General features: G+C 56.2%; 109 protein-coding genes, 1 other RNA gene and 2 pseudogenes (1 of these 112 only partly in view). 56 read left to right on the top strand and 56 right to left on the bottom strand.

The window, feature by feature from the left end:
- The first annotated feature begins 70 nt into the window (after positions 1 to 70).
- From HYX42_RS10010 to HYX42_RS10000, 3 genes are read left to right on the top strand one after another with little or no spacing between them, the layout of a single operon-like run.
- Positions 71 to 376 carry a helix-turn-helix transcriptional regulator gene (locus tag HYX42_RS10010; protein WP_293402385.1) on the top strand — a complete coding sequence of 102 codons (306 nt, stop codon included), beginning with the start codon at positions 71 to 73 and terminating at the stop codon, positions 374 to 376.
- Positions 376 to 969 carry an ATP-binding cassette domain-containing protein gene (locus HYX42_RS10005; RefSeq protein ID WP_293402383.1) on the top strand — a complete coding sequence of 198 codons (594 nt, stop codon included), beginning with the start codon at positions 376 to 378 and terminating at the stop codon, positions 967 to 969. The genes HYX42_RS10010 and HYX42_RS10005 overlap by 1 nt, the downstream gene beginning before the upstream one ends.
- Positions 970 to 991: 22 nt before the next feature.
- Positions 992 to 1432: a hypothetical protein gene (locus tag HYX42_RS10000; RefSeq protein ID WP_293402381.1), complete on the top strand. Its 441-nt coding sequence runs from the start codon at positions 992 to 994 to the stop codon at positions 1430 to 1432.
- A gap of 2 nt (positions 1433 to 1434) precedes the next feature.
- Here the strand turns inward: HYX42_RS10000 and HYX42_RS09995 are convergent, their stop codons facing one another.
- Positions 1435 to 2034 carry a tRNA-uridine aminocarboxypropyltransferase gene (locus HYX42_RS09995; RefSeq protein ID WP_293402379.1) on the bottom strand — a complete coding sequence of 200 codons (600 nt, stop codon included), beginning with the start codon at positions 2032 to 2034 and terminating at the stop codon, positions 1435 to 1437.
- A 1-nt stretch (position 2035) separates the two neighbouring features.
- Positions 2036 to 2488, bottom strand: coding sequence for a DUF2214 family protein (locus HYX42_RS09990; RefSeq protein ID WP_293402377.1), 453 nt, complete (start codon positions 2486 to 2488; stop codon positions 2036 to 2038).
- Positions 2489 to 2592: 104 nt separating this feature from the next.
- Between HYX42_RS09990 and HYX42_RS09985 the strand changes: the two genes are divergently transcribed.
- Positions 2593 to 2820: a SlyX family protein gene (locus tag HYX42_RS09985; RefSeq protein ID WP_293402375.1), complete on the top strand. Its 228-nt coding sequence runs from the start codon at positions 2593 to 2595 to the stop codon at positions 2818 to 2820.
- A 31-nt stretch (positions 2821 to 2851) separates the two neighbouring features.
- On the opposite strand, the gene HYX42_RS09980 is transcribed toward HYX42_RS09985, so the two are convergent.
- The 11 genes from HYX42_RS09980 to HYX42_RS09930 form a co-directional block, all read right to left on the bottom strand.
- The gene (locus HYX42_RS09980; RefSeq protein ID WP_293402373.1) at positions 2852 to 4333 is read right to left on the bottom strand and encodes an MBL fold metallo-hydrolase; all 1482 of its coding nucleotides are present in this window, start codon (positions 4331 to 4333) and stop codon (positions 2852 to 2854) included.
- 176 nt (positions 4334 to 4509) lie between these two features.
- The gene (locus HYX42_RS09975; protein WP_293402371.1) at positions 4510 to 4890 is read right to left on the bottom strand and encodes an HPF/RaiA family ribosome-associated protein; all 381 of its coding nucleotides are present in this window, start codon (positions 4888 to 4890) and stop codon (positions 4510 to 4512) included.
- Between the two features lie 272 nt (positions 4891 to 5162).
- Entirely contained in the window at positions 5163 to 5321 is a 159-nt protein-coding gene (locus tag HYX42_RS09970; protein ID WP_293402369.1) for a hypothetical protein, read from the bottom strand.
- A 99-nt stretch (positions 5322 to 5420) separates the two neighbouring features.
- Positions 5421 to 6422 (bottom strand): ABC transporter permease, encoded by a 1002-nt coding sequence (locus tag HYX42_RS09965; protein WP_293402367.1) that lies wholly within the window; start codon positions 6420 to 6422, stop codon positions 5421 to 5423.
- Positions 6419 to 7387, bottom strand: a complete 969-nt coding sequence (locus HYX42_RS09960; RefSeq protein ID WP_293402365.1) for an ABC transporter permease — start codon at positions 7385 to 7387, stop codon at positions 6419 to 6421. The genes HYX42_RS09965 and HYX42_RS09960 overlap by 4 nt, the downstream gene beginning before the upstream one ends.
- Entirely contained in the window at positions 7387 to 8925 is a 1539-nt protein-coding gene (locus HYX42_RS09955; RefSeq protein ID WP_293402363.1) for a sugar ABC transporter ATP-binding protein, read from the bottom strand. The genes HYX42_RS09960 and HYX42_RS09955 overlap by 1 nt, the downstream gene beginning before the upstream one ends.
- A gap of 37 nt (positions 8926 to 8962) precedes the next feature.
- Positions 8963 to 9955, bottom strand: a complete 993-nt coding sequence (locus HYX42_RS09950; protein ID WP_293402361.1) for a sugar ABC transporter substrate-binding protein — start codon at positions 9953 to 9955, stop codon at positions 8963 to 8965.
- A 44-nt stretch (positions 9956 to 9999) separates the two neighbouring features.
- Positions 10000 to 11454: an aldehyde dehydrogenase family protein gene (locus tag HYX42_RS09945; RefSeq protein WP_293402358.1), complete on the bottom strand. Its 1455-nt coding sequence runs from the start codon at positions 11452 to 11454 to the stop codon at positions 10000 to 10002.
- An 11-nt stretch (positions 11455 to 11465) separates the two neighbouring features.
- Positions 11466 to 12470 (bottom strand): amidohydrolase family protein, encoded by a 1005-nt coding sequence (locus HYX42_RS09940; RefSeq protein ID WP_293402356.1) that lies wholly within the window; start codon positions 12468 to 12470, stop codon positions 11466 to 11468.
- A gap of 390 nt (positions 12471 to 12860) precedes the next feature.
- The gene (locus HYX42_RS09935) at positions 12861 to 13784 is read right to left on the bottom strand and encodes an AraC family transcriptional regulator (RefSeq protein ID WP_293402354.1); all 924 of its coding nucleotides are present in this window, start codon (positions 13782 to 13784) and stop codon (positions 12861 to 12863) included.
- Complete coding sequence (locus tag HYX42_RS09930) at positions 13772 to 14014, bottom strand: hypothetical protein (protein WP_293402352.1); 243 nt, start codon at positions 14012 to 14014, stop codon at positions 13772 to 13774. The genes HYX42_RS09935 and HYX42_RS09930 overlap by 13 nt, the downstream gene beginning before the upstream one ends.
- Positions 14015 to 14153: 139 nt before the next feature.
- Between HYX42_RS09930 and HYX42_RS09925 the strand changes: the two genes are divergently transcribed.
- Entirely contained in the window at positions 14154 to 14942 is a 789-nt protein-coding gene (locus tag HYX42_RS09925) for an SDR family oxidoreductase (RefSeq protein WP_293402475.1), read from the top strand.
- A 255-nt stretch (positions 14943 to 15197) separates the two neighbouring features.
- On the opposite strand, the gene HYX42_RS09920 is transcribed toward HYX42_RS09925, so the two are convergent.
- The 3 genes from HYX42_RS09920 to HYX42_RS09910 are packed head-to-tail and all read right to left on the bottom strand — an operon-like array spanning position 15198 to position 16650.
- On the bottom strand, positions 15198 to 15674 hold the full coding sequence (locus HYX42_RS09920; protein WP_293402350.1) for a hypothetical protein: 477 nt from the start codon (positions 15672 to 15674) through the stop codon (positions 15198 to 15200).
- Positions 15675 to 15703: 29 nt separating this feature from the next.
- Positions 15704 to 16108 carry a DUF6644 family protein gene (locus HYX42_RS09915; protein ID WP_293402348.1) on the bottom strand — a complete coding sequence of 135 codons (405 nt, stop codon included), beginning with the start codon at positions 16106 to 16108 and terminating at the stop codon, positions 15704 to 15706.
- Positions 16109 to 16167: 59 nt separating this feature from the next.
- On the bottom strand, positions 16168 to 16650 hold the full coding sequence (locus HYX42_RS09910) for a DUF6152 family protein (RefSeq protein WP_293402346.1): 483 nt from the start codon (positions 16648 to 16650) through the stop codon (positions 16168 to 16170).
- A 403-nt stretch (positions 16651 to 17053) separates the two neighbouring features.
- Here HYX42_RS09910 and HYX42_RS09905 point away from each other — a divergent pair, with 403 nt between their 5' ends.
- The 7 genes from HYX42_RS09905 to HYX42_RS09875 all read left to right on the top strand — a co-directional run bounded on the left by HYX42_RS09905 (position 17054) and on the right by HYX42_RS09875 (position 24858).
- Complete coding sequence (locus HYX42_RS09905) at positions 17054 to 18034, top strand: MBL fold metallo-hydrolase (RefSeq protein WP_293402344.1); 981 nt, start codon at positions 17054 to 17056, stop codon at positions 18032 to 18034.
- A 99-nt stretch (positions 18035 to 18133) separates the two neighbouring features.
- On the top strand, positions 18134 to 19588 hold the full coding sequence (locus HYX42_RS09900; RefSeq protein ID WP_293402342.1) for an aldehyde dehydrogenase family protein: 1455 nt from the start codon (positions 18134 to 18136) through the stop codon (positions 19586 to 19588).
- A gap of 64 nt (positions 19589 to 19652) precedes the next feature.
- Positions 19653 to 20453 carry an IclR family transcriptional regulator C-terminal domain-containing protein gene (locus tag HYX42_RS09895; RefSeq protein ID WP_293402340.1) on the top strand — a complete coding sequence of 267 codons (801 nt, stop codon included), beginning with the start codon at positions 19653 to 19655 and terminating at the stop codon, positions 20451 to 20453.
- A gap of 229 nt (positions 20454 to 20682) precedes the next feature.
- On the top strand, positions 20683 to 22287 hold the full coding sequence (locus HYX42_RS09890) for a GMC family oxidoreductase N-terminal domain-containing protein (RefSeq protein WP_293402338.1): 1605 nt from the start codon (positions 20683 to 20685) through the stop codon (positions 22285 to 22287).
- A 20-nt stretch (positions 22288 to 22307) separates the two neighbouring features.
- Positions 22308 to 23264, top strand: coding sequence for an amidohydrolase family protein (locus HYX42_RS09885; protein WP_293402336.1), 957 nt, complete (start codon positions 22308 to 22310; stop codon positions 23262 to 23264).
- Positions 23265 to 23306: 42 nt separating this feature from the next.
- Complete coding sequence (locus tag HYX42_RS09880) at positions 23307 to 24281, top strand: tripartite tricarboxylate transporter substrate binding protein (RefSeq protein ID WP_293402334.1); 975 nt, start codon at positions 23307 to 23309, stop codon at positions 24279 to 24281.
- On the top strand, positions 24244 to 24858 hold the full coding sequence (locus tag HYX42_RS09875) for a MarR family transcriptional regulator (RefSeq protein WP_293402332.1): 615 nt from the start codon (positions 24244 to 24246) through the stop codon (positions 24856 to 24858). Before HYX42_RS09880 ends, HYX42_RS09875 begins: the two co-directional genes overlap by 38 nt.
- 40 nt (positions 24859 to 24898) lie before the next feature.
- Here the strand turns inward: HYX42_RS09875 and HYX42_RS09870 are convergent, their stop codons facing one another.
- Positions 24899 to 25855 (bottom strand): AraC family transcriptional regulator, encoded by a 957-nt coding sequence (locus tag HYX42_RS09870; protein WP_293402330.1) that lies wholly within the window; start codon positions 25853 to 25855, stop codon positions 24899 to 24901.
- Positions 25856 to 26099: 244 nt separating this feature from the next.
- Between HYX42_RS09870 and HYX42_RS09865 the strand changes: the two genes are divergently transcribed.
- From HYX42_RS09865 to HYX42_RS09820, 10 genes are all read left to right on the top strand, one after another.
- Complete coding sequence (locus HYX42_RS09865; RefSeq protein WP_293402328.1) at positions 26100 to 27227, top strand: ABC transporter substrate-binding protein; 1128 nt, start codon at positions 26100 to 26102, stop codon at positions 27225 to 27227.
- A 376-nt stretch (positions 27228 to 27603) separates the two neighbouring features.
- Complete coding sequence (locus HYX42_RS09860; protein ID WP_293402326.1) at positions 27604 to 28056, top strand: (2Fe-2S)-binding protein; 453 nt, start codon at positions 27604 to 27606, stop codon at positions 28054 to 28056.
- 2 nt (positions 28057 to 28058) lie between these two features.
- Positions 28059 to 30248 (top strand): molybdopterin cofactor-binding domain-containing protein, encoded by a 2190-nt coding sequence (locus HYX42_RS09855; RefSeq protein ID WP_293402324.1) that lies wholly within the window; start codon positions 28059 to 28061, stop codon positions 30246 to 30248.
- A 28-nt stretch (positions 30249 to 30276) separates the two neighbouring features.
- Positions 30277 to 31311 carry an XdhC family protein gene (locus HYX42_RS09850; protein WP_293402322.1) on the top strand — a complete coding sequence of 345 codons (1035 nt, stop codon included), beginning with the start codon at positions 30277 to 30279 and terminating at the stop codon, positions 31309 to 31311.
- 165 nt (positions 31312 to 31476) lie between these two features.
- The gene (locus HYX42_RS09845; RefSeq protein WP_293402321.1) at positions 31477 to 32733 is read left to right on the top strand and encodes an MFS transporter; all 1257 of its coding nucleotides are present in this window, start codon (positions 31477 to 31479) and stop codon (positions 32731 to 32733) included.
- Between the two features lie 155 nt (positions 32734 to 32888).
- A complete protein-coding gene (locus HYX42_RS09840; RefSeq protein ID WP_293402320.1) occupies positions 32889 to 33587 on the top strand; it encodes an SDR family oxidoreductase in 699 nt (232 codons plus the stop codon).
- A gap of 110 nt (positions 33588 to 33697) precedes the next feature.
- Positions 33698 to 35011, top strand: coding sequence for a histidinol dehydrogenase (gene hisD, locus HYX42_RS09835; RefSeq protein ID WP_293402318.1), 1314 nt, complete (start codon positions 33698 to 33700; stop codon positions 35009 to 35011).
- Positions 35012 to 35046: 35 nt separating this feature from the next.
- Positions 35047 to 35829, top strand: a complete 783-nt coding sequence (locus tag HYX42_RS09830; RefSeq protein WP_366931148.1) for an SDR family oxidoreductase — start codon at positions 35047 to 35049, stop codon at positions 35827 to 35829.
- A 116-nt stretch (positions 35830 to 35945) separates the two neighbouring features.
- On the top strand, positions 35946 to 37529 hold the full coding sequence (locus HYX42_RS09825) for a bifunctional 3-(3-hydroxy-phenyl)propionate/3-hydroxycinnamic acid hydroxylase (RefSeq protein ID WP_293402316.1): 1584 nt from the start codon (positions 35946 to 35948) through the stop codon (positions 37527 to 37529).
- On the top strand, positions 37529 to 38392 hold the full coding sequence (locus HYX42_RS09820) for an SMP-30/gluconolactonase/LRE family protein (RefSeq protein WP_293402314.1): 864 nt from the start codon (positions 37529 to 37531) through the stop codon (positions 38390 to 38392). Before HYX42_RS09825 ends, HYX42_RS09820 begins: the two co-directional genes overlap by 1 nt.
- Positions 38393 to 38570: 178 nt before the next feature.
- Here the strand turns inward: HYX42_RS09820 and HYX42_RS09815 are convergent, their stop codons facing one another.
- The 3 genes from HYX42_RS09815 to HYX42_RS09805 all read right to left on the bottom strand — a co-directional run bounded on the left by HYX42_RS09815 (position 38571) and on the right by HYX42_RS09805 (position 42641).
- Positions 38571 to 40754, bottom strand: a complete 2184-nt coding sequence (locus HYX42_RS09815; RefSeq protein WP_293402312.1) for a molybdopterin cofactor-binding domain-containing protein — start codon at positions 40752 to 40754, stop codon at positions 38571 to 38573.
- A 3-nt stretch (positions 40755 to 40757) separates the two neighbouring features.
- Positions 40758 to 41210, bottom strand: coding sequence for a (2Fe-2S)-binding protein (locus HYX42_RS09810; RefSeq protein ID WP_293402310.1), 453 nt, complete (start codon positions 41208 to 41210; stop codon positions 40758 to 40760).
- Positions 41211 to 41870: 660 nt separating this feature from the next.
- Positions 41871 to 42641, bottom strand: coding sequence for an SDR family NAD(P)-dependent oxidoreductase (locus HYX42_RS09805; protein WP_293402308.1), 771 nt, complete (start codon positions 42639 to 42641; stop codon positions 41871 to 41873).
- A 328-nt stretch (positions 42642 to 42969) separates the two neighbouring features.
- Between HYX42_RS09805 and HYX42_RS09800 the strand changes: the two genes are divergently transcribed.
- A complete protein-coding gene (locus HYX42_RS09800) occupies positions 42970 to 43950 on the top strand; it encodes a tripartite tricarboxylate transporter substrate binding protein (RefSeq protein ID WP_293402306.1) in 981 nt (326 codons plus the stop codon).
- Between the two features lie 25 nt (positions 43951 to 43975).
- Here the strand turns inward: HYX42_RS09800 and HYX42_RS09795 are convergent, their stop codons facing one another.
- The 6 genes from HYX42_RS09795 to HYX42_RS09770 all read right to left on the bottom strand — a co-directional run bounded on the left by HYX42_RS09795 (position 43976) and on the right by HYX42_RS09770 (position 51046).
- Positions 43976 to 44962 carry a tripartite tricarboxylate transporter substrate binding protein gene (locus HYX42_RS09795; RefSeq protein ID WP_293402304.1) on the bottom strand — a complete coding sequence of 329 codons (987 nt, stop codon included), beginning with the start codon at positions 44960 to 44962 and terminating at the stop codon, positions 43976 to 43978.
- Between the two features lie 60 nt (positions 44963 to 45022).
- Positions 45023 to 45988: an amidohydrolase family protein gene (locus HYX42_RS09790; protein WP_293402302.1), complete on the bottom strand. Its 966-nt coding sequence runs from the start codon at positions 45986 to 45988 to the stop codon at positions 45023 to 45025.
- A 66-nt stretch (positions 45989 to 46054) separates the two neighbouring features.
- Complete coding sequence (locus tag HYX42_RS09785; RefSeq protein ID WP_293402300.1) at positions 46055 to 46810, bottom strand: SDR family oxidoreductase; 756 nt, start codon at positions 46808 to 46810, stop codon at positions 46055 to 46057.
- A gap of 61 nt (positions 46811 to 46871) precedes the next feature.
- Positions 46872 to 48344 carry an aldehyde dehydrogenase family protein gene (locus HYX42_RS09780; RefSeq protein ID WP_293402298.1) on the bottom strand — a complete coding sequence of 491 codons (1473 nt, stop codon included), beginning with the start codon at positions 48342 to 48344 and terminating at the stop codon, positions 46872 to 46874.
- A gap of 63 nt (positions 48345 to 48407) precedes the next feature.
- Positions 48408 to 49928, bottom strand: a complete 1521-nt coding sequence (locus HYX42_RS09775; protein WP_293402296.1) for an aldehyde dehydrogenase family protein — start codon at positions 49926 to 49928, stop codon at positions 48408 to 48410.
- Between the two features lie 185 nt (positions 49929 to 50113).
- Positions 50114 to 51046: a LysR family transcriptional regulator gene (locus HYX42_RS09770; RefSeq protein ID WP_293402293.1), complete on the bottom strand. Its 933-nt coding sequence runs from the start codon at positions 51044 to 51046 to the stop codon at positions 50114 to 50116.
- 305 nt (positions 51047 to 51351) lie between these two features.
- Here HYX42_RS09770 and HYX42_RS09765 point away from each other — a divergent pair, with 305 nt between their 5' ends.
- Positions 51352 to 52329, top strand: a complete 978-nt coding sequence (locus tag HYX42_RS09765) for a tripartite tricarboxylate transporter substrate-binding protein (RefSeq protein ID WP_293402291.1) — start codon at positions 51352 to 51354, stop codon at positions 52327 to 52329.
- Between the two features lie 125 nt (positions 52330 to 52454).
- On the opposite strand, the gene HYX42_RS09760 is transcribed toward HYX42_RS09765, so the two are convergent.
- From HYX42_RS09760 to HYX42_RS09745, 4 genes are read right to left on the bottom strand one after another with little or no spacing between them, the layout of a single operon-like run.
- Positions 52455 to 53063 (bottom strand): VOC family protein, encoded by a 609-nt coding sequence (locus tag HYX42_RS09760; protein ID WP_293402289.1) that lies wholly within the window; start codon positions 53061 to 53063, stop codon positions 52455 to 52457.
- Positions 53056 to 54744 carry an FAD-dependent monooxygenase gene (locus tag HYX42_RS09755; protein ID WP_293402287.1) on the bottom strand — a complete coding sequence of 563 codons (1689 nt, stop codon included), beginning with the start codon at positions 54742 to 54744 and terminating at the stop codon, positions 53056 to 53058. The genes HYX42_RS09760 and HYX42_RS09755 overlap by 8 nt, the downstream gene beginning before the upstream one ends.
- A 7-nt stretch (positions 54745 to 54751) precedes the next feature.
- Positions 54752 to 55735 (bottom strand): tripartite tricarboxylate transporter substrate binding protein, encoded by a 984-nt coding sequence (locus HYX42_RS09750; RefSeq protein ID WP_293402285.1) that lies wholly within the window; start codon positions 55733 to 55735, stop codon positions 54752 to 54754.
- Between the two features lie 49 nt (positions 55736 to 55784).
- Positions 55785 to 56693: an SDR family oxidoreductase gene (locus HYX42_RS09745; protein WP_293402283.1), complete on the bottom strand. Its 909-nt coding sequence runs from the start codon at positions 56691 to 56693 to the stop codon at positions 55785 to 55787.
- A gap of 159 nt (positions 56694 to 56852) precedes the next feature.
- Here HYX42_RS09745 and HYX42_RS09740 point away from each other — a divergent pair, with 159 nt between their 5' ends.
- On the top strand, positions 56853 to 57752 hold the full coding sequence (locus tag HYX42_RS09740) for a LysR substrate-binding domain-containing protein (protein WP_293402281.1): 900 nt from the start codon (positions 56853 to 56855) through the stop codon (positions 57750 to 57752).
- A 31-nt stretch (positions 57753 to 57783) separates the two neighbouring features.
- Here HYX42_RS09740 and HYX42_RS09735 read toward each other — a convergent pair whose 3' ends face one another.
- The gene (locus HYX42_RS09735) at positions 57784 to 58239 is read right to left on the bottom strand and encodes a helix-turn-helix domain-containing protein (protein WP_293402279.1); all 456 of its coding nucleotides are present in this window, start codon (positions 58237 to 58239) and stop codon (positions 57784 to 57786) included.
- Between the two features lie 221 nt (positions 58240 to 58460).
- Here HYX42_RS09735 and HYX42_RS09730 point away from each other — a divergent pair, with 221 nt between their 5' ends.
- The 9 genes and pseudogenes from HYX42_RS09730 to HYX42_RS09690 all read left to right on the top strand — a co-directional run.
- A complete protein-coding gene (locus HYX42_RS09730) occupies positions 58461 to 59342 on the top strand; it encodes an alpha/beta hydrolase (protein WP_293402277.1) in 882 nt (293 codons plus the stop codon).
- 88 nt (positions 59343 to 59430) lie between these two features.
- Positions 59431 to 60372 (top strand): LysR family transcriptional regulator, encoded by a 942-nt coding sequence (locus HYX42_RS09725; RefSeq protein ID WP_366931144.1) that lies wholly within the window; start codon positions 59431 to 59433, stop codon positions 60370 to 60372.
- 218 nt (positions 60373 to 60590) lie between these two features.
- A complete protein-coding gene (locus HYX42_RS09720) occupies positions 60591 to 61508 on the top strand; it encodes a LysR family transcriptional regulator (RefSeq protein WP_293402275.1) in 918 nt (305 codons plus the stop codon).
- 293 nt (positions 61509 to 61801) lie between these two features.
- Positions 61802 to 62773, top strand: a complete 972-nt coding sequence (locus tag HYX42_RS09715; protein WP_293402273.1) for a tripartite tricarboxylate transporter substrate binding protein — start codon at positions 61802 to 61804, stop codon at positions 62771 to 62773.
- A gap of 31 nt (positions 62774 to 62804) precedes the next feature.
- Entirely contained in the window at positions 62805 to 63803 is a 999-nt protein-coding gene (locus HYX42_RS09710; RefSeq protein ID WP_293402271.1) for a 4,5-dihydroxyphthalate decarboxylase, read from the top strand.
- Between the two features lie 63 nt (positions 63804 to 63866).
- Positions 63867 to 64781, top strand: coding sequence for an alpha/beta hydrolase (locus tag HYX42_RS09705; RefSeq protein ID WP_293402269.1), 915 nt, complete (start codon positions 63867 to 63869; stop codon positions 64779 to 64781).
- Positions 64782 to 64922: 141 nt separating this feature from the next.
- The gene (locus HYX42_RS09700; protein ID WP_293402267.1) at positions 64923 to 65921 is read left to right on the top strand and encodes a tripartite tricarboxylate transporter substrate binding protein; all 999 of its coding nucleotides are present in this window, start codon (positions 64923 to 64925) and stop codon (positions 65919 to 65921) included.
- Between the two features lie 321 nt (positions 65922 to 66242).
- A pseudogene (locus tag HYX42_RS09695) lies at positions 66243 to 66500 on the top strand (helix-turn-helix domain-containing protein); the annotation flags it as partial.
- Positions 66501 to 66502: 2 nt separating this feature from the next.
- A pseudogene (locus HYX42_RS09690) lies at positions 66503 to 66613 on the top strand (ATP-binding protein); the annotation flags it as partial.
- 52 nt (positions 66614 to 66665) lie between these two features.
- Here the strand turns inward: HYX42_RS09690 and HYX42_RS09685 are convergent.
- The 5 genes from HYX42_RS09685 to ompA all read right to left on the bottom strand — a co-directional run bounded on the left by HYX42_RS09685 (position 66666) and on the right by ompA (position 70233).
- Positions 66666 to 67529 (bottom strand): integrase arm-type DNA-binding domain-containing protein, encoded by an 864-nt coding sequence (locus tag HYX42_RS09685; protein WP_293402265.1) that lies wholly within the window; start codon positions 67527 to 67529, stop codon positions 66666 to 66668.
- 213 nt (positions 67530 to 67742) lie between these two features.
- Positions 67743 to 68129: a transfer-messenger RNA gene (gene ssrA / locus HYX42_RS09680) on the bottom strand.
- Positions 68130 to 68140: 11 nt separating this feature from the next.
- Positions 68141 to 68806, bottom strand: a complete 666-nt coding sequence (locus HYX42_RS09675; protein ID WP_293402263.1) for an HAD-IA family hydrolase — start codon at positions 68804 to 68806, stop codon at positions 68141 to 68143.
- A 16-nt stretch (positions 68807 to 68822) separates the two neighbouring features.
- Complete coding sequence (gene ubiG, locus HYX42_RS09670) at positions 68823 to 69530, bottom strand: bifunctional 2-polyprenyl-6-hydroxyphenol methylase/3-demethylubiquinol 3-O-methyltransferase UbiG (protein ID WP_293402261.1); 708 nt, start codon at positions 69528 to 69530, stop codon at positions 68823 to 68825.
- 67 nt (positions 69531 to 69597) lie between these two features.
- Complete coding sequence (gene ompA, locus HYX42_RS09665) at positions 69598 to 70233, bottom strand: outer membrane protein OmpA (protein ID WP_293402259.1); 636 nt, start codon at positions 70231 to 70233, stop codon at positions 69598 to 69600.
- A gap of 260 nt (positions 70234 to 70493) precedes the next feature.
- Here ompA and gyrA point away from each other — a divergent pair, with 260 nt between their 5' ends.
- From gyrA to HYX42_RS09600, 13 genes are all read left to right on the top strand, one after another.
- Positions 70494 to 73178, top strand: coding sequence for a DNA gyrase subunit A (gene gyrA, locus HYX42_RS09660; protein WP_293402257.1), 2685 nt, complete (start codon positions 70494 to 70496; stop codon positions 73176 to 73178).
- Positions 73175 to 73783 carry a DUF2059 domain-containing protein gene (locus HYX42_RS09655; RefSeq protein ID WP_293402255.1) on the top strand — a complete coding sequence of 203 codons (609 nt, stop codon included), beginning with the start codon at positions 73175 to 73177 and terminating at the stop codon, positions 73781 to 73783. Before gyrA ends, HYX42_RS09655 begins: the two co-directional genes overlap by 4 nt.
- The gene (serC, locus tag HYX42_RS09650; RefSeq protein ID WP_293402253.1) at positions 73780 to 74886 is read left to right on the top strand and encodes a 3-phosphoserine/phosphohydroxythreonine transaminase; all 1107 of its coding nucleotides are present in this window, start codon (positions 73780 to 73782) and stop codon (positions 74884 to 74886) included. The genes HYX42_RS09655 and serC overlap by 4 nt, the downstream gene beginning before the upstream one ends.
- A gap of 16 nt (positions 74887 to 74902) precedes the next feature.
- Positions 74903 to 75994 (top strand): prephenate dehydratase, encoded by a 1092-nt coding sequence (pheA, locus tag HYX42_RS09645; RefSeq protein ID WP_293402251.1) that lies wholly within the window; start codon positions 74903 to 74905, stop codon positions 75992 to 75994.
- Positions 75995 to 76044: 50 nt separating this feature from the next.
- Positions 76045 to 76938 (top strand): prephenate dehydrogenase/arogenate dehydrogenase family protein, encoded by an 894-nt coding sequence (locus HYX42_RS09640; RefSeq protein WP_293402469.1) that lies wholly within the window; start codon positions 76045 to 76047, stop codon positions 76936 to 76938.
- A gap of 9 nt (positions 76939 to 76947) precedes the next feature.
- Positions 76948 to 78954, top strand: a complete 2007-nt coding sequence (locus HYX42_RS09635) for a bifunctional 3-phosphoshikimate 1-carboxyvinyltransferase/cytidylate kinase (RefSeq protein WP_293402249.1) — start codon at positions 76948 to 76950, stop codon at positions 78952 to 78954.
- 146 nt (positions 78955 to 79100) lie between these two features.
- A complete protein-coding gene (gene rpsA / locus HYX42_RS09630) occupies positions 79101 to 80786 on the top strand; it encodes a 30S ribosomal protein S1 (RefSeq protein WP_293402247.1) in 1686 nt (561 codons plus the stop codon).
- A gap of 67 nt (positions 80787 to 80853) precedes the next feature.
- Positions 80854 to 81177 carry an integration host factor subunit beta gene (locus HYX42_RS09625; RefSeq protein ID WP_293402245.1) on the top strand — a complete coding sequence of 108 codons (324 nt, stop codon included), beginning with the start codon at positions 80854 to 80856 and terminating at the stop codon, positions 81175 to 81177.
- Positions 81178 to 81235: 58 nt separating this feature from the next.
- Positions 81236 to 81547, top strand: a complete 312-nt coding sequence (locus HYX42_RS09620; RefSeq protein WP_293402243.1) for a lipopolysaccharide assembly LapA domain-containing protein — start codon at positions 81236 to 81238, stop codon at positions 81545 to 81547.
- On the top strand, positions 81537 to 82679 hold the full coding sequence (gene lapB / locus HYX42_RS09615) for a lipopolysaccharide assembly protein LapB (RefSeq protein WP_293402241.1): 1143 nt from the start codon (positions 81537 to 81539) through the stop codon (positions 82677 to 82679). Before HYX42_RS09620 ends, lapB begins: the two co-directional genes overlap by 11 nt.
- A 190-nt stretch (positions 82680 to 82869) precedes the next feature.
- On the top strand, positions 82870 to 83817 hold the full coding sequence (gene rfaE1 / locus HYX42_RS09610; RefSeq protein WP_293402239.1) for a D-glycero-beta-D-manno-heptose-7-phosphate kinase: 948 nt from the start codon (positions 82870 to 82872) through the stop codon (positions 83815 to 83817).
- A gap of 23 nt (positions 83818 to 83840) precedes the next feature.
- On the top strand, positions 83841 to 84845 hold the full coding sequence (gene rfaD, locus HYX42_RS09605; RefSeq protein WP_293402237.1) for an ADP-glyceromanno-heptose 6-epimerase: 1005 nt from the start codon (positions 83841 to 83843) through the stop codon (positions 84843 to 84845).
- A 124-nt stretch (positions 84846 to 84969) separates the two neighbouring features.
- Positions 84970 to 85686, top strand: a complete 717-nt coding sequence (locus tag HYX42_RS09600) for a helix-hairpin-helix domain-containing protein (RefSeq protein ID WP_293402235.1) — start codon at positions 84970 to 84972, stop codon at positions 85684 to 85686.
- Between the two features lie 271 nt (positions 85687 to 85957).
- On the opposite strand, the gene HYX42_RS09595 is transcribed toward HYX42_RS09600, so the two are convergent.
- The 11 genes from HYX42_RS09595 to HYX42_RS09545 form a co-directional block, all read right to left on the bottom strand.
- The gene (locus tag HYX42_RS09595; protein WP_293402233.1) at positions 85958 to 86503 is read right to left on the bottom strand and encodes a DinB family protein; all 546 of its coding nucleotides are present in this window, start codon (positions 86501 to 86503) and stop codon (positions 85958 to 85960) included.
- Positions 86484 to 86861 (bottom strand): hypothetical protein, encoded by a 378-nt coding sequence (locus HYX42_RS09590; RefSeq protein ID WP_293402231.1) that lies wholly within the window; start codon positions 86859 to 86861, stop codon positions 86484 to 86486. The genes HYX42_RS09595 and HYX42_RS09590 overlap by 20 nt, the downstream gene beginning before the upstream one ends.
- Before the next feature lie 29 nt (positions 86862 to 86890).
- Positions 86891 to 90538 (bottom strand): hydantoinase B/oxoprolinase family protein, encoded by a 3648-nt coding sequence (locus HYX42_RS09585; protein WP_293402229.1) that lies wholly within the window; start codon positions 90536 to 90538, stop codon positions 86891 to 86893.
- Between the two features lie 113 nt (positions 90539 to 90651).
- Complete coding sequence (locus HYX42_RS09580) at positions 90652 to 91629, bottom strand: TRAP transporter substrate-binding protein (protein WP_293402227.1); 978 nt, start codon at positions 91627 to 91629, stop codon at positions 90652 to 90654.
- An 88-nt stretch (positions 91630 to 91717) separates the two neighbouring features.
- Positions 91718 to 92500 carry a putative hydro-lyase gene (locus HYX42_RS09575; protein WP_293402225.1) on the bottom strand — a complete coding sequence of 261 codons (783 nt, stop codon included), beginning with the start codon at positions 92498 to 92500 and terminating at the stop codon, positions 91718 to 91720.
- A gap of 19 nt (positions 92501 to 92519) precedes the next feature.
- Positions 92520 to 93224 carry an ABC transporter ATP-binding protein gene (locus tag HYX42_RS09570; RefSeq protein ID WP_293402223.1) on the bottom strand — a complete coding sequence of 235 codons (705 nt, stop codon included), beginning with the start codon at positions 93222 to 93224 and terminating at the stop codon, positions 92520 to 92522.
- A 3-nt stretch (positions 93225 to 93227) separates the two neighbouring features.
- Positions 93228 to 93938 (bottom strand): ABC transporter ATP-binding protein, encoded by a 711-nt coding sequence (locus tag HYX42_RS09565; RefSeq protein WP_293402221.1) that lies wholly within the window; start codon positions 93936 to 93938, stop codon positions 93228 to 93230.
- Positions 93935 to 94969: a branched-chain amino acid ABC transporter permease gene (locus HYX42_RS09560; RefSeq protein WP_293402219.1), complete on the bottom strand. Its 1035-nt coding sequence runs from the start codon at positions 94967 to 94969 to the stop codon at positions 93935 to 93937. Before HYX42_RS09560 ends, HYX42_RS09565 begins: the two co-directional genes overlap by 4 nt.
- A 2-nt stretch (positions 94970 to 94971) precedes the next feature.
- Entirely contained in the window at positions 94972 to 95838 is an 867-nt protein-coding gene (locus tag HYX42_RS09555; protein ID WP_293402217.1) for a branched-chain amino acid ABC transporter permease, read from the bottom strand.
- 136 nt (positions 95839 to 95974) lie between these two features.
- Complete coding sequence (locus HYX42_RS09550; RefSeq protein ID WP_293402215.1) at positions 95975 to 97240, bottom strand: ABC transporter substrate-binding protein; 1266 nt, start codon at positions 97238 to 97240, stop codon at positions 95975 to 95977.
- Positions 97241 to 97330: 90 nt separating this feature from the next.
- Positions 97331 to 98323, bottom strand: coding sequence for a LysR family transcriptional regulator (locus tag HYX42_RS09545; RefSeq protein ID WP_293402213.1), 993 nt, complete (start codon positions 98321 to 98323; stop codon positions 97331 to 97333).
- A gap of 119 nt (positions 98324 to 98442) precedes the next feature.
- Between HYX42_RS09545 and HYX42_RS09540 the strand changes: the two genes are divergently transcribed.
- From HYX42_RS09540 to HYX42_RS09530, 3 genes are all read left to right on the top strand, one after another.
- Positions 98443 to 99426 (top strand): TRAP transporter substrate-binding protein, encoded by a 984-nt coding sequence (locus HYX42_RS09540; protein WP_293402211.1) that lies wholly within the window; start codon positions 98443 to 98445, stop codon positions 99424 to 99426.
- Positions 99427 to 99429: 3 nt separating this feature from the next.
- The gene (locus HYX42_RS09535) at positions 99430 to 99963 is read left to right on the top strand and encodes a TRAP transporter small permease subunit (protein WP_293402209.1); all 534 of its coding nucleotides are present in this window, start codon (positions 99430 to 99432) and stop codon (positions 99961 to 99963) included.
- An 85-nt stretch (positions 99964 to 100048) separates the two neighbouring features.
- Positions 100049 to 101359 carry a TRAP transporter large permease subunit gene (locus tag HYX42_RS09530; protein WP_293402207.1) on the top strand — a complete coding sequence of 437 codons (1311 nt, stop codon included), beginning with the start codon at positions 100049 to 100051 and terminating at the stop codon, positions 101357 to 101359.
- Positions 101360 to 101701: 342 nt separating this feature from the next.
- Here the strand turns inward: HYX42_RS09530 and HYX42_RS09525 are convergent, their stop codons facing one another.
- Together HYX42_RS09525 and HYX42_RS09520 are read right to left on the bottom strand one after the other, a co-directional pair.
- A complete protein-coding gene (locus HYX42_RS09525; RefSeq protein ID WP_293402204.1) occupies positions 101702 to 101896 on the bottom strand; it encodes a hypothetical protein in 195 nt (64 codons plus the stop codon).
- Between the two features lie 245 nt (positions 101897 to 102141).
- On the bottom strand, positions 102142 to 102885 hold the full coding sequence (locus HYX42_RS09520) for an aspartate/glutamate racemase family protein (RefSeq protein ID WP_293402202.1): 744 nt from the start codon (positions 102883 to 102885) through the stop codon (positions 102142 to 102144).
- Between HYX42_RS09520 and crcB the strand changes: the two genes are divergently transcribed.
- Positions 102884 to 103312 (top strand): fluoride efflux transporter CrcB, encoded by a 429-nt coding sequence (gene crcB, locus HYX42_RS09515; RefSeq protein ID WP_293402200.1) that lies wholly within the window; start codon positions 102884 to 102886, stop codon positions 103310 to 103312. The genes HYX42_RS09520 and crcB overlap by 2 nt on opposite strands.
- A gap of 17 nt (positions 103313 to 103329) precedes the next feature.
- Here crcB and HYX42_RS09510 read toward each other — a convergent pair whose 3' ends face one another.
- The 5 genes from HYX42_RS09510 to senA form a co-directional block, all read right to left on the bottom strand.
- Entirely contained in the window at positions 103330 to 103833 is a 504-nt protein-coding gene (locus tag HYX42_RS09510) for a copper chaperone PCu(A)C (RefSeq protein ID WP_293402198.1), read from the bottom strand.
- A 58-nt stretch (positions 103834 to 103891) separates the two neighbouring features.
- Positions 103892 to 104452: a YcnI family protein gene (locus HYX42_RS09505; RefSeq protein WP_293402196.1), complete on the bottom strand. Its 561-nt coding sequence runs from the start codon at positions 104450 to 104452 to the stop codon at positions 103892 to 103894.
- A 33-nt stretch (positions 104453 to 104485) separates the two neighbouring features.
- On the bottom strand, positions 104486 to 106786 hold the full coding sequence (locus tag HYX42_RS09500) for a TonB-dependent receptor (protein ID WP_293402467.1): 2301 nt from the start codon (positions 106784 to 106786) through the stop codon (positions 104486 to 104488).
- Between the two features lie 143 nt (positions 106787 to 106929).
- Positions 106930 to 107316, bottom strand: a complete 387-nt coding sequence (locus HYX42_RS09495) for a DUF2946 family protein (protein WP_293402194.1) — start codon at positions 107314 to 107316, stop codon at positions 106930 to 106932.
- 265 nt (positions 107317 to 107581) lie between these two features.
- Complete coding sequence (gene senA / locus HYX42_RS09490; protein ID WP_293402192.1) at positions 107582 to 108808, bottom strand: selenoneine synthase SenA; 1227 nt, start codon at positions 108806 to 108808, stop codon at positions 107582 to 107584.
- Here senA and senB point away from each other — a divergent pair.
- From senB to HYX42_RS09465, 5 genes are all read left to right on the top strand, one after another.
- Positions 108768 to 109901: a selenoneine biosynthesis selenosugar synthase SenB gene (senB, locus tag HYX42_RS09485; RefSeq protein ID WP_293402190.1), complete on the top strand. Its 1134-nt coding sequence runs from the start codon at positions 108768 to 108770 to the stop codon at positions 109899 to 109901. The two genes, senA and senB, sit on opposite strands and share 41 nt — an antisense overlap.
- Positions 109898 to 110962, top strand: a complete 1065-nt coding sequence (gene selD / locus HYX42_RS09480; protein ID WP_293402188.1) for a selenide, water dikinase SelD — start codon at positions 109898 to 109900, stop codon at positions 110960 to 110962. Before senB ends, selD begins: the two co-directional genes overlap by 4 nt.
- 186 nt (positions 110963 to 111148) lie before the next feature.
- On the top strand, positions 111149 to 111688 hold the full coding sequence (locus HYX42_RS09475) for a TRAP transporter small permease subunit (protein WP_293402186.1): 540 nt from the start codon (positions 111149 to 111151) through the stop codon (positions 111686 to 111688).
- 60 nt (positions 111689 to 111748) lie between these two features.
- On the top strand, positions 111749 to 113266 hold the full coding sequence (locus HYX42_RS09470; protein ID WP_293402184.1) for a TRAP transporter large permease subunit: 1518 nt from the start codon (positions 111749 to 111751) through the stop codon (positions 113264 to 113266).
- Between the two features lie 76 nt (positions 113267 to 113342).
- Complete coding sequence (locus HYX42_RS09465) at positions 113343 to 113834, top strand: hypothetical protein (protein ID WP_293402182.1); 492 nt, start codon at positions 113343 to 113345, stop codon at positions 113832 to 113834.
- Positions 113835 to 113878: 44 nt separating this feature from the next.
- Here the strand turns inward: HYX42_RS09465 and HYX42_RS09460 are convergent, their stop codons facing one another.
- Positions 113879 to 115147, bottom strand: a complete 1269-nt coding sequence (locus HYX42_RS09460) for an NRAMP family divalent metal transporter (RefSeq protein WP_293402180.1) — start codon at positions 115145 to 115147, stop codon at positions 113879 to 113881.
- 50 nt (positions 115148 to 115197) lie between these two features.
- On the bottom strand, positions 115198 to 115343 hold the end of the coding sequence (locus HYX42_RS09455) for a glycerate kinase (protein WP_293402178.1). Its footprint extends 1204 nt past the window's final position; the window shows 146 of its 1350 coding nt (coding positions 1205-1350); its start codon lies beyond the right edge, outside the window; it ends in the stop codon at positions 115198 to 115200.

Raw genomic sequence — 115343 nt, 5'->3', positions numbered from 1 at the left:
AATGCATTATAAATAAAGCATTAAGCACTTATGGTGCCATTCATAATGCATTAACTGAAAAGGTGCCTGTATGGAAGAAGAACTGATCATCGAAGCCCAGCACATAGGCAGGCTGCTCACCCAGTTGCGCCTGGCGCGCAAGGTAAAACAAAGCGATGCAGCACACAACTCAGGTGTGTCGCGCAGCACCATCTACCGCTTAGAAAAAGGCGACCCCGGCGTCGCGCTGGGCCAGATCCTGCGTTACCTCAAGGCCATCGCGCCCGGCAGCACCCTGCAAGACCTGCTCAACGCCGCCGACCCTGCGCTGCAGGCACCAGCAGACAAGCGCCACCGCGTACGCAACGGCGGTGCCGCAGAACTGCCGCAGCTTTGATGCCCATCGCGCAAATCCAGTCGCTGGGTTTTGGCTACGGCAAGCACCGCATCTTCGACAAGCTGAATGCCACCATCAATCCCGGCGTCACGCTGATCCAGGGCGGCGACGGCCGCGGCAAGAGCACACTGATGCGTTTGCTGGCAGGTGAGCTGAAGCCAGACAGCGGCAGCATCGATATCGATGGCGACGCACCAAGCCAGCTGTTCTGGATAGACCCGCGCATCGAAGCCTTCGACCAGGTCGTGGCCAGCGATTTTTTCAGCCAGCAGCGCGCTCTGTACCCACGCTTTAACGATGCGATGCTCGCCAGGCTTGTCACCGGGCTGGATCTGGATTCGCACATCCACAAAAAGCTGTTCATGCTGTCCACCGGTTCAAAACGTAAGGTGTTCATAGCTGCGGCGCTCGCCTCGGGCGCGCCGGTCACGCTGCTCGACATGCCGTTCGCGGCCATCGACAAGCCTTCGAAGGATTTTTTGCTCGTGCAGTTCAGGCTGGCGGCTGGGAGCAGCGATCGGGCGCTTGTTGTTGCGGACTATGAGCCGCCTGATGGTGTACGGTTTGCAGGGGTTGTGGATTTGGGGAATTGATAATTTCCCGGGAGACAGATTAATGAAGATCCGCAACGTGACAGCAGTGACTTTGCTATTAATCGTTTCGTTATCGGTCTGGATATATTTCGGGTCGCCAACGTCAGTGAGCGAGTTCACCTTCATGAGACGGGTCGCCGCACTCAAATCCACCTATCCGAAGGCCATCGAACTTCGAGAAATGATGCCGGGCGACTGGGAAATGGTCTGCGACAGTCATGGCTACGACGGGCCGCTTTATATCAAGAAGTACAACAGGACGTACGAGCCGGCGGCGCCTCCCTCGGACGGAGCCTGGGGCCTTATTTTTATTCGAAGTGACGGAACATTTACAGAAGCCGTTGGTTCCTGTCGCTACCCCAAGGTTGAGCTCGACGTTAACGGCTGCAAGGAAGCGCGCTCTGTTCGACTCTTTTTGACGAGCCAGGTGCATGAGTCATGTCCCATCTACAGGACTCAATAAATTCAAGGATTCCGTACAAATCTTGCCCTCTGCTTCCCCACAAACCCATCAAATGCCTCCAGCAGCGGCTGAAACCTCCCAGCATCACCCTCAAGCTGCCCCAACGCAGCACAGGTCGCCTCCAGCGTAGACAGCTGATGCGGCAAACGCGCCTTGCGTATCCTGTAGTTTGACGCTGGCAAATCCTTGAGCGACAGCCGCGGCATCTTTTGCAGCGCAGGGTTGAGGTGCAGCATCTTCAGACTCTTGCGCCAGGTACCGTCCAGCACGACGAGGCACAGGCTATCGATATCAGCCGCGTCTGCCGGGGACAAAAACTCGGTTGCAGGCAAGCCAGCCTGTGGCGTGTCGGGGTAAAGCAGCACATGCCTGCCACCTTCAAACAGACTTTCATCAAACACCTCACCCGTCACCAGACGGCTGCGCGGCAAACTCATGTGCAGCAGGCGCGCCGTGCCTTTGGCGTGGTTCACCTCCAGCGGGTGCTGCAGTATCAGCACCTCGACTTCATGTTGAACCGGCCTTACCCATTGGCAGATACAGACGCTTGCCGGGCGCAGGCAAGCCTGGCAAATCGCCCGCTTCTGCGCCGTGGTGTTCACGTCACTTGCCAAAGCCTCGAGCCAGGAATGCCGCAGCGAGTGGAATGAAAGGCAGGATGTGCGCCTGAATCATCACCAGCTTGCGCGCGGCCTTGATTTGCGCCTCATCGGGCAGCTTGCCTGTGGCACGCAGTTCCTTTCGCCAGCGAATGAAGGTGATGGTGGGCTTGATGGAGAGCAGGCCAATCACGATGAAGAGCGTGACCTTCACATGCAGCAGTGGATTCGTCCAGTACCAGCCCGTGCCCTTCACGCCCCACCAGGTGCGCGCGATGCCAGTCAGCAGCACCGCAACAGCGGCGGTGCCGTAGACCAGGTCGATCTTTGCCAGCCGCTCGACCACCGCAGCATTAAGCCACTGAACGCGGCACAGCGCGGCCTCGCTGGCCAGAAAGACCACCATGGTCAAGATGGCAAGAATGTGGGCATAAGCCAGCAGTGCTTCGAGTGTCATGGGCTGTCCTTGCAGAGGTGAGGCAGGTGGAGGGTCTCCACATCAGTTGGAACTCTACTGCAAGTCCATGAAAGGTGGCCCGCGAGACAGGTCAAAATACAGGAATGAGTTCTTCACCTGACCCCAGCGACACAGACCAGCGGCTGACAGACCTTGAGATCAAGGCCAGCTTTACCGAAGACCTGCTGGAGCAGCTCGACAAGGTGGTCATACGCCAGCAGCAACAGATTGACCTGCTGCTGCGCGAAATTGCCGAACTGCGCCAGCCGGTGGCCGATGGCGGCGTGACCACCACCCGCAGCCTGCGCGACGACCTGCCGCCGCATTTCTGAAAACTGCACCCAGGTAGCGGGTGCCCCCGCGTCAGTTCTTTTTGCCGATGGCGTTATACAGTTCGGACACCATCACCTTGCGGCCATGGAGCGGCAGAATCTGGTCGACCTTGAGGTTCAGGCGCTCGATGTTCTGCACCAGGTTCACGTGCAGGTCATTGGGCCGTGCGGGTGGGGGGGCATCGGGCGCGCCGGGTGTGTAGGCATCGGCTTCAATGAGGATTTTTTCATTGGGCAGGTAGACCATCATGAAACCCTGGGCGTGTACGCTGCCTTCGATGTAATACACCTCGACCACGCGCTCGCCGTCGGTGAAGCTGCGTTTGCCGTTGACACCGGTGATCATCGCCTTTTTGCCTGACCGCTCCATCGCATCAGGCGAGATACGGTTGGGATTGGCCATCACGGTTTCAAAGAAGGGGCGGGCCATCTCGCTGGTGACGAGCGTAGCGCCCTCGGCCACGGCAGTACGCAGGCCGCCGGAATGGTCGAAATGATGGTGTGAATTGACGACGTAGCGCAGCGGCTTGCTGGCGACAAGTTTTTTGACCTCGGCCAGCATGGGCACGGCACGGCCATCAAACAGCGGGCTTTCGACCACCATGATGTGGTCCTTCATTTCAATCGCGACGCTGTTATGCGAGCCACCGGCAACGAACCACACGCCCCTTGCTGCCTGATCTGTGGTCACGCGCTCGACAGCGGCTGCGACCGGCGCAGGAATGTCGATGGGCACAGCCACATTCGTCTTGACGTCATTGACCGCAAGGTCAAGCACCGGAAAGCCGCCCATGCTCTGCGCAATGCGCATGGGGAATTTCACACCGCCGACGTCCCGGTAGTCCGAGAAATTGATCACCGATGCGGTGTCACCCATCACCGGGTTGGGCTGCAGCGATTCAATTTTTTCTACCAGCCCCGCGTCGTTGATCAGTGCAGTTGCGCTGAAGCGGCCCGCGACGCTGAACGACACGGCGGTCAGCATGCGGCCGTCTTCGTTGCGCATCGCGATGCTGGGCTTGCCGGCCAGAGCAGCCTTGATCACACCGTGTGGCGTGGTCCACAGGTCATGGATGCGGCCCGGGACAGCGATGGGGGCGGCTACCGCGTTTGTACCGGCCAGATTCCAGGCAGTTTCGCCCTTTAAAAGCCCCATGGTGCGCTGCTCGCCCGTGCCCATCAGGGGCACTGCGCCACCACCGTTAGGCTCAGCGCGGCTGCGTGCGGCGTCTTCGCGGAAAGCGCCAGCGCTGTAGTCGGCCACCCGCGAGAAACTGCTGTAGGTAATTTTGGGCCAGGCCATGCCCGGCTGGTACGCCTGGCCGAAGGTTGCGCCCGTACCTGTACCGGCAAAGGAAATGCTGCGCAGTGCCACCCCACCCATCGCCGTATTGGCGCGCATCAAGGCCACCTCGGCACTTTCTGTCGGCAGGTTTGCGCAGGATGCCAAGCCGGCCATCAAGCCCGCCAGAGTCAAAGCCCGCGTGAGCAGGCGCGAAGAAGTTGTTGTCATGGAGGTTTCCTCTTCCCGGATATGAGCGCAGATCGCGCAAAGCTATCCTAGACAAGGCGCCGCTTGTGGCGCCTAGGGAAAACACCGCCGGTTATTGCGCCCGGGAGCGGAACTTTATGCCCGCACGGATGCTGGGCAAGCATCGCGGGCTGTTTGCGCCTGTTTCGTGGTCAAGCTCAGGATGCGCCTCCTGCATCGTCAGCCACGTCCACCAGCAGTTCATCACGAGCGTGCCCTGCCCGGCGCGGGTCATGCTTTTCAAAGGCAGTGGCTATCGCCCTTTTAAGCTTGCCCACCGCGCCATTGATGGCCTGGTGAGCCGTAGCTGCATGATCCTTCACAACCACTGGCTCCTGCCCGGCAACGCGCGCTTCAAGCGTGCAATGAATTTCATCCGGCGTGGTTTTGACGTGGCTGTTGGCGTCTGACAGGTGGGCTTCAACGCGGGTAATGTGGTCGCCGAAACGATGAAGCGCCTCTTTGACAACCGTGCTCAGGTGGTCTGCCATTTCATGGCGTCCGTCTACATGGTGGTCGGTGTTGAGTAATACTTGCATATGCTGTCTCCCTAAATAAACATGAGATGGCTGGCCAGATATTCAATGCCTCTGCCACAGTAATTACAGTGTGCGCCCGAACACAAACCGTGAACGCCGGAACTCGGGGCCTGCGCCTGTAGGTATTGGCCTACAGTGCCCGATAGCCACAGGCCGATCAAAACGTGGAAGAAAATAATCAAACCTTGCGTGACAAGGAACTCACAGGCCTGCCATGACTAATTCCGGGCAACCAGCCCAAGGTCTTTTTATTGCCGGAACGGGAGCACAACTCAGCCGAATTCAAACCACCGGCCGTCCACATACTGCTCAATGCGCTGCGCGCTGTGTGACGCGCGGGCTATTTCCACCGAACGTATGGCATCAAGGCGGTTGTTGTAGCCCTCACTGCTGCGAAAGATCTCCCGGCCATTGGCCGGCACAACTTCCATCAGAAATCGCCGTCGTTGCCTTTTTACCGCTGGTATTGATCCATAGCTGGCCAGTTCAAAATAGGCTGCTTCGGGCGTCTGTCGAACGACCTTCTGAAGCTATACCGGCTTGTCAGAAGGGTTGGTTTGGAACCGGGTCGGCCGAAGGAATCGGTCAAAGTCGTTCATTCGTCGCCTTAACTCGCCTCCATCAAAAATCCCAACCACCAGGAGCACTCCACCGGTGGCAATGTCTTGTACGAAGGGATCGACGCCGAGAGCCGTCAGGCCCGACTGCAGGGCGGACAGGACAAGCACACCACCGGCGATACCTACCGGGCTTCCACGTCCACCACGCAGGGATACCCCGCCGATAATCGCAGCTGCGGCTGCGGGCACCAGGGTGTTGGACAGAGGTAGCGGCGAGGCCGCAGCAAGGCTGTAGCTAAGTAGTGCGCCACCAAGTGCGCTGCACATTCCTGCGATAGCGAAGGCAGTTATCACGACGGCGCCTACCTGGACACCCGCTACGAGCGCCGCTTTTGGATCACTTCCTGCTGCCAGCAAGTCTCGTCCCGCCCGCGTACGGGTCACTACGATGGCCGCCAGTGCAAATAGAGCCACCGCTATCAGCACGCGCAGGGATATGGGACCGAGCCAGGGGCTATCCATGAGTGCCGGAATTTCTGGCCTGAGGAGGCGAACTTCCTGATTGCCAGTTGCGACAAAAGCCAAACCAGTGGCGGTCAATAGCCCTCCAAGCGTCACTCCAATTGAGTTCAGATTCAAACGCACAATGATCAGTCCTTGGACAAGTCCGAAAGCACCACCCACTGCCAACGCTGCAACCACACCGAGCAACGGATGGGCATTGCCAACCAGCACCGCCACGCAGCCTGCCAAACCTACGACACCTGCTACAGAAAGGTCAAAGTTGCGCGCCAGAATTGTGAGCCCCAACGCCAGCGCTACCGGCCCCAGCGTCGCAAAGTGCTGAAGCACGCTGTAAACAGTTGCCGTACTGAGGACTTTTGTTCCTCCAATCAGTGAGAACACAGCTACTGTCAGCACGAGAATGAGATATGGCCGGACCGTGCGGTTATTCCAGAGACGAAGCATCATGATGTCCTTTTCCACTGAAGAACAATAACAAGCAGCACAACGACGCCTAAAGCCAGATGCTGATACTGAGCATTGAATCCACGCAGAACAAGAACGGCCTGAAGGATGGCGATCAGCAGAGTTCCGAAAACCGTCTGCACAACCGAGCCCCGTCCTCCATGGATAACGGTGCCCCCCACCAATACAGCGCTAATGGCCCCATATTCGAATCCTGCGCCGTGCTGCAGGTCTCCCGACCCGTATCGCGAGGCGATCAGCACTGCAGATACAGATGTGAAGATCCCCGCAATGCAATAAGCCCAGGTCGTATAGCGCCAAGGTTCAGTTCCAGACGCCAGCAATGCGGACGGATTTGAACCCGACAGCATGATCGTTCTGCCAACACGGGTAAAACTCAAAATGAGTTGGCCTAATGCGGCACAAATAAGGAAGGCAATTAGAGGGCCCGGCACCATGCCAAAGTTGAGCTTGAAGATTGCCGCGCTGCTGTCGTTGATGTAGAGTCCGCGACCACCTGTAATCACACTCATGATGCCGATGATCAGCGAAAGCGCAGCCATACTGACGATGATGGGATTAGCTCTCAGGTAACCAATAATCCATCCTTGCACGCCGTTGAGCACCGCACCAAACAGCAACGTCAACGCGAATGCGGTCCAAGTGCCCATGGGTAGGGTTGCCACAAAGACCACCGTGGATGCAGCCAGGCTTGCGCCCAGGCTGAAAGACATGATATTTCCACTCAGGGTAATAAACGTCATGCCAACAGCCACACATCCCACAAACGACATCGCCGACAAAAGGGAACGGATGCTGGCCTGCGACAAAAACCCCGGCGTTGAAAGCGCAAAAGCCAGCAGCGCCAGCATGATGACTATTCGTACATAGTCTGCTACCCGGAGCCTGCCAAATACGCCAAGCCCTCCTGCCCCATTGTTGGTGGCAACTGGAATTGAATACGTCATCATGACTCCGGATGGGTAACATCAGCGATGATTTGCGGCATGGTTGCCTCCTTCGCTGGATAACTGCCAACAATAGAACCCCGGTACATGGTCACGACCACATCGGCCAGTCCAAGCACTTCGCTGAAATCCGTGGACGCCACCAGGATGCCGTAGCCTCGGTCACACAAATCGCGCATGAGTTTGTAGATTTCCGCTCTGGCTCCAACATCGATGCCTCGCGTAGGCTCGATCATTACCACCACACGTGTACCGTCATCATTGACATACCGCCCGAATGCGATCTTCTGCTGATTTCCACCGCTAAGTTCACTTGCCCGTGATCCCAGGCGAGTCTTGTCCAAAGTGACTGACTCAGCGAGCTTTGCCGCCTCATCCCGTAAAGCCGGTCGGTTCACCATGCCAAGCCTGCTGCGCCGGGATAATCGCGTAGCGATCAGATTATTGGCAACGGTCTGCCCCACAAATATCCCCTCACCAGCCCGATCGCCTGATACGAAACGAACTCCTGCACTGAACGCTCGTTCTGGCTTTCCCAGCATCAGCGGTTTGCCACCTACGCGAACCTCACCGGCTGCATTGCTTGTCAAGCCGCAAACTGCCCGCACGACACCTTCCGCACCAGAACCCACCTGTCCGGTAAGGCAAACGATTTGTCCAGCCGGCACGCTCAAGTCAATCGGTCCGGCAACATCGGGAATTTGCAGACCTCGCAATGCGAGTGCCACATCACCTTCAGACGTCGCGGGACGAGAGGGATACATTTCCCCAAGCGAGCGACCCAGCATGAGCTCAATAAGCGACTTCCGGTCAAGGTCAGCAACGTTGCGGTCGGCCACAACCTCTCCATTGCGCATCACAGTTGCGGTGTCGCACAGCTCAAAAACCTCAGATAACCGGTGGGTGATGTAAACCAGTGATTTCCCTGCGGCCTTCACCGCCCGCAATGCAGTCAAGACTCGACCAATCTCCTGATCTGACAGGGTAGCGGTCGGTTCATCGAGAATCAACACGCGTGTGTTTCTGGCCAACATGCGTACGATCTCGACGATCTGACGCTCGCCTGTGCTGAGTTGTGAAACCGGAGTATCCAAACCGATGCTGTCGGCACCGAGCTGAGCCAGCGCTTGCGCAGCACGCGCTCTCAAATCCTGACGGCGGTGAAAAAAGGGAACTCCGATAGTTCCCAACCAAATGTTGTCCAGGACGCTTAGATCAGGGCAAACGCTCAGTTCCTGCGATACCAGGTTGATGCCGCTTGCTTGAGCCTGTCGCGGACCGCTAAACAACCGCCCCCCCCCGTCGATGCGGATGACTCCAGAGTCCGGAACAACGATTCCCGTCAATACCTTCACAAGTGTGCTTTTGCCGGCACCGTTTTCACCGCAAACCGCCCGAATCTCACCAGCGCGCAGTTCAACCGAAACGTCCTTGAGCGCATGTACGCCACCAAAACGTTTGGAAATATGCTCGATGCTGACAACTGTCCCGGAAGTCGGCGGTACACCGGATGAACTTTGGCTATTTTCTAGAGGCACGATGCAAACCCCTGCCAAATGGAAGTTTCCGTCTTACTCAGTAGGAACATGCACTCCTCACTTGTGCAATATTGGCCTGAGTAATGATGCGGTGCTGCTCAAGATAGTTCTTGTTGACTGCCTTTCCAGCAAGTACTTCCTGAAATACGCGTGCCGCAAGGGTCGCAGAAACTTTGGGAAGCATTTCGACAGTTGCAGCCATGTCCCCGGCAGCAAGGTTTTGCATACCGACCGCCTGGCAATTGCCGCCCACAACGATGATCCCTTTATCTTTGGAGCCGACCTTGTATCCCGCAGCCCCGGCCGCCTGAATGGCTGCATTGGCGAGACGGTCATTCATCCCATAAAGCCCATCGATTCCACCAGAAGCCGCAAAACGGGCCAGCACCTGTCCGGCAGCCTGCTCTGCCGCCACCGGATTCCATCGCACATCTTCCACGGCAACGATTGTTGCTTCGGGAGCAAGACGCTTGAGTGAGGCCTTGAAGCCATCCAGACGCATTGGAGCAATTGCGTCTGCCAAAGATCCGGTCACCGCAGCGATGCGGCCCTTGGGCTTGCCTGCTGCCTTGAGCGCATTTGCCATTGCCTCGCCGGCCAATTCCCCAAGGCGACGTGAATCTTCACCAACATAGGAAACAATCAGTGGTGAAGCTGATTCGGGCATCTGCGATATCACAGCCAGTACCGGTATGCCTGCAGCTTTGGCACGTGTCAGCGAAGGAATGATCGCGTTCAAACTGAGCGCCTGGACGACCAACCCGTCAAATTTCTGCGATACAGCATCGTCGATCTGACGAGCTTGAAGCGCAGCATCAAAAGGGCTGGAAAAAATGCTGGCATCAATGCCCCTTGCGGCACTTTCGGCTTTGAAAGTTGCCGACCAGGTACCAACGAAGGCATCCTGGGTTGGCGCCAGCATCACCGCGACTCTCTTTGTCGGTGGCTTCTGGGCAAGCGCCGGCGTAGCGACCAACATGACTAGGCCGAGAGTGCAAATCACGTGATTGAAGGTTTCTTTTATGTTCATCTTTGTCTCCGTTTTTAAATTGAGGCCGTGTGAACGGCCATTGGTCAAGCAGGCAATGCTGCAAAGGTTTGCGATATCTGCTTGATCTCAAGAAAATCATCCATCGCACCTGGTCCTCCAAGACGCCCCAGGCCGCTCAACTTATATCCTCCCTCCTCTATCTCCACTGCCAGGTTCGCCCAGCTATTGATAGATACCAGGCCGGCATCCAAACGGCGAGCTACGCGCATCGGCCTGTCAGCGTCCCTGCTCCAGACACATGCGCTCAAGCCGTATGTGGTCGCATTGGCCAAGGCAATGGCCTCTTCCTCCGTGTCAAAAACCTGCAGGGTCTGGACTGGGCCAAAAATTTCTTCCTGGACGATCCTGAGATCTGATGAATCGACCTTCAGCAACGTGGGGTGATAGAAGGCGCCACCCGCCAGCTCAGGCAAGGTTGACGACCCACCTCTCACAATGGGAACGGCCCCGGCCTTGATCGCCTCCTCAACCATTGCATCTACCCGCTCGACGGACCCCAGGTCAATCAGTGGACCCATATCAGATTCAGGATTAGCCGATGGTCCAGGACGAACGCCTCGCAGACGTGAAGCGAGCTCCGCTTCAAGGCGTGGCGCCAGTGAACGTTGCACGAGTACTCGACTGCCGGTCATGCAAAACTGACCAGCAAAGACCGTGGCCGATTTCTCCAGTACAGGAAGTAATGCATTGAGGTCAGCATCGTCAAACACCACATGAGGTGTCTTACCCCCAAGCTCCAAGCCGACTCGCTTTAAATGCATGGCCGCAGCTTGCGCAATCCGCTGGCCCGTCCCAGTACTGCCGGTGAAATGCACCACTGGAACCTTGGGAGACTCCACCATCAACTTCGCACCATCTGCTCCAGACTCAATAAAAATATTTACTGCGCCACGTGGAATTTCATGAACACTCGCAATAATTTCGCTCGCCAATGCTGCCGTCTGAGCAGCTTGCGCGGGCATTTTTACCGCTGCAGTACACCCAGCTGCAAGCGCAGGCGCCAATGCCCGGATCATCAAATACGCCGGCGAGTTCCAGGGAACGATCAGGCCAGCCACACCCGCTGCCTGGCGCAGGGACAAGGACTGTGTTCCTGGCTTCACATCCATTACGCGCCCAAAGTTCTGCGTCGCCAGCCCCGCAGAAAACCGGAGGCAGCGCACGATGTGGCTGGCCTCGTAGGTGGCCTCACGCCGCATCTTGCCGTTTTCAAGGCACACGGAGTCAATGATCTCGCCCAGCCGCGCAGCATATGCATCAGCCAGATGGCTCAATGCCGCAGCGCGCACCATTGGGTCCCATCGCCAGCCCGATGTTTGAAATGTATCCGCTGCGCAATCGACAGCCTGGGCAGCTACTTCAGCCCCAGCATCGCAATAAGTCCCAATTGATTTGCCATTCGCTGGATTGACACTTTCACGAACCGCGCCTCCAGCAGTGAACTGCCCGCCAATCCAGTGTTTTGCTAGCTTCGTCATGACCCAACCACTCAAGCTGCAACAGCTACGTCGGACAGCAGGGTTACAGCCGTCCCACCTGCTATGGCGCCGCGCTGCTGGTCGGTCAGGCCCTTCGCTTCATCCAGAAAATCGATGGGGTCCCAAGCTGCTACCGGATAGTCACCGCCCAGCACAATCCTGTCCGCACCAACGCGCTCAACAAGCATTTCAAGAGTCTGCGGGTCGTAGACGCAGCTGTCGTAGTAGAAGTCCCGCAGATATTCGCTTGGCTTCTTTGACAGATTCTTGGTTGTCCAAGGCTTATCCGTGACATTGCGATCAAGCCTGCCCATGTAGTAAGGCATATAGCCACCGCCGTGAGCCATCACGATCTTTACGCCGCGATGGCGATCCATGACGCCCTCATAGATCAAAGTGGACATGCAACGCACTTCCTCGATGGACTGACCGATCGAGTTCCACATGGCATATTCCTGATACCAGGTGTCACGGATGCCATCCGGATGGATGAAGGCAACAACGTTGTTTTCCCGGATTGCGCCCCACAGCTCGTCAAAGCGCGCGTGTCCAAGGTAGTCACCACGGTATTGGCTGGTTAGATTTACGATCTTGAGCCCCATGGATATTGATCGCTCCAGTTCCCGGATGGCCAGTTTGGTGTCCCCCAGTGGTACGCCAAAACTGCCAATGAAACGGTCCGGGAAACGGTCTACCCAATCTGCCGCCTGATCATTCACCAGACGGGCAAGGTAAAGCTCTTCTTCCGGCTCAGCCCAAGTGCGTCCCTGGATAACATCGCATGACGAGATAACGTACTTATCGATACCGCGCTCCTCCATATCTTCGATCTGGAGCTCAGGCTCGAACATCTTTTTGAAGTTCTCGCTGTCTTTTGGCATAGGCAGCTTGCCAAAGCATGTAAACACACTATGGGCACCCGAGCGCTCTAGTACCTCGGCGTTGAGAAAATGGGTGTGAAAGTCAATGCAGTGGGGGCACCACTGGCGGTACCGCTTGGCAACCTGTTCGGACATGAGTCGTTGTCTCCTTTGGTCCGCAACTGTAGGGAAGCAATGGAAATTGCATAACCCTTGTCACTCCCAGAAAGGTTGCACTCCGTCTCTTTGTATGCGCTTATTAGGGATTACGAGTAGCGCGCAGGGGGGTCAAGAATCGGCCGCATACATGATCAGCAATCCGTGACAGAAGCAGGAAAATTTAAATTTAGACGGGCAAGAGCTGATGCCCTGAGGTCTGGAGCGCAAAGCGCGGTCTCAGCCGCAGTGCCCGGCGAGACTCAGCCATTTAATGCAGGGCCAAAAGCAATGCCCTAGCCAACTTCAGAAGAGCCTAGGCACGTGGTCGATTGATTACGGAATCAGCTAACCAGAACCGCCTCGGGCGGACTTTCCGGTTCTTCCGATTTAAGCCATTGCCGCGATCAAACCTCTTGGCGAGGATCGAGAAATAAATCGTTCAGCGCGGGTATCTCTGCGAGGTGGGGCGCCGAACATTCGCGCATATTCACGACTGAACTGAGACACGCTTTCATAACCCACTTCATAAGCGACATAGTTTGCTGCACGCCCCTCGTTCAGCATGAGGCGGCGCGCCTCCATCAAGCGAAGCTGCTTTTGAAACTGAATGGGCGTAAGCGAGGTTATGGTCTTGAATCGCCGATGAAATACAGAGGTGCTCATTCGGGCTGCCTCGGCCAGCTCATCCACAAGAATGGTCTGTTGAAACCGGTCGCGAAGCATCTGTATTGCCACAGCAACTCGTTGCGCATTGCTATCGGGCAGTGCCAAACCGCGTAGCCCGCTGCCGTGGCGCCCTGAAAGGAGCCAGTAGTGGAGCTCTCTGAAGATGCCGGATCGGAGAACTGGAATTGAATCTGGTTGATCCAGTAGACGCATCATCCGGAGTCCGCAATCAAGCGTTGCGACGTCACTGTCACCAACAAAAACGGTCCGTGATGTATTGGCGCTCTCCCCACCTCCATCCGGCAGCTCCGTCATGAGTTCACGCATCACAGCGAAGTCCAGATCCAAAGCCAAGGCCAGGTAGGGCTGATCCGCGGTTGCCTGCACAACTGTTCCAGTAACTGGAGCATCAACACCCACAATAACGGACTCACCCGCAAAAACGGTGCGCACCGCTTTACCAATGTGCAATTGTTTGGTCCCTTGCAATACCAAACAAACCAGAGGTGTGTACAACGACCGGATCGGCTCACTTGGACGGCGCGCGCACATCATCCTCACCCCAGGGATCGATGTGGTCGCCAAACCACTCGCATCTGCGTAGCAGTTTGCATAGCGAACGATTGCTTCTTTCAAGGCTTCCATGCCATACCTCGCTTTCGAAAATTCAGTTTATCGCCGTATTTGTTGAATCGAATGTTTTCCCCTGTTACTAACGTTGATGTTGTGTAGTTGCGCAGTTGACCTTCGGCAGGATTAGGCAAATTTTCAGCTGTTTCCAGCAATGTCCGAGGTGCATTTTTCAATACATTTTTATCAGGGCACGCCGTCACAAAGACTGGCAATCCCGAATTTATGGCGAGGTAAAACATCATCGAAAACGAAGATGAATGCTAAACAACCAAAAGGAATATCGACATGACAAACGAAGACAAAAACAATGGCTCGCAATCCGAGTCACTATCACGGCGGAACATGCTGACCGCTGCAGCAGTAGCGAGCGCTGCTGGGGCTATGGCTTTTCAAGCCAACGCACAAACGGCTGGAGCGGCGCCGGCAGCAGCACGGCAAGGCGACCGCAAGGTCGCTGTCGTTACGGGCTCCTCGCGCGGCATCGGCGCGGCCATTGCCAAGCGTCTTGCATGTGACGGCTACAAAGTGACTGTCAACTGCGTTGTGAACAGGGACCTTGCCGCTGCTGTGGTGCGAGATATCAAGGCAGCTGGGGGCGACGCGATCTGGGAGCAGGCCGACGTCAGTGATCCTGCCGCAGTACGACGCCTTTTTGACGCCAACGACAAGGCGTTTGGCGGTGTCGATGTGGTCGTCAGCAATGCCGGCATCATGCGACTTGCACCCTTCCGCGATATGACCGACCAGGATTTTGGCCGCATGGTGGACGTCAACATGAAAGGCGGGTTTTACGTGATGCGCGAAGGCGCAAGGCGCGTACGCAATGGCGGACGGATCATCGGTCTGTCCTCCAGCATTACGCAATTGCGCTCTCCGACGTATGGTCCGTATGCGGCTACCAAAATTGCGCACGAAATCTACGCCAACATCTTGGCCAAAGAACTCGAAGGCAAGCAGATCTCTGTCAACGCCATGGCACCAGGATTGGTCAACACCACCCTGTTCACGGATGGAAAAACAGAAGCCCAGATCGCAGGCTTCGTTCAGCGCACCCCCCACAAGCGTTTGGGCGAACCATCGGACATTGCCGACGTGGTTTCCGTCCTGTGTGGAAAAGACGGTGGCTGGGTGAATGGCCAGACGATCTTTGCAAACGGCGGAGTCGTTTAAGAGACGATAGTGGGAACCGTCCAGCCCCTGATGCGGAGACCATGACAGCTTGTCATAAGGTACTCCGGGGCTGGTCGGTTCGGCTGTACCGGCCTTGAACATTCAATTGAAGCGCACTATTTTTCGGTGAAGTTCAGACTACAAAATCAAAACGGCTCACACGTGCGCCCTCTCCAACGATCTTTAAAACGAGGCGGGGATCAAACAGCTGATCGCTTGCATTACGAACGTATTGGGGGAAGTAAAGTTGGGTGGTCAACACCCGCCCTTGGGCTGCACCCGGAAGTGATAGTGAGCCGTGCGAAATGCATAGTGCTGAGTAACAATCGTGGCGAAGGCCCAGCGCCCATTTGCATCAGAGAACTGATATCCGCGAAATTTATAGCCGGCATTGTCATACTCTCCGCTGCTATCCGCATGCCATATCTCTACCAATGCGCCTGACACGGGCCTGCATCTGGTATCAAGCACGAACCCTTCTAGTGTCATCCTCCGGGCCTGCGAAGCATCGACATAAAGATCACGACGCAGGGGTGATGACGGGCGATAGTACGGTCCAGCGGTTTGCTCAATTGTCTTGTCATGGACGCTGGAGCACTCCGGCGTATGGTTCAAGGTTGCAACCTCGCCTTCAGAGATCGCAGGAAGCAGACCGATTACGGGTAAACCACATGTACCCAGAGAAATCAAGGTAGCTCTACGCTCAGGGTCAAAGAATCTTTTGGCAGACATGGGCATCTCGAAATCTCAGGTGTGAAGCACTAAATGGCGTATGCAATCCAGCGTCCAGCGAATATGGTCCCTATCCACGTGAAAGCCGATACTCCCGCACACACCCGCAGAGCCAAGGGCGGAAATACAGCGTGGCTTCGACGAAGAATAGAGTGAAAAATGAACACGGTAACCAAAGCGATTCCAATCAGAGCCAGCTTCAACTGGAACGCTTCATTCTGCATGTAAGTGGACGCACGAACGGAGAAAAGCAAAGCCCCGGTGAGGATGGCTAATACCAGGCCAATAGCGGCTACCGGACTTAGATGTGCGACAAGTTCACGCCAGTTCCTTGTCTTTCGAATGCCAAGGATGCAGGCGTCAAGCGTGAGGATGGCACCAGCCAAAACGCCCAAACTCAAAATATGCAATGCGTTCAGTATTGGATAGAACATGGTGGACTTCCGGAGTTCCACAATCGGCCCCCAGCTTTCTATCGCGAGCAGGGCCGCCATCAACATCCTTTCACCATATAACTCATGGACCCAGAGCGCGCCACCGGCGCTCCGTTACCCGCTTTGACCCATTGCCCGTTGAGCTGAAATGGGGAGTCGCAGTTTCGGACAGCAATCACTGCGACACGGTCGCCGACCTTGATGCGTCTCTCAAGAGAGAAAAACTGTCCGGTTGGGGGCAACTCAACCCGAACGACCTGCCCCCTTAGTTCCTGGATCACGACAAGGGAGCCTGCGCTTAGAAAGCTGGACGACTCAGCAAGATCTGGCAGGGGAGAAGGCACTGCAAGTGAAGCAGCGGTTCTGATACTCAACTCCGCATGAGGTTGCCCAAAGTAAGCCTTGGTCACAACTCCTTCTATCCACACTGGTTTGGAAAGGTCATATCGACCATTAAATCCGTGATGCGCCCAAGCAGTAGGCATGCATACCAGCAGAAAAAAGGCATTCCACAGAAATGCTTGAGGAAATCTGGAAGTCATCCGCTTCACTCCTAGGTGAGATGCCGTCGCTCGGGCTAGCAACGTTAGCGGTCGAATCTTAGAGAGCTTGTGGTTCCAAGGGAAGTAGGCACTGCATAGCGCCTCAGTTACCTCAAAGTAACCACCCTTTTCCAAGGTCGAGGCAGTCGCGTCAAGCTTGCTCACCGACCTCTCGAGAAAGCTATTGACTCGGTGCGGTTGTAACAGGCAGGTTTCGTAAGAGATACCGAGACGGTTGCTTAAGCGTCTTTCAAACGAACTTCTTGCGCATATCGCAGCAATCGATTGATGCACAGCAGCGCGGGCTTTGATACTTGCGTTCACCCCGAATCAACAGATCCATCCTTGGATACCTTCGAGGCGACCTTATTTTCCTATATCAAAAGAAGGAGACGAAGTATTCATGGCCTATTTATCAGCACTATCTGCCCGCCGTTTGGCGATGCTATTCCTGTTTTTTGCGGGGACTTACTTCGGCGTGACCGCGCAAGTGAACGCGGAAGCCCCAATGTTGAAAAAACAGGGGCCTGGATACTACAGGATGATGCTCGGCGACTTCGAGGTGACCGCACTCTTGGACGGTACCCTTGATCTTCCCGTAAACAGATTGCTCAACCACATTGAAGGCCCAGAGGTCGACAAGGTGCTTGCGGCTCAGTCCCTCAAAAGCCCATTGGAAACCTCTTATAACGCCTACCTTGTCAATACAGGTGAAAAACTGGTCCTGATAGATACCGGCGCGGGCAATTTGCTTGGTCCTACCTTGGGCAATATGCTGCAAAACCTCAAAGCAGCTGGATACTCGCCAGAACAGGTCGATGAGGTGTATCTCACGCATATGCACAACGACCATATGGGTGGTCTCATGACCGGCGGCCAGCGCGCGTTCCCAAATGCCATTTTGCGCGCAGACAAAGGCGACGCCGATCACTGGTTTTCGGCAGAGGAAATGGAAAAAGCGCGTCCCGGCCAAAAAATGTTCTTTACTGGCGCACAAGCTTCCGTTAGCCCATATATGAAGGCAGGAAAATTTTCAGCCTTCGAAGGAAATTCGATGCTTGCAAAGGGCATCCGATCGGTGGTGACTCGTGGGCACACACCGGGCCACAGCGTTTATGTCGTCGAAAGCAAAGGTCAGAAAATGGTCATCCTGGGCGACATGATGCATGTCGCTGCCATTCAATTTGAACGACCTGTTGTTGGAATTCAATTTGATAGCGATAGCAACGTCGCCTCCGTGCAACGCGCTAGCTTGTATGAACAGGCGGCCAATGACCAGGCAATATTTGCCGCATCCCATGTATCTTTTCCAGGCTTGGGTCGGGTCAGAAAAAACGGCACTGGATACGTATGGTTGCCGGTTAACTACTCAGCGTTGCGCTAACCACCTGCCAACTCAACCTGGATAGGCCAGGCACTGGGTTGGCCTTAAAAACCACAAGCTCCCACTATGGGAGTTGCATTGCCCAGAAGGAATAGTTACATGAGCGCACATCCCCAATTCAGAGGGCATATGCTAATCGGCGGCGAACTGGTCGCCAGCGGATCCAATAAATGGCTCGAATCGGTAGACCCCTCCACCGAAGAAAAGATTGGTGAATTTCCCGCTGCAGACGCACAGGACGTCAACAAAGCGGTCTCAGCAGCCGATAACGCGCAACCAGCCTGGGCGGCACTGGACATATCGCAGAGGGCCAAATATCTGCATCAACTCGCAAAACGTATCAGAGAGCGTGGGGACGAGCTTCTGCACACTGAGGTCCTCGACACTGGAAACACCATCACCCCAATGAGGGGTGACATCGAAAATGCCGCCTGGCAGTTGGAATGGTACTCGGGACTTGCGACGGAAATGAAAGGCGAGACTGTTCCAGCCACCACCAAAAATTTGCATCTGACGGTTCGGGAGCCGTATGGAGTTGTCACTCGCATCGTCCCTTTCAATCACCCCCTGATGTTTGCTGCCCGGGGAATAGCGGGGCCACTCATCGCAGGTAACACGGTCGTCATCAAACCGCCAGAAACCAGCTCTCTTTCATCATCGATTCTTGCCGAACTTTGTCAGGAAGTTCTACCTCCTGGGACGGTCAATATTGTCACTGGCACAGGCATGTCGACCGGTGATGCGCTGGTCAGGCACCCCCTGATCAAACGTATCGTTTTCACTGGCTCGGTGCCGACCGGCATGGCCATCCAGCGGTCTGCAGCCCAAGTGGGCGTGAAAGAAATTACGCTGGAACTGGGCGGCAAAAATGCCTTTATTGTTTACCCCGACGTGGACATTGAAAAGGTGTCAAACGCCATTGTGGCGGGGATGAATTTTGGATGGTCGTCACAATCGTGCGGCTCAACAAGCCGGGTGATGATTCATTCGTCGATTTACAAGCAAGTCCTGCACGCAGTGACCGAACGCGTGGCACAGATAAAGCCCTGCAATCCGATGGATCCCAAATCACGCATGGGACCCATGAACTCCAAGCATCAGCTTGACCGGGTGAATGCCATGATTGCCTCCGCCATCAAAGAGGGGGCCACCCTGATGACCGGAGGTAAGCGGCCAGATGGCAAAGATTTCGAAAAGGGTTACTGGGTCGAGCCAACCGTTTTCTCGGACGTTCAGCCCCAAATGACAATTGCCCGGGAGGAGATTTTTGGTCCAGTACTCGCGGTTTCCAGTTGGGATGACGAAACCCAGGTCATGAACGTTGCAAATTCGCTTGAGTATGGATTAACGGCGTCGATATGGTCGAACGACATAACCAGGGCTCTTACAGCAGCCAGAAAAATTCAGGCCGGCACTGTATGGGTTAATGGCGTGGGTACCCATTTCAAGGGTACGCCCTACGGGGGTTATAAAAACAGCGGTATTGGCAGGGAGAGTTGCATGGAAGAACTTCTGAGCTATACAGAGGTCAAGGCCATCCAGATCCTGCTTTAAACGGTATGGGAGATGTAGGCTTAGATCAAGCTACATCTAGAATTCGGATGGACTCAACGACACCATGAAAAACCGCCCATCTGAAACTCAAATCGATCCCGCAGCAGCAATGCTTAGGCGGGACGAGATGGGAGGTCTGGTAAAAGGGCTTCGGCTCATAGAGGCGTTCGATTCCGCGCACACCAGGATGACCTTAAGCGAAGCGGCAAGGCGCGTGAATATCACCCCTGCCGCCGCCCGTCGTTGCCTACTCACACTTTGTGCATTAGGTTACGCAAATACCGACGGCAAACTGTTCTGGATGGGTCACGGTGCATTGCGGGTCGCCTACGCATATTCGGCATCAACCCGGCTTCCTCGAATGCTGCAACCGACTCTGGATGCTCTCTGCGAGCGTACAAGAGAGTCCGCCGCTCTTTCAGTACTCGATGGGAGCGTGGCTGTTATCGCCGCCCGCTCTAGCGCACGCAGAACCATGCGAGTCGGCACCGGTATAGGCTCGCGCCTACCTTTGTATTGCTCCTCGGCAGGCCGCGCTCTGATGGCAAATATGCCGAGAAGCACGTGGCTCGCATTGGTTCAATCCAGACCCATGGAGGCGATGACTGCAAATACCGAGACGACGGTTACCGGCCTCGCAAGAATGCTAAAAGAGTGTCAGGAGCGAGGATATTCAACCTGTGACGAAGAAATTGAATTGGGTGTCCGGTCGATCGCCGTGCCGCTCTACGATCTTCACGGCACTACTGTCGCAGCGATCACCCTGTCGACGCGAGCTGAACGCATGACGATTGCCGAGTTGGTCACAGACTGCCTGCCAGCAATGCTCAGAGCTCAGGAATGGGCGAAAACACGTATGCACTGATCACCGGCTGAGATTTCTCAGATCTCATTCAGACCAAATTTCCGATCCATTTGGGGCGCACCACGCGCATCAACTCTACTCATAGGCTTCCCAGCGGTCTTTACGAACTTCATTCCTGCGCATATCGCACGAATGGGTTGTCTGTCTCCTCTGATAGTTTGACACTGCCCGGAGTCACTTCAACAACGTGGCTGAGTGTTCAAACGAAATATTGGGAAATAAGGCAGCGATGTTGGAGCAAACATTTGACTACGTCATTGTGGGGGCAGGAACCGCAGGCTGCGTGCTTGCAAATCGTCTAAGCGAAGATCCGGAGGTAAGGGTTTTGCTGCTCGAAGCTGGGGGCAGAGACACGAATCCCCTGATTTCGATTCCATTGGGCATGGGGAAGATGCATGAACACAACATGCACGACTGGGGCTATGAAACGGAACCAGAGCCACAACTTAACAATCGCCGGCTGGAAGCCATGCGAGGAAAAGTCCTCGGAGGAAGTTCGTCGATCAACGTCATGGCCTACACCCGGGGACATAGAAACGACTACGACAACTGGGCCGCCAACGGAGCACAAGGCTGGGGCTATGAGGATGTGCTTCCATACTTTCGAAAAAGTGAGACATGGGAAGGCGGAGCAGATAAATTTCGCGGTGGTGAGGGCCCCGTCGGAACACAGTTCGCTCGAACAAAAGATCCCATTTTCGACGCCTGGATGACGGCAGGTGCGCAAGCTGGATTTCCTGTGACCACCGACTACAACGGAACTCAGCAGGAAGGCTTCGGACGAAGCCAGTACACGATTAAAGACGGACGACGGTCATCCTCATCCAGGGCATACCTTGCTCCCGCCAGGCACCGGCGAAACCTCGTTGTGATTTCCCGGGCGCACGTTCTCAAGGTAGTGATGCGAGGTAACAGGGCCGTAGGTGTTGACTACATCAAGAACGGCCAGGTTCATGCCCAAGCGTTGAAAGAAGTGATCCTTTCGGCAGGAGCCTTCAACTCTCCCCAGATTCTCATGCTTTCAGGCATTGGGTCACCGGAAGAACTTGGCGCCCACCAAATCAAAACCGTGCTCGATCTGCCGGGTGTTGGGAAAAATCTGCAAGACCATTTAGGTACATGGATTACATGGCGTCGAAAGTCGCCAGGGGCATTTCATGGGGAAATGCGCTTTGACCGAATGGCCCTGAGCATGATCCGAGCTTACTTGCTTGGAACCGGGCCAGGAACGACCGTACCCGGCGGCCTGCATGCCTTTGTCAAAACCAATAGTGCGCTCCAAGTACCAGACATTGAGTACATGTTTCACACCGTACCGCCGCAAAGAAAACTCTGGTTCCCGCTGATTAGCCCACCGTACCAGGATGGATACGCCATACGGCCAACACTTCTGCATCCAAAGAGCCGTGGAACCATCAAACTCAGATCGGCAAATCCACAAGACTCCATGCGGATTTCGTTTGGATTTTTCGCCCACTCCGAGGATCTCACTGGCCTGCGCCGCGGATTCCGCCTAGCGCGCGAAATTGGCAATCAATCAGCCATGAATTCATACAGGGACATCGAAGTTTCACCGGGTCCGGGCGTGCGAAGTGACGATGAAATTGATGACTACATCCGCGGAACAGCTTTGACCGCCCACCACCCATGCGGTACATGCAGCATTGGCGACAGCGAACTGGCAGTGGTTGACAGGAATCTCAAAGTCAGAGGCGCTGAAGGTCTTCGTGTTGTAGACGCCTCGGTAATGCCGACGCCGGTTTCCGCACATCCTAACGCCTGCGTCTTCATGATCGGCGAACGTGCAGCAGAACTCGTCAAACAAGCAGCTTGACAGGCAGTACAAAGCAACAAATGAAACTACCTCTGACTATTGCGATTGAAGAGCACTATTGGGATGACGAATTGGCCTCACATTTCGTCGGCTCCGAAGGAAGCCGCGCCGGGCCGATTGAGAAACGGCTACGGGACTTTGGCGGGGAGCGTATCAGCGATATGGATCGAGCTGGTATCGATCTATGCATTCTTTCTCACGGAGCGCCATCGGCACAGAAAATATCGGCCGATATCGCTGTCCCTTTGATTGAAGGCGTAAATAACCGCCTTGCGGTCGCAGTCGCTTCCAATCCCACGCGGCTGGCTGCGTTTGCTGCTTTACCAACTGTGCTTCCAGCAGCAGCTGCGGATGAGCTCTCACGTTGCGTAGCCATGGGCTTCAAGGGCGCAATGTTACATGGGATGTCCAACGGAGAATTTCTTGACCACAGGAAGTTCTGGCCCATCTACGAGCGTGCAGAACAGCTGGACGTGCCTATATACCTGCATCCCGCACTCCCACATCCTGCAGTTATGGATGCGTATTACAAAGACTATCTGACCGACTATCCAATGCTTGCCAGACCTGCTTGGGGATACGCAGTGGAGACTGGTACGCAAGTAGTACGACTGATTTTGTCAGGCGTCTTCGAGAAGTACCCAAATCTAAAGGTAGTACTTGGACACCTAGGTGAATCAGTGCCCTTTCAACTGTGGCGACTGGACCAAGCGCTATCCAGGCCAGGTCAGAAGTCGGTGAAGTTTCGTGAAATATTCACAAACAATTTTTGGGTCACGACCAGCGGATTCTTCTCAACACCGGCACTCATGTGCTGCGCCATGGAGCTGGGAGTAGACCGAATCATGTTTGCGGTGGATTGGCCTTTCGTATCAGACAGTCAGGCCGGAGTTGAGTGGATGAAAACCGTACCTCTTTGCGCCGAAGACAAAGCAAAGATTCTCAGCGGCAATGCCGAGCGCCTCTTCAGGCTGTAGTACACAAGCCCAAATCGAACGTTAATTCTTAAAGGAGACACTATGAAACTCGTACACAAACTAGCGGCAGTTTTTCTATTGGTCTGCGGACCGTCGTTTGCAAACGCACAAGCCAAATATCCTTCCCAGCCCATACGTTTGATACTTCCCGCACCCGCTGCCGGTTACTACGATCGCGTCGCAAGAATTCTGGCTATGCACCTCGCTCAATCTTTGGGCCAACCTGTCGTCGTGGAAAACAAGGAGGGAGCTAACGGCGCCATTGGCGCTGCGTTGGTGGCAAGGGCTGCGCCGGATGGCTACACGCTAATAATGGGTGCAATCGGACCATTCGGAATAGCGCCCAGCTTGAGCTCCAAGCTTCCCTACGATGCGGTGCGCGATTTTTCCCCTATCGCGCTGGTGACAACGATGCCCAGCCTTTTGCTTGTTAATGCCAACTCGACATTCAAGTCCACCAAAGATTTTGTGGGTACAGTCAAGTCAAGGTCGGCATCCACTCTGTACGGCAATTTCGGTGTGGGTACATCGTCCCACCTTGCGATGGAGCGGTTCAAGACGGCCACTGCAACTAATCTGGAGGGCGTCGCCTACAAAGGCTCTGCGCCGGCCATTTTGGCCTTGGCAAACGGGGAAGTGGAAGTTGCCTTTGGGAATGTCCAGGATGCATTGCCATTCATCCGTAGCGGGAAGATCAGAGCCCTTGCTGTCGCGGCGAAGAACCGGACCGGCGCATTGCCCGACGTTCCTACACTGGCTGAGGGAGGCGTAACCAATGTCGAGTCTTCCAATTGGATTGGCTTACTTGCGCCGGCAAAAACACCTCCAGCGATCATTGAAAGACTGAATGTGGAAGTCAACAAGATCTTGCGCGATCCGGAAGTCCGCAAAAAACTGGCTCCTTCCAGCGAACTTGAAGTGCTTGGCGGCACTCCTGTACAGTTTCAGCAATACATCGGATCTGAAATTTCTCGCTGGAGTGAAGTTGTCAAAACCGGAAACATACAAAAAGACTAAGCGCAAAAATTCTACGGAGCCAATACAAGACGTCCGCAGCCGACCCCTCATCAGCGGGAGTGATGTTTCGCCACCTCGCATACACCTCCCAGATACATCAGGAAAGCGGCCGGCAGAATTTTCCAAACGCCCTGTTCTGGACAATGACCTTGATCAGGCAGTTCCATACCTTATAGCCAGGGCTGGGATACGTACAGGTCAATCGTTTTCCCTGGAATTGCGGCGGTATAAGTTGACCTTGACAGAATGGAGAGTGTGTTCAACTTTAAGCCATCGTCCTGGGCAAAGGCTGTCGGAAGTTGCGTTGAATACCTCTACAGAGCAGTCCACGCTGTCGAGAGTCGTGATGAGTATGGCCAAGCGGGGATTGCTCGTGCGAGATCGGTCAGCAGAAGATGCAAGGGCAATCGCCATCAGCCTGACACCCAGTGGAGTGGAGCTTACTCAGCGACTGATCCCGCTCGCGCAACTGTATCAGCGGGTGTTGCTTAAAGGCTTCAGTGCGCTGCAGACGGAACAGCTCAAAGACATGCTCCGGACCTTGTACCGAAATACGTCACTTCTAGACGAAAGTTGACGAGCATGGCTCCTTCACCCCCGAAGCCTTCCAAGTCCACTCAGTTCATTTCTGCATTCGCACGTCTATACCGTCCCGGTGAATCACCAGCCCAGTTTCTAAAAGCGCGAGAAAACGCTTTTTCGGATGCATAACCGGTGTTGGCTGCAACTACTGAAACCATGTCACCTCTCGCAAGAAATTCTGCGGCGCGCGAAAGTCGCACCTCGGTTTGATAGGCCATTGGTGATTGACCAATCAATTCTGCAAAACGCGCTGCGAATCTTGAACGTGACATGCCAATAGCAGTTGCCAGAGACTCGACTGTCCAATCCACGCTGAGATCGCGGTGGATTACCAGTAAAGCCTTGCCGATTTTTGGATCGCGAAGAGCGTCATACCACCCTCGCGCCAGCTGGCATTGGCCAGAAAAGTGTGCTCTAAGCGCCTGCACAAAGATCACTTCTGCCAACCTGCAGATTGCGATATTCCAACCTGGCGCGGCCTCCTTTGCCTCATCGAGAAGGGTTTTGAGCGCGGCCCCCAGATTGGCGAGCATGGGACGGGCTGTAGCGGAAATATGGATAACCGCAGGTAGTCCTGCGAGAAATGGCGAGCGATCAAAATCCCGAAATACCAATATTCCCCCGACGATGGTGGTGACTTCGCCCTCGCCGCCAAAAGTCATCGTTCTTACATCCAGCTTCTCCTGGCTTGGCGACACCCATTCTTGTAAACCCAACCTCGAAAAACCTTGACCAATTGAAACAACGGGAGCCGACCTATCGGAGGCCATAACGTGCCGATCGCCATGTGGAAGCAAGACAAGATCACCCGGTTCAATGCGTAACCACTCACCGTCAGCGACCTTCAACCAATATGGCTGCCCCTCCGCAACCCGGAAGGGAATGCCTTTGACGTCGGTTTTACCGATAGCAAAAGGAGCGGAAAGCCGAAAACAAAGCGCCAGAGCTGCACTGGCGTGCATTGAATCAAGAATGGCTGAAAGAGGATCCATGAATCCACTCTATGTGATTTCCGCCCAACTGGAATTAAGGTAAGCCCGAATCGGTCTCCACTATTGAGACTGTCTGCAACCTTTTAGGGACTCTGAGCGGTATACCCAACCGCCGAGGTCAATTAAAGTTGCGCGCCAGACAGTCGGGCGACGAGATCACCGCCACTGCCTCTGCCAACTCAAAGAGCGCACTCGGCTCGGATCAGCAACAAATTCTGGCCACTTAGCCAGTAAGCGGAACAAAATGAAAACCTTATTTCAGTGCACCCTGGCGGCAGCGCTATTGATCAATATTTCGGCCACCTCTGCACAGCCTACAGCCAAGCCCCCAATCCTCATCGGCCAGACATATGTCAAGACCGGGCCTGTTTCAGTGCTTTCGTTTGAGCCCATTATTGGCATCAAGGCAATGCTCCATTCTGTAAATTCTACGGGTGGCATTAGAGGTCAACTAATAGAGCTTCAGCAGGCTGACGACGGTTTTGATGCGATCAAAGCCGGAGAAAACGTCAAGAAGCTTATGCAAAGCGGTGCTGTAGCCATTTTGATGCCGATAGGCACTACCTCCGCAGAGGGTGCCATCAAGGCTGCGAATGAATCGATGATTCCTCTTGTGGGTGCGTATAGTGGCGCCGAATCAGTCGCGAAATTCTCGGAATATGCATTTCCTGTTCGAATCAGCGCGGACCAGGAGTATGACCGCATTGTTCAGCATCTCTTCACCATAGGTCAAACGCGGATCGCTTTCGCTTACAACGATGACAATCCTGGCGCAAAGGCTGGCATGGAGAGCACAAAAAAGGCAATCGAAATACGCGGGCAAAAATTATTGGGAAGCGTTTCAGTGAAACAGGATGGTTCCGATGCCACCCCCAAGGCTCAAACGCTTGCAGCGCTGAAACCGAGCGCCATCATCATGGCGTTAACAAACCCCCTGTCCGCGAAATTCATCCCTGCTTACAAAGCAACCGGGGCCGAATCACGCCTATATTCCTCATCATTTCTGAACGGTCGGATGCTTGCACAGTCCATTGGGAAAGATGCAGCGGGGCTTGTTGTATCCCAAGTTGTCCCCTATCCCTGGGCATCTACGCTGCCAGTTGTTTCCGAATACGCTGATGCGATGAAAAAAGCAGGCCAACCGGATCTGAGCTATGCCAGCTTTGAGGGATACCTCGCCACAAAGATCCTGGTCGAAGCCTTAAAGCGCTCTGGAGACAGTCCGACTCCGGCGAAAGTGAAACGAGCGCTTGAATCTTTCACAGAGGTGAACCTCGGCGGCATTTTCGTAAGGTACTCGACCAAGGAACATGCTGGGATAGGCTATTCCAGCCTCTCAATGCTCCGGGAAAATGGTAGCTTCCTAAAGTAACCAACGAGCAACAGATAGCCCACGGCAACTGGGGCCGCCTCAATTCATACCCTCATTCCCCGTCCGGTGACGGCAATGCATCTGGCTGGTGGACCTTTCGCATTACCAAGAAACCACCGCATCTAAAAGTAAGTAATGCACTTGGCTCGCATCGCGCATACGACCACATATAGGTGATACCCCCGGCGTATCACCTGCGGTTCTTTTTCATCTCTGCACTTTCATCTGATGTGAATAACATCCGCCCGGGACTTTCAATGTGGCGATGCTGCCCGCATGCGAAGGTCTTTACCCAAAGACAGAACAACCCCAGCGACAAGCTGACGGTGTAGTTCCAGAAGGTACTCAAGCAATTATTAAAACAGGAGACAAACCCGTGACCAAGTTCAACTTGAATGGCAAGAATGTTGAATCCACCCAGCCGCCAGATACCCCGCTTTTATGGGTAATTCGCGACGAGCTCAATATGAAAGGCACGAAGTTCGGTTGCGGTATGGCACTCTGCGGCGCATGTACTGTTCATCTCAACGGTGAGCCCACACGATCCTGCGTTCTTCCCATTTCTTCAATTGAAGGGCAGCGAATCACGACGATTGAAGGCCTTTCCCCCAATGGTGATCACCCGCTGCAAAAAGCTTGGGTGCTTGAACAAGTCCCTCAATGTGGGTATTGCCAGTCCGGCCAGCTGATGACTGCAGCTTCCCTTCTAGCAAAGAACAAGAAACCAACGCGCACCCAGATCGTCGAGCATATGGCTGGGAACATCTGCCGCTGCGGTACCTACAACCAGATAATCGCGGGCATTGAACGCGCAGCGAAGGAGGCATGAGTATGCTCGCCATATCAGATCGCCCTTCCAAACACGGGGTCTCACGCCGCCACTTCCTGCTGTCGTCTGGTGCATTTACCGTCTCGGTTTCCTTCGGTGCCGCAATCACAAATTTGGCTCAAGCCCAAAACGGCGCAGTGAGGCCAAACGCCTGGGTTCAAGTAGGCACTGATGGGATCGTTACCATCTATTCCCCGGCTGCTGAGATGGGTCAGGGGGTGAAGACGGCCATGCCCCTCCTAGTTGCAGAAGACATGGACCTTGACTGGTCCAAGGTCAAGATTCTTCAAGCCCCCTCAGATCCCAAAAGCTTTGGCAATCCCATGTTTGGTGGTGGCATGTTAGCTGGTGCCTCCAGAACCACCCGCGGTTACTATGAAATTTTGCGGCTGGCCGGCCTGCAGGCACGCGAGCTGATGCGTTTCAACGCTGCCAAAAAATGGGGAGTGGCTGTAGCCGAAGTGACGACAGAGCCCCATTTCGCTGTCCACTCAGCCACTGGCCGCAAGATGTCATACGGGGAAATAGCAACTTTTGCTGAAGTTCCTGCAGACTTTCCCAAGCCTAAGCGAGAACAACTCAAACCTCCCTCTTCTTTTCGACTCATCGGAAAGGACACTCCTCGCGTCGACGTTCCGGACAAGGTTGCCGGAAAAGCCAGCTATGGAATCGATGTCAACTTGCCTGGGATGGCATATGCGAGCATATTGCGAGCTCCGGTTCAGGGTGAAAAGCCGGTTCGAATCGAAGATGCGGATGCAAAAGCGATTCCAGGGGTTAAGCTGATCGTGCCGCTTACATATGGCGTAGGCGTGATTGCCGATACATATTGGGCTGCGCTGAAAGCACGTAATTTGCTGAAAGTAGATTGGTCCTCAACTGCCAAGGCCAGGACCTACACCTCGCAAGACGTACTTGCGGAGTACAAGAAAAGGGCAGCGCCATCCGAGGAGAAAGGCGTCGAATATGTGAAGCTGGGCGACGCAGATGGCGCCATAAAAACAGCCCACAAGGTTATCCAGGCGAGCTATACCTCCCAGCATGTCGCTCACGCCTGCATGGAGCCGGTCAACAGCACAGCCTTGGTCTCTGGGGACAGACTGGAAATCTGGGCCCCGACACAGTCGCCCACTTTTGCTCTTGGCGCAGCTGCCCGGGCAGGCTTCAAGGCAGACAAGACAATCGTGAACACAACGATGCTTGGCGGCGGCTTTGGCAGAAAAACTGAGGATGACTTTGTTTTCGACTCGATTGTTCTTGCCGCAGCCATTCCTGGCACGCCCGTCAAGGTGCTATGGACCCGTGAGGATGACATTAGGAGCGACAAGCTCAGGCCGCTCATTGCTCAGCATCTGACCGCCTCAATGGATGACAAAGGCAAGGTCATGTCGTTGCAGCACCGGATCGTTGGCGAATCGATCTACGCTCGTGCAGCGCCTCCAAACTTTGAACGAGCCAAAGGCTATGACTCGCCCGTTTGTGAAGGCGCGGACATCATCACTTACGGTGTGCCAAACCGTTCACTCAGCTACTTCCGGGAGCAGCGCGGAGTGGATGCCGGCTTCTGGCGAGCCATCGGCCCTGGCTATACGAAATTCGCCATTGAAGGAATGATGGATGAGCTGGCGCTTGCAGCCAAACAGGATGAGGTGGCATTTCGGATTAACCAGTTGACCGGCCAGCCAAATGCAATTGGGGTCATCACGACTGTTGCAGAGATGTCTGGATGGAAAAAGCGCAGGCCACGAGGCAGAGCGTTGGGGATTGCGTACTCAGACGCGTGGGAAGGCCACGTGGCTCAAGTGGCAGAGATCTCGATTGATCGGAAAACAGGAAGAATCCGGGTACACGACGTATGGTGCGCGGTTGATCCCGGAATCGCTTTGCAACCACGCAATGTGGCTGTTCAGATGGAGTCAGCCATCATGTACGGTCTGTCTGCCCTCTTGGGGGAGAAAGTTACCTTCGACAAGGGCGTGCCGCAGGCTTCGAACTTTCATGACTATCCCATACTACGCATGAACGAGGCACCACGTGTGCACGTCAAGGTTTTGCAGTCCGGCGGTAAGCCTAGTGGCGTGGGCGAAGTTGGCTTGCCACCTATAGCACCCGCTGTGGCCGGAGCAGTCTTTAAATTGACCGGCAAACGATTGAGAGATCTCCCGTTCGAGCCGTCCTTGCTCAAAGCCTAAAGGCACCTGGAGTCTTCTCTCGTTCAGTATGGAAAACGTAGATGTCTCAGTACTTCGTACCCTTTTGGTCTGGCGACGTAAAGGGCACCGCGCCCTGTTGGCAACAGTCTTACGCACGTGGGGTTCGTCACCCCGCCCCGTGGGCTCGATCATGGCCATCTGTGACAGCGGATCCGTGATCGGGTCTGTCTCCGGTGGCTGCATCGAAGACGACCTTCACTACAAATTCGCGGAGCATTGCAAGGATCACGAAGCATCTGGAAAGCCTCCTCCACAGCCAGAAAGAATTAGCTACGGCGTGAGCGCCGATGAAGCTCATCGGTTTGGCTTGCCGTGCGGAGGAACAATGGAGTTGGTGCTTGAATACGATCCAGATGCGCAGAAGCTCGAAGAGCTTGTTTCCAATCTGGAACAAGGCTACTTGGTGCGTCGCAGGCTAGACCTCCTCACTGGCGCGGTAGATATAGCCTGCATCAACTCACCAGAATCCACTTCGGCTAACGATACAAGACTCATCAACTCATTCGGTCCGGAATATCGAATGCTCCTCATCGGAGCAGGCCAATTGACACAATGCCTGGCTGTCATAGCGGTGCAAAGCGGGTTTGCGGTCACGGTCTGCGACCCAAGATCAGAATATGCGGACGGCTGGGACATGCCTGGGGTTGCCATAACCAGGGAAATGCCTGACGACGTCGTTTCAGCATTTCAGCCGGATTTAAGAACCTGTGTCATTGCCCTCACACATGACCCGAAGCTCGATGATCTCGCATTGCTTGAAGCTATTGCAAGTCCGGCCTTCTATGTAGGGGCAATTGGATCGCGACGAAACAGCGCTTTACGCAAATCCAGATTGATTGAGCATTTCGGGCAGTCGGAGGACACCTTGAAACGATTGCGAGGCCCTATCGGCCTGTATGTTGGCAGTAAAACGCCACCGGAAATTGCCGTGAGTGTGATGGCAGAGGTCTTGGCCATCAAGAATGACGTCGCCCTGCCTCCGCAGGCCACCGTGGGTCAGTGGAAATCATCTAAAACATCAGAATTTACTTCTGTGGAATAAGGCTCATCCTGTCTTCCCTGCAGGGGTCAGAAAGAGACGAACTGCCACCTCTTTGGGCGTTGTGAAGGTTGGGTTAAGCACAACATACCACTAAAGTGGGCAATGCAGCTTTCAGGCCGTCTCGACGCCAAGCTTCCAGATCAAAAAAACTATTCGGAGACAACAATGAAACAGAAGTCGCTTCTGGGTAACCCATGGTGGATTGTTTTTGGATCTTTCCTGGGTCTGATTGTCGGCAATATAACGATCTATCAGTTTTCGTTCTCCGTGCTCATCAAGCCGATCACTACTGAATTCGGCTGGTCTCGAGGCATGGCATCTTCTGCGATCCTTGTCGCTGCGCTTTTCGCAGCGATCGGGACCCCTATTGTGGGTTGGTTGATTGATCGCCACGGTATTAAACGGATTACGCTGGGTGCCATCGTCCTGTTTGGCCTCGCAACTATGTCCATGTCCGTGGTGTCAAGCTCGTACGCGCTGTTCATCGCACTTTTTGCGGTTTTGGGACTTTTTAGCGCTGGGCAAGCACCCCTACCCTACGCAAAAGCGATCTCCGCGACATTTGACGCAAAAAGAGGATTGGCACTAGGCATCGCCATGACCGGGGTAGGCATCGGCGCAGCCTTAATGCCTCGTATTGCTCAAGAGTTGAATCAATCCATCGGATGGAGAGGTGCATTCATCGGCCTCGGCTTGACTGTTATGGTCATAGCACTACCGGCAGTCGCAATTTTTCTTCGCGAACCAGTCAGGTCGGGAAAATCTGGCGCTCTTGCGCTTCCAGGATTAACAGCGTCCGAAGCTCTGAAAAGCAAGGTTTTCTGGATTCTTGCCGGTGCCTTTATCAGCATTCCAATTGTGGCAAACGGTGTAATCGTGCACCTCATCCCCCTTCTTACCGATCGGGGAGTGCCGACAGCTACTGCTGTGAACGTATTTGCCAGCATCGGTGCGTCTCTGATCATTGGCCGCCTTCTCTCGGGCTATTTGCTTGACAAATTTTTCGGTCCAAATGTTGCCATTGCTTTTGTTGTGATGCCAGCGATTGGCCTAGTGCTGCTTGCCACAACGTCGGACGAGAGACTTTCCCTGCTTGGGGCAGTACTTGTTGGATTGGGCCTTGGAGCGGAAGTCGACCTGATCGGATACCTCCAAAGCCGTTACCTGGGCCTTCGATCATTCGGTCAGGTTTACGGATATCTATTCGCGATTTTTACTGTGGGCGGTGGGATTGGCCCCTTCGTGATGGGAATGATTTTCGATAGAACTGGTTCGTATCGCCCCGCGCTGATCGGCTTTTTTTGCCTGCTATGCGTAGTCGTCATCCTGCTAACAAGACTGGGGAAGGCATATCCATTCCCGGTGGAGGAAAAGCCCGATGACACACCCAGAGCACCAATTCTCGGAGGCAGCCGCGTCTAAGCAGCTGTTTTTGGCGGGACTAGATTGCAGATCGGTAGCAACGTCCCCGATAGCAGCCAGGTCAAACAGTCGCCGTCTATGCGCAACACAGCAACAAATCTGCCACCTCAAAAACTATCTATCAACTGCAGGCCCCTTCGCCCCGACTCTCAACGATGAACAACAACCATATTCTTATTACCGGCGGCTCCGGCGCAATCGGGGCTGCTTTGGCAACCTCGCTGGTTTCAAAAGGCGCAAAGGTCACCGTACTGGATCGGGTCGCGCCGCGCGCTGACGCGAACGTCGATTTCATCAAATGCGATCTGGCGGAACTGCCAAGCATTGATGAAGCAGTTCAAACGCTAGCTGATGCCGGCAAGAAGGTCACCGGAGTGGTCCACTGTGCAGGAATATCACAGTACCGATACCTGGCGGCCGAGCCTCGCGAATACTGGCTTCGGGTTCTAGCCGTAAATCTTACCGGTCCAATTGCGCTTACCCAATCGATCTTGCCGTTACTAGAAGACAACAGCTCTCTGGTTTTTATAACCTCCGGCACGGTCTACAAAGGCATTCCTGCACATAGTGCGTATGTGGCCTCTAAAGCAGGGCTCATTGGGTTTGTAAGAAGCCTATCCGCCGAGATCGGGGATCGTGGAATACGTGTTAACTCAGTCGCACCGGGACTGATCGTCACGCCGCTCGAGCCGGAGCTCGCACTGATGGAGCCTGCGCAAATACAGTCCCGCGCCCTCAAACGTCCACAAACACCAGAAGACACCGTCGGTGCGATCGAATTTCTGCTCTCGCCGGCAAGCCAGTTCATAACAGGACAGTCACTGGTGGTTGATGGTGGTTCTGTTCGGCACTAGTTAGTGCTCCAACCACCCCTTAACAACTTCGGGCTATTTGCGAGCGTTTGCTTCTGCGATAGCTAAAACTTTTCTCTAAATCTTTACTTCACTCTCACCTGGAAATCAACATGATCCGCTATCTCAAGAAAGGCCGCGACGTAGAGTCACTGGCAGCTGCAGACGCCAAAGTACGTACTACTGTAGAGGACATCATCAAAAATGTAAGTGAGCGCGGTGACGCAGCAGTCCGCGAATACTCCCAACAATTTGATAAATGGGCGCCAGAGACATTTAAGTTGTCGCAGGAACAAATCGATTCGGCCATTGCAAGCTTGACGCCACGCGAACTGGAAGACATCCGTTTCGCACAAAAACAGATACGCAACTTTGCGGAGAAGCAACGTGCGACGATGCTGGATCTCGAGATAGAAACCATGCCTGGCGTGGTCCTTGGCCACAAACATATCCCCGTGAATGCTGTGGGCTGCTACATCCCAGGAGGGAAATATCCGCTGATCGCATCCGCACATATGAGCGTATTGACGGCCAAAGTTGCCGGCGTAAAGCGCGTGGTTGCCACCGCTCCTCCCTTCAACGGTACACCCCATCCTGCTATCGTGGCAGCCATGCATCTGGCTGGGGCTGACGAGATATTGGTCCTTGGCGGTGTCCAAGCGGTGGCAGCGATGGCCATTGGTACTGAGTCAATCGCCCCAGTGGACATGATTGTGGGACCAGGCAACATGTTTGTCGCTGAGGCCAAGAGACAGCTTTTTGGTCGTGTCGGAATCGATCTTTTTGCAGGTCCGACTGAAACGCTCATCATCGCTGATGAAAGTGTGGATGCGGAAATCTGCGCGGTGGATCTGCTTGGTCAGGCGGAGCATGGGCCCACCACGCCCGCAGTTCTTCTTACCAATTCCGAGAAATTGGCGCGTGAAACCATCGCAGAGGTCGAACGCCAGTTGCGGATTCTGCCTACTGCCGACATCGCAAGCATTGCCTGGGCAGAGAATGGCGAAGTCATTGTTTGCGACACCCTTGAGGAGATGGTGCAAAAGGCGGATGAACTTGCGTCTGAACATGTTCAGGTCATGACGGTAGATCCGGACTACTTCCTCAAGAACATGAGCAACTATGGTGCGCTATTCCTTGGGCCGCGCACAAATGTCTCCTTTGGAGATAAGGTCATTGGAACCAATCACACTCTTCCAACAAACAAAGCGGCGCGTTACACGGGTGGCCTGTGGGTCGGGAAATTCATAAAGACCTGCACATATCAGCGCGTCCTCACGGACGAAGCATCGGCGATGGTGGGGGAGTATTGCTCCAGGTTATGTCACATGGAGAACTTTGCAGGCCACGGCGAGCAGGCAAACATCCGCGTTCGCCGTTATGGGAAACGCGATGTCGAGTGGTACAAGCCAGTTGAAGCGGTCTGACCTTGTTGTCCTCCCTGGAATATTTTTCGTCATTCATGGACACGATCTCGGCAACCAGTATGCCTCGGACGCCTTCTTTTAGGCTTGATGGCCGAAGGGCTCTTATCACAGGGGCTGGTAGGGGGATAGGCATGGCCGCCGCAGTTGCCCTGGCTGAAGCCGGTGCCCACGTCACGCTGGTTGCACGCACCAGTTCCGAGACACACGAAATTGCGAACGCACTAGTTTCAGCCGGGATGAAGGCCGTCAGCGCCCAGTTGGACGTTACCGACTCAAAAGCTGTTGCCCGTTTTGTGAGTGAAACAGGTCCATATCCGATTCTCATTAACAACGCGGGAACAAATCGACCAGCGCTGCTAGTAGACACGCCTGATGAAGACATCGACTTGATGCTCAACTTGAATGTAAGAGCATCTTTGTGCGTGGCAAGGGAAGTGGTCAGAGGATTAATCCACCATCAACTTGCCGGCTCAATCGTACAAATATCCTCTCAGATGGGACACGTTGGCGCTACAAAGCGGACTGTTTACTGTGCGACAAAACATGCGATGGAAGGCATGACAAAGGCGCTGGCCACCGAAGTCGGAAAACACGGGATTCGCGTGAACAGCGTATGCCCGACGTTCATCGCAACTGAAATGACTCGTGCGCAACTGGAGGAGCCAGTCTTCAGGGCTCAGGTGCTCGACAAAATTGCCTTGGGCCGTTTAGGCGAGCTTACAGATGTGATGGGCCCGATCGTATTCCTAGCCAGCGATGCGGCGGCGCTCATCACAGGTGCCTCTCTTCTTGTCGATGGAGGATGGACGGCGGCCTGACTAATCCTGGACAACGCATCGATTCAATGGAATCCCAAACCTACCCCCCGGGGTAGGGACAAGGTTAGCGATCAGACCGAATACAAGCGGACTCACTAGAAACAGACAACACACACATGGAAAACACACACCCTATTTTTGACGTCATTCAACTTGGCCGCGGCCCCGTTGGGATGACATCTGCGGCATTGATTGCCCAGGCTGGCCATACCGTGGCGCTCGTTGAGAAGCATGAGGGCCTGTATGGCCATCCTCGCGCCGGCCATATCGACCATGAAATCGCGCGAATTCTCGCCTCAGTCGACAGTGCAGATCCCGTCTTGGCAGACGCCGAGGCGCCGATGGACTATGTCTGGAAAAATGCCAAAGGGGATGTGCTCATAGAGTTTCCTTGGGGAGCCAAGGGCGTGTCTGGCTACAACGCTGATTACATGATGTTCATGCCTCTGATTGATAGCGCTTTAGCTAAACGTCTTGATGAAGAGCCGAAGGTCACAAGCTTCTGCGGATGGCAGGCCATCGAATTCATTCAGCACGACGATCATGTTGAACTGGTAATTCGGAGGACCAGGGCAGTCGAAGGCTCCGCAACACCAGAAATCACGGAAATTGAGCAGCGACTTCGTGGGAAGTATCTAATTGCCTCGGACGGCGCTGGAAGTCCGGTGCGACAGAAACTCGGGATTAAACAAGAGGACTTGGGCTTCAATGAACGCTGGCTGGTCGTGGATGCGAAGCGAAAAAGAAGTCTTCGTCGCTTTGACCCGGATTGTGGACAGATATGCGATCCCGTTCGACCCGTCACCATACTTCCACTCGGAAAGCGTCACAGGAGATGGGAGTGGTATATGTTCGAGAACGAGACACCCGAGGAGTTTTCACGTCCTGAGAAAGCCTGGGAATTACTTGCTCAACAAGGGGTAACTCAAGAGGATGTTGAGATAGTCAGACAACTGCCGTATGTCTTCAGCGCGAGGCTAGCGAGCCGATGGCAGCACGACAGGGTATTCCTGATGGGTGATGCAGCGCACACGATGCCACCATTTATGGGCCAAGGCATGTGCTCGGGCATCAGGGATGCAGCCAATTTGAGCTGGAAACTGGATCTGGTATTGCGGGGCATCACCGGTCCTGAAGTTCTCAGCACTTACCAGCAAGAGCGCGAACCACATGTCAGGGATTGGACAATCATTTCCATCGAGTCAGGAAAGTTACCTTGCACGGTGGATCCCCAGGCTGCCGAAGAAAGAGATCAACGTTTTAAAGACGGCTGGGCCCCCCCAATGCCAGACTTTCCGAAGTTGACCACTGGCGTTCTGCACAGGGAAGTCGATGGGACTCTGCGCGCGCCGACTGGTGAACTGGGTGTACAAGGACAGGTTCGCATTGGAGACAAAGCAGGTTTGCTTGACTCCTTCCAGCAGAAGGGGAAGTTCGCATTGATAAGCGTCACCAAAAATCCCTGGACGGCACTTAAGCAACAACAGTGTCAGGCAATGGAGGCGATCGGCACCCTTGCCACCTTTATTGAGCCATCAATGGATGTGGAAGGTGCGTATGCCGATTATTTTCAGCGTCACGGCATAGAGGTACTGGTAGTGAGACCTGACTTCTACATATTCGGCGCAGGCGCGATGGAGAGCTTGCCAGGCCTTATTGACGACCTGTTAAAGCAACTCGGTCAAAAGGTTCGCCGGTAATGAGTAGTCTGACTGTGCATGGTACCCCGCCCCTACTCGCAAGCGGCCTTGCATGGCCGGAATCCCCACGCTGGCACAACAACTCACTTTGGTTTTCGGACGTCCACAACTTTCGCCTGATGAAGCTCGAGCCAGGCCAGCTTCCACAAAAGGTTGCCGATGTGCCCGGCCGGCCTGCAGGACTAGGTGTGATGCCGGACGGGCGTCTCCTATTGGCCACTGCACTAGACAAGCGGCTGTGGTGGGTCCAAGAAGACGGAAACTTGGTAATGGCCTCCGATTTATCCAGTCACGCCCAAGGCTTGCTGAACGACATGATCGTCGATGAGGACGGTAGGGTTTGGGTTGGGGACACGGGCTTTGACCTGCTAAAAGGCGAACCCGAAAAGTCTGGCAGCCTTCTTACCTGGTCCCCTGGCGAAGAAGCGCGGATAGCAGCGCCAGATGTTAGATTTCCCAACGGAATTGCAGTTTGTAGGAACAGTCGCAAGCTTTATCTTGCGGAAACGTTTGGACAGTGCATCACTTCCTTCGATATCTCCGTCGGCGGGATTCTTACGAATAGGCGCGTGCACGCGTCACTAAGTGGTCGACCTGATGGCATGTGTTTGGACAGTTCTGGTGCCCTTTGGGTCGCGCTTCTTTGGGATCAGGAGTTCCAAAGGATTTCTCTCGACGGTCAGGTCTTGGAGCGTATAAAGTTACCCCATGAAAGAGCAATTTCATGTGTACTCGGGGGGGTTGACCGCAAGAGCCTTTTTCTAGGTGTCTGCGAAATTGATGAGCAGGATAAAAAGAACATTACGCGGAATGGAAGCATTAGATTCATGACGGCAGAGACAGCAGGTGCCGGCATTCCCTAGCGATGCAAAGCTTTCCCGAAGTCAGTGGTTAATGAGCTGCCAGTTTCCCGGGTGAGCCAGCCGACAGACATCAACTTCCTTGCCCTTACGCAAATCCTGGCGCTCGAACCACGCCGGAGAATGCTGAGTCTAGAGCCGGCCTGCGAATCGGCCGAAACACTAATACTCAGCATCTCGATCAGACAGTCAAAATGGCTGGGTCGAATGGCAAATCGCGAAGGCGTTTGCCAGTTAGTTTAAAGACCGCGCTGGCGACAGCAGGGGCTATAGGCGGAAGTCCGACTTCACCTATGCCACTAGGTTTTCCCCCTGACGGTAAAACCTTTACGTGGACACGTGGCGCCTCATTCATCCGTAGCAGCGGATAGTCGTGAAAATTGGATGCTTGAGGCACCCCCTTCTCAAGTATCACCTTCTCGCCTAGCAATGCAGAAAGCCCATACATGATGGATGATTCCATTTGGACGGCGATATTGTGAGGCTGCAGAGCGATTCCAGGGTCGACTGCGCACCAGACGTCATGTACTCGGATGCGTCCGGTCTTCCTGTCCACTGAAACCTCCGCTATCTGCGCGACATGCGCCTCCCATGCATCAGAGTAAGCGATGCCAAGTGCCCTTCCGGCTGGCCGGCGCTTGGTCCATCCAGCCATATTGGCCACCGCTTTAATGACATCCATGGCTTTGGGCTCGGCCGATAGTTGGTTCAGCCTGAAAGTCACCTCATCTTGCTTTGCAGCAAGCGCCAACTCATCCATCATGCTTTCGATTGCGAACTTGGTGTAGCCTGGACCGACCGCACGCCAAAAGCCCACATCAACACCACGTTGCTCGCGCAGATAGTTCAGTATGCGATTGGGAACACCATAAGTAATGGCCTCCGCGCCATCGCACACTGAAGGGTCACGGCCACCGCCGCGCTCAAAAGCTGGCGGTAACAGACGTGCATTGATCGATTCCGAAACCATGCGGTGTCGCAAGCCTGTCACCTTGCCCTTTTCATCCATAGCCGCAGTGAGATGCTGAACGACCATTGGTCGGTATTTGTCGCTTCGAATATCGTCCTCTCGCGTCCACAGTACCTTAACTGGTACGCCAGGTAAAGCTTTAGCTACCAAAACCGCATCGACGGTGTAATCCTGCTCCGTACGCCTTCCAAAACCGCCGCCCAAAAGAGTCAGGTTTACGGTTGTTTTTTCAGGAGGGAAGCCCAGGCGCCCCGCAGCCCCCATTGAAAATGACGGGGACTGAGAGGGTGCCCATATTTCGATTCTGTCTCCTGTAACCTGGGCGGTACAGTTCATAGGCTCCATACAGGCATGGGCAACATGCTGGGATGTGAACTGCGCCTCAATAACTTTGTGCGCCACCTTGAATGCCGCTTCAGGATCGCCAACTTTCACATGCTCAACGCCGGTGTCCTCAAGACGAGCAGATCTGGCTCTGTATTCGGCCAGGACGGCCTCAGATGAATAGGTACGGGCCTTAGCCGTTTGAGACCATTCCACTTTCAGCGCGTTACGTGCCTTCAGCGCCACCCAGTAAGTTTCGGCGACCACGGCAACGCCATAGGGAAGTGGAACGACGGCTTTTACCCCAGCAATCTTTTTTGCTTCCGTATCGTCAATTCGCTCAGGCTTTTCACCTTGTACAGGCGCCCGCAGGATACTCGCATAGACCATTCCGGGGAGGGAAACATCGATGCCGTAATTCGCCTTGCCCAACACCTTCTCGGGAATATCAATACGAGGGGTGTTCTTGCCAATCAAGCGAAATTGCGACGCGGGCTTGAGTTGCTCACGAGTGGACTTCGGAAAATCAGCCGGCACCTCGGCGAAGGCAGCAATTTCACCATAGGACAGGCGTCTCTTGCTGCTGGCGTGTACAGCGAAGTGCGGCTCAGTCGATACTTCGGATATAGGTACAGCCCATCTCTTTGCCGCATTGAACCGCATGACTTCGCGGGCCTGATGCCCAGCGATTCGCAACACTTCATAGTAGCCGCGAGTGGTTCGGGACGCGCCAGTAATCATTGCACCACCAAATCCAACATTGCCATAGTTCTTTGGATCCGCTGGGGCCTGCAAGACTTTGACCTTAGACCAGTCCAGATCCATATCCTCGGCCACGAGCAGAGGCATTGCGGTCCTCACACCCTGACCCATTTCTGCTCCAGGGGAATAAATTGTCACTATTCCATCTGAACCAACCTGGATCCATGCATTTGGCTTGATAGCGCTTCCTTGTGCGAAAACGGAGCCAGCAGATGGGCCGAATGCGACACCAACAGTGATAGCACCTGAGGAGAGCAAGAAGTTTCTACGGGAAACTTTATGTACGTCATGAGTGAACTCGATTGTCATGGATCAGCCTTCTTTAGCTGCGCGTTCAATGCCAGCAATGATTTGGTTGTAAGTTCCGCAGCGGCAAATGTTGCCCGACATGTGCTCGACGATTTGCGCGCGGCTTGGCTTCTTGTTTTTTGCCAGCAAAGCGGTCGCCGTCATAAGTTGGCCAGATTGGCAATATCCGCATTGCGGCACTTGCTCGGCGACCCACGCCTTCTGCAGGGGATGCTCCCCGTTTGGCGAGATGCCCTCTATGGTGGTTATCCGTTGACCCTCTACCGAAGATACCGGCAAGACACATGATCGAGTAGGTTCGCCGTTGAGATGTACCGTGCAGGCACCGCAAAGCGCCATACCGCAACCAAACTTGGTACCTTTAAGGCCCAGTTCATCACGAACCACCCACAGAAGGGGGGTATCTGGTGGCTGCGTTGATTCGACGGCTTTCCCGTTTAACGTAAATTTAGTCATCGTTGTGTTCTCCACGTGGTTGTGTTCATCTAGCTCTGCTGTTTGGATTCGTACCTGGCGTAATGCTGCCGACTAAGGCAGGTGAAACGTTTAGATCAGCGCATTTTTTGTTTTGTTGTGACGCCAATCAACGACTCGCCGAGGGGACTTTAAGAGAGAAGTCCGCCCATGTGAAGTAGGCACTTAAGCGAACCTAACTTACCTAAAAGCAACTCAGCAGCTAGATCTTCCAAACTGCACGCAAATGAAGCGGGAGCACATGGCCACAGCTGAAATTCATATTGAATAGGGCCGACGCCGATCAGACAGCGTCGATGGCATCAAATAGCGAAGGGCAAAGGTCTTCGTCTAAGTCTCGGTGAGATTCAAGCCACAAACTGTAACGAGGTGAGTTGACTGACGAGACTAAGTGGCAGCAGGAAGATGTGCAAGACATCAGCGCGCGAAAATATATTCCTGCATTACTCCACAGGACACTGGTTGGAAAACTGGGGATGCCGGCTCCGAAGCTTTCAGTGCCTTGCGCCCTACAGCCCTAAAAGGAAACCCGAGCACCCTCCGAAGGAACGATGCACGGGCACACTTCACGTGTTCTCCACTGCGTAATCTGCGCAAACCACGCGTTGAACTAACTCAGCGAACGGGCATAGCGCTTCTAAATCAGTGGCCTGCCGCAGCCCCACTTCTTGAGTCATTAAACTTCTGAAATAACGCCTCGTAGTTCGGACCAGATGCGGAGAACCGCAACGGCTTCACGCGCTCCACGCAAACCTCTTGAACATCAGGGGTAGATGTGATGATGCTCATCGTCTCCGAAATGAAGTCTTTCAAGGGCATCGCATTGGGATCGACCGCGTGAGCAGCTCCGGTCAGCTCTGTTTGCACGTAAGGAGGGATGAGCTCGATTACCTGCACGGAGGTATCACGCAGTTGATAGCGGAGCGATTGGGTATAAGAGTGAATGGCGGCCTTAGTAGCGCAATAGGTGGGAGTAACGGCACCTGGCAGGAAGGCCAAGCCTGAAGAAACGGTCATGACGAAAGCACTATTTGCAGCCTGGAAATGGGGCAACAACGAAGCTGTCAAGCGGATCGGTCCGAGCAAGTTAGTTATTACGATTTCCTCGGCGTCGGTGACTTTAGCTTCCTTGACCCACTCTGTACGCATGATCCCCGCATTGTGAATTACGCCATTCAATGACGGATGGGCCTTCAAAAGTTTTTCAGAGAATCTCTTGATCTCTTCGCCGTCCATGATGTCCAGGGCATACGCTGTCATTCCGGGATTTGCAGCGACAGTTTTCTCGAGCATCTCCTTACGACGCCCAGTGATGATCACCTGATTTCCCAACGAGTGAAAAGCCTCAGCGAGTGCTCGGCCGATTCCGGTACCGCCTCCGGTAATGAGAATTGTGTTGCCTTTGGGGTTCATGGAATATCGCTTTCAAGTTGTGTAGAAGTTTTTAAAGCTGTGGGAATGTAAATCAGAATGCTTGAATTAAGAAGTAGGCACTTTTAGGACCATTACTTACCTCTCCGATAGTTTTGATGTTGATACCCGATTCGTATCACACCTAGAAATAATTCATCTATCAACGTCATCAAGTGTCACCTAGCATCCTACGGCCGGGCGGTCGCACCGCAAGCTAATAGCGGGTTACCTGCTAGACAAAACGAGTACCCCGCCCTTCGGATATTTAGCGGAAAAACCCAGAAATATATACATCTATCAACTTTCCAGCAACGAACACTCCCAATCTATGAGAACACCGTACAAAACTCTTCTAGTCGCGCTATTCACACTAACGGTTTGGGGCACCACTTATGCTCAGTCAGCGGGGACCTTTCCAGTAAAGGCAGTTACTTTGGTAGTGCCATACACGCCGAGCAGCGGCAGCGACATCATCGCGCGCATCATTGCGCCAAAACTTTCTTTGCGTTGGGGCCAAGCCGTGGTGGTTGACAACAAACCAGGTGCAAGCGGCAATATCGGAGCACAACAAGTTGCCAGTGCGCCGGCGGACGGGCACACGCTTCTCATGGCGATTAGCACGTTTACGATGGCTCCTGCGATCTATAAGCGCATGCCTTTCGATACCGTCAAAGACTTTGCGCCTATAACCAAACTCGCCGAGTCCGGATTTGTATTTGCAATTAATCCATCGGTCCCGGCTAAAGATATGGCCTCACTAATTGCATACGCTAAGCAGCGAAATGGAGCACTTAACTACGGTACACCTGGAAATGGGACGCCCCAGCACCTTGCAATGGAGCTCTTCAAATCCAGCGCTGGTGTAAATGTCGTTCATGTCCCCTACAAGGGCATACAAGGAGCGTTGACCGATCTGATGGGCGGACAAGTGCAAATGATGTTTGCCAGCGTTCATTCAATGCGTCCCCACGCAGAGGCAGGCAAAGTACGCGTACTCGCCGTAACGGGCAGCACCCGAAGCGCACTATCACCGGAAGTACCGACCTTTCGGGAGCAGGGAGTGAACTACATGGATAGCATTGACTCTTGGTACGCGGTGCTGGCACCGGGACGGACTCCGCCTGATTTAATTGCGCGGCTTAACAAAGACTTCATCGAAGTTATCAATTCTGATGACGTAAAGGCGGCGTTGATGAAGCAAGGACTTTCGATCCACACAAGCACTCCACTTCAACTATCTCAACTCATCCAAAACGATTTGGCCCGCTGGAAGAAGGTTGTAACAGATGCTCGCATCGAGGCGGATTAGGAAGCCCCCCCCCAGCGATACCTTTCTATTCAGATTTTATATTTGCATCTTTCGCAATTTTTGAATACCTGACGGTATCCACTCGAATTGCGTTTACCAAAGCACTAGCCGGCATCGGATTGACCTCTACTCCGGCTTTCGCCAGTCCCGCTATTACAGCAGGATCCGCGAGCACCTTTCTGACGGCTGCCGAGAGCTTATTGACGGTATCGGCCGAAAGTTTGGCAGGACCCATCAAACCATTCCAATTGGCAATATCGAAAGATTGGAGCCCCTGCTCTTCAAAGCTGGGGCTGTCTGGAAGTTGCGCGTAACGCTTCGCGGTGGAGACGCCAACCACCTTGAGCTTGCCGCTTTTAACGTGGGGGGCGACCAGGTTAGCGGTGACCACAGCCAATGGTATCTGTCCACCCAGAACGTCGGCCAGGGCGGGCGCGCAACCTTTATAGGCCACATGGGTGGCCTCGATTCCCGTTCGCTCTTTAATAATTTCCATTACAAAATGTTGCGGGCTCCCTATCGCACAGGACCCATATGACAACGAACCAGGCTTTGCCTTGGCTGCCGCGACAAGTTCCTTCAAGTTGCCGATGTTGGCAGACGGATGAGCCACGACTACAAGGGGCGTCTCGCCCAAATACATGATCGGCGTGAGATCTCTATTAGGATCGTAGGGCAGCTTTCCTGCCACAGCCAAGTTAGAGACCATTGTTGGATTCTGAATCAGAAGTGTGTACCCATCTGCTGGTGAGCGAACTACCTCCATGGTGCCAATATTCCCCGCAGCACCGGCCCGGTTATCGACTACAACCGCTTGTCCCCATGTCTGCTGCAATCCCGCGCCGATCTGTCGAGCCAACACGTCGGCGCTTCCACCGGTTGCGTATGGCACCACAATGCGCACTGGTCTGACGGGATACCCTTCTGCAGCTGACGCCACATTTACAGTGCTTATGGCTAAGGTTGTCAAGAAGAGGATGGCAGATCTTGCGGCGTTAGAAATTTTCGTCATGTTGTCTCCGTATTTAGAAATAGGTGCAATCCGTAAATTGCGGGGGTGTAGCCCTACGATTCACAGCTTCAATAATCTTTTCGCATTTCCACTGAGAATCTTGACTTTGTCTTCGGCGCAAAGTGGCACGCTCTCCATCCATTTAATGCCCGCGCTGCTGTCTGAAACAAATGGCCAGTCAACTGCAAAAAGCACTCGATCCACCCCCACCTCCATCGTGCTGCACAGTAATGCGGGAGTGGAAAAGAATCCACTGGTGGTGATCCAGAAGTTATTAGAGAAAATCTCTCGAAATCTGACCGACTTTTGGCCAGGTCGAGAAAGGGCCTGATCCAATCGCCATAGTTGAAAAGGCAATGACTCACCCAAATGACCAAGCATCACTTTGAGCTTGGGGTACTTATCGAAAACTCCCGACAAAATAAGTCGCACCGCCTGAGTTCCCGCTTCGACTGCATAGCCCCATGCAGGGCGCGCAAGCATGGGATAGTCAGACAGATAGTCTTTGTAATAAGCGTCTATCACGCCCGGATGAGGCTGAGACGGATGGAGATAAATGGGCACGTCGAGACGTTCTGCACGCTCGTATATAGGCCAAAATTTCTTGAGATCTAAAAATTCGCCATTAGACAAGCCGTGAAGCATGGCACCCTTGAACCCCATGGACACACAGCGCTCCAACTCATCAGCAGCCGCTTCTGGCAACACTGTCGGTAGCGCCGCAAAGGCTGCAAGCCGATCAGGATTTGCTGCTACCGCTGCCGCCAGTCTGTCGTTGACGCGCTCGATCAATCCCACGGCTATTTCTGCTGGCAGCTTTTGGCCTGACGGCGCGCCATGCGAGAGAACGCATAGATCGATGCCGGCAGCATCCATGTCCGCAATGCGATCGCCACCGAAGTCCCGTAGTCGATTTTCAATCACACCAGGGCGACTCCCCTCAGCGCCAACAAAATGAGATGCCAGTTCTGCATCCCAATAGTGCTCTTCGATTGCAATCACTTGGCAGCGTGGATTTTTAAACATGCAAAAAATACCCTTGATGGTTGAATGGCACTAACGAACTGAGTTGAGATTCCTTTTGGCAAGAAATCAGTGCATTACGGAGCCACCGTCAACGATCATGGTCTGGCCAGTCATGAAATCACTGTCTGCGGACAAGAGGTACTCAAGAGCACCCGTCAGATCGTCAGGAGTCTGCTCACGTCGGAGACAGCGACTTGCGATAGTGGCTTTACCTGCTTCCACCCACTCTGGTTGGTCTTTCACCCCTTCACTCATTGTGAAACCTGGTGCCAGGCAGTTCGCGCGAATGCCAGCGCTGCCGAGTTCCCTAGCTAGGCACTTGGTCATGGCTACGACTGCTCCTTTGGAGGTCACATATGACAGCATGTGGACTTGTCCTTTAAAGACGGTCCCGGACGCGAGGTTGACGATCTTTCCGTATCCCTGTCTCCGCATGATGGGGACAACAGCTTTGATGCACTCGAAGCCGCCTCGAACGTTGATAGACATTACCCGATCAAACTCTTCGGAACTTATGTCTTCAATTGCACGCTTTGGCAGTCCCGCAAAAAGAGCTGCATTATTGACAAGTCCTTCGATACTTCCGAAAGATTTTTCAGTTTCCGCCACCATCCTTGCCACCGCTTTCCCATCGGTCACATCGCAAACTGTTCCGATCGCCTCGCCCCCTAATGCTCGTATCTGAGATACGGTTTGCTCAGGAGCCTTAAGGTCGCAGACGCTCACACGAGCGCCTTGTTTGGCCAATGCAACTGCGAAAATTGCACCTATTCCTTGCGCACCGCCAGTCACGATCACACTTCTACCGGTAAGTTTTCCCAAAATATTCTCCGTTAAGCTTTTTTGTGTACCCCTCGCACCTCATGATGCGAAGAAACTTCAATCAACGTTCGTATGTAGTAAGAGTTTGGCTTTGCGTGTACTCATGCAAACCCTCAATGCCGGCTCGCCTTCCGCTGCCACTCTGCTTGAGTCCTCCGTATGGAGCCTTTCGATTGACGCTGTTGGTGCCATGCGTGTTCACAAAAACAGTACCCGCCTCAATGCGGGCAGCGATAGCCAAAGCCTTCTCGATATCCCTACTCCAGACTGATCCTCCAAGTCCAAATATGGTGGCATTCGCGCTGGCTACAGCAGCGTCGACAGTTTTGAATCGAATGATTGGGATTACAGGACAGAACTGCTCCTCTAATACCAGCCTGGAAGTTTCGGCCACATCTGTAACCACGGTGGGCTGTATGAAGTAGCCATGCTCAAATGAATCAGGATCGTTGATTCGACCCAGTCTCATGACTTTTCCTCCGTGCAACTCAGCATCGGCAATGATTTCAAGAGCCCTTTCGAAACCAGCCCTGGTATGTAGAGGCCCCATTGAGACAGCTGGAACGAGCCCATCTCCGACGACAATTCGTTCAACAGCTTTTCCAAACGCTTCGACAAACTGGTCGTGGATCGATTCCGCCACATAGATGCGTTTTATGGCCATGCAAACCTGTCCGGACATCCGGAACACAATCGTCGCCATGCGCTGCATGGACTCATCACTAAGGTCAGCATCTTCCAAAACGATTGCCGGATCATTACCGCCAAGCTCAGCAGTAACGCTTTTGATCGTTTGCGCTGCGTTGGCAATGATCTTTCTTGCGGAGGGAATGCTTCCGGTGAAGCCAATCTTGCTTACATCCGGATGAGTTGTTAGCGCATCCCCTATTTCGCCCGGCAAACCTGTCACCACATTCAGCAACCCATCTGGCAGTTCGGCCGCGATAGCCTCAGCCGTCCGTATAAGCGCAAGCGGGCAGCTTTCGGGTGCTTTGAGAACAACCGAATTTCCCGTGAGGAGTGCCGGAATAATCTGCATGCACGCCAAGGAGACGGGCGCATTCCACGGCCCAATGGAAACGACAACGCCAAACGGAACCCGGCGGACAAATGTGCGGCCGTCAGGCGATGCCATTTCATTGGCCGCGTCCAACTCAGGGGCCAGCTCCAACGTGAAACGTGCCCTAGCGGCCACATCTGATAGCTCGCGCTTGGCTTCCGCAAAAGTCTTCCCATTCTCACGAACGAAAATCTTAGCTCGCTCATCGATATCCTCACCGAGCTTGTCCAGAGCACGCGACAGCGCTTCCGCACGTTGAACGAAGGTTTTTGCAGCCCAGCCAGGCTGGGCCGCCTTGGCTGCAGCAACGGCGTTATCAACATCAGCGGGCGTTCCGCGAACGATGGTCCCAACAACTTCTTCGGTACGGGCGGGGTTTCGCACCTCTAATCGGCTGGTACTGTCAACTCTTGAGCCGCCAATAAGCATTTGAGCGTGCACTTGGCCCGCACTCACTGCCACATCTGTGTTCATTGATATGTCTCCAAGCCTTTCGAGAGGCCCGTTATGAATAAGCTGTCTCTGGAAGTCTCGAACTTACAGAGTGATGTTGATGTTTTTGGATTGAGTATTGAAGAGCAGTTCTTCAATTGATTCATCACGTCCAATGCCAGATTGCTTGTATCCACCAAAGCCGGCACCAATGAAATGGGAACTTGTGTTGTTGACCCAAACCACACCGGATTCGATACGACTTGCCGCTTTATGAGCGGTGGCCAAGTCGCGCGTAAACACCGCCCCAGTCAAACCGTAATCGACGGCATTAACCTGCTGGAACATGGTTTCTTCGTCGGACCACTTGATCACCGAGAGCACTGGTCCGAAGATTTCCTCCATTGCAATGCGCATGTTCGCTTTGACATTGGTAAACACCGTGGGCTCAACGAAGTAGCCATTTTTGAGCTCCGGTGCATCGGCGCGCTTTCCACCGCAAGCTAAGGTTGCGCCTTCGCTGATTCCGAGGTCGATGTACTTCAACACCTTATTGAGTTGCGCCTGGGAAATAATGGCGCCCATCGTCGTTTTGACGTCGGTGGGAATACCAGGGCGATAAACCTTGATCTTCTCGAGAATGCCTGCCATCACCTCGTCATGTATGGACTCATGCAGGAACAACCGGGAAGTTGATCCGCAAGATTGTCCATTCCACGTAAAGTTCATACCCTTAACGGCGCCGGTGCTTGCCCGATCCAGATCTGCATCTGGATAAACAATGCAAGCATTCTTGCCGCCAAGCTCAAGCGACACATGCTTCAGGCGCTCCGATGCAGCTCGCATGACCGCGCGACCAGTTTCCACACTTCCAACCAGGCCAATGACCGGAACACCCGGATGACTTGCCAAAGCAGAACCACACTCCACACCGCCAGTGAGCACGTTGAATACGCCAGGCGGGAATATTCCGTCAATCAACTCCATGAAGCGATAAGCTGATACAGGTGCCTGAACAGGCGGTTTCATGATTACTGAGTTTCCGGCAGCCAGTGGAGCAGCACTTTTCGCGCCGAGGAACAGCAGGGGGTGGTTATACGCAACAATGCGCGCCACAACGCCATAAGGCTCTCTGACAGACAGGTTCACGACGCCTTCGCCCATCGGTATCGTCTCGCCCTTGACCTCAGTGACTAAACCGGCAAAGAAATCGAAGTTGGCTGCCGCAAATTCAACATCACGAATCATTTCTGCAACTGGACCACCGCCATTGGTCGCATCCAACATAGCCAGCTCGTACGCGTTTGCACGAAGGACGGTGGCAACTTTTCGCATGAGCACAGCCCTGTCCAGAGGCTTCATCTTCTTCCAGATAGCGAAACCCGCTTTCGCGGCCTTGACTGCGTCGTCTACGTCCTCGGCATTTGCCTCAGCACATCCGCAAAGCACCTCACCAGTAGAGGGATTAATGGTTTCGGAGTAACCACCCTTCGGCTTGTGCCATGCTCCGCCGTAATAGAGATCTCGGTGCTGAGGTAGCGCAACGGCGGCACCCTGGGCCAGAATTGCAGAGTTTTTCGATATCCCGTCAGCCTTCTGAGGCGCAGAGTCCAGAGTAGTCGTCATTCAGTTCTCCTTTAATGTGTTTCAAAGCGCCAGAAACAATAAGAGTGCAGAACTCGATTGGAGGTCCTGCAGGGTGTGGCGCACGAAACAGATCTTAGGAACGTGATGACCTAGAGTCCAATGGATATCGTGGATGTGCAGTATGGACAGAATCGCTTCACATACCACCGGCTGCAATAACCGGCTTACTTTATGTCAGCACTTCGGTTCGCGTAAGTAGCAGCGAACACGTTACGGAACCATATATTTGCTGGATCCCGATGCACCTGGTCATGCCACTGCATGTTCAGGTCAATTGCTGGCAGGTCAAAGGGAAGCGGAAGCACTTTGACTGCAGACATTGCAGTCATGGAATCGGCAAGCCGTGAGGGGGCAGTCAGCACCAAATCAGTCTTGGCAACTGCGGTGACCAGCCCACTAAAGTAAGGAACACTAAGCGCCACCCGCCGCCTCGCAGCACGCCCCTCAAATCGGCTTTCGAGCAGTTTGTCTAAGGATGCGTGAATTGCAGCCGGCGGCCGGTAGCTGATATGGGCCGCGTCGAAATACTGCTTCCGGGTTATGGAGTCTCCGATAGTTGGATGCGATTTACTGACTACGCACGTCCAATGCTCTGAATCCAACGACTGACGATGGTAGTCAGGTCCTAGATCAGGAATAAAACCTACCGCCAGATCAAGCTCACCATCAGCCAATGCCTTCTTGGTTTCTCTCATAGGCAAAGCAACATTGGACAAATTTACGTTGGGCGCTTCTTTTCTAAGCATCGCCACAAAGTCAGGCAGCAGCGTTATCTGAGCGATATCACTGACCAAGATACGAAAAGTGTGGCTTGAAGTCTTCGGGTCAAACTGATCGTCCCGCTCCAGCACCGAGCGCAGCCGCTCCAACACGCCGCTGATCTCATCTGACATACCCAATGCCAGAGCTGAAGGCTGCATTCCTGTCGGTGTCCGCAAAAAGAGGGGGTCCCCGAAAGCTTCCCGCAAGCGCTGTAGGCAGTTGCTTGTCGCCGATTGAGACAACCCGACCCTCTCCCCGGCCAAAGTAACGCTCCGCGTTCGCATAACCGCATCAAAGATAAGAAGCAAATTTAAATCCAGCTGATTGAGATTCACGGCATTTCCAATACAAAAATCAGCGCAATTGACGCCGAAGCACACGTTTAATCGTATCTAAAAGACATCGTAAGGACCAACTACTTCCGGCGTACCGAGCATCAAGGACGTCCATAGGGTCTATCCAGAAAATCCATTCGCTTCCCACGGTATCCATTCATAAAATTCTTAATCGAGACATTCGGTTTGAGGTTCCTGTCTACAGATTGGGCCGTTCGAGACTGGGGTTGCGCGAGACGGAATTGGATGCTGATACCGCATTGAATTTCTACTCGTTTTTATAAGCGTTATTAGAAGGAGACAATATGAAAACCATTCTGCGCGGGATGTTGATCACCGCTGCCATTTCAATTCTGCCTGGACTGAGTACGGCGCAGGAATGGAAGCCAACCAAACCCGTAACAATCGTTGTGCCAGTCGCCCCTGGTTCCAGCAATGACATGATCGCCCGGATCATGGCTGAACGGATGACCAGCACGCTCGGTCAGCCCGTACTTGTTGAAAACCGCCCAGGCGCAGCAGGAATGCTGGGCGCCGCACAGGTTGTGCGCTCCGAACCCGACGGACATACGCTCTTGATCGCTCCCAGCAATATCTATATCGTTCCTCATTTCCCGGCCATCGGTACCAGCGTAAAGCTCAATCCGCTTAAAGACCTGACACCGGTCATAAACGCCGGAACGTCACCATTGCTGATCGTTGCACATCCTTCAATCAACGTGAAAACGCCGAGGGAGCTGATTACTTATCTGAGAAACAATGCCCCCGTCAGCTACGCCACATCAGGTGCCGGCTCCCCGATGCACATTGCGGGCGAAATGCTTCAACGCTCTACTGGCATCAAGATGACCCATATCCCTTACAAGGGAGTTATGCCCGGCGTGAATGCAGTCCTTAGTGCAGAAGTTCCCATTGGTTTCACAGCCCTTGCCGGTGCTGCGCCGTTCATCGCCGCTGGAAAATTGGTACCTATTGCGCTGATCGAGAAGCAGCGCTCTTACCTCCTGCCGATGGTTCCCACTTTGACTGAGTCTGGCATCGCGGGTGTTGAAGTCTCTACTTACTTTCAGATTCTGGCACCAGGCCGCACCCCAGCACCAATTATTCAGCGCTTCAACAAAGAGATGAACACCGTCCTCATAACTCCAGATGTGAAAGAGAAGCTTCGCAATAGCGGCGTCCAGTTGATGGGCGGCTCATCTGCCGATGCAGCAAAGTTGGCCCGCGAAACATACGCAAAGTATGGTGCCGTAGTCAAGGACTTGAAGATCGTTGGTGAATAAATCTCCTGAACCGATATTGGCCGCCTTCGGGCGGCTTTTTTTTGAACCTTGGGGGGTGTTGTCAGGGATTTTTACCAGATATAAGTCAATCCCTAGCGGAAACAGCCTTACAAGCTGCCCGAGTGTTATCTCAGCTTGATAGAGTCAACCCCGCGCTTGCCGCTTTGAGGTCGAACCTTAATCGATTCTTCTCTTTCACCTGAACGGAAACGTATCGCAAGGTCTTCTGGTTGAAAATCTACGCCAATTGGATTGATCGCGAAGGCTTGACTGAAGAAGAACTCTCCCGCCTCCTCTACCGTATCGTAGTTATCAATTTGCAGCTCGACTTGGTTACCGTCTGGGTCTGCGTAGTACATGGAAGTTGTCGGTCCGTGATTTACACACCAAACAGGAACAATATCAATTTCACGAAGACGCTCATAAGTCAAGACCAGGTCGCTCAACGATGCATAGGTAAACGCCATGTGATGAACACCACTTATCCCCGCCGGCTGTTCCATCAATCCCGGCACGTTGATCACCGCAACTCGATGGTGTTCTTCGTCGTAAGACAAAAAAGCGAGTCCTCCGTCTGAAAACGCAATCTTTGCGCCTAGTACCTTGACGTACCAATCCACGAGCTTGTCAAACTTCGATGTTCGGAGGACTACGTGCGCCAGTTTCGCTGGGGAAACTATCGCTTTGATTGAGGTGGTCACTGTTGATGTGTCGCGACCAAGGACTTTACTCATGAATACTTTCCTCAGAATTGGGTACACGGACGTTTATGCGTGAAGACCTTCCAGTGACCATTGCAAAGACATCCAATTCGGAAGACTTTGGCCACTTATTTCCCACCCATGCAATATGTTGATCAGGGCGTATCAAGGTAAGCCTGTGTTCATAAAGACAGTTGACAGCAGGATTGTCCAGACGAAGCACCGAAAACGGCACACCTTGCCGCTCTGCGTGGAGAACGGCCGCATCGATGTCCCCGTGATCTTCTGCGGGACGCACAAGTAAAGTAAACCCGCGTCCAAAATGGTCGAACAGTGAACTGCCATCGTGAAGCCAGGCATGCGGTGCTCTGGCGCCAGGCATGGAGCTCGGAATGTAGTTTAGGAAATCGCGAGGAGGCGCGTCTCTATCGAGGAGTTTTTGCACCACGGGTGAGTCAAGGTATCTGTCGCCAAGTATGGTCCCCAGGGTATAAAACTCGGAAAGTTTCTCGGCATTAATGCGTTGGCCGACACGGTTGCGTACGAGTTCACCGTCTTCGGACTCATCTTCCAGTCCGCATTCAAACAAGGCCGCCCCGACTTTGGAGTGATTTTGGGAAGCTTCCTTAAGAACATGCATATGAACGGGTCGACGTTCGAGTTCATAACTCTGCAGCAGAGCCGCCCCACCCCAGCCGCGGAGTACGGCTGCCAGTTTCCAGCCAAGATCTACAGCGTCGGCAATGCCCATGTTCATGCCAAAACCGCCATAAGGCGGGTGTAGATGGCAGGCATCTCCCGCGAGGAAAACCCGCTGCGCGCGATATTTATCAGCGACGGCGCGATGGGCCGTCCATTCGTCCACGCTGATCACTTCAAAAGGAAGATCTATTCCTGTAGCTCTGCGAATCAAATCTCCTGCATTTTCCTTGGTCACTTTCACATCAGGCGCCAATCCAGTCGGCATAAAAAACCACAGGTCCCCTGCGTCCATGGGGCCTATGTGGCTCGGTACTTCACCATTAATTTGCCAATACATAATTGCTTGGCCATGCGAGTGAGCGGCCGCCAGTCCGGGCGCTCTAAAGACAACGTTGTAATTCCGGGATAGCCCGAAAGCACCCTCCAGGCGTGAGCCAATCAGGTCACGCACCACACTGCTTGCGCCATCGCACCCGACAATGTATTGCGTCTCAACTTCGCTTGTCAGACCAGTTCTGAGATCCACAAGAGTTACGGCGACGCCGCTGTCATTCTGGGTAAAACTCTGCAATTCGCAAGCACTTCTGGCTTGGACACACTCGATCGTTTCAATATGCTCCCGCATGACTCTTTCGACGGTGTACTGAGGCGTCCACTGAGCGTGCTCCGAATACATCGGATTTCGTCCTGGCGCGCAATAAAGAGCATTGTTGAAACGTGTCAGCAAATGCCCCGACATTCGCGTGGTAAACGCGATGCTGGATGGATAGTCAATGCCCAAGGGGGCGGCCGCACGCAGCGCTTCACTGATACCCCAACGTCGGAAATGCTCACATGTGCGAACGTTCACGGTCTTGGCACGCGGTGCCGCGCCAGCTCTGGGATTTTTGTCGATGAGCAGGCAGTTCACGCCACGCTGCCCCAGCTCGATTGCGAGAGCCAGTCCGACAGGCCCTGCACCAACGATCAGGACTTCCGGTTTTCCTCGGGATCGTGTTGCTTCTTTTTCCATATTTTTGCTAGTCAGCGCTTGCCCCGGTGCGTTTGACTACGTCTGCGTAAAAAACGGTTTCGCTTGCAATGAGCGCCGAAATTGCCGACGGCGTCAGCACGTAGGGCTCAAATCCAAATCCGTTGAGCTTTTCTGCAACTGAAGGCTGCTTGAGAGCTTCATTGATATCGCGGTTTAAGGTTGCCACCGCGGATGCGGGTGTTCCCCGAGGTGCCATAATAGCTACCCACCCGCGAACCACCAGAGGTTTTGCTCCGCCTGCTTCTTCAAATGTTGGAACGGCAGGCGCGGCGTCCAGGCGCTTTGTATCGGCCACAGCGATGAGACGCAGCTTGCCGGCCTTTAGCAACGGTCCGGCACTTGCCAAGCTGGCCATCGCCCAGTCCACCTCACCAGTTGAAACGGCTAAGTAAAGCTGGGAAATTTCCTTGTAAGGAACGTGGAGCATTTTGGTCCCCGTGGCGGTTTCGACCAAGGCACCGCCAAGATGCAACGGGCCGCCCACAGCATTGGAGCCGTAAGTCACCTTCCCCGGCGCTACCACCGCCGCAGCAGCTAGATCCTTGATGTTTCGGATGGCACTGTTCGCACCCACAACAATAAAAAAAGGATTGCGGTAAAACGCACCTACGGGTACGAAATCTGTTTTTGGGTCGTACGGAAGGTTCCTGAACAGTGACGGGTTGACCGCCAAATGGCCAGCATCGGCAACAACCAGGTCATATCCTGTCGGTGCAGCCTGCTTGCCGGCGCCCAATGCAAGAAATCCATTTGCTCCAGGGCGGGGGTCGATAATCACAGGCTGCTTCCAGGTCGCTGCGAGGCGCTCGCCAACAATTCGCGCGACAACATCGGGACCGCTCCCGGCAGGAAACGGCGAGATCAATCTCACCTGCTGCGACGGAAAGTTTTGGGCATGGGCGTTGAATGCAATCAGCCCCATAACAGCCAGAAATCCCGCTGGAATAATTCTCAAAATCTGCGATCTCATTTTTGTCTCCTTTTTTAATTCGGGCCTTGCCCTGATCTCATTCAACCTGTCACGCAATCGCTTTGCATCCCTCCGCAAGAATTGATCCTTGGGCCAAGAACGCGTCATATTGCTTTTGAACGAATTCCTTGAAGGTTGTTGGCTGGCGATTGAGTAGCCATGTCAACACATTCGGATTTCCAATAAAGTCATTGCTACTGTAGCGCGCAGTAATTGCTCTAAGTACTTTCAGTTGGTGCTGCGACTTCTCGGATTCAGCAGTTCCAAACAAGGCGCGATGATATTTGTCCGCGTCGATTTCCTCGACTGGTATTGGCCTTCCCATGACAGAGGAAATAATCTCGCCCAATTCATAGGCGGTATATCTCCCTCGCCCAACGAGTTCGTATGTGGCTCCCGCATGAAGCTCACTATGAGTCAGAACGGAAAAAGCGACGTCCGTGAGATCTCCAATGTCTACCAGCGATTGCCGGCGACCCAGTGACCAGGACAACCTAAAAACACCTTCCAGGAAAACCGGCCGCATCTTGATAGGCAGCATGAAGTTGGATGGCTGGAGGATCGTGAATTCCAGGCCAGAAGAAAGTAAATGCTCTTCAACATCTCGCTTTATTTCATGCTGTACAAGCGCGGTTGTAATTGCGTGTAGAACCGAGCTGAATACAAAGTGCTTGACACCTGCCTCGCGTGCAGCATCGATCACCGCGCATCCCATCTCACGCTCTTTAGGATGGGCTGTGGGGCCAATGTGATACACCTTCTCGACACCCATCATGGCTTTCCGTAACACCGCAGGATCCATGAGATCTCCCACAACGATATCCGTCAAACCCATCTTTTGCAGTGCGAGACCCGAGGCCTCCGACTGCACTGCTCCACGAACGTCCAATCCCGCGCGAAGCAATTTCGGAATCAACAACTTGCCTTGATTTCCATTTGCAGCAGTCACCAACAGCATCCCATTTCCCCTTAATAAGATCTTTGCGGGGCATTCTCAGGAAATGAAAATTAGCCCAGTTTTAACCAGATTGGCTGAATAGTAGGGAGTGGCCATTGATATTGAAAGATGATAAAGTTTTTGCATTGATACGGAATTGGTATCACGTCAAGGCAGCAAATGAAACTGAGCGCATTGCAGAATTTGATAACTGTCGTTGAGCGCGGCAGCATTCGGGCAGCCGCACGCCATCTGGATGTGGCTCAGCCTGTGATCACCCGAAGCATTCAGGATCTTGAACGAGAGCTCAAGGTAGTTCTCTTCGAAAGAGGCAAAAAGGGCGTGGTACTTACGCCTCTCGGAAAAATCTTCCTGCGTCGCGTGACGATGGCGACTGGAGAGCTACGAAGGGCTCAGGAGGAGCTGGACCAACTCCGTGGGGAAACAAGCGGAAATCTCGTCATTGGACTGTCAATGATCACGCAAATCACTTTGATGCCCAGCGCGTTAAGGCAATTTCGGCTCCGCTATCCGGAAGTATCACTGGATGTCATTGACACAGTATTTCCTGGAATTGAGTCTTCATTAAAGGAAGGTACTACCGACTTTTACGTTGGGCCCGTGGTAGAAAATGTTCCTTCAGAACTTGAGGTTGAACAAATTTTTTCAACACAGCGTGTGATTTTTTGCCGAAAAGGACATCCCCTTGCGCACGCGAAATCTCTTAGCGATCTAGTAGATGCAGAGTGGATCACTGCATCAGTGACCACCAAGGCACAGGACGAAATTGGCCCCCTGTTTACGCAGCACGGTTTGCCACCGCCCAAGCTTGTCATGCAGGCGCATTCTGGGTTGACTTACATGACAGCACTAGCTAACTCAGACCTGTTAATCATGCTCCCCGAGATGTGGAACCGCCTACCAATTTGGAGCAGTATGTTTCAGGCTATTGAGGTGAGCGAAGCCTTGCCTGAACGACCGATATGCATCGTACAGCGGACCGGACTACCGTTAATTCCTGCGGCAGAGTACTTTTGCGATATGTTTAGGCGAGCCGCCGGCAACTTCAATTCGGCGTAGCGCGTAGCACGCGATCCCGCGGACGGCACTTTTACAGTGCCGAGTGCCGCGCAAGAAAAGCCGCCCTGGATTGGTTGATTGCGGATTGATGCTCTTCCGCCCAGATCCACACACCGCAGAATGCAGCGCCCAAACTCAGTCCGAGAGGTGTCAGCTGATATTCAACTTTAGGTGGCACCACCGGATATACAGTCCGCGAGACCAAGCCATCTGCCTCCATTTGCCGCACCGTTTTTGTCAGGACTTTTTGACTTATATCGCCTACCAGTTCTCCCAAGCGAGTAAATCGAAGACAGCCATGCTCATGCAATGTTTCTATAACGAGCATTGTCCATTTATCCGCCACCCGGCTGATGATTTCCCGGACCAGAGTTTCGAGTTCGGGGTCGCGAGCGGCGTAAGCCACAGAAGATCCCTTACCAAGCGTATCAGTCGGCACGCGCCCGGGCGAACGGGATACCGAAGAGATTGAAGATACATTCATCATTTTCTTACTTTCTCAATGGGTAGTATGGCACCTTTGGGCGCCTACTTTCCAAAGGTTAGTGAAAATTATAGGATATGGCCATGCCATTACCGCCACCCACCAACAGCGTTCTGAACGTCAGAACTCCGCTAGCCCCCGCACTTAGACAATTACTGGAGCAGCAGCGACCGCCCGTACTTACGATTCAGAGTGATGCACAGAGAATTGCGGGGATTCGAGAAATGATGATGACCGCGCTAAAAAATCGCGAACATATCAACGGGTTACCAAACTCGGTCCAGGCAGAGCGGATACAAATTCGACCGGATCTCAGCGCACGCCTTTACATCCCCGAATCGCAGAGTTCAAAAAGGTCACTTATGGTCTACCTACATGGAGGCGGATGGGTAGCTGGCTCAGTCGAAACGTTAGACCCCTTCTGCCGCTTGTTTGCTCATGCCAGCGGCGTGATGATGCTATCGGTCGACTATCGTCTGGCACCGGAGAGTCCCTATCCCGCAGCGTTGAATGATGCACTTGACGCTGTGCGTTGGGCAACTTTACATGGGGCCGCCTTTGGGGCCGACGCATCCCGGCTGTGCGTGGGCGGAGATAGCGCAGGTGGAAATTTGGCTGCCGTAGCAGCCAACCTATTGTGCGCAGAGACGGGGGCGTCCAACCTCAAAGCAGTCATGCTCTTGTGCCCTGTCACAGATCATCCGAATGCTGACCCAAACACACCCTACGTTTCTTATTTTGAAAATGCTATTGGGTTAGGCTTGGAGGCCAACACCATGCGATGGTTTTGGTCACAGTACGCCCAGCAGATCAATCCAGCGGATCCAAAGATCTCCCCACTGCGCACAAAACATTTCCCTAATCTCCCACCTACCTTGATCACTACTTCCGAATACGACGTTCTTCGCGATGAAGGCATGGCGTATGCAAAAAAGTTGAGCGCTGCAGGAATCAAAGTTACGCATATGCACGCGCACGACATGAACCACAACACCACGGCAAGTCCCGGAACGGTAGCGCGTTTCGCGCAATGTGATGCCCAACTTCATGAAATTGCGCAGTGGCTGCGCCGCACCTTATCAGCTGTCGAATCTTCAGAACCGTAAAAATGATGCCATTTATTCACAGCACAGATACTTTGGAGGTCCAAATTTATGGGCCTTTATGGCCGAAATAAACCAGTTTGGATAGCACATGGATCGCCTGACTTCTATGCGAGTTTTTCAGAAAGTTATCGAACACGAGGGCTTTGCGGCGGCCGCGAGAGTCCTCGAGATGTCACCCGCAAGTGTCACCCGGTTAGTTTCAGACCTGGAACAGCACCTAGGCGCGCGACTCATGAACCGCACTACTCGCAAGTTGGTTCTGACTGACGCAGGACACACGTATCTTCAACGAGTGCATCACATTTTGAGCGATATCGAAGGAGCTGAGGCAACGGTGAGTCAGCATGCAGAGGAACTACAAGGTACCGTAAACGTGGTGGCATCACCCCTGATAGCCCATCACTTCGCAGCGAACCAAATAAATGCGTGGTGCGCAAAATACCCAAAAGTAACCCTCAACCTCGACATAGAGCCTTTTCCGCAGAAGCGGATTGAGGATTTTGATGCGGCCTTTATTTCAATCAGCGAGGGATCGAATGCTGATGTCGTCGCGCGTCTAATCGCGAAGACCAACTACATACTCTGCGCAAGTCCAAGCTACTTGGCCCGAATGGGTATACCCGATCAACCAAATGATCTCGTCAAACATCATTACTTGCGCTTCTTGGACAGAGGGCATCCGGGCGTGGCGTCGCCGAACATCGGTCTAACTCACATTGATCGAAAGTCGGAAGAAGTAGAAGCTCCCATACAGGTTGTTTTTCAGACTGCGAGCTATGAGTGTCTATTTGCTGCCGCCGCAGACGGAGCTGGAATCGCTGCATTACCAAGCTTTCCCGCCCGGAAGTACTTTGAAACGGGAAAGCTCGTGCATCTGCTTCCGCGTTGGGTATTCGGGCGCTATGAGCTGTATGTCGCACTACCGAGTCGAAAATATATACCGGCCCGCACACGCGCGTTTATTGACTTTGCGGTTGAGTCTTATGCTCCGATGCATACCGACCCGACCACAAAAACAAGCTGCCACTGAAGCTGGCATCGTTTTGCAAACGAGTGGCGATCACGTGAATGAGAACTCCATCAGATTCAGGATAGTCAAAGCTAATTTAGTTCTGTGGCAAGCCTGACTTTGACTGTGACATCGACAGTTGTCGGTATTAGGGGATTGCCTATATGGGGAGGCCGCTGGAGCTGGTCAGCATGCTGGATCTTGGCTAGGATTCCAACCATGAATTGCGGGGCCACTACATGGACATCAAGCTGCTGAAGATTTTCGAAGCGATATTTAGAACCGGCAACCTGTCCAGGGTCGCCGACGAGTTTGACTGCAGTCAGCCCGCTATCAGCATCGCCTTAGGACGGCTGAGGGAACACTTTGGAGATCCGCTCTTTGTGCGGACCAGCTCGGGCATGCAGGCAACGCCCTATGCACTGTCGGTAATGCCCATGGTGAGCGACGCCCTGAAGCTACTGGTGTTTGCCACTTCCAACAACCTCAAATTCAACCCTGCCGAATCACAACGCGAGTTCAGAATTGCACTCACCGACACCGGACAGGTCGTTTTCATCCCCCGGTTGCTGGCAGCCATTAAGAAGGTTGCACCCGGTGTGACTGTGCGCGTGTCAACTATTTCGGAAAAGACCGAAGCCGAGCTTGAATCTGGAAGTGTTGACATTGCGCTCGGCGTCATGCTCACATCGCTTTCCGGAATGTGCCAGCAGCGATTGTTCAAGGAAACTTTTGCCTGTCTGGTGAGCAACGAGCACCCGCGCATCGGCAAGACAGTCGACCGCGAGCAATTCCTCAACGAAGCGCATGTGTCGATTTACTCCTCGGGCTCCGGACAGGCAATGATCGAGGAATACCTTTCCAGCATTCATGCCGCACGAAAAGTAACTTTGCACCTGCCCAACTTTATGAGCCTGCCTTCGCTCATAACCAATACCGACCTGGTCGCCACGCTTCCGCGTAGGCCGGCAGAGATCATGGCAAAGGGCGGCGCGCTAAGGCTGGTTGAGCCCCTGATTAGTTTTCCGACCTATGTGATTAGACAGTTGTGGCACGAACGGTACGCGCGCGACCCAGGCAATATCTGGCTGCGTTCCATGATATTTGGCCTCGAGCTCAGCAAAGAAGATCTACCGGAAATAAACAGATCAAAATAAGAGTTGCTTATAGCGTATATGGCCGAAGTGCCATGGTCGGGAGCGCGGCCTCAACCTATATTTCACAGCGTCTGTTTCGCCTCCAAGGCATGGATGCCGCGCACGAACCCAAGGCATGAGTTGAAGGCCTAGTAATCCGGCCTTCCCGTTCAGTCCCAAACTCCTGCCGGCAAAAGCCTTGGCGCGTTAGCGCGATGCTCGTTGAGCTTTTACCTGAAAGTGACACGCGTGCCCAGTCAGCGAGAGGTCGGCTAAACGGCGCCTTCACAAACCTAGAAAATTGGAGACAAACCATGTATTTCGTACATTGCAGGCTGCTTTCGGCACTTATCGCATCAGTCGCGATGACTCTCAGTGCGCACGCAGACACCTATCCGTCTAAGCCGGTGCGCATCGTCGTGCCATTCCCCCCCGGAGGAAGCACCGACACCCTCGCGCGGCAGATTGCCGCAGGCCTGCAACAAATGTGGGGGCAAGGTGTGGTCGTGGACAACCGGCCGGGTGCCTCGGGCAACATCGGCTCAACTGAGGTAGTACGGGCAGCCGCTGACGGTTACACGCTGCTGGCACAGAACCCGACCATGATCGGCAATTTGGCAGTAATGGGCAAGTTGCCCTACGATCCGATGAAAGACTTGGCACCCATCTTGTACCTAGGAGATACGCCTATGGTGCTTGTGGCCCACCCCAGTTCCAACATCAGCAACGTGAAAGAACTGGTGGCTGCCGCAAAAGCCAAGCCCGGTGGGCTAAATTACGGCTCCTGTGGTATCGGCACCCCCATGCATTTTGCGATGGAACTCCTCAAGGACCAGACTGGCGTGGATGCTACGCACGTAAGTTACAAAGGCTGCGCACCCGCCTTGGTTGACGTACTGGGTGGCCAGGTTCCACTGGCCATTGTCACAGCTAACCTGGTGGTGCCGCACATCAGAAGCGGAAAACTCAAGGCGGTGGGAATCGCTTCTGCACAGCGCTACGCGCAGTTGCCCGACCTGCAGACCTTTGAAGAGCAAGGGGCAAAGGGGGTGGAGATGTCCAACTGGAACGCGCTCATGGGCCCGGCAAAACTGCCACCTGAAATCGTTGCCAAGCTGGCCGCTGACATTACAAAGGTTCTGGCCGACGCTGCACTTATGGCCAGTGTGGCAAAGACAGGAGTCGTTCTGCGCCCAGCACCCGCCAATGTGTTGGCAAATGTGCTGCGCTCAGATTCGGCCAAATACACCAAGCTGGCTAAAGACCACCAGATCAAAGCTGAGTGATGGTGACTTGTCGTTACTCAAGGAGAAGTATTTGAACCGGCTTTCGCTCACCATGGCTCTTGGTTCCTACGATCACATGCGCGATGTAACGGATGGCAGCGTACCGATAGAAGGTGTGTCTTTGCGCTCGCTCAACCTGCCGATCGAGGAGATTTTCTTTCGCTTCACGCAGTCACGCGATTGGGATATTTCAGAAATATCGATGGGCCAGTACATGTCGCTCAAATCACAAGGTGACGACGGCATTATTGCCCTTCCGTCCTTTGTATCTAGGGCGTTTCGGCATTCGATGTTTTATATTCGCTCCGGCAGTGCCATCAAGCGTCCGGAGGATTTGCAGGGCAAACGGGTCGGCGTGCCCGAATGGGGACAGACGGCCTGCATCTATGGTCGCGGCTGGCTGAGTGATTACGTTGGCGTGGATCTCAAGCGCATCGAGTGGGTTCAGGCTGGTGTGAACGAGCCTGGTCGCAGGGACAAGGTCAAACTTGTCCTGCCCGAAGGCTTGCGCTATAGCAACGCGCCCACGAAGTCGCTCAATGACATGCTGCTGAATGGCGAGATTGATGCAGTTATGTCGGCTCGTGCGCCACATGCTTTCGGCAAGGGCATCGAGCGCCTAATGCCGGACTACCAAGCGCTGGAAGAGCAGTACTTCAAGGACACTCGTATCTACCCAATCATGCATGGCCTGGTAATCAAAACCGATGTGCTGGACCAGCATCCTTGGGTGGCAATGAACCTCTATAAGGCCTTGCAAACGGCGAAGAAACGTTCCTTTGAGCGTATGAGCGACATCACCGCCAGCCACGCTCCGCTAGCCTGGCTGGCCGAATACACCCAGCGTATGAAGAACCTTTTCGGCGAGGACTTCTTCCCGTACGGCCTTGGCCCTGATGAAGGCGGAAGGATCAATCACACCACTCTCAAGGCCTTCTGCAAGTTCGGGCTCGACCAAGGGGTGTGCCACCGCCCAATGGAGGTGGAAGAACTCTTCCCGAAAAACCTCCTCAGTTCAGTCAAGGTCTAAGCATCTCCATTTCTCTATCTATCGCAACTGCATTTCAAAACAATCAAAGAAAACTGAATCACCATGAGCAAACGAGTCGTCAAAGCCAACACCGATGGCGAAAAACAGCAATTGGGTAATGTCACGGTCACACACCATTTTGTGGAAGCGCCGGGTGCCGTGATACCGATACGCTGGCACTATGTCGAAGCTGGAAAAAAGGATGCAGAAACCATTGTTTTCCTGCACGGTAACCCCGAAAGCTGGTACGCATGGCGACCGCAGATTGAGCACTTTTCCAGCAACTTTCACATCATTGCCCCTGACCACAAGGGTTATGGTCAGGGCGACAAGCGCCCGGGCGACTGGCGCTGGGAAAACTGTGCGGAAGAGATGCTGGCCCTCTTCGACAAGATTGGCTTGAAGCGCTTTCACATTGTCGCGCACGATCGCGGTTGTGTGCTGGCAGACTACCTCTCGGGCAACCACCCCGAGCGAGTGATGAGCTATGTCCGGATGCAGCAGGTTTGCCATATCTGGCGTGCCGAGAACTCGCCACAGGGCACTTATTTTGCCGATCCCATACTCGGCCCCAACCTGTTCGCCAACCCAGACTATTACTTCAACTACCGGTTGCTGAAGATGTTACGTAACCCAGTGGCCCCCGAGGTGCTTGAACACCTAAAGGATGAAATGAGCCACCCGGGCATGCCCGAGTCGGTCATCAGGTTTTACCAGGCCTCGTCTTTCGAGAAAGAACGGCTGGACCGGACCAGTCGCCTGCTCCGAAACATGCGCTTTCCCGTGCTGCTCCTCCAGGGAGATATGGACGACGGGCAGCCAACCTACTATTACGACGACCCGGTCAATCCGGCGGTTGCGCAGTTCCCTGATGCGCGCCTGGAGTGGGTCACAGGTGCTGGTCACTACACCAACCTTGAAAAACCTGAAGTGGTGACAGAAAAGGTTGAAGCCTTCCTCAAAAGCATCACTGCCTGAGCGCGTCATGTGCCTTTGCCGCAGTTCCCACCACCGGGATGTTGTGGATTGGGGGCGCGTCGCTGTGTACCGAGGACGAAGTCAAGATCCTGAGCGGCAAGCCAAAAATTATTGACGATGTACTTACGTCGAAGGAAAAAAATGAGAACTCCAACCTGGCTGTTGCTGGCTGCGGTGACTGCCTCAATCAGTTTGCCTTTCAGTTCACCGGTGATTACCGCGGCGGGGGCTCAAAACCGCTACCCGTCGCAGCCCATCCACATCATCTTGCCGAATCCGCCAGGTGGCTATTACGACCGGGTGACCCGCGTGCTTGGTGCCTACATCAGCCAAGCATTGGGGCAACCCGTCGTGGTTGAAAACAAAACCGGCGGCAGCGGCACTATCGGTGCCATCCAGGTCGCACGTTCGTCCCCTAACGGCTACACCCTGATCGTTGGATCAAGCGGCACTTTCGGCATTGCGCCTGCCATGAAGACAAAGTTGCCTTATGACCCTGTAAAAGACTTTGCACCGATTGCGCTGACCACCACATTGCCCAGCCTCCTGCTGGTGCGCAGCAACTCGCCGTACAAGACAGCAGGTGAGTTGGTCGCAGCCACCCAGGGAAAGTCTATGCCCACGCTATACGCCAGCAATGGAATAGGCTCGTCCTCTCATCTCACAATGGAGCTATTTCGCATGGCGTCAGGAGCCAGCCTGGCCAGCGTGCCTTATGCCGGAAGTGCGCCGGCCATGATTGCGCTGGCCAATGGCGAGATCGAAGTGGCGTTCGGCAATGTGCAGGACGCACTGCCCTTTATCAAGGGAGGCCGAGTCAGGGCCCTTGGTGTTGCCGGCGCATCGCGCCTGGACGTCATGCCTGACGTACCCACTCTGGCTGAAGCCGGCTACCCCAAGGTGCTAGCGTCGAGCTGGCTTGGGTTTTCTGCTCCGGCCGGCACCTCACCAACGATCATCAATCAATTGAATGCCGTGATTAATAAAGCACTACTCGATCCCGAAGTAAGGAAGAAGCTGGATCCTTCAGGGGAAGTTGAGATTCTTGGTGGTACTTCCGTTCAATATCGGGAATTCCTGAATGCTGAAATTGCCCGCTGGAACTCTGTAGTAAGAGCGGGAAACATCCAAAAGAATTAACCTTCGCTAAACACGGCTAACCGGGTCGAAATCGTAGAAGCGACTGCGAGGGTACTTAAACGAACCCGGACAGGATTAGGGAACCTATGAGCTTTACGGAACTGACGCCCTTTTATGTGAAGCAGCGTCAATGATGAGTCTCACGTGGAACCGCCCGATACCGCGGTAAAGGAATCGCCAGAATCCTATCTGGCGCATGCGAGAGAACAGGCATTTGTTGAATGCTGCTGAAATCTGACCCGTTAAGAGCAGGAATTTCCATCGAAACCTGATCCACGTAGGCCCTACCCTGCTAGTTTTCAAAAGCAGGGGAACTCAGGAGTGATAGACGTGGCGACTTTGAATGTCATCAGGCGCTGGGCACTGCGAGAGCAGATGTCCATCCGCGAAATTGCAAGGCGTACAGGCCTCGCACGCAACACAGTAAAGAAGTACCTCAGATCCGAGGAGAGCGAGCCCAGATACGCCAGGCGTGTCAGCTCAAGCAAGCTCGATCCCTATGCCGAGAAGCTGGCCGGATGGCTGGTAACCGAGGCAACAAAATCGCGCAAACAGCGGCGCACTTTAAGACAGATCCACACACCCATCGGTGTCATATTCTTGAAACCGGAAATGACAGTTACCGGTTCAAGAACAGTTCTGCAAAACCCCAGCCAAAGAAGGAGAAGATCAGTAAATCAGATACCCGGTGAGCACCTTGTGCTCACAATAAAGTGTGGGTCAGGATTTGATGGAAGTATGGGGTCAGGCTTCAGCAGAATTGAACAGATCACCGTTTTCTTTTCCATCTTTGGTTCTTTTCATCCTGCCAGGTGGAATCGTCCAGAGTGCGTCGCCCAAATTCATCTCACCCCATTCGCCGCCACGCAGTTCAATTGGACGTTGAAAGAGCATCGGCGCTAATTGCAGCGCAGCCCGCACAATTGGACCTCCGCGATATGCGTCAATAGCACGCAGCAATTCACCGAACTTGGCTGGATCAGTTATCGCACCGAAATGAGTCCCTCTATAAGGCGTCAAAGCCTCCTTTAAGCCTTCCGTGATGTCCCGATCAGCCCTAGCAGTCGCAATCGCGTATCGCCACACCTGGCGAGCCAACATAAGCACGCGGTCTGCAGTTTCGATGGCTCCACGTGCCTCGACCTTCCGGAGCGTCGCAAGCAGTTCAACTGGCTCGATCTCCCTCATACGCCGACTGCCGATCCAAGGAAAAAGATCGCGTTCAAACTGACGCAGAGCCCGATCAGCATGCCCTTGACTCCATTGAGGCGCTTGCCTCCCGAACCACTCCAAAGCCACTTCCTTGAAAGTATCACCTGAAGGATTCAATGCTTTCAACCGTTCCAGTCGACGTGCTTGAATAGGATTTACACCTAACGACTTCTGGAGCTTCACCCTGTCCCTGGCTCTGCGAGCATCAGCGAGCCCCACCTCCGGGTAACTTCCCAAAGCCATGCGCCCTTCTTTGCCGCCCGCGTACAGCTTCCAGAACCAACGCTTTGATCCTGCAGGACTTACCTCAAGGTACAAACCACTTGAGTCAGTGAACCGAGAACGCTTCTTGTCGGGAGGACAAATAGCGTTTTTGCAATGCTTGTCGGTCAGCATGGGAAAACTTCATAAAGGTGGGGCATTTTCAGAGGGGAACCGGGGAACAACTTTGAATTCTACGGCATTTTTATGACTTGTTCCCCGGTTTGTTCCCCGGTTATGAGTTGGCTGTCGTCAAATTTCAATGGAGCGCATTGGACGAAGTAAAAGCAATTCTCCAATGAAAAAGGACGTTTACTGAACTTCAGTAAACGTCCTTGGACACTATGGTGGTGGAGCTGGGGGGATTTGAACCCCCGTCCGCAAGCCTTGTTCGGGCAGATCTACATGTTTAGCGGTCTGATCTGAGTCTCGCCACCTGTGTCGCGCAGTCGCACGCTACACAGGACGCCAGCACCCTATTTTCTTGCCCCGGGTTAAGGTACCCAGCCCGGAGCCAGCCGATGAAATTATCTTTACAGCCGGGAGCATTCAGCTTGCGCCAAACACCCCTTGCCCAGCCCATCGGCCTGCTGTTGTAAAGCTCACTGGCAATTAAGCAGCGAGTGCGAAACGTTCGTCGTTTGCAGTTAGTTTGTTTGAATCAGTTTTACGAGCACACTCAGCTCGACATGCACCACACCGCGTCCGAACCCACGTCGAAACCAATGCAGCCCCAGGCAGGTAGTTTAAGGCATTCGCAATAAATTCAAGAGGGCCATAGGTGAAGAGATCACCGCATCGGCTTGCCAGGCTGCTGCATCGGGGGCCGCACCAAGGTAGCCATAGGCTGCGGCGACCGTGGGCATGCCTGCAGCCCTGCCCGCCACGATGTCGCGTTCGTCGTCGCCCACATACACACACCGCCCGGGCTCAACGCCGATCCTTCGGGCAGCTTCAAGCAGGGGTTCGGGGTGCGGCTTGGCATGTGGCGTGGTGTCACCGCTCACAATGGCTTGCGCGCTTGCAAAAAGGGGCATGGCAGCGGTGAGCGGCAATGTAAAGCGCTGTGATTTATTGGTCACCACGCCCCATTTGAAGCCGGCGCCTGCCAGTTGCCCAATCAGGCCGTCGACACCCTCAAAGGCGTAGGTGCGTTCGGTCATGCAGGCTTCGTAGTTGGCGAAAAACTCTTCCCTGAGGGCTTCAAACCCGGCGTCCTGCGGTGTCAGGCCAAAGGCGATGCCGATCATGCCCCGGGCGCCTGCACCGGCCATGGGACGGTAAAGATCCAGCGGATAGGAATCCAGACCCCGGTCAATGCGCATTTTGTCCGCGGCTGCGCCCAGGTCGGGCGCGCTGTCGATCAGGGTACCGTCAAGGTCAAACAGAATCGCTTCAATATCTTTAAACATCTTGTGGCTGTTGCGATCAGGTGCGCGTTGTAGCTAGCATGTAGTTGACGCTGGTGTCGGCATCAAGCCAGTAGTGACGCGTCAGCGGGTTGTATTGCATGCCGCGGGTTTGTTCCAGGGTCAGACCGTTGGCCCGGCAGTGGACTGCGAGCTCGCTGGGCTTGAGCAACCTGGCGTATTCATGCGTACCGCGCGGCAGCAGGTTCAGGACATATTCCGCGCCCACTATCGCAAAAAGAAAAGCTTTCGGGTTGCGGTTAATGGTGGAAAAGAACACATGACCACCCGGTTTGACCAGGGTTGCGCAGGCCTTGACGATGGACGAGGCGTCAGGAACGTGTTCGAGCATCTCCATGCATGTCACCACATCGAAATTGCCCGGTCGCTCGGCAGCCAGAGCTTCGGCGCTGATTTCCTGGTAGCTGACACCTTCAGTCTGGGCTTCCAAGGCATGAAGTTGCGCCACTTTCAGGGACTTGGTCGCGAGATCAATGCCCAGAACTTCAGCACCCTTGCGGGCCATGGCATCCGCCAGAATTCCCCCGCCGCAGCCTACATCCAGGACCCGTTTGCCGGCCAGCGGCACCAATCCGTCAATCCAGCCCAGGCGCAAGGGATTGATCTGGTGCAAAGGCCGGAATTCGCTTTCAGGGTCCCACCAGCGATGGGCAAGGTCTGAAAATTTGGCGAGTTCGGCGGGATCGACGTTGTCGGTAATAGGCATGAGGCAATTATCGTTGAGGCATAAAAAAACCGCGCCGTAGCGCGGTTTTTTGAAGAATCCGTAAGGATTACTTGTTGGCGCGGGTACCAACCACTTCGATTTCCACGCGACGGTTCTTGGCGCGGCCTTCGGCGGTCTTGTTGTCAGCAACTGGCTGTTTCTCGCCCTTGCCTTCAGTGTAGACGCGGTTTTTCTCGATGCCCTTGGACACCAGATATGCCTTCACAGCTTCAGAGCGGCGGACAGACAGCTTCTGGTTGTAGGAGTCGCTACCAACGGAGTCGGTGTGACCAACAGCGATGATGACTTCCAGGTTGATGTCCTTGATCTTGCCGACCAGGTCATCCAGCTTGGCTTTGCCTTCTGGTTTGATAACCGACTTGTCGAAGTCGAAGAATGCATCAGCAGCGTAGGTGACTTTGGAAGCCACGGTTGCTGGAGCAGGAGCGGGCGCAGGAGCGGGCGCAGGAGCAGGAGCGGCAGCGCGAGGAGCAACAGGAGCCACAGGAGCAATGGCACCATCGCAGCCTGGAGCTGCAGTAGCAGGCGTCCAGTTGGCATCACGCCAGCAATATTCGTTCGTGCCGTTTTTCCAGACGTATTCGCCGGTACCGTTTTTCCAGTTGTCAATTGTTTGTGCACCAGCGGCGGTAGCAAGCGCTGCGGAAGCAAACAACATTGCCACTTTGTTGAGTTTCTTCATGGTTCTCCTCTAGAGAAAAGCCGCAGACTGGCTGCGATTAATAAGTTACACGCCGTGAATGACCATCACTCAAAGCGTTACAGATATTGTGCCACAGCCTATTGAAGCCACAAGCCCACAATCGCGTTCGTCCGACACAGACATGAGAATCTCTGGAGTTTGTTGCTCCCGAGCCACAACCAGGGCACCCAGGACTCAGGCCTTAAAATCCATTGTTGCTGCCCAAGCACAACGCGACAAATCTCTACCCAGGCCCTCTCATGACCCAGTTTGCAAAAGAAACCCTCCCCATCAGTCTTGAGGAGGAAATGCGGCGCAGCTATCTGGATTACGCCATGAGCGTTATCGTGGGACGGGCGCTGCCGGATGCACGCGACGGTCTCAAGCCTGTCCACCGGCGCGTGTTGTTTGCCATGCATGAGCTCAACAACGACTGGAACCGTCCCTATAAAAAATCCGCCCGTATCGTAGGCGACGTGATCGGCAAATACCACCCTCACGGTGACAGTGCGGTTTATGAAACCATCGTCCGCATGGCGCAGGATTTCTCCCTGCGCCACATGCTGGTGGACGGACAGGGCAACTTCGGCTCAGTTGACGGCGACAACGCCGCCGCCATGCGATACACCGAAATCCGCATGTCCAAGATCGCGCATGAACTGCTTGCAGACCTGGACAAGGAAACAGTCGATTTCGGCCCCAACTACGACGGCAGCGAAAACGAACCTCTGGTCATGCCCGCCAGGTTTCCCAACCTGCTGGTCAACGGCTCGTCCGGTATCGCGGTCGGCATGGCGACCAACATTCCGCCGCACAACCTCAATGAATCAGTTGATGCCTGCCTGCACCTGCTGAAAAATCCTGAAGCATCCATTGATGAGCTGATGGAGATCGTGCCAGCACCAGACTTCCCTACCGCCGGCATTATTTACGGCATCAACGGCGTGAAGGACGGCTACCGCACAGGTCGCGGCAAGGTTGTGATGCGCGCCAAGTGCCACTTTGAAGACATCGACAAGGGCCAGCGGCAATCCATCATCGTTGACGAGCTTCCCTACCAGGTCAACAAAAAGACCTTGCAGGAACGCATGGCCGAGCTGGTCCACGAAAAGAAAATCGAGGGCATCAGCCACATCCAGGACGAGAGCGACAAGTCAGGCATGCGCCTTGTCATTGAGCTCAAGCGCGGCGAAGTGCCAGAGGTTGTGCTTAACAATCTCTACAAGCAGACGCAGTTGCAGGACACCTTCGGCATCAACATGGTGGCGCTGGTCAACGGCCAGCCCAAACTCTGCAACCTCAAGGACCTCATCCAGGTCTTCCTCTCCCATAGGCGTGAAGTGGTGACTCGGCGCACCGTATTCACACTGCGAAAAGCGCGTGAGCGCGGACATGTCCTGGAAGGCCTGGCCGTTGCGCTTGCAAATATTGATGATTTCATTGCCATCATCCGCAATGCGCCTACGCCACCCGTCGCCAAGGCCGAGCTCATGCTCAAGCCCTGGGACAGCAAGCTGGTTCGCGAAATGCTGACCCGTACGCGGGCAGACGGCGGCGTGGTGAACGCAGATGACTATCGCCCCGACGGGCTTGAAAAGGTGTACGGCATGGGCAATGACGGGCTTTATCGCCTGTCGGAAACGCAGGCCCAGGAAATCCTGCAGATGCGCCTGCAGCGCCTGACCGGTCTGGAGCAGGACAAGATCGTCGCCGAGTACAAGGAAGTGATGGCCGAGATCGACGACCTGCTCGACATCCTTGCCAGACCGGAACGTGTGTCCATCATCATTGGCGAAGAGTTGAGCGCCATCAAGCAGGAGTTCGGTCAGACCAAGCTCGGCGCGCGCCGCAGCCTGATTGAGCACAGCTCTTTTGACCTCAGCACGGAAGACCTGATCACGCCGACTGACATGGTGGTGACGCTCTCACACAGCGGCTATATCAAGAGCCAGCCACTTTCCGAATACCGTTCGCAAAAACGTGGCGGCCGGGGCAAGCAGGCGACGGCCACCAAAGACGACGACTGGGTCGACCAGCTGTTCATCGCCAACACGCACGACTACATCCTGTGTTTTTCAAATCGCGGGCGACTGTACTGGCTCAAGGTCTGGGAAGTTCCGGCTGGATCCCGTGGATCGCGGGGCCGGCCCATCGTCAACATGTTCCCTCTACAGGAGGGCGAAAAGATCACGGTAGTACTGCCGCTGACCGGCGAGAAACGCAGCTTTCCGGCGGACCAGTATGTGTTCATGGGCACGTCCATGGGCACAGTCAAGAAAACAGCACTCGACGAATTCAGCAACCCGCGCAAGGGCGGAATCATTGCGGTGAACCTGGACGAAGGCGACTACCTCATAGGCGCTGCGCTGACCGATGGCAAGCACGACGTCATGCTGTTCAGCGATGGGGGTAAAGCGGTCCGTTTTGACGAGGAAGATGTTCGGCCACTGGGCCGGGCAGCGCGTGGCGTACGCGGCATGTCCCTCGAAGCCGGCCAGAGCGTTATCGCCATGCTGGTTGCAGAAGACGAGCAGCAAAGCGTACTCACAGCCACCCAATACGGATATGGCAAACGCACATCAATCACTGAATACACGCGTCACGGACGCGGTACCAAGGGCATGATCGCCATCCAGCAAAGTGAGCGCAACGGCAAGGTTGTGGCCGCCACACTGGTACATGCCGACGACGAAATCATGCTCATAACGGACAAGGGTGTCCTGGTACGTACGCGGGTAAGCGAAATCCGTGAAATGGGAAGGGCTACACAGGGCGTCACGCTGATCGGCCTGGATGAAGGTTCACAATTGAGCGGACTGCAGCGCATCGTGGAGAACGACGCTACCCTTGACGAAAACGACAGCCCTGCTTCAGGTGACACCACTGCCGCCGACAGCGACCTGGATACCAGCCCCCAAACACCAGATACGGACAACGACAAATGAAAAAACTTTTAGCAGCACTGGCGCTTGCCAGCACAGCATTCTTCAACCTCGGCCATGCGCAAACTCCTGTTTCCAAGCAGGAATGGGCGGCAAAGGTCGTGGCGCTCCAGCAGGGTCCGGAGCTTGATCGACTGATAGCGCAACTGGCAGACAGCGCGACTGAGGAAGTATTGCAAAACTGGGGGCAGAAGTTGCAGGCGGATGTCCCGGCGGCGAGGCAGCAGCAAGCCAAGGACGAGCTGAATGCAGAACTGAAAAAGCTCTATGACGACATTACCAGAACCATCAAAAGCAAGGTCATCGTGGCAAGTGGGGATGCGCTCGTTCCGGCCTATATGGAAAAGTTTTCAATTGATGAATTGAAGCAAATTGCCACTTTCTTCGAATCCCCTGCGGTCAAGAAATACCAGGCTGCGGCCCCTGAATTGGGCGCTTCTTTTGTCAAGCAGCTTGTAGAAATCACGCGCGCCGACGTGACAGGCCGGGTCAAACAATTTGACGATAGCGCTGCCAAAATTATCGGTAGCACCTCAGCGCCGTCAACAAGAGCCGCGCCATCAACACCAGCGACATCTGGAACTGCAAGGCCTGCCCCCAAGAAATGACGCGCCCGTTCAATTTTTCTGCGGGTCCCGCCTGCCTGCCCGAAGAAGTGTTGGAGCGAGCCGCTGCGGAGATGCTGGATTGGCATGGCAGCGGCATGGGCGTCATGGAGATGAGCCACCGGGGCAAGGAATTCATCTCCATATACGAAACAGCCGAAGCTGACTTTCGCGAACTGCTCGCGATACCGGCCAACTTCAGGATACTTTTCATGCAGGGCGGAGGCCTGGCCGAGAACGCCATCGTCCCCCTGAATTTGTCTGGAGGAAAGCCTGTTGATTTTGTGGTGACGGGCTCCTGGAGCGATAAGTCACAAAAAGAGGCGCGCAAATATTGCGAAGTCAACATAGCGGCCAGCAGCCAGGAAGGCGGCTACACCTCGATACCCGACCCTTCCTCCTGGAAGCTGCAAAGCAACCCCGCTTATGTGCACCTGTGCACCAATGAAACCATCAATGGCGTAGAGTTCGGCCTCATCCCCGACCTCAAAAGCCTGGGCTCGGATGCGCCACTTGTCATCGACTTTTCTTCACACGTCGCGTCAAGAACGGTGGATTGGTCAAAAGTTGGTCTTGCATTTGGCGGCGCGCAGAAAAACCTCGGGCCCGCAGGCGTCACCATCGTGGTGATACGCGAAGACCTTCTGGGCAGCGCCTTGCCGATCTGTCCAAGTGCCTTCGACTACAAAACCGTTGCCAGCAACTCATCCATGTACAACACGCCTCCGACCTATGCGATTTACATTGCCGGGTTGACCTTCCAGTGGCTAAAACGCCAGAAAGAAGGTGGTGCTACGGGTATCGCCGCCATGGAGCTGCGCAATATTGCGAAAGCGGATCTGCTTTACAAAGCCATTGACGAATCCGGTTTTTACGTCAACAAGGTCAACAGGGATTGCCGCTCGCGGATGAACGTACCCTTCATGCTGCGCGATGAGTCGCGAAACGAGGCTTTCCTGAACGGCGCGCGTGCCCGCGGACTGCTTCAGCTCAAGGGGCACAAGTCGGTAGGAGGCATGCGCGCCAGCATCTATAACGCCATGCCAATTGAGGGCGTCCAGGCCCTTGTGAACTACATGCGAGAATTTGAGCGTGAAAACGCCTGAAATCCAATCTCCCAACGTGTCCCAACCCACAAAAAGCCTCGCAGAACTGCGCGTGCAGATCGATGCCATCGACAGCGAGTTGCTGCTCCTGCTCAACCAGCGTGCCCACGTCGCTGAACAGGTCGGCGAAGTCAAGCGGCTGGAAGGCTCACCTTTTTTTCGCCCTGACCGCGTTGCCAAAGTCATCGAACGGATACAGGTGGCCAACAAGGGGCCTCTCAAGGGGGAGCATGTCGCAGCTGTGTGGCGTGAAATCATGTCGGCATGCCTGGCACTTGAAGCGCCTGTTCGGGTAGCCTATCTTGGCCCGGCTGGCACCTTCAGCGAGCAGGCGGCGCTGCAATTTTTCGGCGAGAGCATTGAAAAAGTTCCGTGCGACAACGTTGATGAGGTCTTCCGTGCGACGGCCTCAGGCGGTGCCGGCTATGGCGTAGTTGCGGTTGAGAACTCCACCGAAGGTGTAGTTTCCCGCTCACTGGACCTGTTCCTGACGTCACCATTGCACATTGTCGGCGAAGTAAGCCTGATGGTGAAGCACAACCTGCTGCGCCTTTCCGACTCCATGGAGGGCATTGAGTCGGTATATGCGCACGCGCAGGCTCTGGCGCAGTGCCAGGGCTGGCTGACTGCACACCTGCCGCATGCCAAGCGGCATGCCGTGTCAAGCAACGCCGAGGGCGCCCGACTTGCCTCTACAAATGGCGCGTGGGCAGGTATTGCAAGCGAGCGGGCAGGTACGCAGTTTGGCCTGCATGCGGTGGCCCATGGCATCCAGGACGAAGCATTCAACCGTACCCGCTTCGCAGTGGTCTGCCTGCCCCAGACGCTTGCCACACCTCCAGCATCTGGCGAGGACTGCATCAGTCTGGTCGTGTCAGTCAACAATCGTCCAGGTGCAGTACATGATCTGCTGGTTCCCCTTAAAAATCACGGCGTCTCAATGACCCGCTTTGAATCCCGTCCCGCCCGCTCCGGGCAGTGGGAATACTATTTCTACATAGACCTGCAGGGACATCCTTCACAACCACATGTGAGTGCCGCACTGTCCGAATTGCAGCAACTTTGCGCGTTTTACAAGGTCCTGGGCGCATACCCGGTGAGCGTTTGAAATGAAGTTTTCAGGAATTTTTACGCGCATGCAAACCTCTCCTGCAATATCTGGCCTGCTGCATGTTTGAGCAGTTGGGACTCATCGGCTGCGGGCTGATGGGCGGCTCATTTGCGCTCGCGCTGAAGCGGGCCGGACTCGTCAAACGTGTGGTGGGCTACAGCAAGTCACCATCCACCACCGAACGCGCCCGCCAGATGGGCGTGATTGATGTGGAGGCGCCCTCGGCCCTGCTTGCCGTTTCGGGTGCCGATATTGTTCTTCTTGCAGTTCCCGTGTCTGCCACTGAAGCCACCTTCAAGGCCATCAGGCACCTCATCACACCCAACACGCTGGTGATGGATGTAGGTTCCACAAAACGCGATGTGGTCGATGCTGCACGCCGCGTGCTGCGTGACAACGTCGGGTGTTTTGTTCCGGCGCACCCCATTACCGGCAAGGAAGTGTCGGGCGTGGAACACGCGGACGTGAACCTCTACAACGGCAAGCAGGTGATCCTCACGCCCATTGAGCGCACTTTCACGGTCCAGCTTCAAAAAGCGGTGAATGTGTGGACGGCTTTGGGTTGCGACGTCGTCAAGATGTCGCCGCAGGCGCATGATGCGGCTTATGCGGCCGTCAGCCACTTGCCACACCTGATCGCCTTCGCGCTGATCAATGGCATTTCAGGTCAGGACAGGGGCAAGGAATACATGTCGCTTGCGGGGCCGGGATTTCGTGACTTCTCGCGCATTGCCGCCAGCGATCCCAAGATGTGGCGCGATATCCTCATCGCCAATCGCGAGGAACTGCTTGACCAGTCAAGGATTTTTCAGCAAACCCTTCAGAATCTTGAAAAACTGATTACGGCGGGAGATGGAGACATGCTGGAAAGACTGATTGAGCAGGCCAGCGAGACACGCGCGAACTGGCGCATCTCCAGCTCGCAAAAGCCACACAAATAAGCCATTCGCATGTTCGACATTGAATATCTGGACATCCCCCCACTGGCCAGGGCGGGAGGCGTTGTCCGCCTGCCCGGCTCCAAAAGCATCTCCAACAGGGTTTTGCTGCTGTCGGCCCTGAGCAGCGGCAAGACCACGGTACACGATGTACTCGCCTCCGACGACACGGCCGTCATGCTTGCTGCCCTTGAACAACTGGGCTGCAATATCGAAAACAGGGGCTCGACCGTCACCATAGAAGGCCTGGGCGGGCGGCTTCCAAAGTCGCAGGCGAAGCTATTCATGGGCAACGCAGGCACAGCCATGCGCCCACTGACTGCCGCGCTTGCCCTGCTGGGCGGGCACTTCGAGTTGTCAGGGGTGCCGCGCATGCACGAGCGCCCTATCGGTGACCTGGTGGACGCATTGAGGCAGCTGGGCTGCAATATCGATTATCTCGGCAACGAGGGCTTTCCGCCCTTGCGGCTTTCTCCAGGCAATTTCAGGCTTGGGGCACCCATAAAGGTCAGGGGCGATGTCTCCAGCCAGTTTCTCACGGCGCTGCTCATGGCCTTGCCAATCGCTGCCAGTGAGGATATTCACATCGAGGTGGTAGGGGAGCTGATTTCCAGGCCTTATATCGAAATCACACTCAACCTGCTCAAGCGTTTCGGGATCAACGTGAAGCGATCTGATGGGGCCGCGAGCTGGCAGAGCTTCATCATTCCGGCCGGAAGCCGCTACCAGTCCCCAGGCGACATACATGTCGAGGGGGATGCCTCCTCCGCAAGTTATTTCATCGCCCTCGGTGCCATTGCGTCCCCCAGGGATGCGTTTGAAGGCATCGAGATTTTGGGCGTCGGGGCAGACTCGATACAGGGCGACATCCGCTTTGTGGAAGCCGCCCGCATGATGGGTGCACAGATAAGCAGCGCACCCAATTCCCTGCGTGTCTCCCGTGGCAAGCCCGGCCAGGGGTGGCCTTTGAGGGCCATAGACCTCGACTGCAACCATATTCCCGACGCTGCCATGACACTGGCTGTGATGGCTCTTTACGCAGAGGGAACGACAGTACTGCGCAATATTGCCAGCTGGCGCGTCAAGGAAACCGACCGCATTGCCGCGATGGCCTGCGAGCTGCGCAAGCTCGGCGCAACTGTTGAGGAGGGTCAGGATTACCTCAAAATCACGCCCCCCACAAAATGGACAACCGGTGCCATCCACACCTATGACGATCATCGGGTGGCCATGTGCTTTTCGCTGGCTGCCTTCAACCCGGCCAGATTGCCGGTGCGAATCCTTGACCCCAAATGTGTGGCAAAAACCTTCCCGGACTATTTTGAGGCGCTGTTTGAGGTCGCTGAAGCCGAAACCGCGGCTGTTCCGGTGATCTGCATTGACGGGCCCACCGCGTCCGGCAAAGGCACCCTGGCGTCAGAAACGGCGCACCGGCTTGGCTACCACTACCTTGACTCGGGGGCCTTGTACCGGCTGAGCGCCCATGCAGCCGCAACGGCAGGCATTTCGCTGGACGACGGAGACGCCGTAGCCGCGATTGCCCGCTCCCTGCCCGTGCGTTTCAAGGGTGACCAGATCTTCCTGGACGGCCAAAACGTATCCGATGCGATACGCACCGAGTCTGCAGGCATGGCAGCATCCAGAGTGTCCGCTCACCCGCAGGTGCGGCTCGCCCTGCTTGAGCTTCAGCGCAGTTTTCGCACCCTGCCCGGCCTGGTTGCCGATGGCCGGGACATGGGAACGGTCGTTTTCCCGGATGCAGGGCTGAAAATCTACCTCACTGCCAGCGCAGAGCACCGTGCGGATCGCCGCCATAAGCAGTTGATTTCAAAGGGAATTCCCGCTACAATAGCGGCGATTCAGCAAGATTTAGAGGCCCGTGATGCACGCGACATGTCGCGAAAAGCAGCCCCTCTGAAGCCTGCTGATGACGCCTTGCTTCTGGATAACTCCTGGCTGTCGATTGAAAAGTCGGTTGATCAGGTGATTGACTGGTGGCAAGGCACACGGCCCTTCTGATCCCCGTCGCGCCACCTCTTCATTAGCGCATTGGTCAGCAGGTTCATTAACGTAACCCGCAGCATTGCTGCAAAAACCGCCGCAGTCAGCCTTAAAAACAATGGCAATAGTGCTATTGGAAACCTGCTCTGTGGATTAGGAAAAAAATGTCTGAATCTTTTGCCGATCTATTCAACGAATCGCTCCAGCGCTCTGAAATGCGCACCGGTGAAGTCATCACCGCTGAAGTCGTTCGCATCGACCACAACCATGTCGTTGTCAACGCCGGACTGAAGTCCGAGGCCTATGTGCCGCTCGAAGAATTCAAGAACGACCAGGGCGAGCTCGAAGTCCAGGTCGGAGATTTTGTGTCCGTCGCCATCGACTCCGTTGAAAACGGCTACGGCGACACCCTGCTGTCCCGCGACAAGGCCAAGCGCCTGGCATCGTGGATGAGCCTGGAAAAAGCCCTGGAATCCGGCGAATTCGTCACCGGCCAGACCAGCGGCAAGGTCAAGGGCGGCCTCACCGTCCTCGTCAACGGCATCCGCGCCTTCCTGCCCGGCTCGCTCATCGACACCCGCCCCATCAAGGACCTGTCTCCGTACGAGAACAAGACCATGGAATTCAAGGTCATCAAGCTGGACCGCAAGCGCAACAACGTCGTGCTGTCACGCCGTGCAGTTGTCGAAGCGTCCATGGGCGAAGAACGCGCCAAGCTGATGGAAACCCTCAAGGAAGGTTCTTCCGTCAAGGGCGTGGTCAAGAACATCACCGAATACGGTGCATTCGTTGACCTCGGCGGCATCGACGGCCTGCTGCACATCACCGACATGGCATGGCGCCGCGTGCGTCATCCAAGCGAAGTGGTGACGGCTGGCCAGGAAATCGTTGCCAAGATCCTGAAGTTCGACACCGAAAAGAACCGTGTCTCGCTGGGTCTGAAACAGATGGGCGACGATCCATGGATGGGCGTGAACCGCCGTTATCCACAAGGCACCCGCCTGTTTGGCAAGATCACCAACATCGCCGACTACGGCGCATTTGTTGAGCTTGAGCCAGGTATCGAAGGCCTGGTCCACGTGTCCGAAATGGACTGGACCAACAAGAACGTGGCACCGAGCAAGCTCGTGGCACTGGGCGACGAAGTCGAAGTCATGGTCCTTGAGATCGACGAAGACAAGCGCCGTATCAGCCTCGGCATGAAGCAGTGCAAGGCCAACCCATGGCAAGAGTTTGCGCAGGACACCAAGCGCGGCGACCGCGTCAAGGGCCCGATCAAGTCGATCACCGACTTCGGCGTCTTTGTGGGCCTGGCTGCCGGTATCGACGGCCTCGTGCACCTGTCTGACCTCTCGTGGAACGAACCCGGCGAAGCCGCAGTCCGCAACTACAAAAAGGGCCAGGAAGTTGAAGCCATCGTGCTGGCAGTCGACGTTGACCGCGAGCGCATCTCCCTGGGTATCAAGCAGCTTGATTCCGATCCGTTCACCACGTTCGTGTCCATCAATGACAAGGGCGCGATCGTGACCGGCAAGGTCAAGACCGTTGATGCCAAGGGCGCTGAAATCGACCTCGGCGAAGACATCATTGGCTACCTGCGTGCCAGCGAAATCAGCCGTGACCGCGTTGAAGATGCGCGCAACGTGCTGAAAGAAGGCGACGAAGTCTCCGCAGTGGTGGTGAACGTGGATCGCAAGACCCGCAACATCCAGCTGTCGGTCAAGGCCAAGGACAACGCTGACCAGCAGGAAGCCATGGCCTCCCTGAGCCAGCAGTCTTCACGCGACAACGCCGGCCTGACCAACCTCGGCGCACTGCTGCGCGCCAAGATGGACAACGCCGAGAAATAATCGGACTCCAGAAACATGGCGTGCCTGAGCAATCAATGGCACGCCATTTTTCCGTCCAATCATCGTCATGACCCGAAGCGATCTTGTTGAAGAACTGGCTGCACGTTTCAGCCAGCTGACCCACCGTGATGCCGAGTACGCCGTCAAGACCATTCTTGACGCGGTCAGCGACGCGCTGGTGCGCGGGCACCGGATCGAAATTCGTGGTTTCGGCAGCTTTTCGGTCAACAGGCGTCCTCCCCGCATGGGCAGGAATCCGCGTTCCGGTGAAAGCGTTGCCATTCCTGAAAAGCGTGTACCGCACTTCAAGCCGGGCAAGGCCCTGCGCGAGGCAGTCGACGCACGCACCCAGGAACTGCTGACGGCACAGGCGTCAAAGGCACCGAAATAAGCCGCTTGCGCAAGGCGCTGGCTACAATTGAACTGGAAAACTCCGGGAGCCAGACCAATTGAAATACCTGATGTGGCTGCTTAAGGCAGCCATTTTTTTTACGCTTTTCGCATTCGCGCTGAACAACCAGCAAGCCGTTGCTGTCTACTTCTTTTTCGGCACGCTGTGGACCGCACCCCTTGTACTCGTAGTTCTGGCCGCCTTCAGCTGCGGCCTGGCGCTGGGCGTACTGATGATGATGCCGCGCTGGTGGCGCAAACGAAAGATGTCTCGCATGCATCCGGTCATCAACACAACTGTTGCTGACAATGCCGTGTCGTCAAGTGCGCCGGCCGATACCCTGAACAGCGTACCGCGCCATGGACTTTGATTTCACCTGGATACTGCTGGGCCTTCCCATCGCCTTCACGCTGGGCTGGCTGGCCTCGCGCATTGACCTCAGGCAGCTCCGCATAGAAAACCGCCAGGCACCAAAAGCGTATTTTCGCGGCCTGAATTTCCTGCTCAACGAGCAGCAGGACCAGGCCATTGACGCCTTCATTGAGGCCGTCCAGAACGACCCCGACACCTCGGAACTGCACTTTGCACTGGGCAACCTCTTCCGGCGGCGCGGCGAATATGAACGCGCAGTGCGCGTGCATGAACACCTCATGTCACGGGGCGACCTCGCCCAGCCCGAGCGTGACCGTGCACAACACGCGCTTGCGCTCGACTTTCTGAAGGCCGGCCTGCTGGACCGCGCCGAGCTGGCCCTGCGCAAGCTCGAAGGCACCAGTTATGAAGAAGAAGCGCGCCTCGCACTGCTCTCCATCTACGAACGTTCACGCGACTGGCAGCATGCGAGCGAGATCGCCAGCAAGCTCGACAGCGCCAGCCACGGCAGCTTCAGCGGCAGGCAGGCACATTACCTTTGTGAACAGGCGGCCTCGGCACTCGCCATCGGCGATGTCGACAAGGCAGAAGGGATCCTTAAAACGGCTTCCGGCCTGGCCCCCGGGCTGGCACGGCCGTGGATAGACCTCGCCAAACTTCACAACCAGCGCGGCGAACACCAGGCCGCTTTCGATGCGCTGCTACAGCTTGAAAAGGCCGCACCGCAGGCCTTGCCGCTGGCAGCCAGCCTGCTGATGAACATCGCGCAGAATGAAGCCCTCAAGGCGCCGGTGATGTCGCTGCTCAAAACGCACTATGAACAGATCCCGTCGGTGGACATCCTGGAAGCCATCGTTCGGCTAGATGACGGACAGGCCGCACGCAGTTGGTACATCAGACACCTCGAACGCGAGCCGTCACTGGTCGCGGCATCCCGGTGGATCGCTGATGAAGCCCTGGGCACCGAGCACAACCACAAGCTGGTTCAACGTGCACTGGACCAGGCCACCAAACCACTGATGCGTTACCGCTGTGCGGCCTGCGGTTTTGAAGCCACCCAGCACTTCTGGCATTGTCCTGGCTGCCAGGCATGGGACAGCTATCCAGCCAAGCGCGTTGAAGAACTATGAAAGTTTGGCACACCCCCGTCGGACGCTCACTGCGTGTAAGACTTCCGTGGTGCGGCCAGAGGCCTTCCCCTTCGGGACGTCCAAGCCAGCACTTGCTGGCCTGGAGCCGCGTCTCTCAGCCCCTTGCAGGGGGCAGCAGCTGTGGCCCGGCGAAGCCGGTTCCACGCTGCCACTTGCCCGAATAACACACATGACGACCAATTCCAAATTGACAGCTGAACAGATTTCAAAAGCCCGCGTGCTGGTGGTGGGCGATGCGATGCTTGACCGCTACTGGTACGGCGCGGTAGATCGCATTTCGCCGGAAGCCCCGGTGCCCGTCGTGCGCATCTCGCATACCGAAGAACGCGTGGGCGGCGCGGCCAACGTGGCATCGAACATCGTTTCAATTGGTGCGCAGGCGTCCTTGCTGACGGTGGTCGGTGATGACGAGGCCAGCCACCAGCTGGAAGCGCTGGTCGCTAAAACCGGCATCACGCCTCACTTCGGACGCGATGCCAGACTCAAGACGACCGTGAAGCTGCGCGTCATCGGCCGCCAGCAGCAGCTGATACGGCTCGACTTCGAAAACACGCCTGAAAACGAGGTACTGGCATCCCAGTCCGCCACGTTTGAAAAGTTGTACCCTCAACATGATGCCGTTCTTTTTTCAGACTACGGCAAGGGCGGCCTCGCCCACATCCCGCTCATGATCGAGCAGGCACGCGCGGCGGGCAAGGTGGTGCTGGTCGACCCCAAGGGTTCCGACTACACGCGCTACCAGAACGCCACCGTGATCACACCCAACCGCGCCGAGCTTGAGCAGGTCATCGGCCACTGGCGTGATGAAGCAGACCTTCAGGCCAGGGCGCAGAACCTTCGCACAGCTCTCAAGCTGCACTCGCTCTTGCTCACGCGCGCCGAGGCCGGCATGACCCTGTTTGACGAAGCCGGCTTTCTGCATGTACCGGCCGTTGCACGCGAGGTGTTCGACGTCACAGGCGCCGGCGACACCGTGATCGCAACCCTCGCGACCATGGTGGCTGCCGGCATGAGCCTGCGCGATGCCGTGCCGGTTGCCAACCGTGCTGGCGGCATTGTTGTCGGCAAGTTCGGCACGGCCACCGTCAGCTATGACGAGCTCTTCGCAGCGAACTGAAGACAGACACCAGGACATCCATCATGAAAATAGTTGTGACCGGCGCTGCCGGGTTTATCGGGAGCAACATCGTCAAGGGACTGAATGCACGCGGCATCGACGACATCATTGCCGTCGATGACCTGACCGAAGGCGACAAGTTCAAAAACCTCGCCGACCTGCAGATTGCGGACTACGTCGATGCAGACGACTTCTACGACCTGTTCGCCGAAGGCGCATTTGGCGAGGTGGAAGCGGTCTTTCATGAGGGCGCCTGCAGCGACACCATGGAGCTTGACGGCAAGTACATGATGGACAACAACTACACGCTGTCCTGCGAGCTCTACCAGTCCTGCCAGGAGCAGGGCACACGCCTTCTGTACGCGTCATCGGCAGCCACCTATGGCGGCTCGGACACCTTTGCCGAATCGCCCGAATTCGAAAAACCGCTCAACGTCTACGGCTACTCCAAGCTGCTGTTTGACCAGCGGCTGCGCCGCGAGCTGGGTGCAAAATTCGAAAACGCCACCAGCCAGGTCGCCGGCTTTCGCTATTTCAACGTATACGGCCCGCGTGAGCAGCACAAGGGCCGCATGGCCAGCGTGGCGTTTCACCAGTTCAACCAGTTCCGCGCCGAAGGCAAGGTCAAGCTGTTCGGCGAGTACGGTGGCTACGCTCCGGGTGCGCAGATGCGCGATTTTGTTTTCATCGACGATGTCGTCGCGGTCAACCTCTGGTTTCTGGACAACCCGCAAGCATCGGGCATCTTCAACCTCGGCACCGGGCAGGCACAGCCTTTCAACGACGTTGCATTGACTGTCGTGAACACCCTGCGCCAGTCGCAGGGCGAAGCAGCGCTCAGCCTTGAGGAAGCCATCCGCGGCGGCATGATCGACTACGTACCCTTCCCCCAGGCGCTGGCCGGCAAATACCAGTGCTATACCCAGGCGGACCTGGGTGCCCTGCGCGCAGTCGGTTGCAAGCACCTGTTTTCAAACGTGCAGAGCGGTGTTGCCTCCTACATGACCAGCCTCGGGCAGATTGCCTAGGGTTTTCCCTTCTACAGGGCGCTTGCATCGGTCAACGCCCTCCCGGAGCTGGCCGTTAATCAGATTCACCCTGTCAGGGTGAATCAAACAGTTCTCCAATCCAAAATATTCTGAGGGGTTTCTCATGTTCAAAAAATTGCTGGCGTTTTTCGCCGCCATGTACATGGCAGTATCTTTTGCTGCTGTTGACGTCAACAAGGCTACGGCCGCAGATCTCGACGGCATCAAGGGCATCGGCCCCGCCATCTCCAGCCGTATCGTTGACGAGCGCAAAAAAGGCGACTTCAAGAACTGGGACGACTTCATTACCCGCGTCAAGGGCATCGGTGAAGGCAATGCAGCCAAGTTCTCCGCAGAAGGCCTGACCGTCGGCGGCACCGGCTACAAGGGTGCCGCTGCTGCACCTGCAGCGGCCAAGAAGGATGAAAAGCCAGCCGCCAAAGCCGAAGAGAAAAAGGCCGATGCCAAGCCAGCCGCTGCAGCAGCAGCTGCCCCCATGGCCAAGCCTGTAGCCGCAGCATCTGCGCCTGCAGCCGCCGCCAAGCCGGAAGCCAAAGCAGACCCAAAAGCTGAAGCCAAAGCCAGGAAGGAAGCTGAAGCAAAAGCCAAGGCTGAAGAGAAGAAGGCAAAGGCTGATGCAGCCAAGGCAAAAAAAGAAGCTGACGCAAAAGCCAAGGCTGATGCAAAAGCGGCAAAGGCAGCAAAAGATGCCAAGCCAGCCGCCAAGGCCGATGCAAAGCCAGCCGCCAAGGCCGATGCAAAGGCAGACGCCAAGGCCGATGCAAAGGCAGACGCAAAAGCCGATGCAGCCAAACCCGCTGCCAGCGCCGCCAAGAAGTAATTCAGCGCTGCTGCAACAAAAAAACCCGCCTGCTGGCGGGTTTTTTTATGCCTCGGTCGATGCACACGCGTCCAGACTTCAAGATTCCTGAAAATCCTCCAAAACAGCTAATATAGCTATTACAGCTGTTTTAAGTCGTTCAGGCGGCTGCCCAGGTTGCTCCAGAACCTGGAAACCCTTCAAAAATGGCCATTTTCAGGGGCAAAATCAGCCTCCAGACCAATAGATACGCACGTGAGCAGCTATTTATTTGATAGCAATCACAGCGCCATTACATCAACGCCAGCATGTCCGTGACGCCAATATCCACCCCGGACTGGGTCAGCAAGGTGATCACCTGGCTGCGGTGATGGGTCTGGTGGTTGAAAAGGTGGGTCATGGCCTGCCATGCAGGGTGATCACGCCGGGTTCCCTTTGAATTGCTGTAGCCCATCTGCATCTGCGGGTAGTCGGCAGGCATGGCCGCCGTCCAGCGCTCCATGGCGTCATCGAGCTGCGCCCGCTTCGCTTTCAGGGCTGCCCAGTCATCAAAGGGTACCGCGTCCAGTTGATAGGCTTCGGGAATCGTGATCAGGCCGCCTTCCAGCATCTCAAACCGCAGGCCATTTTCAACGCCCGACTGCGCGAACCTGCGCAGCCAGACCTGGTCGGTCACGACGATGTGGTTGAGGGTGCGGTGGATGGACCCGAAGAACGCGCCACGGTCCAGCTTTCGTTCTGCGTCTGAAAGTTGCTCGCATGCGGCATACATGCGTTCGTTGATCCAGCGGTTGTATCGGGCCTGAAATTGGTAAAGCTCAAGAAAGGCGTTGGGCATCCCTGCGATTGTCTGGACTTTTTCCGCCGGCGGCAATGCCGGGCAGTGCGGCGTTGAAGAGCGGGTCGAGTGCGGCCACCTGCCCTGCGGCGTGTTTTTGTCCCACCTCACGTGCCAGGCACTGAAAGATATCGGCACGTATCAGCCACAACTCGACAGCGGAAATCGAGTGTTTGACGAGGTCCTCGATGCGCAGGCGGCTGGCTTCACTGCATGAGGCCACGGCCAGCAGCATGGCGCTGCGTATGCCGTCCAGATCAGCTTCTGCGTTGGTCGGCAGCAGGTCATGGCCGCCATCTGCGTTGTCAAAGCGCGGGCCGGTTCCAAACCAGCGCTGGATTCGTGATGTTCTTTCCATGCCCAGCTCCCGTTAAAGTTTGCGTCTGGTCAGGCAGTGCCGAAACCGCCACCGCCAGGTGTGTGAATCTCGAAAATATCGCCGGGCAGCATGTCGGCCTGCCCGATATGGCCCAATGCCTCGATACGCCCGTCAGAGCGCAGCACCACGTTTTTGCCCACCTGACCAGGCTGGCCACCTGCCATACCGAATGCACCATGCAGACGGCCATTCGACAAAATGCTGGCGGTCATGGGCTCCAGGAAACGCACGCGCCGCACACCGCCGTTGCCGCCATGCCAGCGCCCCGCACCGCCCGAACCTTCGCGAATTTCGTAGCTCTCAAGCCGTACCGGGAAACGGAACTCCAGCACCTCCGGGTCTGTCAGCCGTGAGTTGGTCATGTGCGTCTGCACTACCGATGTCCCGTTGAACCCGGACAGCACCTTGCCCGCACCGTCGGTCACACCACCGGCACCCGAGCCGCCAGAAATGGTTTCGTAATACTGGTGGCGCTGGTTGCCAAAGGTGAAGTTGTTCATCGTGCACTGGCTGGCCGCCATCACACCCAGCGCGCCATAGAGCGCATTGGTGATGCAGGTCGAGGTCTCGACATTGCCCGCCACCACCGATGCCGGCGGGTTAGGGTTCAGCATGGACCCCGCAGGAATGATGACCTTGAGCGGTTTCAGGCAGCCCGCATTGAGCGGAATATCGTCATCGACCAGCGTGCGGAAGACATAGAGCACAGCCGCCATGCACACCGCCGTCGGCGCGTTGAAGTTGTTGGTCTGCTGGGCCGATGTGCCCGTGAAATCGATCTCCGCACTGCGGTTTTTATTGTCTACCCGGATCGCCACCCTGATCTGCGCGCCGTTGTCCAGCGGCAGGGTGAAGTCTCCGTCCCTGAGCTTCGTGATCACGCGGCGTACCGACTCTTCCGCGTTGTCCTGTACGTGGCGCATATAGGCCAGCACCACCTCCAGGCTGAATTGTTCGACCATCTTGCGCAGCTCCTGCACGCCTTTTTCATTGGCGGCAATCTGCGCTTTCAGATCAGCCATGTTCTGCTGCGGGTTCCTCGAAGGGTATTTGCCGCTTTTGAGCAGCGCCACCATCTCGGCCTCGCGCAATACACCGCGCTCAACCAGCTTGACGTTGTTGATCTGCACGCCCTCTTCTTCAATCAGCGTGGAGAACGGCGGCATGGAACCCGGCGTGGTGCCACCGATGTCGGCGTGGTGACCGCGCGAACCGACATAAAAAGTAGGCTCGGTCGATGCGCCCAGGTACACAGGTGTGATGACGGTGATGTCAGGCAGATGGGTGCCGCCATGGTACGGGTCATTGAGCACATACACATCGCCCGGCTGCATCTTGCCAGCGTTCTCTCGAATCACGGTCTTGATGCTTTCGCCCATGGAACCCAGGTGCACCGGCATGTGCGGGGCATTGGCGATCAGATTGCCTGCGGTGTCGAACAGCGCGCAACTGAAGTCCAGGCGCTCCTTGATGTTGACCGAGTAGGCCGTGTTCTGAAGCTGCAGGCCCATCTGCTCTGCGATGTTCATGAACAGGTTGTTGAAGACTTCCAGCAAGACGGGATCGACATTGGTGCCGGCGGCAAACTTGATGGCGCGCTCTGCGCGGCGGTCAAGTACCAGATGGTCCAGCGCCGTCAGCGCTGCTTCCCAGCCGGGTTCGACCACAGTGGTCGCGTTCTTTTCGGCAATGATGGCCGGGCCAGAGATGATGTCGCCGGGCTGCAGATCTTCTCGCACCACCAGCGCGGCCTCATGCCACTGGCCGCCCGAATACATCTTCACCGTCTCGCGGCGCGGTACCTCGCGCGGCTCGTGCGTGGCATGGCGCGGCTCGGCAGGCGCATCGCCCGCCACCACTGATTCCACAGACACGGCTTCAACCACCAGGCCCTTGCCCTGCATCAAAAAGGCAAAGCGCTGGCGATAGGCCGACTCGAAGCCCGCTTCTATCTGGTCCAGCGATCCAAAGGGCACAACCAGTGCCGCATCACTGCCCTCGTAACGCACATGCACGCGGTGGTGCGTGGTGATGGCCCCGGTGTTGACCTGCTGGCGCTGCAGCTCGCTCTCGGCCGTGGCCGCCAGCGTGTTGAGCTTTTCGGCGATCTCGGGCAAGGCTGCTGCAGTCAGCTTCAATTCAATCGCCTGCTCGCGAATCACGTTCTGGTCAGCCAGGCCCATGCCGTAGGCGCTCAGCACGCCAGCCAGCGGGTGCACAAACACCCGTGTCATGCCCAGCGCATCAGCCACCAGGCAGGCATGCTGGCCACCTGCACCGCCGAAGCACTGCAGGGTGTAGCGCGTGACGTCATAGCCGCGTGCGACAGAAATTTTCTTGATGGCGTTGGCCATCTGCTGCACGGCGATGTTGATGAAGCCCTCGGCCACCACCTCGGCACTGCGGCCGGTCTGGCCCGCCAGTTCGTTGAACTGCGCCTCGACAGCCTCATAGCTCAAGGCTTCATCGGCATTCGGGCCGAAGACCTTGGGGAAGTAACGTGGCTGTACCTTGCCGACCATCACGTTGGCATCCGTCACCGCCAGCCGCCCGCCACGCCTGTAGCTGGCCGGGCCGGGGTTCGCACCCGCGCTTTGCGGGCCGACGCGAAAGCGTTCACCGTCAAACTTCAGGATGGAGCCGCCGCCCGCAGCAACAGTGTGAATGCTCATCATGGGCGCGCGCATGCGCACACCGGCCACCTGGGTTTCAAACTCGCGCTCAAACTCACCGGCATAGTGAGACACATCGGTAGAAGTACCGCCCATGTCAAAACCGATGACCTTCGCATGCCCCGCAATGGCCGCCGTGCGCGCCATGCCGACAATACCGCCAGCCGGTCCGCTCAAAATCGCATCTTTGCCCTGGAACACATGCGCATCTGTCAGGCCGCCTGAAGACTGCATGAAAAACAGCTTCACGCCGGGCATCTCGCCCGCCACCTGCTCCACATAGCGGCGCAGGATGGGCGACAGATAGGCATCGACTACGGTTGTGTCACCCCGGCTGACAAACTTCATCATCGGGCTGGTCTCATGCGAGGTGCTGACCTGCGTGAAACCCACCTCAAGCGCAATACGTTTGGCGGCCTTTTCATGTTCGGTATAGCGGTAGCCGTGCATGAAGACAATCGCCACGCTGCGCAAGCCTTTGGCATATTGTTCAAGCAATTGCTTCTTCAGCAGTGCCTCGTCCAGCTCCTGCAGCACCTCGCCCTGTGCGCCGACACGCTCATGGGCCTCAAGAACAGCGCTGTACAGCAGTTCAGGCAGCACGATGTTGCGATCAAACAGGCGTGGCCGGTTCTGGTAGGCGATGCGCAGCGCGTCCCTGAAACCGCGCGTTGTCACCAGCAGCGTTGGTTCGCCCTTGCGCTCAAGCAGTGCATTGGTAGCGACCGTAGTGCCCATCTTCACGCAATCGACCACGTCAGCGCTGATGGATTCACCCGTCTTCAGCCCCAGCAGGTGGCGAATGCCGGCCACTGCGGCATCGCGGTACTGCTCCGGGTTCTCTGACAGCAGCTTGTGCGTGACCAGGGAGCCATCGGGCTTTTTGGCCACGATGTCGGTGAAAGTGCCGCCACGGTCTATCCAGAACTGCCAGCGTTTGTCAGTTACGGGTTTGTCTGGAGCGGATGTATTTGTTGTCGTCATTTTTATAAAAGCGGTTTTTCTACAGAATAGCGGGAGATGCGGCGCCTGCCTGTCAGTTTTTATCGAATCCCGTAAAGCAGGTTTCAGGCCGCATGGATATTGCGGGGCGTCATTCAGGGCCTGAGGTAATACGGCACAAAGATGTCATTGGCCTCATTGCCTACCGACCTGACCCATTCGCGCGAGAACTTCTCGCCCATGCGTTTTATTTCAAGGTCCAGGTCCTGCGGTATGCGCTCTATCTTCACGCCATTGGCGCGCAGCTCTTCAGTCGCACTGGTCGCCAGCGCCTGGCTGGCCTCCCAGCCGCGCAGTTCGGCATTGCCCGCAGCCTTGAGAACCATGCTGCGTGCGTCGGGTTTCAGGGCCTCAAATGCCTTGTTGCTGACAAATACAACATTTTTCGGAAACCAGGCATTGATCTCGTAGTAATACTTGATGGGCCCCCAGACCTTGTTTTCTACCCCCGTCAGGGCCGAGGTGATCATGTTGTCCATGCGGCCTTCCGACAGCGCCTTGCCCACGTCCACCATGGCGACATCGACAGGTTTGGCACCCAGCATCTCGGCGATGCGCAAGGTCGTGGAGTTGTAGGTACGCATCTGCGTGCCCCTGAAGTCGGCCAGACCCCGAATCGGTTTGCTCGAATGCAGGCCCTGCGGCGGCCAGGGGACGGCGTAGAGCAGCTTGAGGCCGCGCTCGGCAAAGTGCTTTTCGATGCCCGGCCGCTGCAGCTTCCAGAGCCGTTGTGCATCGCTGTAGGAGCCCACGACAAACGGTATGGAATCCGCACCGGCCAGCGGTATCTCCTTCACCATGCTGGTCATGATGGTCTCGCCCGCCTCGGCCTTGCCCTGCTGCACAGCCTGGCTCACCTCATTGAGCTTGGCCAGCGTGTTGTTGGGATGCACCTGGATGACCAGCTTGCCCGCGGTGGCCTGCTCCACATCACGCGAGAACTGCATGATGTTTTGCGTGTGGAAAGACTCGGCCCGGTAGCCCGTGGCGAGCTTCCAGGTGGTCTGCGCCTGTATCGCAGGGACGTGACTTGCCAGCACCGCGCAGAACGCGGCTGAAAAAATGTGTTTCATGAAAACTCCTGGGAGTTGGGGAAACGTTAGGGAGGGTTTCGAGGAGAAGTTGTCCCTGGCGCCCGGTGCATGTCGGTAGTCATCGCGCTCAGCCTCGCCTGTCGGTCACAAACATCTTGCCGGGTGCATGCGTGATGCACAGTGACAGCCGGCTCGATTGCGCAATCCACTGCGGTGTCACACCGCACGCCCAGAACACCGGTACCTCGTCAGGCATGATGCTCACCGCGTCGCCATAGTCCGGTTTCAACAGGTTTTTGATGCCTATTTCCGCCGGGTTGCCGATGTGCAGGGGCGCGCCATGCGCCAATGCAAATCGGCCGGATACTTCAACCACCTTGGCCACATCGCGGCTCTTGATGGGCCGCATGCTGACCACCATGTCGCCCTGGAAAGGGCCCGAAGGCACGCAGGCCAGATTGGTGCGGTACATGGCCACATTGCAGCCCTGGTCCACATGCCGCAGGCGCACGCCCTCGGCAATCACCGCCGCTTCAAACGAAAAGCTGCAACCGATCAGGAAGGTCACAAAGTCCTTTTGCCAGAGCTCGGAAATGTCACTGCGCTCCTCGACAAACTCGCCATCGCGGTAAACGCGGTAACCGGGCACATCGGTCGCCAGGTTGGCGCCCGGTGCGCAGGCCGGCTCGAACTGGCCCGGCTCCAGCACCTCGACCAATGGGCAAGGCTTGGGGTTGCGCTGGCAAAACAGCAAAAAATCAAACGCCTGGTCCTGCGGCACGATCATCAGGTTGGCCTGGATGTAGCCCGGCGCGTGACCTGCGGTGGGGGCAGTGAACTTGCCCGAGCGGCTGGCGGCGCGCAGGTCGGATGGTTTGTCAAATATCTTGTTCATGGTGGCGGTATTCATCATCAAATCCATTAATCGATCAAAAGCCCAGATAGGCCTTCTTGACCTTTTCATCATTCAGCAAATCATGCCCCTTGCCCTGCATCACGATGCGGCCAGTCTGTATGACATAACCATAGTGCGCGATGTTGAGCGCTTTCTGCAAATTCTGCTCGACGAGCAATATCGACACCCCGGTCTGGTTGACCTGCTGGATCACGTCCAGCACCTTGGTCACAAACTTGGGCGCGATACCCCATGAGGGTTCATCCAGCATCAACAGCCTGGGCCGTGCCATCAGGCCGCGCGCAATCGCCAGCATCTGCTGCTCGCCACCACTCATGGTGCCTGCCAGCTGGGTAGCGCGCTCTTTCAGGATGGGAAAGAGGTCCAGCATCTCGTCAATGCCGCTGGTGACTTCATGTTTGTCCACGCGGGTGAAAGCGCCGAGCTCCAGATTGCGTAACACAGTCAAACGCGGAAACAGTCGACGACCCTCCGGCACCAGTGACAAACCCAGCGGTACCCGCTTGTGTGCCGGCATGCGGTGAATCGCCTCGCCGTTGAAGGTAATGCTGCCTGCAGCTGCAGGGTTCAGGCCGGCCACTGCACGCAGCGTGGTGGACTTGCCGTTGCCGTTGCCGCCCACCAGCGCCACGATCTTGCCCGGCTCCACCGTGAGGCTGACATCGGAGATGGCCAGCACGTCGTCGTAACAGACCTTGAGATTTTTGATTTCCAGCATGGTCTAGTCCCCGAGGTAGGCAGTGATGACAACGGGGTCGTTTGAGACTTCTTTCGGCGTGCCTTCGGCAATCTTCACGCCACGGTCCAGCACCACAATCTTGTCGGCAATCGGCATGATGCCTTCCAGCACATGCTCGACGATGAGGCAGGCAATGCCTTCGTCGCGTATCTTCAGCACCACGTCAACGGCCTCCCTGACTTCGGAAGGGTTGAGGCCCGCCATCACCTCATCCATCAGCAGGATGCGCGGCTGTATGGCCAGCGCCCGCACCACCGCCAGACGGCGCTGCTCGCTGATGGTCATGCCTGCTGCAGGCCTGTCTGCAAAGCGTTCGAGATTTGCAAAGGCCAGCCACTTCAAGGCTGCTGCGCGTGCCCTGGCCACGTTGTGCTCCAGCAGCATGGCGGCTGTCATGACGTTTTCGCAGGCCGTCATGCTGGTGAAGGTGCGCGCAATCTGGAAGGTACGCGCCACACCGGCGCGGGCGCAGGCTTCGGGCGGCAATCCCGCGATATCACGGCCCTGCAGCCTGATGCTGCCGCTCGTGGGCGCAAAAAACCCGGCGACGCAGTTGAACATCGTGGTCTTGCCTGCGCCGTTGGGGCCTATCAAGCCGACCACCTGACCAGCTTCGACGTTGAATGACACGTCCTGGTTGGCCGTCAGCCCACCGAAACGCTTGCTGACATTGTTGACTTCAAGCAGGCTCATGATGCCTTTCCTTCCAGCTTGTCCCTGGCTGCAGAAGCAGCATGGGCCGCCATGCTGGCGGAGGCATCGGCTCTTGCTGCACGGCGCTCCCTGAAGCTGCGTATCCAGCCGATGATGCCGGTCGGGTAGAACACGGCGATGATGATGATGAGGCTGGCATAGATGATCACGTCAGTGCCGCGCCCGGTACCACCGAAGAGGATGCGGCTGAATTCCTCAATGCTCGTCAGCACCACGGAGCCAATGACTGGCCCCAGCAGGGTGCCGACGCCGCCGAGAATCGCGACCAGCGCCATCTTGATGGACAGCGCCGTCGACAGCACGGAGTTGGGGTCTATGTACAGCTCCTTCTGCGCGTAGAGGCTGCCACCCAGCGCGGTGAAGAAGGCGCTGACCGTCAGGGCCACCTGCTTGTAGCGGGCGATGTTGACGCCTATGCTGCGCGCCGCATCGGGTTCATCCTTGATGGCGCGAAAGTAATAACCCAGGTAGCTGCGCTCTATCCACCAGTTGGCGGCCAGCGTCAGCAGCAGCAGGCCCAGGGCCAGCCAGTAGTAAGGGAGCTTGGTCGCGAAGTTCATCCACAGCCAGCCCTGTTTGTCCATCGGCACATACAGGCCCACTGCCGCTCCGCCGTATTCCCACTCGGTGAAAAAAATCTGCACCAGCTCAGCCACCGCAATGGTCGCCATCGCAAAGTAATGGCCTTTAAGGCGAAAGCACGACCAGCCAAATGCCAGACTCAGCAAGGCAGCAATCGCCCCACCTGCCAGCACGCCAACCCAGGGATTGATGCCGAACTTGATCATCAGCAGCGTAGACGAATAGGCGCCCAGGCCATAGAAGGCAGCATGACCCAGCGACACCTGGCCGGCATAACCACCCACGATGTTCCAGGCCACACCCAGCTGCGCAGCCATGAGCACCAGGATGACCATGTTGAGGTGCGACGAATCAACCGCCAGCGGCAGCGCCAGGGCCAGCAACAACACAACAACCGTGGCCGCAATGGAAAGAGTTTGTTTGTTCATGATCACGCCTTGCCCATCAGGCCCTGCGGGCGGAACATCAGTACGCCCAGGAAGAGCACCAGCACGATGGCGGTCTTGTATTGGGGCCCAAGCAGCAGGCCGCCCATCACCTCAATCACGCCAACCAGGATGCCTGCCCAGAAAGCGCCCGTCACACTGCCGAAACCGCCCAGGTTGACCACCACAAAAGCAAGCAGGATGAAGTTGGCACCGACGTCCGGAAAGATGGGGAAGAAGGTTGAGAGCAGAACGCCCGCCGCACCCGCACAGGCCGCACCTATGCCCCAGGCCAGCGAGAACATCTTGTGCGAGTCAATGCCCATGAGACGGGCCGCTTCCTTGTCGGAGGCAGTGGCTTCAAGCGCGGCACCAAGACGGGTCTTGTTGAGAAAGAAATAAATCAGCCCCGTGACCACGATTGCACCAATGCCCGCCACCAGCTGCGGTTTACCCAGCTGTATGCCCAGCAGCTTCACAGAACCGGCGACAGCCGAGTTCTCAATCGAGCGGAAGTCTGGTTTCCAGAGGAACTGGGCCACACCGCGCAGCAGGATCATGATGCCAAAGGTCGTGAAGATCTGCGACAGCATGGGTGCGTTGATGATGCGAACGATGACCAGCTTGTACAGCAGCACGCCAAACGCAAACAGCATGATGACTGTCAGCGGCAGCGTCAGCAGGGGGTCAAGCGCATAGAGGGCGAAAAGCCAGAAGGTCGAGTACATGCCCAGCATGAGGAACTCCCCGTGCGCAAAATTCACGATGTCCATGACGCCGAAAATCATCGTCAGGCCAATCGCCACCAGCGCGTAAATCAGCCCGATAAGGACGCCTGAAGCAAGCGTCTGAAGCAGAATTTCCGTAGTCATGGGTTTTCTTTTTGGATGATTTGGTTAACGTTCGTTGCGTTTCCAGTTCGGTGCGAGGCTAGGCGCACCGCTGCAGACAGTGCTTTGGCACGGCAAGGCGGGGCAACAACGCATCGCATCGAAATGGGATCGCAACTTACTTGCGCTGGTCCCATTTGGGCATGGGCCATGTGACTTCACGTGACGCCATGTTGAAAGGCCAGACGGTGTTGTACTTGCCGTCAATGATCTGCACCAGGATGCCCTGGCCCAGCGTGTTCTGGCCTGTCGCGTCGAACTTCACACCCTTCCACGGCATGATGAGTTTGTTGCCGGCAATATCGGTGGCCACCAGCGCCTTGCGGATCGCTTCCGGCTCGGTAGAACCTGCGCGATTAATCGCATCAGCCATCACCATCATGCCGGTGAAGGTGCGCGATGAATTGCCGGTGAAGTTGATCTTGTAGCGGCTGTTGAACAGGTCATTGACCTGCTTGATCAGCGGGTTGCGGTTGGCCAGGTCCAGTGCCCAGACTTCACGGGTGATCACGTACTCGGCGTCCTTGCCCAGAGTCTTGATGAAGTCGGTGTCTGTGAACCCGGCGTTGTTGGCCAGAATCATGTCGGGCGAAAAGCCAAGCTCCTTGTATGTCTTCATCGACAGGATGGCATCAGCCGTGTATGACGACTGCAGCACGAGGTTGGGATTGGCCGCCTTCAGCGTCTGCACTTCAGAAGTCAGCTGCGTGGTCTTGGCCGGGTAAACAATCTGCTTGGCCAGGTTCTGCTTGTACTCAAGGGCCAGCTTGGCCTGCAGCTTGGTGGTCTCTGTGCCCCACAGGCCGTTCTCGTTCAGGCTGGCCACGACACCGGCCTTGATGCCTTTGCGGGCTTCCAGTTCTTTCAAAAACTCGAACGCGTTGTTGACAAAAAGATCGTCATGCGGCGTGGTGCGGAAGAACCACTTGAAGTTGCGTGCGGTGAGCGAAGCAGAAGAAGACTCGGGGTTGAGGAAGGGAATGCCTGCGCGCTCGGCGATCTGGCTGGCGGTTGCAGTGACGGCGCTGTTGTAGGCACCGACAAGCGCCACAACCTTCTCCTGGGTGATCAGGCGTTCAGCCTCGGTCGCGCCGGTTTGCGGGTTGGCCTGGTGGTCGGCAAACACCAGCTTGATCTTTGCGCCCTTCAGGTTGGGCAGGCCCTTGCCTGCGGAGAAAGGCAGCTGGGCAATACCGGGTGCGCCGTTGTTGATGATGTCGGCAGCCAGCTCAAGTGCGCTGCGCAGTTCTGCACCGACGGATGCACCTGGCCCTGTGAGGGGGTACAGCACACCGATTTTTATTTCCTGCTGTGCATGGGCGCTGAACGCGAACCCGGCAGACAGAACGACTGAAGCCACTCGGGCTACCCATGATTTCCTCATTTGAAACTCCTCGTAAAAACATGACAGTTGAATGACATGTGACGAAGTGTGCGTTTGTCAAAACGCTAAATCAAACAAGAAATTTTTCGCTTAGTTCATCGATTTTTTCGATGATAAGGATTTACCCTGATGCACCTTTTTTGTGGATATTGCGGTTTTTCGCAGGCCTGTTTTGGTGCCTTCGTTGATGCCAGGTTTGCCGCCTGTCGCCTCAGCCGCAAACTCGACGGCCGACCTCACGACAGTTTCAACTGAAGACGACGTCGGGTCTGTCCGGTAGCTGGCGTGTATGGGCAAACCCTTCACTTTCTTGTCGCAGGTCAGCATTTTGAGGCTGGCAAAACCCGTCAGGCGCTGGACCGCCGCACGCGGCAAAAGCGCCACACCAAACCCGCCCTGCACCAGCTGGACCATGGCCGATATGGACGAAATCGCGTGCACCTTTTTGGGCTCCATGCGGTTCTGTTTGAACAGGTCAAGCAGCGTGACATGCGGTTGGGAGCCCTTCTGGAAGGTCAGCAACTCCATCTCGGCGAGCTCGTCCAGCCTGTAATTTCTTTTTTTATGGAGCAGCGGGTTGCCCACAAAAGCCATATCCATGACCGGCAGCGCATGGTTTCGCACGCCATCGGCGGATGCAGGCAGCACGGCAAACACCAGATCAAGCGTGCCGCGCTCTATCTGCTCCATCAGGATGGGTGTGGTTTCAACGGTGAGCTCAAGTTCCAGCCCGGGGTGGTCGATGCGCAACTTCTCAAGCCAGGGAATCAGCCAGGAATGCAGCACCGATTCAATCGCGCCTATGCGCATGGCGACCGCCATGGGCGCACCCGAACCCATCTCGGCCTTGACCTCACGCTGCAGGTCGAGCAGCTTCTGCGCGTAGATCAGAAAGCGCGCACCCGCAATCGTCAGCTTGAACTGTTTGTCGCGCCTGTCCAATAGCAGGATGCCCAGCTCTTCTTCGAGTGTGGCGATGCGGCTGGACATGGCTGACTGCGTGAGAAAAAGCTTTTCTGCAGCGCGCGAGATGCTTTTCAGCGACGCCACCCAGTAGAAGGCTTCAACAAAACGGAGGTTCATAAGGAGTAGCCGTGGGTTACGGAACGGATTTCGGGGTATCTCCGGGGAACTGGCGCGGGATTTGCGTCTATCCTAGCCTTACCTTCAACCATTTCAATACTTCCCAATCTGGAGTCACCATGAAATTCAAGCTTGCACTGGTCGCCACGGCCCTTACCCTGGGCACATCCGCTTTTGCACAGACCAAATGGGATTTGCCCGCAGCCTACCCGGCCAGCAACTTCCACACTGAAAACCTGACCCAGTTCGCAGCCGACGTCGACAAGGCCACAGGCGGCAAGCTCAAGATCACGGTGCATGCCAATGCATCGCTCTTCAAGGCCAATGAGATCAAGCGCGCCGTTCAGGGCGGCCAGGCACAGATTGGTGAAGTCCTGCTGGTCAACTTTGAAAACGAAAACCCGATTTACGGCCTCGATGGCCAGCCTTTCCTTGCAACCTCCTACGCTGAATCCAAACTGCTGTACCAGGCGCAGAAACCTGCGTTGAGCAAACTGCTGGACGTGCAGGGCATCAAGCTGCTCTACACCGTGGCATGGCCACCGCAAGGCATCTATACAAAGAAAGAGATCGGCTCTGTCGCCGACCTGCGCGGCATCAAATGGCGCGCATACAGCCCCGCCACTGCCAAGATTGCAGAACTGATTGGCGCGCAGCCCGTCACCATACAGGCAGCCGAGCTGTCACAGGCACTGGCGACGGGTGTGGTTGAAAGCTACATGAGCTCGGGCTCCACCGGCTACGACTCCAAGACCTATGAAAGCCTGAAGTACTGGTATGACACCCAGGCCTGGCTGCCAAAAAACGCGATCCTCGTGAACAAGAAAGCGTTTGATGCGCTTGACCCCGCCACGCAGGCAGCAGTCACCAAGGCAGCCGCCGATGCGGAAGTGCGCGGCTGGAAGCTCAGCGAAGAAAAGAACGACTGGTACAAGAATGCGCTGAAGGAAAAAGGCATGAAGATTGTTGCACCGCCAGCCAAGCTGACGGCCGACATGAAGCAGGTGGGCGTGATCATGGTGGCCGACTGGCAGAAAAAGGCTGGCCCTGAAGGCGTGGCCATCGTTGCCGACTTCAACAAGCTCAAAGCCGCCAAGAAATAAAGCATGCGCAAATTTCTTGACCGGCTTTACCTGGCAGGCGGCGCACTGGGCGCCGTCTTCATCGCACTGATTGCCGTGCTGATGATAGGCCAAAGCATATTGCGGGAGTTTCGCGTCAACACGGGCGCCGTCAACGATGTGGTGGCCTGGTTTTGCGCGGCTGCCGCATTTTTTGCGATGGCCCATGCCTTCAAGCACGGCGACTTTGTGCGGGTGACGCTGCTGCTTGAAAAGGTTGGTGAAAAAACCCGCCGTGCGATGGAGCTGGTATCACTGGCCATTGCGTCCGTCGCGGTGGCCTACCTCGCCTTGTCGGCTTGCCGGTTCACCTACGAAAGCTGGGAGTTCAATGACATCGCGCAGGGCCTGTTGCCCATGCCGATGTGGATTCCACAGCTGAGCTTTGCGCTGGGTTCCATCCTGCTGCTGGTTGCCGTGGTCGATGAATTCATCATCGTGCTACGCGGCGGCGTGCCCACCTTTGTACGCGAGGTCGCAGAGCGGCATGCGCGTGGTGATTTCTCATCAGAAGTTTGAATTGTGGCTGTCATCCCGGACTCGATCCGGGATCCATCCTCTACACACTTAGCGTCCTTCCAAAAACATAAAGAACTAACAAATCATGGACATTTTGATGGTGGGCGGCATTTTGCTGCTGCTCATGATGGTGCTGCTTTCGGGTGGCGTATGGATTGCCATGACACTGGCCATTTGCGGCTGGGTCGGGCAGGCCTTTTTCACGACGACACAACCCGGCAAGAACCTTTTCAGCGCCTTCTGGGAAAGCAACGCCAGCTGGGAGCTCGCTGCCCTGCCCCTGTTTATCTGGATGGGCGAAATCCTTTTTCGCACCAAACTCAGCGAAGAGATGTTTGAGGGCCTGAGCCCCTGGCTGAACCGCATTCCCGGCCGGCTGATGCACACGACCATTCTGGGTTGCGGCATTTTTGGCTCGGTATCTGGCTCATCAGCCGCCACCTGCGCCACCATCTCGCAGGTCGCCCTGCCCGAGCTGGTCAAGCGCGGCTACAGCGAAAAGATCGCACTCGGGTCCCTGGCAACGGCCGGCACGCTGGGCATCCTGATTCCGCCATCCATCACCATGGTGGTCTATGCGGTGGCAGCCGACGCCTCCATCATCCGCATCTTCCTGGCGGGCTTTCTGCCCGGCTTTTTGCTGATGGCGCTGTTCTCGGGCTACATCATCTGGTGGGCGCTGCGCAATCCGGCGCTGCAGCCGCCGCCCGACCAGCCGACCACCTTCATGCAAAAACTGCACAAGTCGCGCAACCTCATCCCATGCGGTGCGCTGATTGTGTTTGTCTGCTGGGTGCTGATTGCAGGCTATGCCACGGCTACTGAATGCGCAGCCTACGGCGTGGCCGGCTCGCTGGGGCTCGCGCTCTGGAGCCGCTCGCTGACATGGCAGAACTTCAAGGACGGCCTGATGGGCACCACGCGCACCAGCTGCATGATCATGTTCATCCTGGCCGGAGCGTCCTTCCTCACCAAGACCATGGCCTTCACAGGCATTCCGCGCGAACTGGCCGAGTGGGTAGACCACATGCACCTGTCGCCCTTTGCGCTGATCTTTGTGCTGACCATCGTCTACCTGATTCTGGGCACAGCGCTCGACGGCATCTCGATGATCGTGCTGACCAGCGCCGTCGTGCTGCCCATGATCCAGAAGGCCGGCTTCGATCTGATCTGGTTCGGCATCTTCATCATCCTGCTGGTCGAGATTGCAGAGGTCACGCCACCCGTGGGCTTTAACCTCTTTGTGCTGCAGAACATGACCGGCAAGGACAGCAATACGATTGCGCGGGCGGCGATTCCATTCTTCGGGTGCCTCGTGGTATGTATTGTGCTGATCACTGTGTTCCCGCAGATCGTGACGAGCTTGCCTAATTTGGTAATGGGAGTGGAGAAGTAGGAAATTTTCCGCTCTCCGATTTTTGCCGCCCAACTCAGGAGTTAGACCACTCGGATGGCGCCCACCAATCTTGATCGCTTGAAAGTACCTGAGGATCGCGAGCCTGACCTGCGCCTCTACAGGCGGCTTTGGCTCTCTCGGATCGACCTTGGGGAGGCCAAGGACATTGCTTCAGAGCTATTAGCAAGTAAGTTACGCATCCCCCGCTCGAGACCTATGACAGGCCAGTTGCTTGCATTGAACACGGCCTTAGTTGTTACTTACGCTCGGCCGTTCGTTAGCTCAAGGGGAACCTCCGTCGCTGAGAAGGCAGTTCCTGGGTCGTTGCTTCGGGTTCTCACCTCAACCGAGCGTGAATTTCATGAAGAACTCATCGAGATGAGGAACAAAGAGGTCGCTCACACCGATGCCGACTATTTGGACCTCACCATCGAGGTATTTCCCGATGGTGATGGAGGAATTTTTCGCGCCACTAGGCAGGCGCTTCGGCGGCCGGCTGTGCGCGCCTTGCACACAATAATCGAGAAGCTCGAGCACGCTATTGAGTCGCGCTGCGAAGAGCTGCGAACTCTTCTGCCTCACAATGTTTGGATGTAAATAACATCGTCACCATGGGAAGATTAACGAGATCTGCCCTGCGGATCGACGCGGATTTGAGGGCATCATGTCTTCGATAACGCAACCTAGATCTCCCTCGTTGTTCACGACAAGGACCGCCTAATCTTCTTATTGATTCCTCTCCAGACCTCTGCACTAAAGGTCCTTATGTGCCGACTAATCAGTCAGTCACGAAAAGGCCGCAGCAGCCTTTCATCATCCGTCAGCGCCCAGGTCTTCATGCCAGTCGCCGCCTCAATCGCCTCACGATACGGCGGCATGTTGGTGCATTCCAGTACCACATGCTCCAGTGACGGCTCACGCTTTTTAAGCGCCACTGCAGCTGCGACAACTTCTTCGCTGGTCTTGATGACATCCATATAAAGCTGGTTGCCCAGAATGGCGGTGGCGAATTCGCCTTTGGGGTCTACGCCCTGAATCACCACGTCTTTCAGCCGTTCGCGCGGCACACCGGCGGCGCGTATGTGTTCCTGGCCAAGCTTGCCGCTGCTGATGGTCAGCACGCCAACCTTGGCGTTCGTCGCAAGCAGGCCGGGTAACTGCATCAGGCTCGACGTGATGACCGGCACCTTGACGGCGGCCTGCAGCTCTTTTTGCAGCAACACCAGAAAACCGCAGCTGGTGGTGATGGCCTTGGCGCCGTCGCGCTCCATGGCCCGCACCACAAACACAAAGGCGGGCACCACCCGTGCACCGCGCAGGCCTGCAGCTGATTGCACAACCTTGTCGGGCCAGGCGCCCTTGACGGTGCGCAGGCTGGTGGGCACACCAAAGGCGTCGGGGTGGCCGATGTCGCCGGGGATGCGGGGGAAGCGTGTGTCGAGCATCACGACGCCGAGAAAGCCTGTATCAGCGGCCGGAGGTTTCTCTTCAGGCTCGACTGGAACAGGGGGCGCAGGTAAAGTCATGACTTATTGTCTAACCAAAACAACCATGCCCAGCGCCCCACTGCTTTCCATCATCGCCATCTCCATAGGTGCAGCCATTGGTGCGGTTGCACGCTGGGGCCTGGCGCTGTGGCTGACGCCGGGCGGCATGATTCCCTGGGGCACGCTGGCGGCCAACCTGATTGGGGGTTACCTGATTGGCGTGTGCATCGCGGTGTTCCAGGCCGTGCCTGACCTGGACCCAGTCTGGCGGCTGCTGCTGGTCACGGGCTTTCTGGGGGGGCTGACGACGTTCTCATCGTTCTCGGCGGAAGTGGTGCTCTACATGACAGAGGCGCGCTATGGCCTGGCCGTGTTCACGGCCGTCATGCACATGAGCGGCTCATTCATCATGACGTTTCTGGGTTTGAAAAGCGCGATGTTTTTCCTCGCCCACCGCGTCGCCTGAGGCGCGCAAATCAACTCTCAGTGCTTGTGATCGTGCGCAGCAGGCGTGCCTGCAGCGGCAGCAGCGCCGGGCGCCGTGACTGATACCGGTACGGTGATATTGAGTTTGCTCTCAACGCCTTTTGCATTTTTGAACAACAGTGTCATGGGCACCATGCTGTCTTTGGCCAGTGGCGTCTTCAGGTCCATCAACATGACGTGGTAACCGCCGGGCTTGAGGTCCACCGTTTTACCGGCTGGGAGATCCAGCCCGCCAGGCACGGCGCGCATCTTCATGACATCGCCTTCCATCTTCATCTCGTGCACTTCGGCAACGCCTGCCACCGGAGTGGACAGGCCCACCAGTTTTGTGCCTTCGCTGGCGGTGATGCTCATGAAGGCCCCTGTGCCTTTCTGGCCCTGCACGGTGGCGCGCGCCCAGGCCTTGTCGACCTTGACCGGCAGAGTTTGCGCAAAGCTGCCGACGCCGATGGCCAGCAACGCAGCCAGAGCGACTGACTTGAATGGGGTAGATGCTTTCATAACTTTTTTTCCTTCAACGGGACGTATGGGTTTTCAATTGATCTGACTGTCTGATCGTTCAATGGTTGTGTTCGCCACTGCCGCCGGTGGGCATGATTTCCAGCACCGCCGCCGGGCTTTTCAGGTCAGACATCTTCTGCCCTGCCTTTGGTGTTTCAACCCAGTCGGTACGGCCTGACTCACACACCTGGCTCACGGGCCAGTACATGGGGCCGGCCTTGCCCGGCAACTTGCCCTGCAACACAAATTCGTCGTACCAGTCATTTTGCAGGTAGTCGGCCGGTGTCTTTGCCGTCCAGGTGATGCGCGAGACGTCTTCGGTCACGGTGCGGCCATGATCCATCACGGGCTGTGCGAGCTTTTCGCGGGCTATGTCCAGCGCCCAGCCGGCTTTGGGCATGGGCTTGGCACCCTGCACGCCCGCCGGGATGGTGACGACGATCTGTTTGACAGGTGACGTGCCGCAACCGTGGCCGACCTTGAAGGTGGCCTTGTAATAACTGCCGGCATTGGCGACCTGGTATTCAAGTACCACGTGCGCGGCGGCTGGCAGGCTGGCCATGCACAGCAGGGCTGCAGCACAAACTGCCAGGGATGTTTTGTTGAGCTTGTTTTTCATGATGTATTTCGTGTGATGAAGAAAAGGAGGCCATCAAAGGTCGAACTTCAGCTCGGCCACCAGCGTACGCTGCGGATAGGGGTGAAAGTTCCAGTACTTGTAGTTGTTGAGGTTGTCTATGCCGACGGCTGCCACCCATTGCCTGCTGACCTGGTAACGCACGCGCACATCGGTGGTGAAGTATTTGCTCGCACCCATGTAGGCGTAACCATTCACATCGGCATTGTCAAGTGCGGAGAACTGTGGGCCGCTGTAGCGTGCGCCGAAAGTGGCACTCAGTTTCGGATCAAAGCGGTAGCTGACCAGCGCGGTTGCGCGCCACACGGGCACGCGTGGCTGGTATTTGCCGATGGTGTCGCCGGGCGTCACCACAAAACCTGCGTTCTCCCTGATGCGTGAATCCGCATAGGTCACGCTGCCACTCAGGTCCAGGCCTTTTTTGAACACGTCGTTGCCGTTGTACGCGACTTCAATACCTTTGGTCTGGATGCGGCCTACGTTCTGCACGCGGCTGACGTTGAGGTTGGCCGCCGGGTCAAACGTGGTTTGTGAATACAGCGAGTCACGCACGTTCTCGGTGAAAAAAGTCATGCGCAGCAGGCCGTTGCCCAGGTCTTTTTCAGCCGAGAGCTCTGTCGTCCATGATTTTTCAGGCCGCAGGCTGGGGTCGTTGACGAAGCGCGAGTTGACTGTCGCGGTCGCGCCATACAGCTCGCTGACGGTAGGAAAGCGCACCGCGCGCCCGGTTGATGCCTTGAGCACCGTGTCGGTGGACCACTGGTAGGACAGCGCGGCCTTGGGCGAAACTGCAGTCTCGCTGCGGTTGCCATAGATGGCATTGGCTGCGTTGCCCACACCAAAGGTGGTGAAGCCATTGGAGGCGCTCCAGCTCTCGACACGTGCGCCCAGCACCGTCTTCCACTTCGCAGCGAAGGCCCAGGCATCTTGCGCGTACACACTGCGCAGCCGCGTGCGGCCGCCCACATCGTTGACAACAGTGCCGGCGCTGTCGGTCAGGTAATTGCCTGCGATGCTGGATCGCAGGATGCGCAGCGCGTAGTTGTCCTGCTGGTAGCCGAAATCGACCACATGCGAGCCCTTGATGCCGTTGACGGAATCCGGCCGCCAGATGCCTTTAAGCGACAGCGTGTTCCAACCGGTGCCGTTCTGGTCGGTGATGGTGCCTGCGCCACCCAGCAGCGCGCCGGGCTGGGCAGTGGTGGCTGCGCGCTGCTGGTCCTTCTGGTAGTTGTACAGGCTGGCTGCCACTTCCCAGTCGAACACGCCCTGGGTGTTGGACTTGACCGACAGGCCGTGCATCAAGTGCACCAGTGCGTCGTTGCTGGTGCCAAAGTCGGTGGCCGCCAGCGTGTAGCCGCGGCCGTTGATGCTGACGTTGCCGCTGTAAACCGGGGCACCTGCCACATCGCGCAAATACGTTTGCGATGTGTTCTGGGTGTTGTTCTTCCAGTAGCCCAGGGTCCAGGCCGCGCGCACGGTCGATGAAAAGTCATAGGCCAGCTTGATTTTGGCGTGCTCCTGCGTGGTGTCGTACTGCGTGGCGCTGCCCAGCAGCAGCCAGGGCGTGTTGGTGCGGTCAAGGCCGGGCACGGCGCCTGTCACCACGCGCGCGCCCACAGCCGGAGCCGTGGTGCTGAGCGCCTTGGTGGTGAAGGTCAGCGGCTGGCCAGCGCTTTTGTTGCGGTTGATGTTGGCAAACCATGACCAGTCACCCACCTTGTTGCCCAGCGAAGCACTGGCCTGCGAGCCGCTGAAGCTGCTGTCGGTGCCGTACAGCCTGAAGTTCTGCGTGAAGCCGGTGAGCTTGGCGTGGGCTTCAAACCTTGTCGGCATGCGCGTGACGTAGTCCACCACGGCGCCCACCGAGTTGCCTGGGTAAGCCGCAGAAAACGGGCCGTAGAGCACATCGACGCGCTCGATTTCTTCAGGCGTCACCAGCCCCCAGCGCGGCGCGTAGGTGGCGCCGTTGCCCAGGTAGTTGGACAGCAAAATGCCGTCGGCATAAACCATGGAGCGCGCCGAGTTGCCGGTGCCCGATGCACGGCTGGACAGCACCGCATGGTTGTAGTCGCCGATGTAGCGCTTGCGCACCAGCAGGCTGGGGAAGTACTTGAGCGCATCTTCGCTGTCCGTCGCGTTGATGGCCTGCTCTATCTGCTCTTTCGTCACGCCTTCGATGGTGGTCGGGATTTGCGTGGGCAGTGAAGTGGGCTGGCCGCTGTTGATGGTGACCACGCCCAGCGATCTGGCGGGTGCCGCGTCTGGCGTCGTCTGCGCGAAGGCAGGCAGGCTGGCCAGCGCGCCTGCCGCCATGCAACTCAGGCGAAACCGCGCGCGGGTTCGGGAAGGGTTCATGAAATCCACACATTGAAAAGAAAACAGGCAGCGCCGTGGCCTCAAAAGAAAAAAGGCAGGGGCGCAACATGGCTCAGGCGCAAGGCTTGAGCGGTTTCAGTTCAAAGTGCTGGGGGGCCGCGGCTGAACGGCAGGCCGGGGATGGATTCGGCCAGGTGGGCAGGTGTAGAGGCGTCAGCCACCTGGGTGCCGGGTGCGCAGGGAATGCTGGCAACTTCAAGTGCTGGCAGCGCCATGCCCAAAGAGCCGCACAACTCGCAGTGCGTGCCGGTTTTTGAGGCGCTGCCGCCGCCTGCATCAGCGCCATCAGGGCTGCCCTGCGCGGCCATGTTGACCACACACACGCCGCCCAGCTTGCCAGTACGCACTTCTTCGGCCAGCATGGTCGCCGGCGCCACCAGCGCCGAGACAACGGCGAGGAAGCTGAGGAAGGCCGCGAACCTGGCCCAGATTGATGGGCGGCTGCGCGATGACGGAGGGGAGAACACGGGTGGATTATAGGTAGAGGTCAAAACCGGCCGGTTTTGATGCGATGCGGAGTGTTTCTGCCACGCCGGGGAACCCGAAGCAGTTAACGCATCACAAATGAATCTTTAAGCACTTAATGATTTATTTATGACGCATTATTCAAAAGCAACACGTCCAGTCGCCCCATCAAGGGAAAAATCGGCCAAAAGAGAGCATTTTTTGGCCATTTTCAGGCATCAAATTGGCCTCCAGACCAATAAATACGCACGTGAGCAGCTACGTTTTTTATAGCGAGCAGGAGCGGAAACCGCAAAAAATGTCGTCACGCCCGGGCAGGTAGAAGTTGCGGTACTTCGGGTTCTTCATGCGGGCGCGGGTGGCGAAGGATGCGCCGCGCAGCACCTTGTGTGTTTCAAACCAGGGTTGTGAATATTCGGCGTAGGGGTCGGGCGAAAAGCCGGGGTAAGGCCTGAAGGTGGTGCCCATCCACTCCCACACATCGCCCCAGCGAAAACCGCGGCGCACCGCCGTGTGGGCGGCGACCTCCCATTCAACTTCGGATGGCAGGCGGCGGCCAGCCCAGCGGCACCAGGCGTCGGCCTCCCACCAGCTCATGTGCATGGCGCTCTGGTTGCCGGACATGCGCCTGGGCACGCCGAAACGCGTCTGCATCACCGCGCCGCTGGCCACGCCTATCTGGTCCACATAACGCGGCCCGCGCCTGCCCTCGCCTTCAGCCAGCTTTTGCAGCCACTGCCAGCCCTCGGGGTGCCACCACTCCGGGCTGTCGTAACCGCCGTCGTCGACAAACTCGACAAACTGCGCCCAGGTCACGGGCTGGGCATCGATTTCAAATTCAGGCACCTGCACCGGGTGCTGGTTTTTTTCGTTGTCGAACACAAAGCCGCTGCCAGCGCCTGCGGGGCTGCCCAGTTGCCAGACGGTGGCCGGCACCAGCACCGGCTCACGCCCGGCCATCGCAGGCGGCGTGAACACGGCCTGCAGGGCAGGATCGAGCGGCAGGCCCAGCGTCTGGGCTGTGTATGCCAGCGCCTCGGCGTGCATGTCTTCATGAAACAGGCACAGGCGATAAAAGTAAAGCGCGTCATCGTCGTCACCGGCTTTTTCAAGCAGCTCCAGCGTGCTTTCCAGCGTGTCGAGCAGGTAGGCGCGAATGTTGTCGGCACCTGGCAGCGGCAGCGCCCAGCGCGTGTCGTGCGCTACGTGGCTGGAGTCCCACCAGAGGTCAGCATTGGGCTCGATCGAGGCCAGGCGGGTGTGCGGTGAAGACAGCCGTGTACCCATGGCGCGCTGCATGTTGCGGCCTATCCACCACTCCTGGAACCAGCCGATATGGCCAAGCTCCCACAGTGGCGGGTTGATCTCCGGCATCAGGGGCATGCTGAAGTTCACGGCCTCCAGCGCCTTCTGGTACTGGGAGAAAAGGTGCAGCGTATGATTGCGCGCATCCATGAGCGCCAGAGACAAAACGTCGCGACCCGCGCTGCGCATGAGCGGCGAATCGATCAGTGCGGAGGTCGTCCTGGCGGACGCGGCATGTAGCGGAGGCTTTGAATCTGAGGCCACAAATATCGTCCTGAAAAATATCGTGCTGGTCAGCCCGGCGCTGCAGGAGTCGAACAACGGCAACTGGCACACCGCGCACCGCTGGGCTAAATTTCTCTCGGGTCATTGTGACACTGCACTGATGCAGCAATGGCCACCACCCCGGGGAGCTTCATCCACACGCCGCGAGCCGCAACTCATGCTGGCCCTGCATGCCCGCCGCTCGGCCGGATCGATCCACGCCTGGGCCCAGGCCTGGCCCGCAAAACCCCTGATCGTCGTGCTGACGGGCACCGACCTGTATCGCGACATCCACACCGACGCGAACGCGCAACGCTCGCTGGCGCTGGCCACGCACCTGGTGGTGCTGCAGGATGCCGGGCTGGCCGCGATGCCTCAAGCCTGGCGCAGCAAGACGCATGTCATTTACCAGTCGGCCCCGCGGCTGGTGCCGGCCATAAAGCCGGCCCGCAGCTTTTGCGCGCTGATGGTCGGCCACCTGCGGCAGGAGAAAGACCCGCTGACCTTCATGAAGGCTGCAGCGCACGACTTTGCAGCCGGTACAAGATTTGTACAGATAGGCGATGCACTGGAGACGTCTCTTGCAAGCGCCGCGCAGGCCACCGCGCAACAGACACCACGCTACCGCTGGCTGGGCGGCCTGCCGCGCGGCGCCACGCGCCAGTACATCAAGCGCGCCCACGTGCTGGTCAACTGCTCGGAGATGGAAGGCGGTGCGCAGGTCATCCTCGAAGCGATACAGGCCGGCACACCGGTGCTGGCCTCACGCATCAGCGGCAATATCGGCATGCTGGGCGATGACTACGCGGGCTATTTTGAAACGGGTGACCACGCGCAGCTGGCGACGCTCATCAGGCGCTGCATGGCAGAACCCGAATTTTTGGCGCTGCTGCAGGACCAATGCAGGCAGCGGGCCCCACTTTTTGAACCCGCACGTGAACGAAGCCTTGTCCTAAACTTGGTGAGAGACCAGATACAGGGCGCACTGCGCGCCAGCCACCCGAAAGACCCGCCATGAACGCACCCGAAGCCCTCAAACTGAACCCTGCCCCACGCCTGACCAGCCTGTCCCACGGGGGTGGCTGTGGCTGCAAGATTGCGCCCGGTGTGCTCAGCGAGATCCTCAAGAACTCCAGCAACCTGCCCATACCCAAAGAGCTGCTGGTGGGCATTGAAACCGCCGATGACGCGGCGGTGTATTTGCTCAACGACGAACAGGCACTGATAGCCACCACCGATTTCTTCATGCCCATCGTCGACGACCCCTATGACTTTGGCCGCATCGCCGCGACCAATGCCATCAGCGATGTGTACGCCATGGGCGGCACACCCATCATGGCGCTGGGCCTGGTGGGCATGCCGATCAATGTGCTGCCGCTGGAAACCATTGGCGCCATCCTGCGCGGCGGGCAGGATGTCTGCCGCGACGCGGGCATACCGATTGCTGGCGGCCACACGATTGATTCTGTCGAGCCTATTTACGGCCTGGTGGTGCTGGGCCTGGTGCACCCTTCACGTGTGAAGAAAAATTCAGGTGCGAAGGCGGGTGACATCCTCATCCTGGGCAAGCCGCTGGGCGTGGGTATTTTGTCGGCTGCGCTGAAGAAGGAAATTTTGCCGTCCGAAGGCTACGCGCAGATGATTGCCGTGACCACACAGCTGAACAAGCCCGGCATTGAACTGGCCAAACTCGACGGCGTGCATGCGCTGACCGACATCACCGGCTTTGGGCTGGCCGGCCACGGGCTGGAACTGGCGCGCGGCGCAAAACTGAAGATGCAGATCAACATGAATCAGATCCCGCTGTTGCAGGGCGTGCTGGATCTGGCGGCAAAAGGTGTGGTTACCGGCGCATCGGGCCGCAACTGGGCGAGCTATGGCGGCGAGGTATCGCTGCCGGTCGGCATATCTGCCGCACAGCAGGCGCTTTTGAGCGACCCGCAAACCAGCGGCGGCCTGCTGGTCTCGTGTGCACCGGAGTGCGAGGCAGAGGTGCTGGACTGCTTCAGGCGCGGCGGTTTCATGCAGGCAGCCACCATAGGCTGCATGGCTGAAGGCAGCGGGTTAGAGGTCCTGTAAACCGGACACGCCAGGAACCCCCAAAACACGCTGTTTTTAGGGGTAAACCCGGAATTTTTATGTCAGGCTTTCTTCAGTGCGCCGCCGTGCATTGGGCGTACCATTGCCCGCTAGCCCACCCGGCACAAGCGCGTGGGCATTGGGTTTGTTCGCATCATTCAACCAGACTTATTTCGGAGACATACCGTGTCTGCACTTCTAAAACTCGCACTGGCTTTTGACTGGCTTTCGACAAAGCTCGGGAAGATCGCCGCATGGACGGTGCTGATCGCAGCGCTCATCTCGGCAGGCAACGCCATGATCCGCTACGGGCTCAACACCAGCTCGAACGGCTGGCTTGAAATCCAGTGGTATCTGTTTGCCGCCACCGTGATGCTGGGCGCACCGGTGGTGCTCAAGCTCAATGAGCATGTGCGCGTTGACATCATGTACGGCAGGCTCAAGGGCAACGGCCCGGTCTATGTCGACCTGTTCGGGCTGATCTTTTTCCTGTTGCCGGCCATGGCCGTGCTGGCCTGGCTGAGCTGGCCGCTGTTTCTGGACAAATTCAACACCGGCGAGATGTCCCAAAGCGCCGGCGGCCTGATCCGCTGGCCCTTCGTGCTGCTGCTGCCGCTGGGTTTCGGCCTGATGTTTGTGCAGGGCCTGTCGGAGATCGTCAAGCGCATCTGCTACCTGAAGGGCATCTTCGAGATGGATACGCACTACGAAAAGCCGGTTCAGTAAAACCGCACTTTCGCACGCCCGTACTTTCGCCATGCAGCCACATCTCTCAGGACAATAAAAATGCAAATGGAAAACTTCGCGCCCATCATGTTCGCGGGCTTGGTGCTCATCATGCTGATCGGCTTCCCGGTGGCCTTCTCGCTGTCGGCACTCGGCATGGCATCAGGGCTGATCGCCATCGAGATGGGCTGGTTTCCGCCCAGCTTCATGTCGAATTTGCCGCTGAACATGGCCGGCATCCTGTCGAACGAATTGCTGCTGGCGATCCCGTTCTTTACCTTCATGGGCGCCATTCTTGAAAAATGCGGGCTTGCCGAAGACATGCTGGACTCCATGGGTCAGCTCTTCGGCCCCGTGCGCGGCGGCCTCGGTTATTCGGTCATCATCGTCGGCTTTATCCTCGGCGCCATCACCGGCACCGTGGCCGGTCAGGTGATCGCCATGGCGCTGATCTCGCTGCCGGTGATGATCCGCTACGGCTACAACATGCGCTACGCCACGGGCGTGCTGGCCGCATCGGGCACCATCACGCAGCTGGTGCCACCATCGCTGGTGCTGATCGTCATGGCCGACCAGCTCGGCCGCTCGGTGGGCGACATGTACAAGGGCGCCTGGGGCCCGTCCATCCTGCAGGTGCTGATTTTTGCAGGCTACACCTTCATGCTTGGTGTGTTCAAACCCGGCCACATTCCCGGCGTCCCCAAAACAGCACGCACGCTCGAAGGCTGGGCGCTGTGGGCCAAATGCCTGCGCGGCATCATCCCGTCAGCCATCCTGATTTTTGCGGTGCTCGGCTCCATGGGCGGCCTGCCCGGCATAGACACCGCCATCGCGACGCCGACAGAAGCCGGTGCGATGGGCGTGGTGGGCGCACTCATACTGGCCGCCATCCACAAGCGCCTGAGCAAGGAACTGCTCTGGGATGCCATGGTGGGCACCATGCGCCTGACGGCCATGGTGGTGTTCATCCTGATTGGCGCACGCGTGTTCTCCATGGTGTTCCAGGGCGTTGACGGCGCGCGCTGGGTCGAACACATGCTGACCGGCCTGCCCGGCGGCCAGATCGGCTTCCTGATCGTGGTCAACCTGTTTATCTTCTTCCTGGCTTTCTTCCTCGACTTTTTCGAGATCGCCTTCATCATCCTGCCCATGCTCGGTCCCGTCGCCAACAAGCTGGGCATAGACCTGGTCTGGTTTGGCGTGCTGCTCTGCGTGAACATGCAGACCTCCTTCATGCACCCGCCTTTCGGCTTTGCACTCTTTTACCTGCGGGGCATTGCCGACACGCTCTTCAAGGAGAAGCGAATACCGGTGGCCATCAAATCGAGTGACATCTACATGGGCGCCATTCCATGGGTGATCATGCAGCTGCTGCTGGTGGCGATCGTGATTTTTGTACCGCAGACGGTGACGATATTCCTCGACAAACCGCAGGTGGTGGACCTCGACAAGGTTCAGCTGGAAGCACCACCCGATGAGAACGCATCCATCAACAACCCGATGCCCGGTGCCTCTGACGCACTGCCGCCACCGCCTGAACCGGAAGCCCCGGCGGCCGATCCGGCAGCGAAGAAGTAAACCGCATCTTTAACACTCACAGGCAGGCCGCTCCAGTACATGCTGGCGGCCTGCAACTATTTCAGAGCACGCCCTGATGGACAACCTGCCCCTGGAGGCCATGGGCCCGCCGCCCTTCCGTTTCACGCCCGGCGCCGGCGCAAGCGGCAGCCCGGCATTCTCAAAGCCCTTCAAGGTGCTGGCAACCGTGATCGTTTTTGCCTGCGCCACCGCCCTTGTACGCGCATGGCTCGCCACGCGGGCCGGCGGCCTCGGAGTCGGCGGCGGCTGGTTCCTGGCCGGCCTCGGGCTCATGCTCTACACCTGGTGGCACATCCTGCGCAGCACAACGCGCATCGCCCCTGACGGCCTGTACCAGAGCTGGGTGTGGAACAAGCAGATGGACATGCGCGAGCTGGCCTATGGCAAGCTCATACGCGTTCGCGGGCTGGAATGGCTGATTGCGCCACGCCTGTATGTGCGCACGCTGATGGGCAAGTTTGCGGTGTTCTATGCAGCGTCGCCTGAAATGATCAGTGAGTTTGAGCGCCTGGTGAGTGAGTTGAGAGAGTTTCGCGGACAGCGGTAGATGTGCCTTTCGGGTGATTCCCGCACCGATTGCCCCGGCGCCCCTCACCCCCCAAGGATCTGGCCGAAGACATCCTTGAACATCATGAGAACCGCCACCCCCATCACCACCACCCCACCCCATCCAAACCATGTGGTTTTCCGGCCCGAAGTAAAACTGCCCATCACCTCGCGGCGGCTGGCCAGCATCATCATGCCGGCCATGATGGGTACTGCGACGACGCCGTTGATGACCGCGCTCCAGTAGAGCGCTTTCATCGGGTCTATGGGTGTGAAATCCAGCCCCGTGCCCACAATGGTGGCGATGGCAATGATGGCGTAGAAGCGTTTGGCTTCGAACCAGTGGCGCTCCAGCCCTTCAGGCCAGCCGAATGCCTCGGCCACGGCGTAGGCGGCAGAAGACGCCAGCACCGGCACGGCGAGCAGGCCCGTGGCGATGATGCCGCCGGCGAACAGTGCAAATGCAAAGTCACCGGCCAGCGGGCGCAGCGCCTGGGCAGCCTGCGCGGCCGAAGTCACGTCATGAATACCGGCCGCATAAAGCACCGCGCCCCCCAGCACCATGATGAAAAACGCAATCGCGTTTGAAAAGAACATGCCCATATAGGTATCCCGCTTGACGCGCTTGAGGTCTTCACGCACCTCTGCAACTGTGCCGCGTGCACCGCCTTTCTGGCGCAACTCCTCAACCTCCTGCGAGGCCTGCCAGAAGAACAGATAGGGCGAAATGGTGGTGCCCAGCAGCGCGACAATCATCATCCAGTAGCCAGACGTCCATTGCAGTCTGGGAATCACCAGGTCGTGCAGCACCTGCGCCCACGGCACCTGCACCAGAAACGCCGAAATCACATAGGCAAACAGGAACAGCGTCAGCCATTTGAGGATGGGCGCCAGCTTGCGATAGGGCACAAACACCTGCAGCAGCACGGTGACCACGCCGAAAGCCATCGAATGAAAGTGCTTGCCCCCGCCCACCACCAGTTGCAGCGCCTCCCCCATGGCCGCAATGTCTGCCGCGATATTGATGGTGTTGGCCACCACCAGCAGCAGGACCATGCTCATCAGAAAAGCCCTGGGCGTGTGTTCACGCAGGTTGGCTGCCACGCCCTTGCCGGTCACACGGCCAATACGCGCGCTGACCAGCTGGATGGCGATCATGAAAGGCAGCGAGAGGAAAACCGTCCACAACAGACCTGTGCCGAACTGGGCCCCGGCCTGTGTGTAGGTGGCAATGCCGGACGGGTCGTCATCGGCAGCGCCGGTAACCACGCCGGGGCCGACGTGGCGCAGGAAGGACGGTAAACGTTTGAACATGCTGTCAGCCTAACAGGGCTGGCCTGACGCGAACCCGACCCGCCCGGAAACTACAGGATCAGCATGGCCCTGAAATCATTCACATTGGTATGGGTCGGGCCCGTCACCACCAGCCCGCCGAGCGGGTCGAAATAGCCGTACGCGTCGTTGCGGTCCAGGTACTGGTCCAGCTTCATGCCTTTCGCGATGGCGCGCT

It is taken from the genome of Polaromonas sp., assembly GCF_016185115.1.
Taxonomy (GTDB): Bacteria; Pseudomonadota; Gammaproteobacteria; order Burkholderiales; family Burkholderiaceae_C; genus Polaromonas.
Note: the sequence above shows the minus strand (reverse complement) of the source record. Positions and strands in the feature narration are given on the sequence as shown.

Coding starts and splice junctions, on each gene's coding strand:
- HYX42_RS10010 (WP_293402385.1), top strand. CDS start 71: ATGGAAGAAGAACTGATCATCGAAGCCCAGCACATAGGCAGGCTGCTC.
- HYX42_RS10005 (WP_293402383.1), top strand. CDS start 376: ATGCCCATCGCGCAAATCCAGTCGCTGGGTTTTGGCTACGGCAAGCAC.
- HYX42_RS10000 (WP_293402381.1), top strand. CDS start 992: ATGAAGATCCGCAACGTGACAGCAGTGACTTTGCTATTAATCGTTTCG.
- HYX42_RS09990 (WP_293402377.1), bottom strand. CDS start 2,488: ATGACACTCGAAGCACTGCTGGCTTATGCCCACATTCTTGCCATCTTG.
- HYX42_RS09985 (WP_293402375.1), top strand. CDS start 2,593: ATGAGTTCTTCACCTGACCCCAGCGACACAGACCAGCGGCTGACAGAC.
- HYX42_RS09980 (WP_293402373.1), bottom strand. CDS start 4,333: ATGACAACAACTTCTTCGCGCCTGCTCACGCGGGCTTTGACTCTGGCG.
- HYX42_RS09975 (WP_293402371.1), bottom strand. CDS start 4,890: ATGCAAGTATTACTCAACACCGACCACCATGTAGACGGACGCCATGAA.
- HYX42_RS09970 (WP_293402369.1), bottom strand. CDS start 5,321: ATGGAAGTTGTGCCGGCCAATGGCCGGGAGATCTTTCGCAGCAGTGAG.
- HYX42_RS09965 (WP_293402367.1), bottom strand. CDS start 6,422: ATGATGCTTCGTCTCTGGAATAACCGCACGGTCCGGCCATATCTCATT.
- HYX42_RS09960 (WP_293402365.1), bottom strand. CDS start 7,387: ATGACGTATTCAATTCCAGTTGCCACCAACAATGGGGCAGGAGGGCTT.
- HYX42_RS09950 (WP_293402361.1), bottom strand. CDS start 9,955: ATGAACATAAAAGAAACCTTCAATCACGTGATTTGCACTCTCGGCCTA.
- HYX42_RS09945 (WP_293402358.1), bottom strand. CDS start 11,454: ATGACGAAGCTAGCAAAACACTGGATTGGCGGGCAGTTCACTGCTGGA.
- HYX42_RS09940 (WP_293402356.1), bottom strand. CDS start 12,470: ATGTCCGAACAGGTTGCCAAGCGGTACCGCCAGTGGTGCCCCCACTGC.
- HYX42_RS09935 (WP_293402354.1), bottom strand. CDS start 13,784: ATGGAAGCCTTGAAAGAAGCAATCGTTCGCTATGCAAACTGCTACGCA.
- HYX42_RS09930 (WP_293402352.1), bottom strand. CDS start 14,014: ATGATGTTTTACCTCGCCATAAATTCGGGATTGCCAGTCTTTGTGACG.
- HYX42_RS09925 (WP_293402475.1), top strand. CDS start 14,154: ATGGCTTTTCAAGCCAACGCACAAACGGCTGGAGCGGCGCCGGCAGCA.
- HYX42_RS09920 (WP_293402350.1), bottom strand. CDS start 15,674: ATGTCTGCCAAAAGATTCTTTGACCCTGAGCGTAGAGCTACCTTGATT.
- HYX42_RS09915 (WP_293402348.1), bottom strand. CDS start 16,108: ATGTTCTATCCAATACTGAACGCATTGCATATTTTGAGTTTGGGCGTT.
- HYX42_RS09910 (WP_293402346.1), bottom strand. CDS start 16,650: ATGACTTCCAGATTTCCTCAAGCATTTCTGTGGAATGCCTTTTTTCTG.
- HYX42_RS09905 (WP_293402344.1), top strand. CDS start 17,054: ATGGCCTATTTATCAGCACTATCTGCCCGCCGTTTGGCGATGCTATTC.
- HYX42_RS09900 (WP_293402342.1), top strand. CDS start 18,134: ATGAGCGCACATCCCCAATTCAGAGGGCATATGCTAATCGGCGGCGAA.
- HYX42_RS09895 (WP_293402340.1), top strand. CDS start 19,653: ATGAAAAACCGCCCATCTGAAACTCAAATCGATCCCGCAGCAGCAATG.
- HYX42_RS09890 (WP_293402338.1), top strand. CDS start 20,683: ATGTTGGAGCAAACATTTGACTACGTCATTGTGGGGGCAGGAACCGCA.
- HYX42_RS09885 (WP_293402336.1), top strand. CDS start 22,308: ATGAAACTACCTCTGACTATTGCGATTGAAGAGCACTATTGGGATGAC.
- HYX42_RS09880 (WP_293402334.1), top strand. CDS start 23,307: ATGAAACTCGTACACAAACTAGCGGCAGTTTTTCTATTGGTCTGCGGA.
- HYX42_RS09870 (WP_293402330.1), bottom strand. CDS start 25,855: ATGGATCCTCTTTCAGCCATTCTTGATTCAATGCACGCCAGTGCAGCT.
- HYX42_RS09865 (WP_293402328.1), top strand. CDS start 26,100: ATGAAAACCTTATTTCAGTGCACCCTGGCGGCAGCGCTATTGATCAAT.
- HYX42_RS09855 (WP_293402324.1), top strand. CDS start 28,059: ATGCTCGCCATATCAGATCGCCCTTCCAAACACGGGGTCTCACGCCGC.
- HYX42_RS09850 (WP_293402322.1), top strand. CDS start 30,277: ATGGAAAACGTAGATGTCTCAGTACTTCGTACCCTTTTGGTCTGGCGA.
- HYX42_RS09845 (WP_293402321.1), top strand. CDS start 31,477: ATGAAACAGAAGTCGCTTCTGGGTAACCCATGGTGGATTGTTTTTGGA.
- HYX42_RS09840 (WP_293402320.1), top strand. CDS start 32,889: ATGAACAACAACCATATTCTTATTACCGGCGGCTCCGGCGCAATCGGG.
- hisD (WP_293402318.1), top strand. CDS start 33,698: ATGATCCGCTATCTCAAGAAAGGCCGCGACGTAGAGTCACTGGCAGCT.
- HYX42_RS09830 (WP_366931148.1), top strand. CDS start 35,047: ATGGACACGATCTCGGCAACCAGTATGCCTCGGACGCCTTCTTTTAGG.
- HYX42_RS09825 (WP_293402316.1), top strand. CDS start 35,946: ATGGAAAACACACACCCTATTTTTGACGTCATTCAACTTGGCCGCGGC.
- HYX42_RS09820 (WP_293402314.1), top strand. CDS start 37,529: ATGAGTAGTCTGACTGTGCATGGTACCCCGCCCCTACTCGCAAGCGGC.
- HYX42_RS09815 (WP_293402312.1), bottom strand. CDS start 40,754: ATGACAATCGAGTTCACTCATGACGTACATAAAGTTTCCCGTAGAAAC.
- HYX42_RS09810 (WP_293402310.1), bottom strand. CDS start 41,210: ATGACTAAATTTACGTTAAACGGGAAAGCCGTCGAATCAACGCAGCCA.
- HYX42_RS09805 (WP_293402308.1), bottom strand. CDS start 42,641: ATGAACCCCAAAGGCAACACAATTCTCATTACCGGAGGCGGTACCGGA.
- HYX42_RS09800 (WP_293402306.1), top strand. CDS start 42,970: ATGAGAACACCGTACAAAACTCTTCTAGTCGCGCTATTCACACTAACG.
- HYX42_RS09795 (WP_293402304.1), bottom strand. CDS start 44,962: ATGACGAAAATTTCTAACGCCGCAAGATCTGCCATCCTCTTCTTGACA.
- HYX42_RS09790 (WP_293402302.1), bottom strand. CDS start 45,988: ATGTTTAAAAATCCACGCTGCCAAGTGATTGCAATCGAAGAGCACTAT.
- HYX42_RS09780 (WP_293402298.1), bottom strand. CDS start 48,344: ATGAACACAGATGTGGCAGTGAGTGCGGGCCAAGTGCACGCTCAAATG.
- HYX42_RS09775 (WP_293402296.1), bottom strand. CDS start 49,928: ATGACGACTACTCTGGACTCTGCGCCTCAGAAGGCTGACGGGATATCG.
- HYX42_RS09765 (WP_293402291.1), top strand. CDS start 51,352: ATGAAAACCATTCTGCGCGGGATGTTGATCACCGCTGCCATTTCAATT.
- HYX42_RS09760 (WP_293402289.1), bottom strand. CDS start 53,063: ATGAGTAAAGTCCTTGGTCGCGACACATCAACAGTGACCACCTCAATC.
- HYX42_RS09755 (WP_293402287.1), bottom strand. CDS start 54,744: ATGGAAAAAGAAGCAACACGATCCCGAGGAAAACCGGAAGTCCTGATC.
- HYX42_RS09750 (WP_293402285.1), bottom strand. CDS start 55,735: ATGAGATCGCAGATTTTGAGAATTATTCCAGCGGGATTTCTGGCTGTT.
- HYX42_RS09745 (WP_293402283.1), bottom strand. CDS start 56,693: ATGCTGTTGGTGACTGCTGCAAATGGAAATCAAGGCAAGTTGTTGATT.
- HYX42_RS09740 (WP_293402281.1), top strand. CDS start 56,853: ATGAAACTGAGCGCATTGCAGAATTTGATAACTGTCGTTGAGCGCGGC.
- HYX42_RS09735 (WP_293402279.1), bottom strand. CDS start 58,239: ATGATGAATGTATCTTCAATCTCTTCGGTATCCCGTTCGCCCGGGCGC.
- HYX42_RS09730 (WP_293402277.1), top strand. CDS start 58,461: ATGATGATGACCGCGCTAAAAAATCGCGAACATATCAACGGGTTACCA.
- HYX42_RS09725 (WP_366931144.1), top strand. CDS start 59,431: ATGGATCGCCTGACTTCTATGCGAGTTTTTCAGAAAGTTATCGAACAC.
- HYX42_RS09720 (WP_293402275.1), top strand. CDS start 60,591: ATGGACATCAAGCTGCTGAAGATTTTCGAAGCGATATTTAGAACCGGC.
- HYX42_RS09715 (WP_293402273.1), top strand. CDS start 61,802: ATGTATTTCGTACATTGCAGGCTGCTTTCGGCACTTATCGCATCAGTC.
- HYX42_RS09705 (WP_293402269.1), top strand. CDS start 63,867: ATGAGCAAACGAGTCGTCAAAGCCAACACCGATGGCGAAAAACAGCAA.
- HYX42_RS09700 (WP_293402267.1), top strand. CDS start 64,923: ATGAGAACTCCAACCTGGCTGTTGCTGGCTGCGGTGACTGCCTCAATC.
- HYX42_RS09685 (WP_293402265.1), bottom strand. CDS start 67,529: ATGCTGACCGACAAGCATTGCAAAAACGCTATTTGTCCTCCCGACAAG.
- HYX42_RS09675 (WP_293402263.1), bottom strand. CDS start 68,806: ATGTTTAAAGATATTGAAGCGATTCTGTTTGACCTTGACGGTACCCTG.
- ubiG (WP_293402261.1), bottom strand. CDS start 69,530: ATGCCTATTACCGACAACGTCGATCCCGCCGAACTCGCCAAATTTTCA.
- ompA (WP_293402259.1), bottom strand. CDS start 70,233: ATGAAGAAACTCAACAAAGTGGCAATGTTGTTTGCTTCCGCAGCGCTT.
- gyrA (WP_293402257.1), top strand. CDS start 70,494: ATGACCCAGTTTGCAAAAGAAACCCTCCCCATCAGTCTTGAGGAGGAA.
- HYX42_RS09655 (WP_293402255.1), top strand. CDS start 73,175: ATGAAAAAACTTTTAGCAGCACTGGCGCTTGCCAGCACAGCATTCTTC.
- serC (WP_293402253.1), top strand. CDS start 73,780: ATGACGCGCCCGTTCAATTTTTCTGCGGGTCCCGCCTGCCTGCCCGAA.
- HYX42_RS09635 (WP_293402249.1), top strand. CDS start 76,948: ATGTTCGACATTGAATATCTGGACATCCCCCCACTGGCCAGGGCGGGA.
- rpsA (WP_293402247.1), top strand. CDS start 79,101: ATGTCTGAATCTTTTGCCGATCTATTCAACGAATCGCTCCAGCGCTCT.
- HYX42_RS09625 (WP_293402245.1), top strand. CDS start 80,854: ATGACCCGAAGCGATCTTGTTGAAGAACTGGCTGCACGTTTCAGCCAG.
- lapB (WP_293402241.1), top strand. CDS start 81,537: ATGGACTTTGATTTCACCTGGATACTGCTGGGCCTTCCCATCGCCTTC.
- rfaE1 (WP_293402239.1), top strand. CDS start 82,870: ATGACGACCAATTCCAAATTGACAGCTGAACAGATTTCAAAAGCCCGC.
- rfaD (WP_293402237.1), top strand. CDS start 83,841: ATGAAAATAGTTGTGACCGGCGCTGCCGGGTTTATCGGGAGCAACATC.
- HYX42_RS09600 (WP_293402235.1), top strand. CDS start 84,970: ATGTTCAAAAAATTGCTGGCGTTTTTCGCCGCCATGTACATGGCAGTA.
- HYX42_RS09595 (WP_293402233.1), bottom strand. CDS start 86,503: ATGCCCAACGCCTTTCTTGAGCTTTACCAATTTCAGGCCCGATACAAC.
- HYX42_RS09590 (WP_293402231.1), bottom strand. CDS start 86,861: ATGGAAAGAACATCACGAATCCAGCGCTGGTTTGGAACCGGCCCGCGC.
- HYX42_RS09585 (WP_293402229.1), bottom strand. CDS start 90,538: ATGACGACAACAAATACATCCGCTCCAGACAAACCCGTAACTGACAAA.
- HYX42_RS09580 (WP_293402227.1), bottom strand. CDS start 91,629: ATGAAACACATTTTTTCAGCCGCGTTCTGCGCGGTGCTGGCAAGTCAC.
- HYX42_RS09575 (WP_293402225.1), bottom strand. CDS start 92,500: ATGAATACCGCCACCATGAACAAGATATTTGACAAACCATCCGACCTG.
- HYX42_RS09570 (WP_293402223.1), bottom strand. CDS start 93,224: ATGCTGGAAATCAAAAATCTCAAGGTCTGTTACGACGACGTGCTGGCC.
- HYX42_RS09565 (WP_293402221.1), bottom strand. CDS start 93,938: ATGAGCCTGCTTGAAGTCAACAATGTCAGCAAGCGTTTCGGTGGGCTG.
- HYX42_RS09560 (WP_293402219.1), bottom strand. CDS start 94,969: ATGAACAAACAAACTCTTTCCATTGCGGCCACGGTTGTTGTGTTGTTG.
- HYX42_RS09555 (WP_293402217.1), bottom strand. CDS start 95,838: ATGACTACGGAAATTCTGCTTCAGACGCTTGCTTCAGGCGTCCTTATC.
- HYX42_RS09550 (WP_293402215.1), bottom strand. CDS start 97,240: ATGAGGAAATCATGGGTAGCCCGAGTGGCTTCAGTCGTTCTGTCTGCC.
- HYX42_RS09545 (WP_293402213.1), bottom strand. CDS start 98,323: ATGAACCTCCGTTTTGTTGAAGCCTTCTACTGGGTGGCGTCGCTGAAA.
- HYX42_RS09540 (WP_293402211.1), top strand. CDS start 98,443: ATGAAATTCAAGCTTGCACTGGTCGCCACGGCCCTTACCCTGGGCACA.
- HYX42_RS09535 (WP_293402209.1), top strand. CDS start 99,430: ATGCGCAAATTTCTTGACCGGCTTTACCTGGCAGGCGGCGCACTGGGC.
- HYX42_RS09530 (WP_293402207.1), top strand. CDS start 100,049: ATGGACATTTTGATGGTGGGCGGCATTTTGCTGCTGCTCATGATGGTG.
- crcB (WP_293402200.1), top strand. CDS start 102,884: ATGACTTATTGTCTAACCAAAACAACCATGCCCAGCGCCCCACTGCTT.
- HYX42_RS09520 (WP_293402202.1), bottom strand. CDS start 102,885: ATGACTTTACCTGCGCCCCCTGTTCCAGTCGAGCCTGAAGAGAAACCT.
- HYX42_RS09510 (WP_293402198.1), bottom strand. CDS start 103,833: ATGAAAGCATCTACCCCATTCAAGTCAGTCGCTCTGGCTGCGTTGCTG.
- HYX42_RS09505 (WP_293402196.1), bottom strand. CDS start 104,452: ATGAAAAACAAGCTCAACAAAACATCCCTGGCAGTTTGTGCTGCAGCC.
- HYX42_RS09500 (WP_293402467.1), bottom strand. CDS start 106,786: ATGGCGGCAGGCGCGCTGGCCAGCCTGCCTGCCTTCGCGCAGACGACG.
- senB (WP_293402190.1), top strand. CDS start 108,768: ATGAGCGCCAGAGACAAAACGTCGCGACCCGCGCTGCGCATGAGCGGC.
- senA (WP_293402192.1), bottom strand. CDS start 108,808: ATGCGCAGCGCGGGTCGCGACGTTTTGTCTCTGGCGCTCATGGATGCG.
- selD (WP_293402188.1), top strand. CDS start 109,898: ATGAACGCACCCGAAGCCCTCAAACTGAACCCTGCCCCACGCCTGACC.
- HYX42_RS09470 (WP_293402184.1), top strand. CDS start 111,749: ATGCAAATGGAAAACTTCGCGCCCATCATGTTCGCGGGCTTGGTGCTC.
- HYX42_RS09465 (WP_293402182.1), top strand. CDS start 113,343: ATGGACAACCTGCCCCTGGAGGCCATGGGCCCGCCGCCCTTCCGTTTC.
- HYX42_RS09460 (WP_293402180.1), bottom strand. CDS start 115,147: ATGTTCAAACGTTTACCGTCCTTCCTGCGCCACGTCGGCCCCGGCGTG.